Here is a 115,343-nt window from a genome sequence, read left to right as displayed (position 1 = left end):
GTTTACCGCGAAGGCTGGCGCTGGTGCGGGCGGTCACTGATCGGTCGACATGCACCCAAAACGACAAAGGCCTCGATCGGGGCCTTTGTCGTTTTGGGACGATGTAATTTGGATCAGAACGCGATACCGGCGACCACCATCGTTTCGCCGCGGTTGGGTTCTTTGATGCTGCCGTTGGAGATATGGCGAATGCCGAGGCTCCAGTGATTACCCTGGTAGCCGACCGTCGTGACGAATTCGTAGACGGTGCTCAATGCCTGCGTTTTTCCGGTGTGCACGGCCGGCTGGAAGCTCAGGAAGAACGGCTGATACCAGGCGTTGGTCGGGCCGTAGTGAAAACGTGCACCGCCGGCCACCAGCCAGATGTCGTCGCGCGTGGTGTAACGGTTGGCGTTGTATTGCGGAATGTTGCGGCCATCGATCCAGCCGGCAGTGACATCTGGCGACCAGGTGAAATTGCTGCTGCCGATCTGGTTCGGATCGAAGATGACTTCGCCGAATGCAGCAGGCGTGCTGTAGCCATTGGAGGGGCTGCCCATGTAGCTGACGCCACCTTGCACTTCGAAACGGGCCGCCATGGCGGGAAGTGCCGGCAAAGTGCAAATGAGTGCGACTGCCAGGCCGCGGGTTAGAGGATGAATACGCATTCGGTTACCTACGGGTATAGGGACATGGCGTTTATGTACTTAAAAGTTTACTAATGTTTAACGCCAGCGGCTACCCCCATTTGGGTCATTTTTTGCAAGACGCCGTCGTCGCCCTATTCGGTGAGGGAAAGCGACAGCTTTGCGTAAGCGAATGCCTGCCGGTGTAAGCGCTTTCCGCGAGGTCCGCGCTCGCCGTGTGGGCTATGGAGGATGCGTGTACGGCTTCTCAGGCACATGTTCGTGATCGTGTCGTTCGTTGACCTGCAACCATCAACACGCCCGCAAGCGCCGTGCTTACTCCAAACAGCGTGGCGACAAGGGATGTCTGCAAGACATCTTCGGAATAGCCATGCGCAACAGGCGCCGTATCACTTGCCTATCGACGCGGCCTGCTTGGACGCAAGGCACTGCGCGATCTCGAGAAATGCACTCACCATCGGATTGTCGACGTCGGCGCGATAAATCGCCCAGACGGCTGTCACCGCATCCACGTCCGCCACCGTGCGGTACACGACATCTTCCACCATCATCCGTTGTACGGAAGCCGGCAACACCGCAACGCCGAAGCCGCCGGAGATCAGTCCGATGATGGTGGGGAGCTCGCGGACCTCGTACAGGATCCGCGGACTGAAGCCGGATTTCCTGCACAACGCGATCACTTCGTCATAGAAGCGCACGCCGAGGCTGCGCTGATAAAAGATGAAATCCTCATCGGCCAGTTCGCGGATATGGATGGGGCCGGGCGTCTTCGCGAGCGGATTGCTCGCATGCATGACCGCCGTGGTGGAATCCTTGAACAACTCGATGGCCTTGATGCTGTCGGGCAAGGGTTCCGGACGGATCACGCCGACATCGATCACACCTTGCTCCAGCGCCTCGATCTGATGCGAGGTCGCCATTTCGTGGATCTGCAGGCGCACATAGGGCAGGCGTTCGCGAAACCTTGCCAGCACGCGCGGCACGACAAACGTGAAAGGCCCCGAAGACATCAGGCCAAGATGCAGTTCACCCAGCTCGCCGCGTTGCGTGCGCGCAACCGATTCGGCCGCGCGTTCGGCCTGCACCAGGATGCCGCGAGCGCGCGGCAGCAGGGCGGTGCCGGCATGGGTCAGCGCGATGCCGCGCCCCTTGCGCTCGAAAAGCCTGGCGCCCAACCGTTGCTCAAGTGCATGAATCTGCTGGCTTAGTGGCGGCTGCGAAATGCCCAGACGCTCCGCGGCGCGCCCGAAATGCAGCTCGTCGGCGACGGCAACGAAATACTTCAAGTGCCGAAGCTCCAGGTAATCATTCGTCATGCGTATCAAGCCATTCGCCTATCTGTATCGATCTTAACAAGCCGTACAACTAATCTTTCCGGACAGCTGGCGCCTTTCCCCAAGCACCGGCTGTTTGTTGTCATCGCAAGTTTGCCTGTAAGCAGAGCATGCGGTCGCCAAAGGCGATCGCAACTGGGTTTTGCACGCCGCACAACTGCCATGAATGCGGCATGCGGCCTGGGTGCTCCGCCCTCCCTTCCCTGGAGTACATCCAATGCTGAGGATTGTACGGCTTGCGCTGGAGCGGCCTTATACATTCGTCGTTCTCGCCCTGCTGATCCTGATCGTCGGACCCCTGGCGGCGCTGCGCACGCCTACCGACATTTTCCCGGATATTAAAATTCCGGTGATCGCGGTGGTCTGGCAGTACACCGGCCTCCCACCGGAACAGATGGCCGGGCGCATTTCCTCGCCGTTCGAGCGCGTGCTGACCACCACCGTCAACGACGTGGAGCACATCGAAGCCAAGTCGATCGCCGGTTTCGGCATCATCAAGATCTACTTCCAGCCCACCGTCAACATCGCCACCGCGAATGCGCAGGTAACAGCCGTCTCGCAGACGTTGCTCAAGCAGCTTCCGCCGGGCATCACGCCGCCGCTGATCCTCAACTACAACGCATCCACGGTGCCGATCCTGCAGCTGGCACTGTCGGGCAAGGGCTTGAGCGAGCAGAACCTGGGCGACCTGGGCCAGAACATTTTGCGTCCGCAGCTGGTCTCCGTGGCCGGTGCGGCCATTCCGTATCCTTACGGCGGCAAGACGCGCCAGGTGCAGATCGACGTCGACTCCGCCAAGCTGCAGGCGCGCGGCCTTTCCGCGCAGGACGTGGCCAATGCACTGGCGGCACAGAACCTGATCATTCCGGTTGGCACTGAAAAGATCGGAACATTCGAGTACACGCTCAACCTCAACGATTCGCCGTCCGACATCAATGACCTGGGCGACCTGCCGGTCAAGACGGTCAATGGCACCACCATCTACATTCGCGACGTAGCGCATGTGCGCGACGGCGCGCCGCCGCAGACAAACGTCGTGCACGTGGACGGCAATCGTTCGGTGTTGCTGACGATTCTGAAGAACGGTTCGGCATCGACGCTCGCCATCGTCGCGGGTATCAAGCAGCGCGTGATCGACAGCAAAGGCCTGTTGCCGGATAACCTCAAGGTGACGCCCATCGGCGATCAGTCGTTGTTCGTGCGTGCTGCCATCACCGGCGTGGCGCGCGAAGGCGTGATCGCCGCGGCGTTGACCAGCTTGATGATCCTCTTGTTCCTAGGTAGTTGGCGCTCGACGGTGATCATTGCCGTGTCGATTCCGCTGGCCATTCTGGGCGCCATTGCTTTGCTGTCCGCGTTCGGCGAAACGCTGAACATCATGACGCTGGGCGGCCTCGCGCTCGCCGTGGGTATCCTCGTCGACGACGCCACGGTGACCATCGAGAACATCAACTGGCATCTGGAGCACGGCAAGGATGTGGAAACGGCGATCATGGACGGTGCACGCCAGATCGTGACGCCGGCCTTCGTCTCCTTGCTTTGTATCTGCATCGTGTTCGTGCCGATGTTCTTCCTCGACGGCGTGGCGCGCTACCTGTTCGTGCCGATGGCCGAAGCGGTGATGTTCGCGATGGTGTGCTCGTTCATCCTTTCGCGCACGCTGGTGCCGACGATGGCGAAGTTCCTGCTCAAGCCGCACGCGCCGCACTCCGATGAACACGTCGCACCGCCGCCGTCGCGCAATCCGCTGGTGCGTTTCCAGCGTGCATTCGAGGCGAGTTTCGAGCGCATCCGTGCGACCTATCATGGCCTGCTCGAGCTGGCGCTGGGTCATCGCAAGCCGTTCGTCGTCGGCTTCCTCGCCTTCGTGCTGGTGTCGTTCCTGCTGGTGCCGTTCCTGGGCCGCAACTTCTTCCCGGATGTGGATGGCGGGCAGATCCTGATGCACGTGCGTGCGCAAGTCGGCACGCGCGTGGAAGATACGGCGAACGTCTTCAACAGCATCGAGCAGACCGTTCGCTCCGTGATTCCGCCGGATGAACTCGGCACGGTGGTGGACAACATCGGCCTGTCGAACAGCGGCATCAACACCACGTACAACAACACCGGCCTGATCGGCGAACAGGATGGCGACATCCAGATTGCCTTGAACGAAGGCCATCGTCCTACTGCCGATTACGTGCGCAAGCTGCGCGAGCTGCTGCCGCGCAAATATCCGGGTGTCACGTTCTCGTTCCCGCCAGCGGATATCGTCGGCCAGATTCTCAACTTCGGTTCACCCGCGCCGATCGATCTGCAGATTCGCGGCCCGAACCTCGCTGCGAACTTTGCATACGCCAACACGCTGCTCGGCAAGATCAAGCTCGTGCCGGGCGTGGTCGATGCACGCATCCAGGAATCGCAGGCCAATCCGGCGTTCGACGTCAATGTGGATCGCACGCAGGCACAGTTGGTGGGCATCACCGAGCGCGATATCACCAACAGCCTGGTGGTGAACCTTGCCGGTTCCAGCCAGGTGGCGCCGACGTTCTGGCTGAATCCGGCCAACGGCGTGTCGTATCCGATCGTGATGCAGACGCCGCAGTACAACCTCGACAGCCTTGCCTCCTTGCGTAACCTCCCCGTCAACGGCAGCAATGGACAGGCGCAGGTGTTGGGCGGCCTGGTGACGCTCAAGCGCAACAACACCAACGATGTGATCGACCAGTACGACATCCAGTCGGTGGTGCAGATCTACGCGGCGACCCAGGATCGCGACTTGGGCGGCGTTGCAGCCGACGTGCAGAAGCTGATCGACGCCACCGTCGCCCAGCAACCCAAGGGTTCGCACGTCGTGCTGCTCGGCCAGGTGCAGACGATGAACAGCGCCTTCTCCGGCCTGCTGTTCGGCCTGCTCGGTGCCGTGGTGCTGATCTATCTGCTGATCGTGGTGAACTTCCAGTCGTGGAGCGATCCGTTCGTGATCATCACCGCGCTGCCCGCCGCGCTGGCCGGCATCGTGTGGATACTGTTCGCCACGCACACGCCGTTGTCGGTACCCGCGTTGACGGGCGCGATCATGTGCATGGGCGTGGCGACCGCGAACTCGATCCTCGTCGTCAGCTTCTGCCGCGAACGCCTGGACGAACACGGCAACGCCGCCGTCGCGGCACTCGAAGCCGGCTTCACCCGCTTCCGTCCCGTCTGCATGACGGCACTGGCGATGATCATCGGCATGGCGCCGATGGCATTGGGCCTGGGCGAGGGCGGCGAACAGAACGCACCGCTCGGTCGCGCCGTGATCGGCGGCCTCATCTTTGCCACTGCCGCCACGCTGCTTTTCGTGCCCGTGGTGTTCAGCATCATCCATGCGCGTCACAGCCATGCCCCGAAAGAAGCAGATGCTTCTGGAGAACCAAGCTATGTCGTCTGAAGCAACCCTTCATTCTTCTGAGAAGCTTTCCAAACGCGGATTGCGCCTGGCCGGACTCGTCGTTGCGGTGGTGCTGGTCGCCGTCGTGGTGATCGGCCTGATCACGCGCGCCACGCAGGCAAGCAGCCTGAAAACCTGGACCGACGAACAGGCCGTTCCCACCGTCAACGTGGTCATGCCCGAACCTGGTAAAACCGGGCCGGTGCTCGATCTCCCCGGTCGCCTGGAAGCCTTCATACGCGCACCGATCTACGCGCAGGTGAGCGGCTACCTGAAAGACTGGAAAACCGACATCGGCGCGCCCGTGAAAAGCGGAGAACTGCTGGGCGAGATCGACACGCCCGAACTCGATCAGCAACTGGTGCAGGCGCGTGCGGATCTTGCCAGCGCGAAAGCCAATTCGGAGTTGGCCGGCACCACCGCCAAACGCTGGCAGGCGATGCTCGGCAGTGATTCGGTGGCGCAGCAGGACGTCGATCAGCGCACCAGCGATTACACCGCGAAAGTCGCGTTGATGAATGCGGCGCAGGCCAACGTCGATCGACTGGTCGCGGCAAAGGCCTTCGCACGCATCGTGGCGCCGTTCGATGGCGTGGTCACCGCGCGTGATACCGACGTCGGCGCCTTGATCAATGCCGGCGGCGGCACGGGCCCGCAACTCTTCGTGGTATCGGACATCCATCAGCTGCGCGTCTACGTGCAGGTACCTCAGAGTTACGGTCCTTCGATCCGTCCGGGCAGCACCGCCGTGCTGGTGGTGCCGGAATATCCGGGTCGCGAATTCCACGCCAAGGTGATCGCCACCTCCAATGCCGTGAACGCCAACTCCGGTACCACGCTGGTGCAGCTGCTGGTCGACAACACCGACAGTGCCTTGATGCCCGGTGCCTTCGCCCACGTGCGCTTCAGCCTGCCGGTCGATGGCACCGCGCTGCGTGTGCCTGCCAGCTCGCTGATCTTCGACAACGCGGGTTTGCGTGTTGCGACGGTGAACGATGGCAACAAGGTGGCGTTCAAGAAAGTGAGCATCCTGTACGACTACGGCAAGTCGGTCGAAATCGGTGCGGGCCTGCAAGCGGGCGATCGCGTGATCGACAGTCCGCCGGACGGCATCAAGGACGGCGACGCCGTGAAGATTGCCAGCGAAGATGCGACGGCCAAGCCTCATGAAAAAGCTTGAAATTGCCCTGACCGTCGCCATCGCTGCGGTGCTTGGCGCCTGCTCGCTGGCACCTGCGTACAAGCCGCCGGCAACGCCTGGTGCGCCGGCGTACAAGGATGTGGGTCCGTGGGTGGGTGCGCAGCCGAATGATCAGTTGCCGCGCGAGAACTGGTGGCAGTTGTATGGCGACACCGAACTCGATCAGTTGCAGACCCGGCTGCTCGCCAACAATGCCGATCTTGCTGCTGCCCTGGCGCATTACGAGCAGGCACAGGCGTACAGCGCGGAAGCTCGCTCCGAATTATTCCCGCAGGTCGGCGCGGGTGCCGTCGCACAACGCCAGCGCGAATCGAATACGGCACCGCCGCTGCGCAATCCCGCGGCGCCCTCGGTTTACAACTCTTATACCGTAGGCGTGCAAGCCAGCTACGAAGTCGACCTGTGGGGCCGCGTGCGCAACACGGTCGAAGCAGGTCGCGACAACGCACTGGCGGCGCAGGCGGATCTCGCGTCCGCTCAGTTGAGCCTGCAGGCGCAACTGGCCGACAGCTACATGCAGCTGCGCGGTCTCGACCAGCAGATCGAATTGCTGCAGCAAACCATCCAGGCATACGAGAGGGCGCTGAAGCTCACGCAGACGCTTCATGGCGGCGGCATCGTTTCCGGCCTCGACGTATCGCGCGCGCAGACGCAGTTGTCCGATGCGCGTTCGCAATGGTCGCAGACGATGGCGCAGCGCGAGCTGATGCAGGATGCGATCGCCGTGCTGGTGGGCGAAAACGCATCGAGCTTCAGCCTGCCCGCGCAGACGGCGGCGATTCCGGTGCCGGTGGTGCCCCTCGATGTGCCTTCCACGCTGTTGCAGCGTCGTCCCGATGTCGCCGCGGCGGAGCGTCGCGTGGCCGCGGCCAACGCGGGCATCGGCATCGCGCGTGCCGCGTGGTTCCCGTCGTTGACGCTCAATGCGCAAGGCGGCTTCCAGAGCACGGGCTGGGCGAATCTGCTTACCGCACCGAATCGCATCTGGGCGCTCGGTCCGGCACTGGCCTACGATCTGTTCGATGGTGGCTATCGCAAGGCCACCATCGAGGCGGCCAAGGCCAAGACGGATGAAGCCGGCGCGATGTATCGCGGCGTCGTGCTTTCGGCGTTCCAGCAGGTGCAGGACAATCTCGCCCTGGTCGACCACCTGGGCTCGGCCAGCACGGATCAGAAGGATGCCTCGGACGCTGCGCAGCACGCGCTGGATCTGTCGATGACGCAGTACAAGCACGGCGCGGTCAGCTACCTCGATGTCGTGCAGGCGCAGACGGTCGCGCTGCAGGAACAGCGAGGCCTGCTGGACCTCGACACGCAGCGGCTGCGCGCCAGCGTGCAGCTCATTCGCGCGCTGGGCGGCGGGTGGTCGGTGGATCAGCTTGCACGCAGGTAACGGAGGCCATATATACGGCCTGCTGCTCGATCCTCATCGGCAGTCATGGCAGAATTTAGGAAATGCCGAGGAAACCAGCATGAGCACGAAGACGGGCGAGACCGATCCAGGAAACACCGGTGCTTCCGACCACCACGGCATACCTGCCGGCATGCACAAGCCGGCGCATGGTCCGCTGGACACGATCGAAACCACTGCGCTCGATGAAGTGCTGCACGACTCGGCGCTGCGCGACTCGACATTGCGAGTACCCCGCTGACGCGCGATGTCGGTATGAGGTCTTGAGGTCCGCAAGCGGCCTCAAGCTGCTTTAGCACGCTGCCGGCCATCAGGCCTTTCGGGCGGAAAACACGCGGCTTCCACGCCCCGGTGCGCGAGTATACTCGTGCCCGGGATACCCGCCTGCGGCTTTGTGGCCGTCGCGTGGCAGGCAACATGGATGATGGGTAACGTCGATTCATCGTTGGACGGGGTGCGGTTGCGGACTCGCAGGGAACACCCATCGTTTCGATCAGGCGACCATCAGGACCCTCTATGAATACGGATCGTTCCACACCGTCGAGCCAGCAGGCGCTGCGCGCTAAACAATTCCTGCGTTGGCGCGTGCGGCTGATACGCAGCGTCGACCATGACGCCGTCATGGCCAATGTCATGGACAACGGCATGTTCACGCCGCGCTATGCATTCATGGCCATCATGTCGTGCGGCATCGCGATACTCGGCCTGTTGCAATCGTCCGCTGCCGTCGTGATCGGCGCGATGCTCATCTCGCCTTTGATGGGGCCGATTGTCCAACTGGGTTTTTCGCTTTGCGTCGTGAATTTCAGCATGATGCGACAAGCCCTGATCGCACTGCTGGCAGGTATTGCGCTGGCGCTGCTCATCGCCATGTGCGTCGTCTGGTTCTCGCCGTTGCGCGAAGCGACCAGCGAAATCCTGGCGCGCACGCAACCGACGCTGTTCGATTTGCTGGTGGCGCTGTTCTCGGGTCTCGCGGGCGGTTACGCCGTTGTCACGCGCAAAGGCGAAGCGATCGTCGGCGTGGCGATTGCCACCGCCTTGATGCCGCCGCTCGCCGTGGTGGCATATGGCCTGGCGACCAACGACATGGGCATCGCCGGCGGTGCGTTCTTTCTCTTCATGACGAATCTGCTGGCGATTGCGCTCGCCATGACGCTGATAGCCAAATGGTACGGATTCGGCGTCGAGAATTCACCGCAGCATACGGCGTGGCAGGCTGCCGTCATCGTCGTCACGTTCATCGTGCTGGCGATTCCGCTCGGCCTGGCACTGCGCAACATTGCCGAGCAGTCATTGGCTGCCAAGCAAACGCAGGCCGTCATTAGTGAATACCTCAACGATCACGGCGGCAGCATCGAGCAGCTGAAGGTGGAGCGGCGCGGCAATCAATACGCCGTCAACGCCGTACTGCTGGTTCCGTCCTACCTCAACGCTGCGCAAGACAGCATCCAGAACCTGCTTAAGCAGAAACTGAAGCGCGACGCCGTGGTGCAGGTCCGCCAGACCCTAGAGGCCAACGACACCTCCCGCCGCGACAGGGCCGACATCGACAGCCTGCGCGCGCAGATCGACGACCTGACATTGCAGGTCAACGAACTGAAACGGCAGGCCGAGCCGTGGATCGCGATGCACGTGAAGGATCTGCTTCAACAACCCGCCGACGTGACGGTCGACCTGACCAAGCGCCGAATCGTCATCTCGCTGCCATCGTCGGCAGACGCCGACGCGAGCCACTTGCGTGCGCTGAAGGAGCACTTGTCGACACTTGAGCCGGGATGGGATGTCGATATCACCAAGGCGCCATTCGCCACGGCCGGCGAGAACCCGTCGGTGCCAGCCTCGTCGTCGTCAAGCCATTGAAGCCACCCGGTTGACCACATGGACATGCGCGGAAATGCCACGCGTGTCCATGTGACGCTTATCGACAGGCAGATACTTCGCAGTACGGCGAACCCTTCTTCCCGTTGTCATCAGATTGCCGCAGTCGCAGCGCGACACTGGCGGTTACCCCGATGCTGACAGCCCGGTTGCAGGAGGGAAGCATGAAAATCCTGGTGGTTGAAGACGACATCGAAACGGCGGCCTATCTCAGGTCGAGCCTGTCCGGTCCCGAGCAACGTGTCGATTGCGCCGCGGACGGCTCCACGGGTTGGCGCATGGCAACCAGCGGCGAATACGATCTCCTGGTCGTCGACCGCATGCTGCCGCACACCGATGGCATTTCGCTGGTAAGAAACCTGCGCGCCAGCGGAAAGCACATGCCCGTGCTGATGCTTTCGGCCCTGGGCGAATCCGACTCGCGCGTGGAAGGACTGGACGCCGGCGCCGACGATTACCTCGGAAAGCCATTCGCGCTCAACGAGCTGAGAGCGCGTCTCGGTGCCCTCGCGCGCAGGCCCCCGATGGCCGAAGCGCGCACCAGGCTGTGCGTGGGCGACCTGCACATGGATCTGATCAGCCGGGAAGTGACCCGTGCGCAAACCCCGATCGAATTGCAGCCGAGAGAATTCCGCCTGCTCGAATACCTGATGATGCAGGCGGGCAAAGTGGTCACGCGGTCGATGCTGCTCGAGCATGTGTGGGAGTTCAATTTCGATCCGCAAACCAGTCTCGTCGAAACGCACATCAGCCGGTTGCGCGCGAAGATCGATCGTGGCTACAGCGTGGCGTTGCTGCATACGGTACGCGGCACGGGATATTGTCTACGTGCATCCGAATAGTTTCATCCGCACTGCCACATTCCGCGTTGCCGCCATGCAGGCGCTGGCGTTCGCGCTGGTCGTCGCCGCACTGTTCGGGCTGGTCTGGCGCGAGATTCACACCTATGTGGCCGATCAGCTGCGCACGGCTGTCGAAGTGGAAACCGCCAGTCTGCGCGAAGCGGCGCGCGCCGGTACCTTGGAGCCGCAAATCCGGCAACGCCTGTCCGTGAAGCAGGAAGGGGCGGATTATTACCTGTTATCGGATGCCGGCGGCAACCACATCGCGGGCAACTTGTTGTTTCATCCGACGATGGCGGGCTGGCAGCGCGTACCCATCCACAACGCCTACGGCATACACAAGGGCCACGCCAACCAAGTCGATCTCTTTGTGACGCGCCTCGATGGCGGCAAGTGGTTGACGGTGGGGCGGGACAATCGCGACATCGGCGAACTCGACGAAAACCTGGGCCGCTACTTTTTCTTCAGTGTCGGCGTGGCCATGTTGTTCGCCCTGCTATCGGGCGGTATCGCAGGGCACATTTTCGTCAAGTCCGTCGATCGCCTCAGCGCACGCGCCGAACGCATCGTGACGGGCGAGGAGGTTGGACCCTTGCGTCTTGAGCGAGGCAGCGCCGAATTCGTGCGCCTTGCGGGTCGCCTCAACCGCATATTGGAGCGCGTGCACACCTTGATGGAAAACATGCGCCAAGTCTCCAACGACATCGCGCACGATCTTCGCACGCCGCTCACGCGCCTGCGCCAGCGGCTGGAGTCCGCCGCCGAACTCGATCATGAGCCGATGCAGCAACGTGCGGCCATCGAACGCTCCATCGCCGATGTCGACGGCGTGCTGGCGACATTCGGCGCACTGCTGCGCATTTCGCGCATCCAGGCGCGCGAGCGCCGGGCGGGCTTTGCACCGGTGGATCTGTCCGAACTCTTTTCATCGATGGCCGACACCTATGCGCCGGTCGCCGAAGACGCAGGGCACTTTGTGAGCGCGCGCGTGCAACCCGGGCTTGCCTTCAAGGGCGACAAGGCATTGCTCACGCAGATGCTGTCCAACCTTATCGAAAATGCCATTCACCATACGCCGGTGGGGACACGCATCACCTTGTCGCTCATGGCCAGCATCGAGGGTGTGATCGGCTGCGTCGAAGATACGGGTCCCGGTATTCCTGCCACCGATCACAAACGTGTCTTTCATCGTTTCGTGCGCCTCGACAGCAGTCGAACCTCGCCGGGAAGCGGGCTGGGCCTGGCATTGGTGGCCGCCATCGCCGAACTGCATCGCGTTCCGGTTGCCCTGTTCGATCGCAAGCCAGGTTTGGCCATCGAGATGCGGTTCACATAAACGCGACATATTTCCGCAGAAATCACGCATCCGAGTGAAGCTTACCGATTCGTATAGCTGCTGCATTCTCGCTGTCATCCCTCGCGCTTAGTGTCGAAAAGGTACGCGCCGCACTTGCCTTCTGCGCGGCGCATCCACCGATCCGAGGGTTTGAACATGTCACTTGCACAGGCTTGCAGGCTTGCTTTGGGAATGATCGCGCTGGCCGCGCCGATCATGGTGAATGCCGCCGATTCGGTCGCGCTGAGCGGACATGTGGAAATCGCCACGGGACACAAGCCGATATCGGGGGCGCGCGTGGAGATCCGTGAGATCCGCGCAGTGACGACCACCGACGCCAACGGCAACTACCAGCTGCAAGGCGTTGCTCCCGGCGCGTATACCCTTGTGGTCAAGGTAGACGGACAGCGCGCGCTACAACGCAAAATTACCGTTGACGCCGGCACACCCGCCATGGAGAACTTTGTGCTCGGCGCCGACGTCAAGTCGCTGGACCAGATCAACGTCAGTGCACCCGTGACTGCGGATATGGAAGCGCGCGCCGTGCAGCAGCAGGCGCCCAACATGATCTTCGTGCAGCCGGCCGCCGCGATCGAACGATTGCCGGACGTCAACGCCGGCGAAGCGGTGCGCCGCTTGCCGGGCGTCTCGCTCGAAACCGATACGGGCGAAGGCCGTTTCGTGAACATCCGCGGCCTGGATGCGGACCTCAACAGCACGACCTTCGATGGTGTGCGCCTGATGCCCACCAACGTTTCCACGCCTACCGGCGGCGGTCGCGCGGTGGCGTTCGATTCGATTCCTGCGGGCCTGGTCGGCGCGCTGACGATTACCAACACCAATCTCCCCGAGCAGGATGCCGAAGCGCTGGGTGGCACCGTCGAGATCACCTCCAAGACCATGCCCAGGGATCGGGATCAGTTCGTCGATCTGCAGCTCGGCACCGGTCTGGAAAATCTGCGCGATACGCCGATCAAGGATTACGAGCTCACCGGCGGCTTTCGCTTCGGCCCGGACAAGAACTACAAACCCTTCACCTTTATCGGCACGGTCAATTACTACCAGGATCATCGCGGCATCGACGACGTGGAAGCGGGTTACGTCGACCAACAAGGATCGGGCGTCCCGGACAAGGCATTCACCGATCTCGATCAGCGCTACTACAACTATCAGCGCACGCGCCATGGCTACGGCGCCGAACTGGATTTCCAGCCCGACGACGATGACAAGTGGTATGCGCGTTACTTCGACGCGGGTTATACCGAACGGAAAAGCCGGGACAGCCTGATACTCGATTTCGCAGGGGCGCCGGTGGCGGATCCGAATAACCCGAACGGCTTGATCGACGACGCCACCTACACCAAGTCCGCGGAGCACGAAAAGGAAATGATCGACTCGCGCGTGATGATACTCGGCGGCCAGAACAACTTCGGCAGTTGGCGTACGGATTACCATCTGGCGATGTCGATCGGCTCGTACAACAAGCCTTACGACTACGGCATCAATTTCGCCAACGGGACGCCCAATCCTTCCAATCCGGATGGATCGGGAGCCTCCATCGTCTCGTACGACAACATCACCAACCCGAACTATCCCAGCTATTCCATCCTGCAAGGGCAGAATCCGACCAACCCGAACGGATACACGCTGAACGATTTCAGCAACGGCACCGAGCACGATCACGATCAGGAATACAGCATCGGCGACAACGTCACCATCCCCACCAGTTTCTTCGCCCAGAGCAACAACGAGTACCTCAAATTCGGGGTGAATGCGCGGATGCGGGAGCGCAACAACAGTCAGCAGAATTTCGACTACAACCCTGCGGCATTGCCGTTCTCGCAGTTTGCCATGGGTCAGCCGATCACGTATTACGACAATCACTACAGCATCGGCCCACTCATCAACCCGCAGGCGCTGATCAACTATTTCAGTGCCAATCCCGGGCAGTTCGTCGAAAATTCGGCCAATGACTTCCTGGGCGATCTCCAGTCCCATGGTCACGACAGCGAGAATATCTACGCGGGCTACGGCGAATACGCATTCCAGCCCATGGAAAAACTGAGCCTGCTGGCCGGCGTGCGTTACGAGTTGACCAACGCGCAGTACGAAGGCTTGAACATCCTGACGAGCAATGGCGCGCTGGTGAGCTACTCGCCCAACATCGTCAATCGCAACTACGGCAATTTCTTTCCCACCGTGCAGGCGAAATACAGTTTCGATACCGACCTGATCGGTCGCGTCGTGTATTCGAAGACGATTGCCCGGCCGGGATTCCAGCAGGTCACGCCATCGACACAAGTGGACGACGTGAACGATGTGGTGTCCCAAGGCAATCCCACGCTCAAGCCAACCTACAGCGATAACTTCGACATGTCGCTGGAATACTACCTGCCGGAAGGCGGCCTGGCGTACGCGGGCGTGTTCGACAAGCAATTGACCAACTACATCGTGCAAACCGGCGTCATCCAGACGGTGACCAACCCTGTCGGTATTCTCGATGTCTTCGCACCCGGTACCCAGGTCACGTTCAGCAGCTACGAAAATATTTCCTCCGCCTGGGCGCGGGGCGTGCAGCTGGTGTACGTGGATCGTTTCCGGTGGCTGCCGGGCGTGTTGAGCGGGCTTGGCGTGAATACCAATTACACCTATGTGGACTCGCGCATACAGATTCATCCTGGCGTGTATTCGCTGTTGCCGTCCACGTCGCGCAACACGGCCAACTTCGCGCTCACTTACGATTATGCCGGTCTTCGCCTGGATCTCGGCGCCTACTACGAGAGCAAGAACATCTTCACCGTCGGCGGTCCGCTATACACCAATGCGGACGGAACACCCGCCAACGTTTACGCCGATCAGTACTCCTCGGCGCGCACGTCGCTGGACTTCGGCGCCAGCTACGCCTTCAACGACACCTTTTCGGTGTACTTCGGCGCCAAGAATCTGACCAACACCAAGTTGCGGTTCACCGAGACGGCGGCCAACAACCGACCCATCCAGCGCGAGTTCTACGACCAGACCTTCACCGCCGGCGTGCGCATCCACCTGTAGTCGATGTTGCGCGAATGCCGGGCAAGCCGGACGGACATCCGGCCTGCCATGTCGATCTCCCTGCATCTCCTCAAGCAATAACTGAAAAGGAAAGCATCCATGAAGCGAATGGCTCTCGTGCTCGCGAGTCTGATGGCGACCTCCGCCGCCTGTATGGCCGCGGCAGCACCCTCGACCTACGGCGTATTGCAACGATACGTGCTCGGCGGTGAGGGTAAATGGGATTACCTGACCTTCGATGCAGGCACGAACCGCCTCTATATCGCGCGCGGCAATCGCGTCATGGTGATGGACACGTCGAGCGGAAAGCTGGTCGGCGAAGTGCCCGGTGCCATCGGCGCGCACCGCGTCGTACTCGTAGCCCAACAGCATCGCGGCTACGTGAGTAACGGCCACGGCAACAGCGTGATGCCCTTCGACCTGGCCACGCTGAAGCCTCAGCCCGCGATTGCCATCACTGGCAAAGGCCCGGATGCGATGTTGTTCGACGAAGCGAGCGGCAAACTGTGGACCTTCAACGGTCACAGCAACAGCGCAAGCGAGATCGATCCGGTGACGCAAAAGGAAGCCGGATCGGTGATGTTGCCCGGCAAGCCCGAATTCGCGGTCACGGACAACCATGGGCACATCTACGTCAACCTCGAAGACACATCGAAGATCGCCGAAATCGACGCACATGCCGGCAAGGTCATCGCGTCATGGTCGCTGACGCCGTGCGAAGGCCCGACCGGGCTCGCCATCGACGTGAAGCACGCGCGCCTGTTCTCCGCCTGCGCCAACCAGCATCTTGTAGTGATGGATGCCAACGACGGCCATCGCGTCGCCGTACTTCCGATCGGCAACGATCCGGACGCCGCGGGCTATGACGCGCGAGCGGGTGTGGTGTACAGCTCCAACGCCGACGGCACCCTGACCGTCATCAGGCAAGACGACGCCGACCATTACGCGGTGATCGCGAATGTCGCCACCGCAAAGGGCGCACGCACGCTGGCCGTGGACGAAGGTACGCACCACGTCTATCTGGCAGCGCCGGATGTCGCCGAGAAAGGGCAGGGTGCCTCCCAGGCGTCGTTCGGTGTGTTGGTAGTCGGCGCGCCGTGATGCGCGCCTGATCGTCGGATGGCCCTATTTTCTGGAGATCGGCACATGAGGCTTCGTATGCGCACATGGTTTCGCAAAGGCCGTGTATGCCTGCTCGCGCTATTCGGCCTCTGCGGTATGGCCCATGCGTCCGATACGCAGAATCCTGGGGACCTGCGACTGGTCGTGGTGCTCAGCCGTCACGGCGTGCGCTCGCCCACGACCGCGCCCGAATCGCTCGACGCCTTCTCCAGCAAACCCTGGCCGACGTGGCCGGTACCGCCGGGCTACCTTACGCCACACGGCAAGCAGCTCATGAGTCTGATGGGTCATTGGTACCGTGCCTACTATGCACGTGCCGGATTGTTGTCCGATCACGGATGCCTGACATCGTCCGTCTACGTCGTTGCAGACGACGAAGAGCGAACGCTGGAGTCCGCGCATGGCCTGATGGATGGCTTCGATCCGGGTTGTGCCGTCGATGTTCATCCGTCCGCGAAACAAGGATCCGATGCCTTGTTTTCGCACGCCGCATCGGGCGCCAGCGATGATGATCGTGCCGAGGCAGTCGCTGCGGTACTGGGACGTGTCGGCGGCGATCCGGCGCGGCTGGCATTGGCCCATGCCGGTCTCTTGAAGCAGATGCAAGCGATATTGCTCGATTGCGCTCCGCACACTTGCGGCGACGCACAGGCTGCTGGCAAAAAGATACTGCTGGACCAGCCTGCTTCCATTACCGCAACGCATGGAGACGGCCTGGTCAGCATCAAGTCGCCGCTGCATAACGCGAGCACGTTCGCGGAAAACTTCTTTCTGGAATATGTGCAGGGGATGCCCATGTCCGACGTGGCGTGGGGACGCATTTCACCCATTCAGTTGGGCCAGTTGCTGACCCTGCATACATCGTTCAGCGACATCGAGCTGCACACCCCGATTATCGCCAGGGCCTACGCGGGGCAACTGGCCACTCGCATCCTGGCGACATTGCAACAGGCCACCGATTCACATGCGCTACCCAATGCGATAGGCGCCGCACAATCAAAGATGGTCTTCCTCGTCGGTCACGATACGAATATCGAAACGCTCGCAGGCCTGCTCAACCTGCACTGGATGCTTCCGGAACAACCAGCCGATCCAGCATTCACAGGCGGCGCCTTGGTGTTCGAGTTGCGCAGCACCGGGGTTCCCGCGCGCTACATCGTGAACGCTTATTACGCCAGCCAAAGCATGGAACAGATGCGAAACAGCACTGCTCTGGATATGGCGCATCCCCCACAGATCGCCCCGATATTCATACCGGGTTGCAGCAGTGCAGGGCCACGTTACGATTGCCGGTTGGATCGCCTGGCCAAACTTATTGCGCAAGCATCGGGATCGCGTTCAGTGCATTGATGTTCCCGAAGACGCGCCTGGCAAGAAGCTTCAGTCGTAGGAGCGTTCTGCTGAAAGCTGACCGGGCAGGACAAACTCAAATCCACGCTCCTCCAGCTTGGTCAAGGTCTCATCGAGCACCGCAACGGTAGTCGGCTTGCTATGCATCAGCAGAATTGACTCATCTTCAGTCTGCTCGAGGCTCCAATGGAGAATCTGCTCGGGCTTGTTCTGCCAGCTGTCCTGGCTGTTTGCATTCCACAGCACTTGTTGCATGCCGGACGATTCGGCGGCTTGCTTAACGACAGCTGATGTTATGCCCCAAGGTGGGCGAAAGTAAGCTGGCCGATGACCCGTAGCCATCGCTATGCGTTCGCTGCATCCTTCGATCTGTTGATGAAGCTCGGGGGCCGAAAGCTTCGTGAGTTTCAGGTGATCGTAGCTATGATTGCCGATCACATGGCCACTGCGCTCGAATTCGCTGAGCAGTCCCGGATCAGCCTTGTCCAGGTGATTGCAGATCACGAAGAATATGGCGTGGGCATGATGTTTGCGCAACACATCAAGAATCTGCTCATCCACGCCTTGCCCATAAGGGCCGTCGTCGAACGTCAGCACGGCATATTTCCTTCCGGCAAGCCAATCGCTTGCGCGGCGCCAATCATGCTGTGCAAGACGCGTGACCCGGCTGCTGTTCTCGTGCAGGACAAAAAGCGGCGCTTGCGTATTGCGTTCGACGGTAAGTACCAGGCATACGATCCACAGCAGCAGAAGCGCGACGGACAGCATGTGCCGATGGAAAATGTGAGTTTCAGAGGTGTTTGTTCTTAACAAGGCCATGGTTCGATGTCTCCAACAACCTGGGTGCCGCCCGCTTCTTTCCCTTTTTGGCCGGGTGATGCCTGAGTCCCGCCCGGGTCGAAAAAGTGGCCGCCGTCTCGCATAAAAAGGGTCGATGGAGATAAAGCATGTGCCGTGCCAAGCCCTGGATGCCCTTTTTGCCCGGTATTGCCGTGTCTGCACGCAAATAGCGGCATGACAAAGTGACGTATCGCGGCATGGCGACATCACTTTGCTGCTAATCCCTGCACTGTGAGGTCATGCTTTCGTGAAATTGACGTGTGCGTGTTGCTTGCACATAACTTACGTTCTCATGGAAGAAAGAGCTTCATGCTGCTCATCGTAGCGGATGCGATTGTCCGCCGAACTTCAAATCCAGCTGCAGCAAGATTTCCCTTCCATAGACGTTGTAGTTGTCGTAATTGAAGTACGGATAGGAAACGTAAGTCGGATCGAAAGGCGGCATCTTGTTGGCGATGTTGTTGACCAACATGGATAGCTCGACATTCCTCGCAGGTCGATAAGTCACGCTTCCGTTGAACGTGATCCACGGCGACAGATGTCCCGAGCCTGGGACGCCCGCGCCGTCGTTTGCCGCGATGTAGTTGGGCGACGGTCCATAGCGGTGCCCATAAAGAGTGCTTGTCCAGCGTCCGCCCGGACTCGTCCAGGTGATACTGCCGCTGGCGATGTTCTTGAACTCGGAGCTGTATTGCGGATCGGCCAGGTTGTCGATGGGTGCCTGGCCCGAGGCCAACTGATATTCGTGCTTGAGCATGTCGTTGTAGTCGAGCTGCACGCTGAAGCTGCCGATATGCCATGGCGAGAACTGATATCGCACACTGCCAACCATCGACTTGGTCACTTCGTTGGCGAGGTTGGCATAGTACGTCGTGACGCCGGTGATCGGGCCGTTGCCCAATGCGCGTTGCACTTGCCCGTCGACGGGATTGGTGATGGCCACGCACTGCGCCGAATCAGCATTGAGCTGGCCGAGAAGGCATTGCGCGTCCGTGCGTATCAACCGGTCGAGATCTTGCTGAACGACTTCGTCGCGGATCGCGATATGCAGGTAGTCGAGGCTGAAGCTGAGATTGTCGACGGGGGACCACACGGTTCCCACTGTCCAGCTTTGCGCGGTGGCCGGCTGAAGCCCGGGATTGGGCAGTGTCGTGCCTTTGACACCGTATTGGTAAGCGCTGCCGCAGGCGGCGGCATGCGCGATTGCGCATTGATAGTAGTCGGTGACAGTCGTGTAGTAATCGGTCGGACCAAGAAAGATCGATGACAGGTCCGGAGCCTTGAACGACGTGGTGTAGTTGCCGCGAACCAGAAAGCTGTCGACGGGCCGGAACTCTACGCCGGCCTTGTACGTGAACTTGTGATTATCGCCGCCCTTGTCCAGCGCGTAATGGTCGTAACGACCGGAGACATCCAGCGTCAACAGCGACAACAGCGGAAGATTCAATTCGAATGCCGACGCGGCATGCGAACGTTGTCCGCCGCCGCCGGTGGCGGCGTGTTCGAACACCGATCCCTGGGTATACAGCGGGTTGACGGGTTCGTACCACGCCTCGCCGCCGCTTTCGATCAGTGCTGCAAAACCTGCATCGCCGCCGGGCAGCGTGAATAGCGAAGCGTTGCTGATCGTCGCACGCGTGTTGTTGATCCATGTGTTGCTGAATTCGCCGACGCCTTGCGTGAACCCGGCATAGTGCGCAGGCGAGATCGGCGAGAAGAACGCCTTGTAGTTCGGGTTGTACATATTGAGGCCGGTTGCCGGATCGACGCCGACAACGGGGCCCAGGATGCCGCCGAAAAACGCATCGATGCGTTTTTCGATCGCAAGCGGTTCCACTACTTCCGTGCGATCGCCGGTGCGCAGGTAATAGATGTCCCAATCCCAGTCGGAGTCGCCGAGACGGCCGTTGGCGCCCACATCGGCCTGATAAAGCAGATCATCCTGCCGATACATCTGGCCCGCCGCGCCACCGGGCATTTCCTCGGGCGCGAAGAATTTTTCCGGGTAAAGATAGTGGCCCGTGGCGGCATCCTCGACGGCCCCTTGCGGCAAGTCATCGGGAAACCAGGCGGAAGCGCCTGGAAACCAACGCTGCTGTTGCCAGTTCAGCATCACGTCGCTGTACAGGCGAACATGCTCGCTGGCCCGGTAATCGAGCTTGAGCATGCCGTCATAGCTGCGGCTCTGGTTGCTATAGGTGACGTATCCGTCCAGCTTGCGCGAACCGCAGTACTGTCCCGGCTGACCGGGCACGTTGCTGTTGGCAAGTGCTGTGCTGTTTCCGAAAAGATGGCTGTCGCAACCCGCCGGCGGACTGAGGTAGCCCAAAGGGTTGCCTGTGTAGGTATTGGCCGTACCGAAATCCAATATGCCAGCCTGCACGCTTGGCGGTGTCGCACCTGCGGGGCCGGAGTCGGTACCCGCGGTCAACGGGCGTTGATAACCCCAGATAGGCGATGCGCTGTCGAATTCCGCGGCGCTTACGATGCGAAGCCTTCCGAACGCATGGCCGTAAACGAAACTGATGCGCTGATTGGCGCCGCCGCCATCGGAAAAGGAGCCTGTGCGTACCGATAACTCGCCGCCGTCCACGCGCGACTTGGTCACGATGTTGATCACGCCGCCGATCGCTTGCGAGCCGTAGATCGACGACGCGCCCCCGGGCATCACGTCGATATGGTCGACGATGGCTATCGGAAGATTGGAGATGCTGGTGAAGTTGATCGTGCCGTTGTAAAGACGCCCGAAGTCGGCAAGAGGTTTGCCATCGACAAGAATCAGCGTGAACTGCGGACTCAGGCCAAACAGACTGATGGGTTGAGCGCCTTGCGTAAAGCTGCCCGCATTCTGCGGGCCTTGCACGGAGCCGGTTGCCAGCACGGAATTCTCCAGCACATCGGCAATGCTGGTGAATCCGCGCACCTTGATGTCTTCCGAAGTGATGGTGTACGTCGGCGTGGCCGTCTGGATGGCGGCGTTGCCGATCAACGATCCGCTGACGTTGACGGCATCCAGCGTTCTCGGCGCGGCGGGGACGTTTCGCGAGAGCGGTATGGATCGGGCAGGATGAAACGGCAGTGACGGTTCCAACACAAACGTGGCGTCGTTCACCATCTTCCACGTCAAGCCGGTACCCGCCAAAAGCTGCCGCAATGCATCGACGGGCGTGAAGCGCCCCGAAATGCCCTGCGTGGTCTTACCCGCGGCGAGATCGGGCGAATAGACAACTTGAATGTCGCCTTGCGATGCCAGGGCATCGAGCGCGGCGCGAAGATCGCCGGCGTGAATGGCGTAGAGATGACGCGGAGCCTCGGTTGCAGAAGCAACGACAACGGACACCGGAACCATGAGGCTCGCACCACACGCCATCATGCCGACGGTCCGCTTCCACGTTGCGGCGCATCCCGACAGACATGCATGCAGGGCAACGACGCGCGCAGCGGCACGGAAAGAAGTGCCTGAGGCCCCTCTCCCATGACTGCGTCGTAGACCCGGCTTTCCCATCCCTCTCCTGGCGCGTATACATCGCACGCTGGCTCGCCAGAGTGATCATAGGGCAAGGCAGGGTACCCGCAAGGTCGCAGCAGTCATAAGAAAAGCCCGGCCGGTGAGGCCGGGCTTCGCATCCCTGGCACGCGTCCCTGCGCGCCGAAAACGTGGAACTCGCCGATCAGAACGTCAGGCTCCAGCTGTTGAGCGTGCCGTAATCGCCGTAGTACTGCGGATCGTTGTCGATGACCTTCAGCTTCCAGGTGCCGTTGGCCGTCACCGACGACGCATTCACCGTCCAGGTGGTGTTGATATTGCCGTCGTCGCCATAGTCCGGATTCTGCAGCACCGCGTAGGAACCGTTCGGCGCGACGATCTCGATGGTGAGGTCGCCCGACCAGTTGTGCGTGATGTTGGCATGCACCTTGAGCGTCGACGGTGCGTTGCCCGACTCGCCGGTCACCGCAATGCTGCTGGTGATGGTGGCGTTGTCGTTGATCACGACAGCCTTGTTGTTGCTGAACACGCCGTTGCTGCCACCGCCGCCGCCACTGCTGCTCGTCACCGTCACCGAGGCTGTCTTGGTGTTGGTGGCGCCGGTGTTGTCGGTGACCGTCAGCGTGACCGTATAAGTGCCGGCAGCCGCATAGGTGTGGCTGGGGCTGGCCGACGTCGACGTGCCGCTGTCGCCGAAATTCCACGCGTACGAGCTGATCGTGCCGCCCGTATCCGTGGAGCTGTTGGTGAAGCTCACGGCCAGGTTGCTCACCGTATCCGTGAAGTTCGCCACCGGATTGCCGGCGGGCGGTGGCGTGCCGCCACCGCCGCTGCTCGAACCGCCCCAGTACTTGGTGACATAAGCGCTGAACTTGGAGATGTCCAGGCTGCCCCAGCCGGTGGTGTTGTCGTAACCCGCGGCGGCGTTGTAGCCGTAGCCGTTGTAACCGTTGTTGCCCGAGGTCACGTCATGCAGCGGCGTGGCGTCCTTCGGGAAGTAGGTGTACATGTTCTGCGTCGGCAGGCCGAGCGAATTGTTGTTCGCCGATTCGATGCGCGCCCAGATACCGACAAAGATCGGCGAAGCAAGGCTGGTACCGCCGTACTGCTGACCGGTCTGGCCGTTGGCGACGATGATCGAGCCGGTGGACGATGCCGCATCGAACGCCACGTCCGGCAATTCGCGCTTGGTCACCGACGAGCCGAGTGCCGAGGTCTGCCACGCGGGTGCGGCTTCGAACAAGCTCACGCCGCCGCCGGTCGCCCACAGGCGTTCGTTGTTGTCGCCGTTGTTCGGATCGACCGCGGCGAGGCCTTCATTCCACACCGTTTCGCCTGCCCAGGTCGTGGTGCCACTGGTGCTCAGCGTGGTGCCGCCCACGGCCACCACGTTCGGCGATGTCGCCGGTTCGCTCACACCGTAATGGCTCAGGTCGATTTGGACGGTGCCGCTGGAGTTGGCGATGTAGCCAGGCGCACCTTCGGTCGGATCGCTGGACCACTGGTACACGCCCGCGTCGCCCGCGGCGATCGAGAACGTCTGGCCCTGCGCGACGGCCTGTGCGAACACCTTGTCGTCCGCGGCCTGCGTACCGGAATTGTTGGCGGCGGTTTCGTCTTCGCCTAGCGATACGTTGATCACCTTCGCCACGTTGTCGGTCACGGCCTTGTTGTACGCGGCAGTGATGGTGGCATCGGTGAGGCCGCTGTCCTGGGTGTCGCCGTTGATCGCGGCGTAGAAAATCAGCTGCTTCACGCCGCCGGAAACAGCGACGATGTCCTGGCTGTCCAGCGCCCATTCGCCGTCGTCGCCATCGTTGGCCAAGGTGCCGGTGCCGCCGGCGACGGTGGCCGTGTTGACGGTGGCGAGGCCTGCATTCTTGGTGAAGGTGTTGAGGTCGGTGATAGTCTGCGTCATGTCACCCCAGGTGATGATGCCGACCGTGGTGTTGGACGCAGCGGGCGTGCTGCCCACGTCGTAGATCTTGGGGAAATCCGTCGGTTGATGCCCGACCTGGCTGCCGGAGGTGGCCTGTGTCTTGGCATCGCTGCCGATGCGATGGGACATCACGTGCGGCCGGGCGTAATCCTGCAGGCCGAGCACGCCGTCCACGATGCCGCCCAGCGACTGCGGCACGGTGGCATCGGATGCGTTGGCGAAGTGTTGCTTGCCCTTGAAGCTGAAGGTCTTCATGTTGGCGTTGAATGCCGCGTTGGCACCCGCGGCCGTACCGTCGGCCGACACCAGCATGTTGTTAGGCGACACGGTGATGTGCGTGAAGCCGTTCTGCTTCAGGTGCGCGACCACGGCTTGCACTTGCGCATCCGTCGGTGCGTATTGCGCCTTGAACTGCGCCGGCGTCAGGAAGCGGTGATAGTTCGCGCTGCCCGGCTGATTCACCGAAGCGAGGAAGCTCTGCAACTGATCGACGTTGCGCAGATTAAGGCTCACTTCTACATGCAGCGGCTTGCTCTGCTCCAGCGGCATGATCTGCGAAGCGTCGATCGACGGATGACCCGTCATGACCAGCGTGGAAACGTTGGTACCGTTGTTCTGGATGCCCGCGTGCGTGCGCGTCGCCGCGAAGTTATTGCCGGCGTGCGCCGACATGGACAACAAGGCCAACGACAAGGCCGTCGGCAACAGCAATTTGTGACTCCCCACGAAACGATTACTGCTAGACATTCATGTGCTCCCATTTTTTTGAGACAAACGAGCCCGAAGCGGCTCGAAAGCCCCATGCAGAAGTTATCGCCACACACGCGTGCGGCATCTGAACTCATCAGGAAATGTCTGGCGACACTCGAAGACCCTCAGAAGTCGACGTCCCCTAACGTCCGTGTCCATCGACCACAATGCAGCGTCGCCAGCAAATAAGACGCGAGTAAAAAAGAAACCCCTACCTGCACAAACAACGCTAAATGCTCGTCATTCCGGCGCAGGCCGGAATCCAGTGACAGCAGTCTCAATTAGTGCAATGTGCTGCACACGACTTGCGCACAATGTTTGCGCTAACGCTTCGTAATCATCAAACGATATCGACACTGGATTCCGGCCTGCGCCGGAATGACGAGCGTTAGGGCATTCAGCGGTTATGTGTGAGCACGATTTGATTCGCGTCGACGCGTTTCGCCTGAATCGACCAGCCTTGCTGCAACAGCGCAAGGAACGTTTGCTGATCGTTGGTATGGAAAACGCCGCTGATGCGAATGTCGCGCAGCGAGGGATCGCCGATCTGGAGCTTGGTGGTGCTGTAGCGATTCATCTCGTCGATGAGATCCGACAAGCGCCAGTCGTGAACGAACAGCTTGCCTTCTGTCCAAGCTTGCACGTCTTGCGGATCGATCGCGTGCACGCGTGAAATGCGTCCGCTTTCGTCGTACGCCAAACCCTGTCCGCCGACCAGCGATGCATCGTGCGGCGTGCCGTTCTGCGGCTCGGTGGCGATGGCGAGCTTGCCCTGGATCAGCGCGACATCCGTGCAACCGTCGTTGACGCGCACCTGAAATTGCGTGCCGACGGCGGTGACGGTTCCATGCAGTGCATGCACGACAAACGGCCATGCGTGATTGCCATGCACGGAGAACTGCGCCTGTCCGTGCAGCAAGTCGACGCGGCGCGTGCTGGCGCTGTAGCGAACGCTCACCTGCGTGTCGGTGTCCAGCACGATGGATGATCCATCCGACAGCTGTACGGTCTGCTGCTGTCCGGCGGTGGTGGTGTAGGTTGCGCTGACGGGTTCGCTTGAGTGCGCCAGCCAGCGGGGCACTACAACCACCGCAACCAATGCGGCGAATCCCGTCGCCAGGGCAGGGAAAAGCCAGCGCCTGGGCGAACGCGTCTGGGGTTCGGGCCGCAGCGATTGACGAGCGGCGGCGGCGACGGCGGGATGCTTCGTCGCATCCAGGCTCTGCCGCCACACCAACTCGAGTTCGCGATACGCCGCGGCATGCGCGGGATCGGCGTTGCGCCAACGTTCGAACGCGGCACGTTCCTCGGCCGGGCAATCGGGCTCCAGCAGGCGTACGAACCATTGTTCGGCCTCGCCATACGAGTCCGGCGCGGTTTCCCTGTTTGCGTTCCACCTGTCCATGTTCATTAAAACGTGTCCGCCGGCGATTCGCCTACCTTGCGCCGCAGCTGCGCAAGCGCGGTGGCGAGATGCTTTTCGACCATCTTTATCGAAATGCCGCAACGCTCGGCGATCTGGGCGTGGCTCAGGCCGTGCACCCGCTTCAGCAGGTAGACGCGCTGGCATTTGGGCGGCAACGCCAGAATGGCCTGGGTGAGGCGGGCCACTTGCTGCTCGTACACGGCCCGCTGCTCGGGCGAATGCTCCGCCGCGGCGATGTCCAGGCCGTCGAGGGTGACGTGATCCTTGCTGCGGTGTGTCTGCGAGACGCGAAACTGATCGTGGGCAACGTTCACGGCAATGCGATAAAGCAGTTGCTTCCACGCCGAAGGCGGCTCCGATTCGCGATAGCGCAGGAGCTTGGTCATGCTTTCCTGGGCGGCATCCTCGGCGTCTTGTTCGGTCGCCGTTCGCGCACGCAGAAACTGGACCAGACCGCGAAACTGGCCGCGAATAAAGGCATCGAAGCTGTGCGCCCGGTCGTTGGCATCGATAGCCGGAACTTCCGGCAACGATACGACCGATGCGCTCTCCCGCTTGTTATCCATCCCCGACTTCACATCACCCGGCCCTACGTCCGATCGAATGTGGACCAAAATGACCCTGCGTGCAATCGTTTGGTCATAGTTGGCAGGTAGTGCCGCACTGCGCACAGGTTTAAAACAACCGCTTGCTGCACGTCAGTCTCACGCAAGTGTTTCGATAAGATCGATAGAAAAGAGTGGAGATAACCGGGCGGTCCGGCTATCTCCACCTTGGATGCCGCTATTTGGAAATCAGCAACAGCAACGATTGCCCGCATTGGTTATACGTCGCGCCGCTGCCGCCGATCAGCGTTTCATTGCCCGGCGTCACCCAGGTGTTGGCGCCGTCGTTCCAGTTGCAGGTATCGGTGACGCGATACCAGTTGGTGCCGGTAGGTGGCGGCGGAAGCGTGAAGGTCACCTGGCCGGACCAGCCGTTGTAGGCGATGTAGATCGAATTGGCATCGCCGAACGACGAACCGTTGATCGTGTACGCAATGGCGTAGTTGCTGGTGTTGTCCCAGTAACTTGTCGTCGCCTGCACGCCGCTCGGTTCCCACCATTCGACCTGGCTGCCCGTGTACCAGTTCTGCGGTCGCAATGCGGGATGCGCCAGGCGGAACGCGATGGCACGCTGCGCGAAGTTGTAGAAGTTGGATTGATCCGAGGTCCACGAATAGTTGAGCCAGTTGGCCGTGGAGTCGACGTTGTAAGGATTGTTATTGCACTGCAGGGAGCGCAGGTATTCGTCGCCGCCCGCCATGATGGGTGTGCCCGCCGAGAGCATGGTGAAGGCCAAGCCCGTGCGTGCTGCACGACGCTGGTCTGCCGCGGCACCGCCCTGATTCCAACTGTAGTTGGTGGTGTTGCCGCCGGAGGAGGGGCCATAAGGCCAGCCCTGGCTGTTGTTCGGGCCGTTGCAGTAGTAGATGTCGAACAGGGTAAAGCCGTCGTGGATGTCCATGTAGTTGGTGGAGTTCCACGGATTACGGCCGTTGCCCTGGAAGATGCTCGCCGAACCGGTGAAGTCCTGCGCGTCCTGGCCGATCGAGATGGTCATGTTGCCCAGTTCGTTCTGCGCCTGGCGCAAGGTGTTTTCAAAAACACCATTCCACTCCGACCAACCCGCCGGAAACTGACCCTGATTGTCGCCGCCGCTGGCACTCCAGGGCTCAGCGAACAGATCGATGCCGCTGCCGCCGCTTGCCGGACGCACCGTCAAATTGGCGAGGATCTGGTTGACTGCAACTTTGGAATCCGACGCATCGAAGTTGAAGCCGCCGTTGGGACAATTGGGCGCGGCCGCTTCATAGGATTGGTTGAGGCAGTTGTTGCCGAGGATCGGCCCTTCGTCGAAGCGGAAGCCATCGACGCCCATCGTCGTGCTCCAGTACGACAGCGAGTCGATGATCATTTGCTGCGCGGCCGGGTTGTAGGTGTTGAAATTCGCGCCGATACCCGTGTCGTCGTAGAAATACTGATTGCCGGTGGTGAGCTCGTAGTACGTGGCATTGTCCAGGCCGCGCCATGAGATTTCGGTCGCCGTCGTGGGATCGGTACTGGTCCAGGTGCCGCCTTCGGCGGTGTGGTTGTAGACCACATCCATGTAGACCTTGATACCGGCGTTGTGAAAGGCCTGCACCATCGCCTGAAATTCGGCGGTCGGGCCGCCGGCTGCCTTGTTGTACGCATAGCGGCGATCAGGCGCGAAGAAATCCTCGGTCATGTAGCCCCAGTAATTCTGGTTCTGCGTCGAATCGGGGACGACGTCGTTCGCATCGTTCTGCGTTTCCTGGATCGGCAGGAACTCGACCGCGGTCACGCCGAGACTCGCCAGGTAGCTGGCCTTGAGTCCCGCGCCGTAATACGTGCCCTGATACTGCGAAGCAATGCTCGAATCCTGCTTGGTCAGGCCGCGCACGTTCACTTCGTAGATCACATCGTCTTTCTGCGCACGCGTCGGCTTGGTGCCGGTGCTTTGCGTGCTTGGCGCGAGCACCGTGCCCTTGGGTGCGTAGGTGCCGCTGTCGATCAGGCGGTAGGCGACGCCAAAATTGGCATCGACCGTCGCGCCCGTTGCGAAGATGTCGGCATCCTGGTTCTGAGTGTTGAGCGGATCCTGGCTTATTTCGCGCGTGTAAGGATCGATCAGCAGCTTGTTCGGATTGAAGCGATTGCCGTTGCTGTCCACGTCGGAAATAAAGCCCACCGATGAACCTTTGGTCCAGCTCGCGCTATACGGCCAGTTCGGTCCCCATGCGCGATAGCCGTAATACACCGTGCCGGTAATCCCCGCCGTTTTAATGGACGAAACCGGTACCACTACCTGCCACACACCGTTGCCGACGTTGCTCAAGGGATACGTGGCCGACTCCTGTGCGCCGTAGCCCGCGCTGTAGAGGTAAAGCACCATGTACGTGGCATTGGCGGAATAAACGCGGAAGGTGATCTGCGTCTGCTGCGAGTTATAGCTGGCACCCAAGTTGTTAGGATTGATGGCCGCGTGCGCGGGCATGATCGTTGCGAACGCCAGGCAAGCGCATGCCAGCATTGCAAGCAAAAACTTCGGACACTTCATTAGGGTCTGCCTCCATCCAGTCTCGTTGACGAAGAGGTGCAACAGCGATGTGCTTGAGTCCCTGAAGACGTAAACGGCAGACACAGTCGTCTGCGCTATCGCCGTTGTTCGGAAGGCCGGATCGATCCCCAATCGATACCGCGCGATGCATGCGGTATTGGCAATGCGGCAGATAGTGCGGCGCATAGTAGGAAGCATCGCGGTGCAGCAACCAGCGTATGCATACGTATTCATTGAAAGAAAATGTGCGTCGTTACGCGATGTGCGAGTGATCGCGTGAAGAAGGCGTCGATGAAGAACGTTCGCTGCTTCGTGAAATGGCTTCACGGGAACGAAGCGCGTCTCTCGACTTTCTGTCGGAACGCAAAGGCATTTGCTCCGATCTTTATCGGAGCGGAAACGTCATCCGGAGGAATTTGCGTCGTATTCGCAACGCACGACAAGCATGCGCTGACGAAAAAAGGTCGCCGTTGCGGCGACCTCATTTCAACCTGAGTGGCGCGCTTTCTTGCCCTGCCTCACCACGGAGCCGTCACGATCGACAAGGACTCCCAGTAGACCGGCACCTTGCTTGCGTGCGAATCGGCCTCGCCGGTCAGCGCGACCTGCTGATGCGGGGCCGATCTCCAACCACCGGACCTCAAGGACGATAGCGCCACCGTCAGATTGCCCTGCAGCGCGGGCACGGCATTGTGGGCAAACGTCTTGAGCGCATCGTGCGTGGCGCCCACCGTGACCGCTTCATAAGCGGAAATGATCTGATAGTGATCGCGTATCAGCAAACCGGCGAAGGTCTTGTCGAACGCATCACCGTTCAGTGATTGCAGCGCGGTCATGCGGGCATTGTTGAGGGCTGCCTGCTGCAACGCGATGCGGTCGATGGAACCCTGCGCGAGGTTGGCAAGTTCCTGGTCCAGAGCCACCCGCTCGTTGATGATGAGGTTTGCCAGTTCGACGATCTGGGGGTTCCTCGATTTCTGCAATGCGAGCTTGGCCATGGCGATCTGCGCCGCGTTGTCCGACATGGCCCGGGCGAGGAAGGCGTGCTCGGCGCCATCGAAGGCCTGGTTGTCCGCGGCACGCGCGGTACCCAGCACCGATGTCAGCCACATGATGGCCAGCGATCCAAGCACAAGACTCGTCAGGTTTACTTTGCGCATCGCCTCGAACCCCTCAGCTGAGCCATGAAAGCTCCACGACACCAATGTGATCCTTGAGAAGTTCACTTTGCGTTTAGTTTTCGTCAGGCTCTTATATAACGGTGCGTTTTCCGTTACGCCTTCGTTCCGGTACTTCAGCGTGGCGTGTTCGGGACGTAAAGCCTTTGCGTGGCACAAAAAAGGCCCGGGTCGAAGCCCGGGCCGAAAAGATTCAGGGAACTGTCGCTGCGAGACGATCGTTATGGAGACAGCGTGGTGATCAGGCCCGCCTTCGGACTACCCCAGCCCGTCACCAGGTCGTAGCCCGTCACGGCCGAATAGCTGCCGGACTTGCCGCTGGTGATGTCGTGGAAGTCGGTCGCGTAGGTGGTGGTCAGCACGCCGCCGGATTCGTTCTCCGGATACACGGTCGCGTTGAAGTTGCCCACCCGCGACTGGCCGTTCGCCACCAGCTGCTGGTTGACCAGGGCGATGAAGCCTGCCCACATCGGCGCGGCGAAGCTGGTGCCGCCGTACGCGTTGGCCGTGCAGGTGGTCTGGTCGGCGCAGACGTAGAAGGTGAAGTTGGCATTGGCGGACACGTCCGGTCCGTTGCGGAGGGTCGTCGAGCCCTTGTTGTTCGCATTGATCACGCCGCTGATCTTTTGCCACGACGGAATCGCGATCTTGTCGGGGGAAATGCCGCCTCCGCTATCCACCCAGGCGGTTTCCGATTTCCACGGGCCACCTGCGCTGCTGGTCGTGAGGTCGGTGCCGCCGACGGAGATCACGTTGGCATCGTCAGCCGGCCAGGCCTCGTTGCGCCTGGACCAGGTCGAGCTGTCGCCGGACGCTGCGAAGAAGGTCTGGCCTTGCGCGGCCATCTTCTCGAAGTACGGATCGAGCGTGGAAGGGTCAGCCGGCGTCCAGCCCCACGAGCAGCCGATGGTGGTCGGCAGCGGGCTGTGGGTCGTCATCGCGCTGATGATCGCGGTGTCGGTGGAGCCGACATACATCACCAGGCTGCTGAGTCCCGGCGCCATGCCGAGCGCCTGGGTCATGTCGAGCGTCTGCTCGGTGTCGTCGCAACCGCTGGACGCCGTGCACGAGGTGCTGGTTCCGTCGGTCGAAAGCAGCGTGACGGGCACGTTGTTGGTCTGTCCCACGTTCTTGAAATACGTGGTCAGGTCCGACAGGTCGGTGCCGTAATACTCAAACAAGCCCAGGTTCTGACCTGCGCCGGTAAGGGCGGTGCCACCGTAGTAGGCCGCGCGCATGTCGCTGCCCAGGAACGACGCCGACGGGCCCGAGCCGGTGGTCGCGTGCGACACCACGCTTTCCGGGCTGATGCCGTGGGCCTGCGCGTAATCGCTCTTCTTCACATACAGCGGCCGTGGAATGGAATAGTTGTCCAGGCCGGAAACGTGCCACAGCGAAATCGCCAGCGAGGTGGTGGGTTCGCGGTCGGGGCTGTAGAAGCGGCGGTTTTCGGTGGGATGCTGGTAGGTGCGCATCTTCACGTTGAAGGCTTTTTCGACCGCCGAAACCGGTCCCACGATTTGCACGTCCATGCCGTCGCGGCTGCCACCCGTCACCGTAAATCCGTTCTGGACGAGGTACTGCACGACCGTGTTGTAGTCGTTCTGGGTCGGGCCGAATTGCGCGGTGAACTGTGCCGGTGTGAGGTAGTGACGGTAAGAAGGGCTCGCCGGATCGGTGACCGCTGCAACGAAGGTGTCCAGGCCGGCCTTGTCGCGCAGCGGCAGCACCACATCCAGGCTCATCATCTGATTGGAAGGCAGGCTGCCGACCTGCCTGGCCGTGCCTCCGCTTACCGCATCGCGCACATGATGCGTTGAAAACTCCGCAGCCTGGGCTGCGGTAGTCGCGCCGAATGCCAAGGCGATGGCAAGCGACAAACTACCTGCTCTGCGCGCCAGGCGAAAAATTCCGTTTCCCGCATTTGTTCCAGTCAAAGCTGTTCTATTCATTGGAGGTTGCTCCTCACGTAGACAGTGACGGTGAAAGAAATGGTTGGAGGAAACCGACGAAATGCTCCCCTCCCCAGGGTGCCGAGTGGCCGCGGGAGCGTAGGGTGGCGGTTGTGGTTGCGGGGTGAAGCCCGTTCGCAAAATGGCGGACTGTCCATTTTGGTTGCCGGATTCGTGACGAGGTATTCGGCGTGCCGCGAGAAATAGTGTCGGAAACCGCAAAAAAGCGCGCTATTCGTGATGGCTTTGTGTAGAGGTGCGAGAGGGCTCGCTGGCGATTTGGTCGGTTGGCCATCGTCAATCCCGTTGCGGACTGGCCAAAGCCCGGCAGCTTCTTACTCATTGCGGCAACGATCTTCGCGTAGCGCATGCGAGGCGCAGAACGCCATGGCGAATCCGCGCGCTCCACCCAGGCTCAGGTTCTGCGGTGACTCCAGGCGTCAGCAACCATCAGCAACGGATGAAAAGTAAATTGCAATTCATGATCGCCCGCGGGGACGCATACCGCGCGGAACATGCCGTTTGCTCTGTGAATCGGGAGCGGGACGCCGTCGATCTGGGCGCGCCATCCAGCAAAATCGAGGTCGTCGACCACGAGCCATCCTGCATGGGACGCGTGCACCGCCATGGTTGCTTGCGTAGGTTCCCATCGGGTTGCGTGTGCTGCTGCCTGGCCAGTGCACGTCGCGGCGGCTACGCGGTCGTTGCGGGAATCCTCTTCGTCGCGCGGAGTAAGCCAAACGGTGTCATGGAAATTGGTCGACGAAAAAGTCGATGCATCCATAGGCTGATCAGCGGCGACGAACATGGCGTGCTGTGGATTCAGGACGTGCGGATAGGTGTCGTCGTTACGCCATATGTCGACATCTTCATCGCCAAAGACACGGGTGTAGGTAGACGGTGGCGAGACAGCTTGCAGGTCGGTGCGATGACCCATCACCAGGAACTTGACGCCTAAAAGCTTATCGAGTGTGTAATCAGGCGACGCATTGAGCGGGTTATCGATTCGATGTGCGTTGCTGCTTTCGCGTGGTGCGTACCAGTGTTGGTAGTTTGCGATGCGCAAAGGATTGTAGCCCTGGGTGGACGACAAGCCGCTGAGTACCACTCCGTTGTCCCATGTTGTGCTGGTGTTCTGCGTTGCGATGCGCCACGGCATGACGCCGGCATTGTCGTTCAGGTCTTTCTGGAGGTACTGAACCGCCTTGCTCCTCTGGAAAACGCGAGTGGTGTCGTTCATGGCGCTGAAGCGGCCATTTAGATTGAGTCCGGAGTAATCGACGACAAGAACGGCGATCAGCCACGCCGTCGCACGCCACTCGCTGCCTGGCTTGCGCAAGCGCCACAAAGCCAAGGCCGCCAGCGCCGCGCATCCGAAGAGCCCGAAGCGATGCTCATGCATTTGTGCCGCAATCAAGGCGAGCCAGCCGGCCGTGCAGGCGAGCAGCAGCGTGATCTCGTCTCGCGACTGCAAGTCAATTTGGGCAGCGCAAAGACCAACAATCACCGCGAATGCCAGATTGAGCAGATAGGCGGCATCAGCGGGCCTTCGAAAGTGCGTCAGGCCTGGGAGCCACGTGTAAAGCCAGCGATAGAAGGGGGTGTTCGTACCCATCACGTAAAGCGTTGCCAGCACCGTCAGGACGATGAAGAAAATCACAGGCCGACGCAGCTTTCGCTCCTTTAGGGCGCGTGCCATACCGAAAAGCGACAGCATCGGCACGACACCGATATAGAGATACGATTCGACAAGGCTTGCCGGCCCATCGTAAGTACCCTGGAATGTATGCAGCCCGTTGGGCGCGAACATGCTGATGAATGCGCTAAGATCGAGCGATGCGCCTGCCGAGGCGGCCAATGGCACTGCCGTGCGGTTGGACATGCTCATGAACGCCCAACTGAAAAGCAGTTGGGGTGCGGCAATCACCAGTGCGCATGCAACGGCCACAACCGTGCCGATGAGGCATTGCCTGCGACTTGCTGCGGTGTATGGCCGCCATTGCGAACCCATTTCGGCAAGTGCGTAGAGCAATGCGGCCAAGGCAAGCAGATACGAGATCTGCACAAGCTGCGTCACCATGGCTCCGGCGGCCAACCCCATCAGGCAGCCCCGCCCCATGCTGGGCATCGTGAAAAAGGTTCGCATGGCCAACAGAACCACGGGTGCATACGCATACGCAATCATGTCTGGCGTATGTTCCAAACGCGCAGCGGCAACGCCACCAGCCATGAACACGGTTGCGCCGAGCAACGAACCGAAGGCGTTGGCGCCATAACGGCGCAACAGCGCGAGCATCGCTGTTCCGCCCATCAACAAGTGAAGCAGCACGCCCCAGTCGAACCACAACGGACTTGGACTCTGACGCAGCAGCATCCACGCCATCAGTAACGGAGAGAAAAGCATGCCCTGTGGATCGGCTATTTGCGGAAACCCGGAATAGATGTAGGGGTTCCACCAAGGAGCAATGCCAAGTCGCAAGTTATGCGCGTTGAAGAATACTGTGGGATAAAACTCGTCCATTGCATCCCAGGGCAAAACCTTGTGGCCCGTCAAAACCTGCAGGTAGAGAACGCCCCAGATGGCACACAACGCCAAAAAAGGGCGGCGAAGCGAAAATGTGGCTGAAATCAAGGGCAAATCCTGGTTGTTATCTGAGTTGCGTGACCATCCATAGTCCATGACCTTGAACTGGCTTCATTGATATAGCAGGGCATCAACCGAAGGGCGCGAAGCCACGCCATTATTACAAAAGCAGGCGATTCGGCAGCACGCCGTCAGAAACGGAGCAGATCAGGTGGACTTTGACGTGACGGAAAGGCTTCGACGCATGGCTTTGCGGACGTGTGGCTACGCTATCGCTTAAACAAGGAAAGCGGAATTGCTTCACCCATCGCGCGATATCCCGCTGGCGAAGGATGCAGGTGATCGCCGCAATCGTAGGCGGGAAGCAGACGGTCAGGCTGATGTGGGTCGCGCATCACCGCATCGAAATCGACCACGGCGTCGAAATGTCCGGGCGTGCGAATCCATGTGTTGATGGCCTGCCTGTCGGTTTCCGTCAACGGGCCAGGGTGATAGTAGTCCGAGCCCGCGAACGGCATGATCGTTCCACCGATCACCGGAATGCCATGTGCGTGAGCCCGCTCGATGATCTGCTGATAAGACGCAATGATCCGATGCACGAGGTCGGCGTGTTGTGCCGCAGATACTTCGCCGTTTTGCGTCAGGCCACCGAGATCGTTCACACCCTCAAGCACGATCAGCCAATGGACGCCGGATGGCGCAAGCACGTCGCGATCGAAACGCGCCAGCGCATTCGGTCCCAGGCCGTCGGTCAGGAGATGGTTTCCACCAATGCCTTTGTTGACCACGCCAAGCGTTCGCGTCGCAGGCGACTGCTGTAGCCGCTTCGCCAGTACATCCGTCCAACGGTCGTTGCCGTTCGTCGTCGATGCATGCCCGTCGGTGATCGAGTCGCCCAACGCAACGATGGATCCCGCTACCGGCGCCCCGTGCACGTCGACTTCCGCAATCTGATACCAATGCTCTACCTTCTCCGGCGCCGTGAAATTCGCCGCGCCGACGGCGTTTCCGTGCACCACGTAACTGGTGGCGCGAGAACCCGGATGTCCCGTTTCCACCTCCGGGGCGTCATCCAGGTGGAATGTGACTGCGAGGTCGGATAACGCATCGACGGGGTAGTCGATAGGATCCGACAGGAACTCCGCGCCCGGCGGCACGGTGACATCGGGGGCTCCCGCAAAGCTCAGCGCCCGGTCGCTTGCCGGATCGATGGCAGGCGAATCCGTCGCCCGTGGACGTGCGATATGCACCGACGTCAGATGCAGCGCCGCAGTGCCGAACGCATTCGATACTTTGATGCGCAGCTTCCGGCCTGCAACGGAAAGGTGAAAAATCTGCCGCACCGTCGCGTCCCGAAGATCCTTCGTCGGCAGTGTATTTTGCGGTTCGGGAATCTGCTGCGCAGCTCCCCACGTTGCGATCCATGCCTGCGGTTGATCGGCAGCCCGAACCTCAAAGCATGTCGCTACACAAATCAGCGTCGCGAGTAGGGCGAAATTCTTAAAATTCTTCCGAACGCGCTTCATAAGTCTGGACTTGGCCTCTGTGCGATTGCGCATAACTCCTCAAGCCCCGCAAGAGTACCAGTTCGTTTCGTTGTCGCTAACTTGGGTATGATCAAGGCGATTCCAGAGGTGCCGCATTTAATGCGGAGAGATCCAGGCCGTTGGAGCCCCTGTTTTCGTAAAGACGAATGAAGATCGGCGTATAGTCGCTTTCACCGCCCGAGGTGTGGTTTCAGAATGGGAAGGTCGTGCTGTCTGGAATGCAGTGCCGTGCCGACCATGTAGCTGGTGCGTGAGATCGTCGAACTCAATCCACATGTCGTTTGATTTTTAGCTGCCCGCTTTCGATACGACAGCGAGCACTGTGCATACACATTGGCGGAGGGACACGTATGTCCAAGTTCTCATTTTGTGCCGCGCTTTTGATGTTTGCCGCGACCGGCAGTATCGCCGCGCCCGTTGCGTCGCCCCTGGAGTTGGTGGTGCTCGGGTCTGGCGGCCCTGGAGCGACAGGGCGAGCCGGGGCCGGATATGTCGTATTGGTCGATGGCAATCCTCGCATCCTGGTGGATGCCGGGCCTGGGACATTTGTACGACTCGGCGAGGCAAAGCTCTCATTGGCCAACATCGATACCGTCCTGCTGACGCATCTGCATGTCGATCACACCGGCGAGTTGCCCGGTTTTTTCAAGGCACGCGCGGTTTCAGGCGACGGCCCGGTCAATGTCCGGGTCTTTGGCCCCACCGGACATCGTGGCGAAGGCGATGAAGCCACGTTCCCCTCGACCAGCCGCTTTATCGATCTGTTGTTCGGTCCCGATGGCGCGTACAGCTATCTGCACGATTTTGCTGCTCCGGTGACGATCAATGCGACGAATATCGATGCATCCGCGAACGCTCCCAAGACACCGAAGGTCATTTATTCGGAGCAAGGCCTGGATATCAGCGCGATAGCGGGTCACCACGGCGATGCGCCCGCGGTGATCTATCGCATCGACTACCATCATCAAAGCATCACCTTCAGCGGCGATATCGATGCCAAGGGAATCGATAATCTGCGTCGCATCGCGCAACACACCAGCCTGCTTGTTTTCAATTGCGTCGTGCTCGATCCACCCGGTTCCCGGCCCGTGCTGTACACCTTGCACACCCCGCCCAAGACGATTGGCGCGGTAGCTGCCGACAGCGAAACGAAAAAGCTGCTGCTCAGTCATTTGTCGCCGGTGATCGATCAACAGCAGGCCAGCGTCGAGGCATCCATTCGCGAACACTACAAGGGACCTGTAGTGTTCGCGCAGGACGGCATGCGCTTGCAACCTTGATACATGCCTCGGTTGGCAGCGACGAAGCGACGTATCAAACATCCCGGCGTTGGAGTTGAACCGGGGCATACGCCACTGCAGCCTTGCGTATGCGGTGCAACGCGAGCAGCCGAAATGCCGCCGGCAATACAACCATCGACAAGAGCGGTGCTGTCAGCATGCCGCCGATCATGGGAGCGGCGATGCGTTGCATCACCTCCGAGCCCGCGCCGTGGCCTAGCAGGATCGGAAACAAGCCTGCCAGGATGACGGCCACCGTCATCGCCTTGGGGCGGACACGCTGCACCGCGCCTTCGCGAATCGCCATGTCGAGTTCGGCAGCACCTGCATGGGGATTTTGCTCAAGCTGCCGGTCCCATGCATGGCGAAGATACAGCAGCATCACGACGCCGAATTCAGCCGCAACGCCGCTGAGCGCGATGAAACCGATCATCGTCGCCACCGAGACCGCGTGACCCAGCAGCCAGATCAACCACAGGCCACCTACCAGCGCGAGCGGCACACTCGCCATGATCAAGGCCGCTTCGCTTGAGCGGCGAAACACAACGAAAATCAGCGCGAAGATGATGGCGAGCGCGGCCGGTACGACGAGCTTCAGGCGTTCCATGGCGCTCTCCAGATATTCGAATTGCCCCGACCAGGCGATAGTCACGCCGGGAGGCAGCGAAATCTGTTGAGCCACCACCCGCTGTAGGCGGCTTACCACCGTTCCCAGGTCACTACCGGAGGTGTCGACGTAAACGTAGGTCGCCAACTGACCATTCTCGCTTTTCAGATCGGACGGCCCCGCATCCAGTGCGACATCGGCGACCTGGGCCAGCGTGAGCTGTGTTTCATTGGCGAGAATCGGTAGCTCTCGCAATGCTTCGACGGAATCACGCTCAAGGCGCGGATAGCGCACGACGATGGGATAACGCTCCCGCCCTTCGACCGTTTGTCCAACAGGGTCGCCGCCGACCACGGTGGCGATGAGCTGTTGCACCTGATCTTGCGTCAGCCCGTAGCGCGCGGCAGCATCCCGCCGCACGCGCACGTCGACGTAACGGCCACTGGTTGGACGTTCCGCAATCGCAGAGCTCACGCCCGGCACGGTCTTGGCTACGGTCTCGATACGATCCGCCACGGCTTGCAGCGTCATCAAATCCGTACCCAGCACCTTGATGCCGATCGGGCTTTTGATGCCGGTGGACAGCATGTCGATACGATTGCGAATCGGCGGCACGAAGAGATTGGTCAAGCCGGGCACGTGCACTGCCTTGTCCAACTCGGCCTTTATTTTGTCCATGGTCATCCCAGGACGCCATTGATCCTTGGGCTTGAAGGTGATCGTGGTCTCGAACATCTCCAGCGGTGCCGGATCGGTGGCGCTTTCCGCGCGCCCAGCCTTGCCGAAAACATGATCGACTTCCGGAACGGTCTTGATCATGCGATCGGTGAGCTGCAGCAGTTGCGAGGCCTTGTCTGCTGACAGTCCCGTCAATGCGGTCGGCATGTACAGCAAGGTGCCTTCATCCATGGGAGGCATGAACTCGCTACCCAACTGGCTCATAGGTATGGCTGCACTGAGCAGCAACACACCGGCCAGCGCAAGCGTAGCCTTTGGATAGAGCAGTACCTTGTCCAGGATCGGTCGATACAACGCCATCAAGGCGCGGTTGAGCGGGTTGTCGTTCTCATGGCGAATTCGGCCGCGCACGAGATAGCCCATCAACACCGGTACCAAGGTAATGGCCAATCCCGCCGCTGCGGCCATCGCGTAGGTCTTCGTGAACGCGAGCGGTTTGAACAGCTTGCCTTCCTGTCCCTGCAGTGCAAATACCGGCACGAACGACAGCGCGATGATCAGCAGACTGATGAAAAGCGCCGGCCCCACTTCGGCCGCGGAATTCGCTACGAGTTCCCAGCGTGTCGCCCCTTGCGGCTCCTGCCCATCATGCGCATCGCGCCAATGTTCCAGATGCTTGTGCGTGTTCTCGATCATCACGATGGCGGCATCCACCATCGCGCCAATGGCGATCGCAATACCGGCCAGCGACATCAAGTTGGCCGATACGCCTTGCAGGTTCATCACGATGAAAGCGGCCAGCACGCCTAACGGCAGTGTGATGACGGCAACAAGAGCCGATCGCAGATGGCCGAGGAACAAGGCACACACCAGCGCGACGACCAGAAACTCCTCAAGCAGCTTGCCCCAGACGTTTTCTACAGCTGCATCGATCAGTTGCGACCGATCGTAGGTGGGCACAATTTCCACACCTGCCGGCAGGCTGCGCTGGAGCTCGGTCAGTTTGGCCTTGACGGCGGCAATGGCGGCTCGTGCATTCTTCCCCGAGCGCAGCACGATCACGCCGCCGGCCACCTCACCCTGGCCATCCAGTTCCGCAATGCCACGGCGAAACGTAGGGCCGCGCCGTACGGTTGCGACGTCACGCAACAATACGGGTATGCCCATGCTGTTGGTGACGACAGGAACGCTCTCGAAGTCAGTGCGTGTTTTCAAATAGCCTTCGCTGCGCACCATCACTTCGGCTTCGCCCTGCTCGATGACCGAACCGCCATTCGCGCCGTTGGCAGCGCGGACGGCGCCAATCAGTTGGGTGACGGTGATGCCACGAGCGGCCAGCGCTTGAGGATCGGGCACGATCTGCCAGGCGCGCTCCATGCCTCCGATACTCGCCACTTCTGCAACGTCAGGGACAGTTTTCAACTGATAGCGAAGAAACCAGTCCTGGATCGCACGCAGCTGGCCAACATCGTGTTGCCCGGTGCGATCAACCAGGGCGTACTCGTAGATCCAACCCAGTCCCGTTGCATCGGGACCCAAGGCAGGATTGACACCGGCTGGAAGGCTGCTGCGAACCTGGCTCAGGTACTCCAATACACGCGATCGCGCCCAATAAAGATCCGTGCTGTCGTCAAACAACACATAGACGTAGGAATCCCCAAAGAACGAATAGCCACGCACCACCTTGGCACCGGGTACGGAGAGCATGGTCGTAGAGAGGGGATAAGTGACTTGATCCTCCACGACTTGGGGCGACTGACCCGCCCAGGTCGTACGGATGATCACCTGCGTATCGGAAAGATCGGGTAACGCATCGATCGGCGTGTGTGTGGTGGCATACACGCCGACGGCGGCCAGGACGAGAGCAGCCAACAAGACAAACACACGGTGCGCGATGGACGCGCGAATCAGCGCGGCAATCATGGCTGATCTCCCATGTGCATCCCCGACATCCCAGCACTCGCTGCCGAGGCGGGTTGAGGAGGTAGGGGATCAAGCCGATCGAGTGCACCGGACAAGCTGGCTTCCGAATCGATCAGGAACTGGCCGGATATCACCACTTTTTCGTTGCCCTGCAGGCCCGCGAGGATCTCGGTGTATCCCTCCGAGGAACGGCCCGTGCGTACGGCTACTGGGCGAAAGCGTCCAGTTCCTTCGACAACGATCACGCGTGCCTGGGCGCCGGAGGTGATGAGCGCCTCGTTCGGCACGACAGGCACGGCTTCTCCGCTTGCCGGTGCGACGCGCACCGAAGCAAACATGCCCGGGCTCAACGCACCATCCGCGTTATCGAGCACGATGCGCGCGCGCTGCGTGCGGGTCATGGTGTCGATATCGGGAAGCAAAGTTTCCACCGTGCCGTGGAAGTCGCGCCCTGGCAGCGCATCGACCGTAACCGTCACCGGCGTGCCATGACGTACGGTTCCAGCAACGGCCTGTGGAAGTGCGGCTTCAACCCACACGCTGGACAGGCCGTTGACGGTCATAAGAGTCTGGCCAGCAGTGACGCGTTGTCCTTCGCGTACATCCAGGGTGGTCACCACACCGCCCGCGGGTGCGTGCACGGTGATGCCGCCGTTCGAACCGCGATGAGCGCTTCGGATATCGGCGTCGGTCAGACCCATGACATCAAGACGCTGACGTGCTGCAGCTCGCAATGCTTTGGCGTCGGAGGACTGAGCTTGCTGCAGCGAGGTGTACTCGGCGAGCGCCGAATCCCATTCCGGCGCCAATAGGGTTGCCAACGGTTCGCCCGCCCTAATGGTGGTGTAGGGAGCGCGTACGTCGAGTTGGCTGATGACGCCGTCGACACGAGCACTGACCGTGATGGCTTGTCGAAGATCCCACGTCACCGTGCCGGGAACCTGGCTTACCGAAGCCAAAACCCGATGCTCCACGGGAGCCATTCGCAATCCAAGGTTTTGAACGGTTGCGGGATCGATCCGGACGATATTCGGATCGGTGCCCTCACCGGCGAACTTGGGCACCATTTGCATGCCCATCGGTGACAACCCCGGATGATCGAAATGCTGTTCCGGTACCATGGTGTCGTACCAGTACAGAACTTTTTTATCCTGTGCTTTGGATGTCGCGGCAACCGATGGCACGGAAGACGATGGCGTGTGTCGGCCACCGACGTAGCCGATAACAAGCAACAGCACCGCTATCGAGACAGCAGCAAAAGTAATCAGCGCACGCTTCATGGCATGGCCTCCGAAGTCGGTAACAGATAGGCCAGCGATGCCCACAACCGGGCGCGTGCCGTAAGCGCATCGACATAGGTCAAGCGCAGTTCAATTTCGTCGCGACGAGCATCCAGCCAGGGTTGCAATGCCCCGCCACCACGGTAGGCGGCCAGGGCCGTTTTCGTGCGGTCACGATCAAGCGGAAGCATCGTGTTTTGGTATCGCTGGATCTGCGGCGCCCAACCCTGCCAGCTGGCGACGGTGCGTGCTACCAAGGCGCGCTGTTCACGACGCGCATCTTCATGGTTTTCTTGAGTCGCTTCCGATTGCTCTTCTCTCGCACTGATCGACCGATCCTGCCGATTGCGTGTGAACAATGGCAGTGTCACGCCAAATTGCAGCATCACCATGTCCGAGAGCGGTCCCGCGCGTTGGCCGTAAAGGAAACTCACGCTCCAGTCGGGATGCTTGCTCGCACGCGCCCGATCCAATGCAGCCTGCGCAACCTGCTCGCGCGCCGCCCAGACTTGCAAGGGGGCTTGCTGGTCGACGGCTTGATCCAGATGTTCGGGTGTGACCGGCAATTGTCCGAAGTCGGGCGCATCGCCAAGATCCGTAGTGGTGTGTCCCAGCCATCGCTGCAAACCGGCTTGCGCCACAGCAATGTCCGCATCGGCAGCTTCGAGGCGATTGTCGAGCGCTGCTGCCTCGGCGCGAGCTGCCAGTGCATCCGTGGCGGTGCCGCCACCGCCTTTCAATCGTGCCTGCGCAATTTGCACGGCCAAGGCATTTTCAGTGTGCAGCTCGGAGAGTAGTGCGCGCTTTTGCTGTGCAGCCCACAGGTCGATCCAGGCATCGGCGATACGTTCCTGGATCGATTGGATGATGCCGGCGCCCTCTGCATCGGCCGCTTTGACCTCGGCATCAGCCGCTTCGCGATCGGCAGAACGTGCGGCACGGGAAGGAAGCGCCTGTGTGAAGCCGATCACTCGCATCGTCATGGGATCGGAGCGAACGCTGAAAGCCCCCCGCCCGTCGACGGGCAAAAACTGAGTGCCAAAATCCAACGTAGGATCAGGCAAACGACCGGCGCGAATCGCCTCTTCGTGCATCGACGCAATGTGCTCGTGATGCGCCATGAGTGCGGGCGCCTCGGCCATCCCTTCTTGAACGGCGGCCTGCAGGGTTAACGGCGGATCTGCCGCATAGGCAGTGGAGACCGACGTCCAAACCAGGACGACAGCCCATCCCGACGCCACCGCGCGCCGGGTGAACAGAGGTGGCAACATGATGATTACTCCCAGGAGCTGACGAGAATCGCGCCCAGGCGGGCACGACTACGCTTCAACAAAAAGCGCAGCTCGCTAAATCAACAAGGAGCAGAACAGGAGGCTTGCCGGTGGCGGCGGCGCTCGGAGTCGATCACGCTGCCTTTGGCGGACCGTCATCGGCGACGACAGCGCAACAGCCGCCGGCAACGAGGGAGGTAGAGCGACCAGAACACTGGGTGGCACCGACAGCGGATGAATCGCCGTGGGAGCTGACGCATCGGAGGCGCAGTGTTTGGCACAGAGCGCCCGGTCCGCCGCCGTGTGTTTCATCTGCGGGCAGGTTGAGGCCATGGCCCGGTCGGCCGCCACTGTGCCCCTGGCCATCGTCGGACCCATCGCGCCGTCCGGCATGGTGCAGACATAAGAGGCGAGTGCCGACTGCAGCCCGACCATGAACAGCAGTCCCCCGAGCAGTAGCCAGCGCGTCAGGCGCGCGCGACGGATATCGCGCAAGCGCCAACGGGTTGGGCCCAGTTTCGGGATCGACAGGTGCGGCATGAAGTGGATTTTACTGCAGTCCGATGGGAGGGTTGCTCTTCACTAGATTCGCCAGTGAGCGTTTGTGGTTACACGCGAGCGAGCTTTTTCGGAGTTCGGTATGCCCAGGTTCCGTGGACACCATCAGCGATCTACCGAATCGGGGTGTACCAAAGGAGTACGAACCTTGGCGTTCGACTTGGGCAAAACTCCATAGTCCATGCATCGCTATAGAGGGTGACGCTTGCATTAATTCCATAATTCTGGAATTATCGAATTATGGATACTGAAACTGCTCTCTCCGCGTTGGCCGCACTAAGCCATGAGTCCCGGCTAGCTGCCTTTCGCGAGCTGGTTCAGGCGGGTCCTGAGGGGCTATCGGTCGGCGAACTGCGTGAACGTCTCGATCTGCCGCCGGCCACATTGACCGCCCACCTCAACGGGCTTCGCACCGCCGAGCTGGTCCAAGACCAACGCGAAGGGCGGGTCATCCGGGTGCGCGCCAACTATCCGCAGATGAACGCCCTCATCGCTTATCTCACCGAAAACTGTTGTGCCGGCGCTACGAACTGCGGGCCTAACTCAGTTTGCATACCTTCAACGAACGGGGGTCAGACATGAACCGCTTCCATGTACACCTCAACGTGGCCGACCTTTCATCGAGTGTTCGCTTCTACACCGAGCTATTCGCCGCGGAGCCCACGGTGCTCAAGGCCGATTACGCCAAGTGGATGCTGGAGAACCCTCGGGTGAACTTCGCCATTTCCAACACAGGCCAACCACCCGGCGTCGATCATTTGGGAATCCAAGTCGACAGTGAGGCCGATCTGGCAATCCTGGGACAACAGTTGGATGCGGCCGGTGGTGCGGTCATTCCGGAGGAGGGGGCCACTTGCTGCTATGCGCAGTCGAACAAGCTCTGGACAGAGGATCCACAGGGAACGCGGTGGGAGACGTTTCATACCCTCGGAGAAGCTACGACTTATTACGCCAACCAAGCCGGTTGCGGTGATGAAGGTGTCGCATGTGCTCCGGTCAAGCCGCAGCAAAGCGCTACGCCAACGCGAAGCAAGTCGTGCGATAGCTCGACATCGGGTTGCTGCTGAGGTTGTCGCGTGGATATCCGCGGATCAAGCGCCGATGAATTTCCCGGCACCATGACATGGTTGGCGAACGACGATCTTCCTGTGGAAGACCTTGAATGCAGTGCAGTTCAACTTAATGCCCGGCGTCCGCCGCGTGCATGACCGAGATCCTCCATTAGATCGCTCACCATGAAACGAATCTTGTTTGTCTGCGTAGAGAACTCCAACCGGAGTCAAATGGCGGAAGCCTTTGCTCACATGTATGGTGGCGATAAGGTTGAAGCGCTTAGTGCCGGCTCGGCTCCTTCCGGGCAGATCAACCCCAAGGCGATTCGCTTCATGTCGGAAGTCGGCTATGACTTAAGCAAGCACGCATCCAAGTCCCTCGACACTATCAACGGCGAATTCGATGCTGTCGTCACGATGGGATGTGGGGACAGTTGTCCTTGGGTGCCGGCAAAACGTCGCGAAGATTGGGCGTTGCCCGACCCCAAGCACTTGGACGACATCGGCTATCGGACTGTGCGGGACGAGATCGCCGGGCGTGTGAAGAAGCTTTTGGAGAGCCTGTGACGTCGCTTGTTTCCAAATTGATGGCTGAATTCCTGGGTACGGCGCTTTTGCTGGCAACCGTGGTCGGCTCCGGGATCATGGGTGTCAATCTCTCGGCAGGAAACGCAGGCATAGCCTTGCTAGCCAACGCAGCGGCTACCAGTGGTGTTCTCTATGTCTTGATTACTTTGTTTGCACCCATTTCCGGGGCCCATTTCAATCCTGCGGTCACGCTTGTCATGCGCATGCGTGGAGAGCTCGGCACCGTGCAAGCCATTGCCTATATCGCCACTCAGATCGGCGCTGCCTGTGCAGGTGTCATTCTGGCCCACGCCATGTTTGAGCTACCGCTGATTCAACCTGGCGTGCACATGCGCAGTGGTGGCGCTCAATGGTTGAGTGAGGGGCTGGCCACGTTCGGGTTGGTTCTGACCATCCTGATAGGCGCTCGCCATCGTCCTGGTGCGATGCCGGCGCTGGTGGCGAGCTACATCTTTGCAGCCTACTGGTTCACGGCCAGTACTTCGTTCGCCAATCCCGCCGTGACGATGGCGCGATCGCTAACGCAGACCTTCGCGGGTATTCGCCAAGTCGACGTGGCGGGTTTCGTCATGGCTCAGATCGCGGGTGCCTTGCTGGCGAGTGTGATGGCAGGCTTCTTCGTGCCGCATAAACGAATTGCACCGAACTCACTGGTGTCTAGCAAGACAGACTAGCGCTGATGATGTACTAGGCGATTAACTCAAAAACGAACACGTTTCTCGCGCCTATGGAGGCTGCCCATGCACGCTGCTGATCTTGGCTCATGAGCTGCGGTCGGGCGAGCTGTTTTGGGAAACGATGAGTGCCTGAATAACAAAGGCGATACGTTCAACGCGCGCGCTGGGCCTGATTCGGCCTGAACGTTCGAGTTCGGCGAGCCCGTGAAGGGCTGCCCAAAAAGTCTCGGTCGCGACATCTACATCGACGCAGAACGGTGCCGCAACCGTCGCGAGAGTTTCGAAAGCGGTTCGCAGTTCCGGTCTGGTTTCAGCTTCGGCGAACCGCAGATTCGTCGGGAGGACAAACATGGCCTCGTAGAGTGCAGGGCGGCGGAACGCAAAGTCGAGATAGGCCATGGCGACATTCTCGAGGGCGTGTCGTTGTCCGGTCGATCCGCGCGCCGCTTCCCGAAGAGCTACGGTGATCTCCTGGAAACCCTCGACTGCAACGGCTGCAACAATCGCATCCCTGTTCTCGAAATGGGAATAGAGGACTGGCTGGCTATATTCGATTTCTTGGGCCAGACGGCGGATTGTCACGGCGTTCCATCCTTCGCGCTCCGCGACCGCGCGCGCCGCCGCGACAATGCGGGACTCGCGCTCCGCCCGGTGCCTGCCTTTCCGTTCGGCGATGCTCAACCTTCGATCTCCCAGGTCCAGATGGCCTACATGCCTCGGAATGATACCAAGGCTTGACAATCTAGCAATGCTAGATATTATTGCGTCAATATCATACGAAACATAGGGCATGGCTATGCATTGGCTTGCGATCGGGCTGGCGCTGTTCGTGGCTGTCGCGATTATCGTGATCGGCACCGTATATCTTTTGAACCCCATGGCCGCGACACGCAGTTTCGGCCTGCCGCTTCCAGAAGTCGGCGCCAACATCCCTTGGTGGCTTCGCCTCAAGGGGGTGCGCGATATTGCGTCGGGATTGGCCGTACTGGCGTTGATGGCCTGGGACGCCCCCCGCGGGGTCGGCATCATCCTGCTGGCGGAAGCCTTCATCCCTGTCGGCGACATGCTGCTCGTTCTCGCAGCGAAAGGCTCCACCCGAAGCGCCTTGGGTATGCACGGCGTTACGGCCGTGGTGATGGTCTTAACGGCCATTCCCTTGATCATGGGAGTGCGCTGAGATGGTCCACACTCTTTCGATCTGGCTCCTCGTTGCCGGTTTCTTTGGCGCAGGCCTCGTCAACGCGATCGGGACACCCGCGACGCAAAGGGATTTCGCCCGGTGGGGTTACCCGCGCTGGTGGGGCCGTTTCACGGGTGGACTGGAAATGATGAGCGCCGTTCTGATTGCGCTTCCTGTCAGTCGCATTGCCGGCTTAGCGCTTGGGGCGGTCATCATTGCGGCTGCGGTGCTGACCGTTCTACGCCACCGCGAATTTACACACCTTGTGCCGCTTGGCGTCTTTGTCGCAGTGATTGCGCTCGTAGAGTTCACGTCTTGAGGGGGCGGCATGGTAAGAACCATGAGAGGGCGTCGTCCCTCGGGCGCGTCGCGCCATTAAGCAGGAACGTACGTCAACCTGATCACGTCCTCGACGATTAAATCGCTGGCCACGAGGCGAAGCCGCGGCCGAGAGCCCGCGAAAAATGGCTTGCCGCGACCAAGCACGACGGGGCGGATGTAGAGCCGATACTCATCGATGAGACCAAGGTCGGTCAGGCTTCGCGCCAGGTCCGGTCCGGCGATTGCGATCTCCCCGGCGAGCTTGGCCTTCAGCCCCCGTATCACCGCCTCGATGTCATCGGCGACAAGGGTGGCGTTCGGGCCGACTGATTTCAGCGAGCGCGACACGACCCACTTCGGCTGGCTCCGCCATATCGCCGCGTACTCGTGGTCCCCCGCATCCCAATCTGGATGGTCTTCGTCCCAATAACGCATGACCTCGTACATGCGGCGACCGTGCACCATGCCCGTCAGGTCGCGCGCGTGCTCTAGGAAATGACGAGCGAGCGAAGGATCAGGCGGTCCCAGTTCCAAGTGGTCGACGTAGCCATCCAGGGACACGTTCAATTCGAATACAAACTTCGCCATGGAAAATCTCCGCGCCAGAGTCTTAAGGATAGTAAGTGCGAGTGCCTTGGAACCGGTCTATTCACTACGACGAACGGCGAAACGGGAACTCGACAAGGTTCCCAGGAAAAATTTCTCTTATTTCGTATAGATCATGGTGGTCTATCACGGCGCCGATGCCCTGTTAAACGGTAAGCCACGCACAATAAAGGTTCGGCGGTGATACCGTTCGCTTCTAACAACTCGTTCAAGGCGGATGTCTTCGACACCGCTTAACTCAAGCGCAAGAGGGCGGCGGGAATGATCTTCATGGTGTTCTTTTATCTGGCCTTCGCCGTGCTCATGTTTCTTCCGCTTCTTGGCACATGGTTCATGGTCCGGTGTATGCCTGATCCCCAGAGATCACTCATCCTTGTCACTGCCGCCACGCTTCTACTTACACCGTCGTGGGGGCCGGCAACTATCACTGTCGTCCTTGTCCCGTTTGGGTTCTTGTTCATTGTTACGCTATTCACGTGGTCTTGGAGTGAGCTTGCGGGGTGGGTGAGCCTGTTTCCGCTCTGGCATGCAATAGCCTTTTCGGCTACAGCTTTGATTTCTTACTTTGTGATTCGCAAGCTGCCCTCCAACAAATCGTTCACGGCGAATGCCTCCGGTGCCGCTTAACTTGGGCGTTAGGCCTCATGAGACTTAGCACGATCGCGAAGCTACTTTCCGGAGAACTCTCTCCAGCAGAATGCTCCGCCCAAATGTCCAGTGAGTTGGAAGAGCATATTCTCGGCCTCCGCAAGCTTGGTGGAACAGCTCCCGTCCAGGTCGATGAGGATGTCGACATAGTGCTCAATAGAGCCGGCTTGCGAGTTCTATGTCTGGCTTTTGCTTCAGGGAAGCTAACTACAAGTGAGTTGGCTTATATCGCTGACTTCATCCAGTTGTCCGAACGAGCTGAGTGCGCAAGCGAAGATATCGTTAGCGACCTTGCGCTTTGCACAGACCCGGAGATCAATGGGCCTATGACTGTTGCTCTTGCGCTCTATATTGCAGGTGCCGGGGCTTCAGCCTAACAATTCATTCAAGCGGACGCCTAACCGCGCGCAGCTAAATTCAGGCGTTAGATCTCGCGCAGGCCGCACGCTTCAGGAGCACTCATGTTTGACCACGTCCTATTCGGAGTCAGCGACTACGCAGCGAGCAAGGCGTTCTTCCTCAAGGCACTCGAACCGATCGGCATAGCCGTAGTCTCGGAGGGCCCGCTTGGCATCGAGCTTAGTGCAGACGGCAAGTCTTCATTGTGCATCTGCCAAACCGAGGAGAAGCCTGCGCATCTGCACCTGGCGTTCACGGCCGAGAATCGCCAGCAAGTGGAAGCTTTCTATCGCGCGGCCCTGGAAGCGGGTGCCAAAGACAACGGTGCGCCTGGTCTGCGCCCGAACTACAGCGGGAAATACTATGCGGCTTTCGTCATTGGTCCCGACGGGCACAACATCGAAGTGGTTTGCCACGAACCCGAGGTCTAACAACACATTCCAGCGGAGGCGCTGCGCGCACCGCCAAATTCAGGCGTCAGGGTGCACATGCCAATTTACACGTATGTCGTTTCCTACAAGGGATCCAGTCACGTGGCACAAGGGAGTCATAGCAATTTCAAAGGCTTCATTTCTACTTGGTGCTCCGATATTCCAGCCCATGCGCTCCCCGCACTAACACCATCGCTTCATCGTGAGCTCATTGGCAAAGCGTACAGCGGTGAGTTCTTGCCGGTTCCAAATATCAAGCATGTTTGGCGCAAGTCCATAGAGGTTGGCGGTAGTGAATGTACGGTCATTGCCGTGCAGACGCAGCCCTAACGAATCATTCAGGCGGGCGGGCTATCCGCGCGCCACTTAACTCAGGCGTTCGGTGCCCAAAGTGAAAGTCCACACTTTGACAAAGATTTTCAGCTCCCTATTAGGCGCGTGCATCGCCCTGCTAGGAGTGATCTGGGTCTTCATAGCAGTTTCGGGCGCAGTCAAAGCGGGCCCTGTTTCTGGTTATGCTGCTGGTGCTGGGTTCCTGTTGGTCGCAGCGCCACTTCTGGCATTTCCCTTTTCCGCCCGCATCGCCAAGTCATTACTTGTTCTTGCCATGTTCGCCCTTGCGTTCGGCATGCTATGGCTTGCGTTCCAACCTAGCCTGCCGATCAATCATCCGGCGCTTGTCCAAGCGGCTGCTATCGTGTTCGGTATAACGGTACTCGCGCGTGTTGGGCTGGCTCTGCGCCGCAAACGTTCGGCGTTGGGCTCCTAACTACTTGTTCAAAGCAGACGGCTTCGTCGTCACCTATCCGTCGATAACTCGATTGTCCCAAGCATCCCGAGTTGCCGGCCCAACCACCGTTGTATTGGGCGACAAGTGGTTCTGATGCGGCGCAAATTCCTAAGCTATTGATTTAGTAATTCCTCATGGAGCTTCGCGGGATTTGGTGAGTATCGAAGTTCGTGCAGGCGGGCGGATACCAAAGTTTGTGCAACATGCACAAGCTATGAGTTCCGTCCAACGCATGGTTGTACACCGATCATCGCCCTTTCTTGAACAGGTCCTGGAAGATCAGGGGGCCCCAGATCCCGTCCCGCGCCTGCACGAGCAGACCGCCTTCCGCGATCTTGCCGAGACTGACCGGCGCATAGCCGAGCCGCTCGACCAGGGCGGCAACCGTTGCGGTCGCGCTTTCATCGTCGCTCGACAGGAATACAACCCGTCGTCCGCCGTTGATGGCCGGGTCTTCCGCGAGAACGCGGGCAGGCAGATGGTTAAACGCTTTGACCAATGGCGCGCCGGGCAGGGCTCGGGCTATGACCGAAGAAGAGGGAATGCCGCCCAAATCGTCGAGACTGTTCGTCACGTCGATCACGATCTTGCCCTTCCAGCTTGCCCGTGCCTTCGCGACCTCTTGGTGCTGCTCGTACGGGACAGCCAGCATCAAGATGTCGGCTTCGAGCGCATCCTTCAAGGTCTTGGGAACGACCGCCGGGCCGATCGCGTTTGCCTGCGGCGCGAGCGCTTTAGGCGGACGCCTGCTTGCTACAGCCACGTCGATGCCCTTGCGGGCGAACATGCGGGCCAGCGCCTGGCCGACCGCGCCGAAACCTACAATTGCGTAGCTCATGTTGTCGTTCCGATCGGTGTTGAAGTGGGTTGCCCGGAGTACCAGGCACTCACACGTTTTTCGGCGCGATGTCAGATGGCCGAGAAGCCGCCGTCGACAGACAAGTCCACGCCATTTACGAAGCTCGAATCGTCTGAAGCGAGAAACACCGCGGCCGCCGCGATTTCCTCAGGACGCCCCATCTTTCCCCGCGGGATCAGGGATTCGAACATCTGCTTTGCCTCCTCGGTGAGAACCTGGTCCTGCATCGGTGTGGCGATCGGTCCCGGGCTCAGCACGTTCACCCGGATATTCCTGCCCTTCAGTTCGTTGAGCCACGTGCGTGCGAATGAGCGCAACGCCGCCTTGCTCGCCGCATACACGCCGTAACCGGGAAAACCTTTCACCGAAGCAACAGACCCGGTCATGAAGATCGATCCGCCATCGTTGAACAGCGGCAGCGCCTTCTGAACCGTAAACAGCGTGCCGCGCGTATTCAGGCCGAAGGCCGCATCGAAATGCTGCTCGGTAATCTCGCCGAGTGGGACGGCTTCGCCTATGCCGGCGCTCGCGTACAGAACGTCGATCCTGCCCTTTTCCCGCTTGACCGTATCGAACAGACGGTCGAGGTCGTCGAGATTGGCCGCGTCGCCGCGCACGCCAGTCACGTTCCGACCGATCAGCTTGACGGCCTCATCGAGTGCCTCCTGCCTCCGGCCCGTGATGAAAACGTAGGCACCTTCTTCGACGAACCGCTTGGCGCTCGCCAGCGCCATGCCGCTGGATCCGCCCGTGATGACCGCAACCTTACCTTCAAGCTTTCCCATGACTTTTCACCTTTCGTCGCGTCGGACAGCGGCTCTGTTCCCATGGGGACAAGGGCGCTGTATCTTGTGGATCACCGATCCAGATCCCAATTCAGGACATCCGGATCACTGATCCGAATATATGGATCAGTGATCCGTTTGTCAAGGCAACCCATGCGAGCCGACGCCAGAAAAAATTACAGCCACCTACTTGCAGTCGCGCGCGACGTCGTCGCGGAGGATGGTGTCGATGCGTCCATGCGAGATATCGCCCGCCGGGCCGACGTCGGGCTGGCCACACTGCTTCGTCATTTCCCGACGCGAGAAGCTTTGTTCGAAGCGTTGATGTGCAGAAATCTGGACGCACTGACGCACATGGCAGGCGAACTCGAAACGTCGAGTCCACCTGACGAAGCACTCGTGTCCTGGTTTCGCGAAGGGGTGGCGTTCGTCCAAAGCTATCGCGGCGTTGTCGACTTGATGGCGAGCGCCCACGCGGACCCGGATTCCGCGCTTTACGTTTCATGCGCGGCGGTGCACGCAGTGGGCGCGCGACTACTGCTCCGCGCTCAAGCCGAGGGAACGGCACGCGCCGATATGAATGGGGACGACCTGTTCGCCCTGATGTCGGCGCTCGGCTGGCTCGCCGGCCAACCCGCATTCGCGCCACGGGCCGATCATCTCTTTCACGTCATCGCGAGCGCCATCCTGACAAACCCGTCGAGCAACGATGACAGGAACAATCTGTCACACCCCGATTAGGTATGCCGCGAAGAGGAAAGCTCAGGGCTCGGCTGTTGTGGGTCTCGGCAAGCCTTTTTGTCAGAGGGTGTAAGAAGTTCGTGTCACGACAGGGTTAAGTTGCTGCGACAGGGTTAAGTACAACTGCGACAAGGTCAGGCGTCGCCGATGGACAGAACTCCATAGTCAGTGTCTTTGACGACCCCGCGACACAGACTTTGCGTGCAATTGAGACCCAAAGTCTGTGCATATTCCTTCGGATCAACAAGCTACCTATCGGATGAGGTCGCGAATATTGTGCGACTGAGCGGCATGGTTTGTGCGGTCATCCAGCTCTGTCGGAATCCTTGGTTATGGGTGGGACACGGGGTTCGGCAGGTAATCGCCCGGCTTGAACTCCCTTCGCATTCGCTGGGTGGCGAAATCGACAAAGGCACGAAGTTTTGGCAGCGACTGGCTTCGGCTTGGATAGTAAAGGGAAAGACCGGGAACCTCTTCACAATAAGGTTCGAGCACGGTCTGCAGATCTCCACTTTCAAGATGCGACATCACGAGCGAATGCGGCAATTGGAAGAGCCCAACACCTCTCAGTGCTGAGCGAATGCACGCCTCGACGTCGTTGATCACGAGAGGCCCGTCGACCCCCACCATGATGCGTTCACCATCGACGACAAATTGCCAATGATCGAGGGCTCGCACGGACTGACGTAGCAGGATGCAACGGAAATTCTGCAGATCATGCGGAGACGCCGGCCGTCCATGCTTCCGAAACAACGCCGGCGAGCCAACGACGACGAAGCGCTCGGGTGGCGTCAGCCACACCGCGACCATGTCGATCTGGACGAAATTTCCAAGACGTATCCCCGCGTCGAAACCTTCTTCGACGATGTCGATCGGACGATCCTCGCCCACCAGTTCGAGTTCAACGTTTGGGTGAGTGTCGAGAAAGTCGGGCAGCAGGCGATTCACGAGCAGCGGCAAAGTTGGCCTGGGCACATTGATGCGCAGTCGGCCGGTAATCTCGCCACCCAGACCACTCGCGGCGTCCAACCCTGCCGTGAGCATGTCGACTGCCGGGCGCGCGTGGGCAAGCAGGCGTTCGCCCGCTTCGGTCAGCCTGACGCTTCGTGTCGTACGCGAGAAGAGGGGCGCGCCAACCCGTTCTTCCAGACTGCGTATCGCCTGGCTGACCGCGGACGGTGTGATTCCGAGGTGCCGGGCCGCAGCACGGAAGCCTCGGCATTCCGCCACGGTCAAAAATATGACAAGCCCATCCAGATGTGTCCGCGTGATTGTTAAGTTCATCTACACAGCCCGTTCCGAATATGCCTCGTATTCGAATAATAACGCTGGGGGTACCGTAGGCCATCGAACTAATGAAGGAGAACGCACGTGTTTTTAGTTATGGGCGTTACGGGAAAAGTCGGCGGCGCAACGGCAACTCATTTGCTGACGCAAGGCAAGAAGGTACGCGCGCTGGTTCGCGACCGCGCGAAGGCGGCAAGCTGGACTGACCAAGGCGTCGAGCTGGTTGAAGGCGACTGGAACGATGCGGCCTCCATCGAGCGGGCGCTCAAGGACGTCGATGGCGCGTTTGTCATGCTGCCTCCCATCTGGGCCCCCTCGCCGGATTTCAGGGAAGCCAAGGGCGTCATCGCGAACTATGTCGAGGCGCTCACCAAGGCGCCGGTGCCGCGGGTCGTCGCGCTTTCGTCGATGGGCGCGAACAGAGCCAGCGGGATGGGACTGATCACGGCTCTCTCGCTTCTGGAACACGGTTTTCGCGACCTGAAATTGCCGATCGCATATGCGCGCGCCGGCGGGTTTTTCGAAAACTTCCTTTACGGCTTGCACACCGCCCAGGGCGGCACGCTGCCCGTCTTCTACAACCCGACAAATCGGAAATCGACCATGGTCGCGACCAACGACATCGGCTCCGAGATCGCAACGCTTCTGAGCGGACCGGCTTGGTCGGGGCATCGCATCATCGAACTCGGTTCAATGGTGAGCGCAGATGAAGTCGCGGCGCAATTAGGCGAAGTGATGAAGCTCGACGTTAAAGCCGTTGCCGTCCCGCGGGCGGGATGGCCGGGCGCATTTGAGCAGTTCGGCATTCCGAAGGGCGGATCTGGCCCGGCCGAAGCCATGTATGACGCCGTCAACGCAGGAGGGATGGACCTCGGGATCGAGGGTACAGAGCACCTCCCCGGCGCGACGTCCGCTCGCGATGTTTTTGCGGCGGCCCAGAAGGCCACTGCGGCGTAGGTCCGCGGATCCGCCATCGATGCGAATTTCAGATCTACCCTGAAATTCGCATTCCACCGGCAGCAAACTCATCATCCATGGTTAGACAAATGTCCAAAATCTCCTGGCGCCAAGTATTACCCTTCGCTCTTGCCGCTTTCTTCGTCGTGGGTTCACTCAGCAACATCTTCGCCCCGGGATCTATCTACGAGGAATACCTGAAATGGGGGTACCCGCGCTGGTTCCATTTCGTAACCGGATCGCTGGAACTCACCGCTGCCATCCTGCTTTTTCGGACGCCGAATCGCCTGTTAGGTTCGGCGCTCGGCTGCGCTGTCATGTTTGCCGCTCTCGCGACCGTCATCATCCACGGCGAATACGGGCACGCCGTGCCGCCACTCGTCGTGGCGACATTGTCACTCGTGGTCGGCTGGACGAGTTGGCGCAAGAGGCTGGCGTCACCAGCCATTGATCAGTACAAGCGGCACGCTGGCATATAGATCATGGTGGTCTTCAACCGATTTGCCCGAGACGTCGCACCTTCCATCCAAAGCTTATCGGGCCGGCGGCCGCTCAATGCGGCGTTCGGCCTCATGGGGCGCCGCTTTGGAACATCGTTGATCCACTTCGGATCATTTCAGTAGAGCGAACGAGGCATGGCGAATACGGTGTTCCCTAATGCCGCGCCAGGCGAAAGGAAGAGCACATGTCTACATTATCCAAGTACGCAAGCTGGGCAAAGGCGTTCTATTGGCCACGAAACTCGCTATTTTTTGCATCCATCGTCGGACTCTCACAGCCCATCCTTGCATTTGAACAAACCGACATCCCCATGACGCCGGCAAAATGGCAAGCGAAGGGAGATGTGTCGTTTCAACATGATCAAGCCAAGCGGGATATCCTCGTCGTCAACAAAGGTTATGCAGAGCTGAAGAACACTGACTTCAGCAATGGCACGATTGAATTCGACACAAAATTCGTGGGAGAACGAATTACCGGCATCACCTTTCGTCAACACGATGACGCAGCAGATGCATTGTATTTTCGACCAAGCGCGGACTGTGCTGTCTCGGAGGAATGCATCCAGTACATGCCTACGGCGCATCATGTGTTCGAATGGGACTTGTATGGGCAGTATCAAACGCATGCACCCATTAACCTCGAAGGTTGGAACCACATAAAGCTCGTTCTCTCCGGAGCACGCATGAATGTTTTCATCAACGGTGCGCACGCGCCAACGCTGGCCGTCGGAACATTGGTCGGCGGCTTCCCCGACGGCTCGATCAGATTGCACGGACCAGCATCCTACGCACACCTGAGCATCGCTCCCAATGTCGTTGATGGCTTGCCTGCGGTGGCGTCCAACGACCCAGCGAAGGATGATCTCCGATACGTGCGCGATTGGCTTGCTTCGAAGCCGTACGTCATGCCCAGCCGCATGGACGCCACGCTTCAGGAAAATACGGGCATCGATCCCGTTTATTCGTCTCTGCCAAAACAGACGGCGTCGTGGAAGCCCATCGCGCTCGACCAGGGTGGCCTGGTCAATTTAACGCGATGGTACGGCGATGCGCAGACCGGGCAGGCCATCACCGGCATTTGGTTGAAGACCACGATCACCGCTGACCACGACCAGATAAAGCACGTAGACATTGGGTGGACCCGAGAAGTCTGGGTCTTCGTGAACGGGAAGCTGGCATTCCAAAGCAAGAATCTCTATGGCATCAAGGGTGCGAGCAAAGAGCCGGGCGGGCGACTGTCCCTTACCAATGGATCGTTCGACTTGGCGCTGCAAAAGGGCGCAAATCAAGTTGTCGTGGCCATCGACGATAACTTCGGCGGCGGCCTGCAGCATTGGGGATGGGGTGTGGAGATGCGGTTGGCAGATACCCATGGCATTCGCCAGATTGGCGGTGCCGTCGCGAAAGCAAGCGCTCCAAGTGCACTTTGAAAGCATAAGGAGCGAACGTTTTCACGATGTCTGTGCGATTGATCCATGCAAGTGGATGGCGCCCACGATAATTACGTGTCGCTTGGCGTGCGCAAACTTAGAAATGATTTTAGGTGTTCGCGAGCTATTCCGACGAGTCGTGCGTCTTCAAGAGAGGGAAGCTCCATGCGAGCAGAGTTGCGCCGATCAATGAATTCCGGCCTGGATCGTCGTGAGCGAACGGAATTCAAGGCTTCGCAACTTCGGCCGATTTGAATCGGCCGGCATCGCGTGCAGCTCCGTTATTCCATGGAATGATCACCGCGCGGATGCAGGTGAGGTTCACGATGGGCTCGCTGCCCATGGCAAGCGAATTAGTGAAGCCGATCAGCCTTGGATCATCAACGTTCAAAGCGTCGATCACCAACAGCGACATCTCTTTGGCAGGCCTGCGAATGGTTGAGGTTTGATCCGCGACACAATCCGCCGTCGCGCTGAATCTATTCGCCGCAGGCAGCGATCAATGCCACGGCACGCTCGATGTCGTTCTGCGTCGTGGGCGCGCCGACAGACAAACGCAGCGCACCCACGGTAGCGGCATGCCCCACGCAGCTCCGGAACGACTCGATGCTGAAATTGCTTTCGAGTTTGTCGAAGCAGCGCTCCACGCCTATGGCATCGAATCCGAATGCCTTTTCGGCCGCTCCGGGATTGCAGAAGCAACCACCCCGAATGGCAACGCCATGCTCGCGCGCCAGCCACTCGACACGCTCGTAGGGCAAGACGCAACCGTCATTCTGCAGTACGTTGAAGGCGACGACACCGCCCCGCTGCTCCATATCCTGAGGGCCATACAGACGCGCCAGCGGCGCTCCATTACGGTGTCGCAGCGTCGCTGCTAGCGCCAGGAAATGCTGCGTATGGGACTGGATATGGGCACGCAGGCTCGGGCGCGGCATGCGGGCGAGAAAGGCGAATCCGGATTCGATTGCGGCGAGGTCGAGAAAGTTGGATGTTCCGTCCTCGAATCCCTCGTGGCCCGTGCTGAGGGCGTGCCGCCCATGCGCGACGGACACGAACTCCACAGTTCCGCCTGAAAACCACGGCCTCCGAAGGCAGGCCAAGGCCGACTTTTTCGCTATCAATGCGCCGACACCGGTCGGCAAACCGAATAGCTTGTAGAACGAACACACGACGAACTCTGCGGAATGCTCCCTCAGGCTGAGTGCGCCGCATGGGCCGGCTGCTGCCGCATCGACCAGGACATCGCATCCGAGCGCCCTGGCCTCCTCGATGAGTGACAGGTCGTGGCGCACTCCGGAAAAGTTGGATTGCTGCGGAAATGCGAACAAGCCCCCGCCCTGTCGCTCGACGCTCGCCCGCAGGCTTGCAGATCCGCGATCGAGCCGGAGTTCCGTATCCAGCGGCAGCACGCTGATGGGCGCCTGTGCGCGCCTGGCAAACTCCCGAATGCCGTTGACAGAATTGTGGTTGTCGGCGGAGAGAATGAGTCCGCGGCGCGACGAAAATCGGTAGCTCTCGGCGACGAGCTTGATGGCTGCCGTCGCGTTGGCGGTGAAGCAGACATCGTAGATGTCCGGATCGGCATCGAAGAAGTCGAGCGTCGCAGCACAGGCGGCCGTGCGCGCGGCAACGCTATTGCGTGACGCCAGATGCTCCGAATGGGGATTGCCGAAAATCCCGTGCACCAATCGTTCACCATGCGCTCGTGCCTGCGACGCCCCGTAGAGCGCGCTCGCCGCGTAATCGAGATAGGCAATGCCGGCGGTATCGAGGCGCGCGAATTCGCTGGCGCGAAGGGCGGCGAAGTCGAATGCATCGGCCGCATCGGTGGGTTCCATGGCGCGCGTTAGCATCCGCGCCTCCGCAAGCCGCGCGCGGTCTGCGCCGCACCCGCAACCTCGCCTTCCTGCTCTCCTCCGATCCGGGGAGAGCCGCCGAAGTAGTGGCTCAATTCCGCAATCTGTGCACGTTCCGCAGGCGAGCCATTCGCCGGCAGCAGCGGACTCATGACCTCCTCGCGCCAGTCGGCAAGGCCACCCGGCACGAACACCGCATGGGTCACGCCGAGCGCGCGCAGCATGACCCAGGCCTGGCCGGCATGCGCCCCTTCCTGCGAGTAAAGGACGATGGTCTGGTCGGGGGCGAAGCGCGACCTCGCTAACTGGTCGATCGGCAAGTTCTCCGCCGTCGGGATGGCGTCGTCGTGAAACTCGGCCGGCGATCGCACGTCGATGACGCGAAGTCCCGGCCGGCGATCGCGTATCCACTCCGCAAGCTGGCGCGCACTGACATGGTCGGAGCCCTCGTCGATCGCACGGGCGATCGAATCCAGATCAAGCCCTCGTTGCTGCGTGCGAGAGGGGCCACCTACGAAAGGTGCCGCCAGGCCCAATGCGAGCGCACCGAAGCCCAACCGCCGCATAAGTCTCATCGTGCAGCCTCCCGCTTCGCGATCCATGCCAACATCGAAACGGCGACCACCGTGACCAGTGCGACTACGACCCCGTAAGGTAGGCCGGTGAGGTGTTGGAGTGTCAGCGGGCCGTGTGGCGTCGAGCGGTAGAAAGATTCGATCGCGGGGAAGGCCAAGCCGACGAGCAGCACGCCAGCGAACAGCCCGAGCATCGTCGCCGCACCTTCGATGCGGCCGCTGGCCAGCGCCACGCAGGACGTGCCCGGGCACAAGCCGCTCAGCACGAAGCCGAGTCCGAACACCAGACCGCCGACGAGTTGCGGTAGCAGATACGTTTCGGGCACGTAGAACGTACTGGGATCAAGCATGCCCAGTCGCCCGCCCCAGAAGACACCGAGCATCGCGGTCAGCATCGCGCTCAGCATCACCTTGAGGACGGTGAAATCCCGCAGGTAGAACTGGCCGGCAAGCTTCGGTGGATCGCCCAAGCCGGCGCACTCGAGTGCGCAGCCGAACGCCATGCCGATGCCTCCCGCGATCAGCAGATCGTTCATGGCCAGAGCCTGCGCACGAGCGGTGCGGCAAGGAAGCCGGCGAGGAACAGCGCCACCATGAAGATCCAGGCGCCGACACTCAGCATCGCACCGCCACTCAATGCGAGGCCGCTGGTGCAGCCGCGCGCCAGTGCTGCTCCGACGCCCATCAACATGCCACCTGCGAGGCCAGCGAGCAGCCTGCCGCCGGACGGACGAACGGCGCGGACGAAGGTCAGTCGTGTTCGTCCTGCCAGAGCAGCCGATGCGGCGGCGCCGACCAGCACACCCATGATTTCGACGACAAGCCAGGCGGTCCATGGCGAACCGTCCTGGAGATAGCTCCGGAAGTAGGCGCTGTGCACGGCAGTTTCCGGCGAGACTGCCGCGATGACACCACTCGCCACGCTCGCAAATGCGCCGGACGCTCCCAGCCCCTGCCCGGTCAACGCGAAGCAAACGAGCAGCACCAGGCCCAGGCACACGCCGGTCGCATGGGGTTCGGCATAGGGACGGAGGGCGCGCATCGTCAGAGCTCGACCGGTAGATCGCGCATCGTCCAGTCTTCGAATGAACCGTCGTACAGCACGGCATCGATCCCCACGGCACGCGCCGCGAACAGCACCGCCGTCGCCTGCTGGCCGATGTGGCAATAGGCGATCACCCGATCGCCCGGCTTGACGCCGGCGTTGCGGAACAAGGCCAGCAGTTCGGCCGGCTTCTTCAGGGTCAGATCGTCATTGGTGATGCTGCTGAAGGGCAGGCTGTGCGCACCGGGAATATGGCCGCGTCGGAGGTGGCCATCCGCGCCGCTTTCTTCGAGTCCGTCGTAATACATCGTGGCACGCGCATCGATGAGCACGTAACCCGGTTGCCGGACGTGCGCGCGCACGAACGCGGCATCGACGATGGTCGGCTGAAGGTTGAAGGGCGCCAGCGTTCCCGATTGCGTAGCTGCGGTGGCCCGGTCGGTCAGGGTGCGGCCCTCGCGGCGCCACTTCGGCATACCGCCGTCGAGCAGGCTGGCATGCGCTCCCAGTCCGGCCGATTGCAGCGTGAACACTATCCGCGTCGACTCGGAGACCTGATCGTTTCCGAAGTACACCACGACGCGGGAGCCGTCGGAGATGCCGAGGCTCTGCAGTCGCTGGCGCAATTCCGGCGCCGTCGGCATTTCCAGCGAAAGCTCGCCCGATGTGGCGGCGACGTCGGCAAGACGGACGAAGCGCGCGCCGGGAATGTGCGCGGACTTGTACTCCGACTCTTCGCCGACCTGCAGCAGCACGAGGTTCGGGTCGTGCAGGTGGCTTTCCAGCCACGCTGTGGATACCCATGGCTCGGCTTGCGCTGTGGCCTGCGCAGCGGTTTGCGCATGCGCGCGGTACGGCAGGGTCGCGAATCCGATGAGGATCGCAAACGTAACGGCAGACTTCGCCAGAATCTTGATCTGCATGACCTCTCCCGATGTCGTGTGTGCGACAGATATAGGGCATGCAGGAGTGCAGCGGCATGGGCATGCGACGGAACCGGCCGGCGATGCGATGAAACGGTCCAGGCGCGGATGGTTCGTGTGCGCGATTGCGTGTGCTTTGCTAACGTGTCACGCATGGAATTGCCCGACGACGACTTGCATGCCCGACTGCCGCGAGGCGTGCTGTCGGACCTCGGCAGCTGGACGCTCTACCAGAACTTCCGCACCTTCACGTGGCCCTGGTTGCTGCGCCGGGGAATCGTGTTGTGGCCGCTGGCGGTCCTTGCCGGTTGCACCTATGCCACCTGGCATGCGTCGGGCATGGGTGCATGGGAGGACTGGCCTGGATTGGCACTCAGGGCTTGCATCGCATCGCTGATTGCGGTCTCGGCCGGCCCCTTGCTCGCCACGTTGATTCGGCATCGGCGTTTTCCGTCCGCCGTGGAGCGCGTGCTGGTGATCCTGGCGATCTTGCTCGGGCTCTGGATCGGGGTCGTCGCCCTGGACTGGGCGAGCGCCTATCACGCCCATCTCATGCAGGCCTATTCCGGGCGTCCCATGCAAACCAGTCTGTTCGGACAGGCTGTTTCAAATTTTCTCGCCACCACCATCGATGCATCCGTCTTTGTCCTGATACTCGCAGGTGGCGGCTTCGCAGCGATCTACTATCTCGGCGAGCGGCGACGCGTCGCGCAGTTCGCAGCCGGCCGTCAGATCGAAAACCTGCGCGTGGAGCGAAACGCAGCCGACATGCGACTGGCCATCCTGCAGGCACAGGTCGAACCGCATTTCCTCTTCAATACGTTAGCGTCGGTGCGATCACTGATCGCCAGCGAACCCGAGCGCGCAGCGAGAACCATCGACGCGCTTGCGGCGTATCTGCGTATCGCGTTGCCGCGCATCCGCACAACAGGCATCGAGGAAGCCACGCTCGGTCGCCAGATCGATCTCTGCCTGGGCTATCTCGAGATCATGAATGTCCGTACGGCTGGTCGCATCGAGGTTCACGTCGACGCGAGTGACGAGGTCCGGGCTCTGCCGTTCCCCCCATTGATCCTGCTGACGCTGGTGGAGAACGCGATGACCCACGGCATCGAGCCGAAACCCGGCCCCGGCATGATCGCGATCATCGCCGGCACCGCCGATGATTTCCTGAGCGTGAGTGTCGAGGACGATGGCCTGGGATTGCAGCCCGGCACCGCGCCTGGTTTGGGTCTCGCGAATGTTCGCGCCCAGCTCCGCGATCGTTTCGGAACAGGCGCGCGCTTCGACATCACATCACGTGCCGGAGGCGGCGTGAGCGCACGCATCCATATTCCGCTCACGTTCCCATGACCGCACCCATCACAGCCCTCATCGCCGAAGACGAAGAACCGCAGCGAACGGAGCTGCGCAGCATGCTGGCAACCTTGTGGCCGGAACTGATCGTCGTCGCGGAATGCGAGAATGGCATCAGCGCGCTCGACGCGTGGACATCGAAGAAACCGGACGTTGCCTTCCTTGACATCCGTATGCCAGGACTTGGTGGCCTCGAGGTAGCGCGGCAGGCTGAAAGTCCAGCCCAGGTCGTCTTCATCACCGCTTATGACGAATTCGCAGTGAAGGCCTTCGACGCAGGCGCCATCGACTACCTGCTGAAACCGATCCGCACCGATCGACTCACCGAAACGGTGGCACGTCTGCGCAGCCGCCAGCCCGCAACGCAAGTCGATCTGACGGCGTTGATCGACAGCCTTGCCGATCGGTTGACGCGAACGGAGACGATCACCTGGATAACCGCCAGCATCGGCGATACCGTCCGGATGATCTCCATCGAAGATGTCGTTCTTTTCCAGTCCGAGGAAAAGTACACCCGCGTAGCCACCGCCACCGATTCCGCATTCATCCGGACGTCGCTGAAGGATCTGATGTTCAAGCTCGATCCGGAAGTCTTCTGGAGGGTTCACCGCAACGCCATCGTTCGCGTGTCGGCGATCCGGCAGGTCAAGCCGGATGGAGATGGTCGCTTGCTGGTCTGGCTTCACGGCATTGCCGAGCCGCTTCGCGTCAGCGATGCGTACCGCCATCGTTTCCGCGCCATGTGATGTGGCGTACAGCTTTCGACCCGAAGCGGACGTTACTCAATGCTTAAGAGCCGAAGAGATTGGAAAATCCACAATGACAGTGACCTTGCAGCCTTTGCTTTTAGCTTTCTTGCTGACGATTGGCGTTTGCGGAACACACGCGCAGGACGTGAAGCCGCTCCCTTCGCAGGACAGGCTCATCTCGTCGATCGACTTGTCGCAGTCTCTAGGTGCTAAATCAAGCTGGCGTTTCATGGCTTTGCAAGGCCCCGATACTACCGATCCCGTGATGATGGAACCCTTGCCAGGAAAAATTCGGCTCTGCGTCACCCGCGATGGTGGGGCATCGTGTTATCCCGGTCTTGATCATCTCTTGCGCTTGGCTTCGGGAGACGACTCGTATTCCGATCCGCGCTATTTGATCGAAGCCCGGATTGTGCGTCCGCGTGCCGACCGGTCGCTTCTCCTCATGCAGGTCGCCAGTCAACACTCAGTCGACGGCGATCAGCGTCTGGCAACCGTGGTGCTGGCCTATGACCAGGTGCAAGAAAGCTTCACTCCCGTTTACGAAAAGCAGATAAACAAGAACAACAATCAGGAAATCCGCTATATCGCTGATGCGAGCACGAACCCACTTTGTTTGACGCTGATCCATACGTTTTTGCCCCCTGAGTGTGATCGCTCCGCCTCGGAGGGCGTTGCTCACGACTATAGGCAGGGCCTCAAATCGTATGGCAGCGACGTGCGCCAAACCGGTAGATGGATGCGACGAGCCGTTATCCGGTTGCCTGTGCCATTTAGGTTGGATTTTTCGCCGGGCTTCGTCCGTCGAGAGCAAGACGCAATGCTCCTCCGTAAGTTCGACTGACGCGCAGAGGTGTGCCATCGCGTAGGCGAAGCATGCAGTCTTTGTTAGGAAGCGCGCGCATTTCGACGATCCGATCCACGCAGACGATTGTCGAGCGGTGGATGCGGAGGAACTTGGAGGGGTCCAGTCGCGTGACGAGCCGATGCAGAGGTTCTCTCATCAAGTATTCTTGATCACCCACGTGCAGGCTCACATAGTCACCGGTCGCCTCGATCCAGTCCACTTTCTCGGCTAGCACGATGGCCACGCGATGCCCGATACGCACGACAAAGCGCGCCGCATAAGGAGCGCTGCCCGGCAGGATAAGTGACCCGGTATAACCCCATAGTGTGTGCAAAGGGACAAGGCTAACCTACTGCCTTCAATGCAGATCCGAGGAAGCGTCCGACGAGCTCCGGCAGCATCGGCTCGACGGGGAGCGTGTAGTGGGTGGTGTTCGGAAAGATTGCGAGCTCGTTTGCGGGCCGCAGGGAGCCATCGATTCCGGCATCGCGCTGGCCGCCTCCCAACGCCTTCCAGAACTCGACCATGTGTTCGGGCCGAATAGCGTCAGCGTCGGCAAAGACCAGCAGTGTGCGTGCCTGAAGCTTGGCGACGTCGGCGCTCCAGTCGAAGGGGCGTTTGGTCAGGTCACCGACCTTCCTGAAGAGGTTGGTCCAATCGACATTGGGATAGGTCTGCCCTAACGGTGATGCCTTGACGCCAGGGCCGAGCGTGGCAGCGTTGGCCTCCAACTGTTTGAAGGCCGTTACCACCTCCGGATAAAAGCCGTCCTGCCTCATTGCCGCGGACACGAGCACGAGCCGGTCGACCACGTCCGGATGGCGGATAGCGGTCTGCAGCGCGACGCTGGAGCCCAGCGAGTAGCCCATGACGTCGGCCTTGCCGAGGTTCAGATGGCCGATCAGGGCGGCTATGTCGTCGCCCATCGTTTCACTGCGCAGTGGCCTGTCAGTGTCTGGCGTGCGCCCATGTGCCTGGAGATGGACGGCGATCACCTGCCGGCCCTTGGCCAGTTCGGCCAGATTGCTCCCGAAGCTGTCAGGGTCGATGCCACCGTGGAGAAGAATGAGCGGCTTGCCGGCGCCATGCACGCTGTAAAAGAGATGCTGGCCATTGACGTCAGCAAAATGCTCGTTCGACATGGCGAGAGTCTTCTTGGCTTGAACGGGAAGGACCGAAGTCAGCACTGCGGTCGCCATGGCAGTCTTCAGGAAATCGCGTCTGAGCATATCGTCCTCACGCGGCGCCGAATGGGCCAGCACGGCCAGTGATCGTGTGTTTCATCGCCATCCTTTCCATGCGCCGGTCGACGCGGTGCGGTCACGATCTGCCTGCGAGCAACTCATCCAGTTGCGCGAACTGTTCGGGCAGGCCTTCCGCCGAACCGGCGAGGGCTTCTTCGAGGGCTGCTTCTGTGGGGTAAAGTTCGTGAAAGGTGACCAGCGTCTTGCCGGCATTTTCTTCGAAGGTCACCGTGGTCACGGCGCCCTGATCGCTATCTTCGTTCGTCCATACGAGACGCTTGTGCGGCGTTACTTCTCTGTACGTGCCGAAGAACGCGATCGGTTGATCGAAGGCCGGATGGCTGAACACGAGGCGATACGTGCCCCCGGTGCGAATATCCATATCGCACGAGAGCAGCGACATGCCCACCGACTTCGGAACCCACCAACGCGTGAACAATTCAGGTTTGCTCCACGCTTCGAAGACGATGCGCGCGGGGGCATTGAACGTTCGCGTCACGACGAGTTCGCGGTCGGACTTGCGCTGCACAACGGTGCGGTTCATGGCGGCGAAACTACTTTCTTTTGCTTCTGGCATTTGCCTTCTCCTTGCGGTTCAAGTCCTCGACAATCTCGTCCAGCGCGTCGAAACGCGCGCTCCAGAGTTGGCGGTGCTGCTCGATCCAGGCGGCCTCTTCTTCCAGCCGGCGTCGTCCGAGCTTGCAGGTTCGTACGCGCCCGACCTTCTCCGTAATCACGAGCCCCGCCTGCTCCAAGATGCTGACGTGCTTCTTCATGCCCGTGAGGGTCATGTGAAACCTTTGGGCAAGGTCGGTGATGGAGGCGTCTGACCCCCCGAGCTGCTCCAGCACGCCGCGTCGGGTGACATCGGAGAGCGCGGCGAACGTTGTGTCGAGTCGGGTTTGATAGTGAACCATATGGTTCACTGTATGGCGCACAAGGGTGATTTGCAAGCGGATGACTCCACGCGCGCAAATCGCACGTAGCTCCTCTACCGCTCCGAACCAAACTGCGCATGCCGAGCGTGGGTAAAGCTCCGACCGGCGGCTTTATGGCGGCCAGGTCAAGACGTCGGATGACTCCTCAGGGTCGTGAGCGGCCCATTCCGGCTCACCATCACACCTGAACTCGGTGTCTGTGAAGCCGGCAGTAGCTCAGCAGCTCATGCTGATGCCGGAAGATGTGTTTTCCGAAGTTCATCCATAAATTCTGCGCGCAGTTCAGGCCCACCTTCTTTCAAGGTGCGAGCCAGACCCTGCAACTTGGAAGTGGGCAAATACTCGTCTCCCCATGCAGCCATTTCCAACAGAAGAGGAACCAGCGCGATGCCTTTCTCCGTAAGGCTGTAAATCGCTTTCTGTTTATGGGTCGGGTCATCGGACTTGGTAATGATCCCTTGTTCGACAAGCTTTCGAAGTCGGTCGGCAAGGATATTCGATGCGATTCCCTCCAAAGATTGGGTCAGGAGTTCGCGGAAATGCCTTCGGTTAACGAAAACGATGTCGCGGATGACGAGCAACGTCCATTGATCGCCAAGCACTTCGACCGTTTGGTTGATGACGCATTCGGATCTATGACTCGTGCGCACGCTGCTTCCAACTTGAATGGACATTCCAGCCCCATTCTACGACTTTAAAACCAGTTGCATAATATAACCAGTTGTATCAGTGTACTGGTTGTTATGAGCGAGATCCGTCCGGCTGGCGCTCGCCTGTAACGCTGCGTTGTCAGGAACCTGGGGGCTGGGACTGAAACTTCGTGGGAGGCAAAAATATGAACATGTTCAAGCAGCTACGCAATCTCTGGATGCCGTGCGCTACGATTTTTGCTCTGACTTGCTTTGGCAATGCCTTCGCTCAGGTGAGCTACCAAGTGACCGATCTGGGCGTTCCGAAGAATGACAATTATTCGATGATCATGTCCGTCAACGATGAGGGCTGGTCGGAGATCATGGCTGGGAACTTTCTGCCGGGGCAGGGGGATTCGTTATCCGGGGTACCTCTAAACGGACGCGCACTGATAAACGTCGACGGATACTACGTCGATCTCGGCACGCTTGGCGGACCGAACAGCTGGATGAACTTTGGCGAGATCAACGACTTCGCACAGGTAGTGGGTGATTCCGAAACGGCTGTCCCAGACCCGAACGGCGAAGACATTTGCGGATTCGGCACTCACCTTACGTGTCTTCCGTTTCTTTGGCAGCCCTTCCATATGAGCGCCCTCCCAACACTAGGCGGAAATAACGGGGAGGCGAGCGCGATTAATAACCTTGGACAAATCGTTGGCATGGCAGAAAACGGTGCCGTGGACCCCTCATGTCAGGCGGGGACCGTCAATAATCGGGTTCAATTGCCGGTGTTGTGGGAAAACGGCAACGCCCACGCTCTGCCTACGGTAGATCATGATCCAGACGGGTTCGCATTTTGGATCAACAATCGCGGTCAGGCCGTCGGCTACTCGGGAAACTGCAGCGGGCCCATTCACGGGATATTGTGGGAAAACCGCACTGCGTCTGCGCTTGCGGACCTCGGAACCGGCGGCTTCGCTGAGAACATCAACGACGAAGGCCAAATTGTTGGAACCGTCGGTAGTGCTGACGGAACTACCCAAACTGGCGCGATTTGGCAGATTGTCAAAGGCACAGGCACCACCAAACTCACCACAGTGCTCGGACTGCTGCCCGGAGATGCCGCGGGCCTAGCTTTCGGCAACAACAACCAGGGCCAGGTAGTGGGGGGTGAGTGGAACGCCAACTTCTTCTGGTCTCATGCCTTCATCTGGCAGAACGGCGTGATGACCGACCTCAACACGCTGTTCCCTGCCAGTTCCAACCTGTTCGCGACCTTCGCCGCCAAGATCAACAACCGCGGACAAATCGGAGGCATGGCCATCGTATGCAGCGGGCCGCACCAGGGCGAGATGCACGCCTTTCTAGCAACCCCTGTGAAGCAAAGCGCGGGTGAATCGATTGCACAGGCCGCGCCTAATTGCCTGCAATCCAATTTCCCCGGAGCGGACGCTGTCAATCGACTTTTGAAGAAATCCGGATCCGGCCGCCAATTCGTGCGTTAACGAGCGTTTTCGAAGCGTCATTGAACCGCACTCAAACAACGTGGACGCATGCAGTCAGCGAGAGAGGTGGCGCTGACTGCATGCGTGAGTTGGAGCTCGTTGTTTCGGCAAGCTTTGTATGAAGTCGTCAATCATGCGATCGAAGAGACGCTTCTCCAAAGTCTGTACGTTTTAGCACCCCATAGTTTGTGCATATAACCCCCTGCCGATACAGACTATGGCGTCTATTAAGACGCATAGTCTGTACGTGTTCTTTTGGCTCAATGAGTTACGCATTGTGCAAATTTGCAAAAGTGACTCGATATAACCCCATAGTATGTTCAATGGAACGACACTAAAGCCGGTCTAGTGGGCTGGTCGTATCACGGACGGACTGCTCAACATGGGTATAGATCATCGTGGTCTTCAGGCTCCGATGACCTAGTAGCAGCTGGATGGTCCGTATATCCGTTCCATCGGCCAACAGGTGGGTCCAAACGAATGCCGAAGGGTGTGTACGCTCGCGTGCTTGCGGACCTCAGCAAGGCCCAGTGCGGTTCGGAAGGCACGTTGAACCATAGTCTCGGACGCATGCCAGCGAAGTTGCCTCGCCGTTTCAGGGCAGGCGCGGACCGCTTTCGAGGGAAAGACGAACTGCCATGCAGGGCTACGAGAGGCCCGTGGGTACTTGCGATGGAGTGCTCCCGGCAAGGGCGTGTAGCCGCACCCCTGCAAGCAGTCTTGCTTGTGCAGCGCCAAGACTCGGATCACGTGCCTCTGCAGGGGCTCCCGAAGCTTGGAGGGCAGTAACGTTGTGCGATCCTTGCCGCCTTTGCCCGCGCGAACGGTGATCGTGCGTGCTCCAAAATCTATGTCCTTAATACGCAGTGTCATGGCCTCCGTAACCCGCAAGCCTGTGCCGTAAAGTAGCTCTGCAATAAGACGCGGGGTTCCAACCATGTGCAGAAGGATGGAGCGCACCTCCTCCATGCTCAAGACGACCGGTAACCGCTGCATCCGTTGGATGCGGCGCAAGCCGACTAATGACCCAATCGGTATGTCGAGTACGTCCCGATACAGAAAAAGCAAAGCATTGAACGCTTGGGATTGAGTGGACGCAGCTACTTGTTGCCGAGCCGCGAGATCATTGACGAAAGCGACGATGCCCGTCGGACCAACGTCAGAAGGATGTCTCTTCGCGTGAAAATAAATGTATCGGCGTATCCAGAACCGGTAAGCCTCTTCAGTACGGCGACTTAGGTGTCGCCGCCGACAGACAATGGATACCTGGTCCATCAGGCGAGGGGCGTTGGCGGATTCGGACACTAGTCCCCATGACGGTCGCTCCAGTGGGGTCAAAGACCTAGACACTAGCTGGAAAGCAGTCGTGGCCACGCCGTCTTTGCGGCAGATTGTTAGCCGGACGTCGAGTCGATAGAGTTGTGCGGAATCAGTCGTTTATCGGCCGCGTTCAGAAAGGCGGCAAGGATGTATAACCGGACGTCGTCGTCCGTCTATTAGGTAGTTAGTCATCAGCAGGGAGAGGTCTATGACATCGTTCCAATGGTTTTGCTTCGCATTAAGGGTCATCGGCGCCTGGAATTTTGTCATGGGTCTTGAGCACTTTCTCGCGGCCTTCAACGGAATGCGCGGCTATTACACGCCCGCATCAACTCAACCGTTTGGCTTTTTCCTACAAGGCTGTCTACACATCACCGTGGCGTTGGTTCTAATGCGCTTCGCTCCGTTCCTGGCTGTGTTTGCATATCCAAAGCCCACACCGTCAACGTCAGAGCAAAATCCAGACGCTACTGACGTCTAACAACTCGTTCAAGGCGGACGCCTCCGGCGCCGCTTAACTCAGGCGTTAGCCATTAAAAGCATGAACACTCCCGATCGTGACTTCTGCTTCAGAGCAATTGCCTACGTTAAGGCCACGCTCCCAATTGATGACGCGCCAGCCATGACCTTGGATCTTGCCAATAGTCCCGTCATGAAAAAGGTTGCGCCCTCGCTGGCGGCCGCCTATATCGTAGACACCGGCAATAGTTTTACTTACATCCAACACCGCCATCTATCAGCGGCCGGCATTACTTCGGAAGAACTTCATTCAAAAGCCATCTACAACCTTGCAGCCATGGCTCAGACAAAGGTCAAGGTTCAACCATATGGCAATATCTATGCAGTTCTAATGGGCGGCAACTTCGAAGCAAGTCTCGTTCTATTTGACGGCTTTTGGGTGCAGTCGTGTGCCCATCTGGCGCCCAATGGTTTTATTGCAGCGCTTCCAGCCAGAGACATCCTTGCCTTCACAGATGCCGCAAACGCTCAAGGCATTGAAGAACTACATCAACTATGTGCAAGGGTGGGTAGCACTAACGACCATCCCCTTACGACGCAACTTTATTCTTATGTTAGTGGTGTCTGGCAGCCATATGGCTAACAATTCATCCAAGCGGACGCGCGTACCGCGCGCCGCTTAACTCAGGCGTTAGAGCCTATCAGGGGAAATCTCATGAACTTTTCTGTACATGGTCCATTCGAAATTCCTCGTATCAAAGGGCTAATTGATACATCTATTGCAGCAAAAAAAGCGTTCTGGCAATCCGTTGATTCAACTTCACCGGGGCTTTCGTCCGCATGTGGTTGCTACGTTTTTTCAGTTAAAGCCAGGCGGGGGGCGCTTCCTTGGTATGTGGGCCTCACTACGAAGAGGACCTTCAAAGATGAGTCTTTGGGCGCTCATCAGATCAATCACTACAATCCTGCCATCGTCAATAAAGTTGGCGTAAAAGCCCAATTATTCTTTCTTGCCAAAGAAACTTCGTCCGGCAAATATGCAAAGCCTTCAAAAAATCCGCACCGGGACATCGAGTTCTTGGAGACTTTTCTATTTGGTATCGCCCTGAATCGCAACCCGGCGCTGCGCAACGCGAGGAACCTGAAATTTCTAAGGAATATCTGTGTGCCAGGCGTAGTCAATTCCCCTCAGCGCCGCCCTTATAAGCCGGAGCGCGAGCTCAAATCTGCGCTTGGGCTCTAACTCATCGTCCAAGCGGACGCGCTATCCGCGCGCCGCTTAACTCAAGCGTTAGGCCTTATGAAGAATGCTCCACCCGGATACGAGTGTCCGTTCTGCGGTATTGCTGAGGCGCTTCCGTCGCCTGCGCCAGAATCAGCCGTTGTCTTGGTGGATGCCAACGTGTTCGCTTTGGTTCCGACTCACCACTACGCTGGAATAAAAGGCAACTGCTTGGTAGTACCTCGGGGCCACTATGAAAACGTGTTGGACATTCCGGATGACCTTGGCAGCGACTTCTTTCGTGTCACGCGTCGCCTAGCACACGCCATGCAAAATGCGTTCGGGTGTGAAGGAATATCCACTCGCCAACACAACGGTCCGGCCGGCAATCAAGATGTATGGCATTACCATCTTCATGTATTTCCTCGCTACTCAAACGATGGATTGCATGCGGGGCAGAAAGTGCCCTACACCACAGAGGAGCGAATTGAGTTGGCGGCCAGTCTTCGGACTGCTTTGCGGTAGCGTCCGCCTTCGACCCGAAGCGGATATTCCAAAGATGCTACTGAGGAGGACCAAAAATGATTATCGGTGCTCACATGGTTGTCTATAGCAAGGACGCCGATGCGGACCGCGCATTTTTCCGCGATGTCCTCGGGCTGCGTTCGGTAGACGCAGGTCATGGCTGGCTTATTTTTGCCCTGCCACCCTCAGAAGCCGCATTGCATCCATCCGATGAGAATGGCGTTCACGAGCTTTATCTCATGTGCGACGATCTGAAAGCCGAGATGGCGTCGCTTGCAAAGAAGCACGTTGAATGCACGGAGATACAGGAGGCCCGATGGGGCTCCATCGTAAAGATTCGGCTTCCAGGTGGAGGCGATATAGGGCTCTATCAGCCGAAGCACCCTACCGCTTTGGGCTTGAAATAGAGCGCGTAAGCTACGGTCCGCTTTCGACCCATGGCGGACATATCCACGACCGCCTAGGGTGCGCTATTTCAGTGGCAATGACTTCAAAGGGGGACGTCATGAAGAAGGGGACGAAAGTTGCACTGTGGTCCTTGGCCGCGATCGCGCTTGCACTTGGGAGTGCCGCTGTTGGCTTTTACGAGGGCCTTGGTGTTGGAGCGAGGACCATGGGAGGGATTGCGGAGACAAACGCGGCCCATGACGCCTTGTCCGAAGTCCGATATTCGATGGTCGCGCTGGGTTCAAGTGATCTGAACTTATCGCAGCATCAATTGGCTGTTCACATGAGAGCTGCTCTCTTTCAACTCGGGGCGTTGTCGACATCTAAGACCTTCATCCAATGCACGGACAAGGACAAGCGCGCGCTCACAGCCGCAGCCGCTTATGTGGCAATGCACCCCGATCCAGTCCTTTTCAAGCCCGATACTTTTCTGACAACTGGCATGACCTACTGTGAAACTGATCACGTTGATGCACGCACAACTCGAGTTGAGTTCGATCTTCCATCTTCCCTATTTGGGAAATTTGGCAGATCAGAAGTGACGAACGTAGGGCTGAGCCTCGACAAGAAGCTTGTTGCACTCATCTCGATTGCTGCCGAGAAAGCTAGCAAAGCAATTTAGAGCACTAAATTACTTATTGGCCGCTACGGACAGAAAGGGCGTAGCGCTTTGGCGAGCACCCTACGACTCGGGAAAAGGCCGTGCTGAATGCGCTCGCGGATTGAAAGCCAACATTAAAGGCGATCTCGCTGATGCTCTGCGTTCCCCGCCGCAATTCATCCTTTGCAAGAGCCATCCTCCAACGTATCAGATATTCGATTGGCCCCTTGCCGACAACCTTGGGAAAGAGAGTTGCAAACTTAGAACGCGACACGCCGCAGTGCTTCGCCAGACTAGAAACAGTCCAGTCATGTGCGACCTCGCGGTGCATCGCCGAGAGCGCTTGCGCGGTGATTGGGTTGGCTAGGCCGGCAAGCATTCCTGCTGCTTCCTGGCCCGCTGTCAGTCCATGGTTTCTAAGTATTTCTACGAGAATCAGCTCCATTAACCGGGCGATGATGAACTCATTGCCTGGTCCGGGTTGCAAGGACTCCCTCTCATTCATCTCTAGCAACGTGCGCACGCGCCATGAGGACGCATCGCCTGCAGCGATATGAACCAGTGACGGAAGCAGGTCCGTCAAAAGGTCTTCGTTAGCCGTATCGAACACAAACTTGCCCGCGTGCAGCGTAACCGGAAGCTCTGCGCCCTCGCCGAGCTTGCGTCGCGCGCCCTTTGTCACGCCAGTCATCGTCTCGCTGTCTTGGGGCTCAACAGTTGGGTCCGAGGTGAGCGTAAACGGCGTTGAAGTACGGATCAGGACGAAGTCGTCAGTCTGCAGGCGAACAGGCGTCTTCTGCGGGCGAACGAGTTGGCATTCCCCGCGTTCTACCCAGCAGAACAGAAGATCATCCCTTTTGTGAAACGCCAAACCCCATCGGCCGGCGCCATCAGTGCCGCCCCATAGCGTCGCGCGCGGCCTCAGTAGTTGGATGAGATCTAGAAAGGGGTCCATATATTTGGACTACTGATAACGTCTTTTGGCGTTTTAATTATATACCGTATCAAAGTCGGCCCCTAACATTTCGGCATTGGCTCTAGCGAGCCCTGCGGCAAATGAACGGAGTTACCGATGTCTAGCCTTTCTCGATCCGCCCCAGACGCGAGCGACCGCCTTACAACGCTCGATCCGAATTCTCGCCAAATCACGACGATCAACACCTATACGGTTGCGCCCGAGCGCGCCGAAGCAGTGTTGAACTACTTGGTGTATTCCGCAGAGGAGATCGTTCGGCATGTGCCTGGCTTTCTCTCCTTCAACTTCCACCTGAGCCTTGATCGCACACAGATCGTTAATTACGGCCAGTGGGAAAGTCGCGAGGCCGTCACTGCAGCGCGCGAAAACCCCAAGATCGTTGCTCTCATGAAAGAGACCGCTCAGATCGCGGGCAGCTCCAACTCGATGCCTTACGTGTTGCGCAAGTCTGTGCCGGCCGCCGGCAAGTAACACGCGCGCGAAGCGGCACTACCCACGACACAAGGATACGATCATGACAAACCAGCCCCCCAAAATCTTGATTACGGCAGCCGGCGGTAAGGTCGGGCAGCATGTGGTTACGCAGCTATCCAAACATGGGGTCACTGCGCGCGCAGGCTTTCACACGCAAGAGAAAGCGTCGGCACTTCAGCAGACAGGCATCGAGGGCGTCGTTCTTGATTTCGAGAATCTCGAGACCATAGCTGCCGCGTTCGAAGGTATCGATACTCTGTTCCTGGTAACGCCTGGCTCGCCTTATGCGAGTCGGCAGGAAGAGCGGCTTCTGGCCGAAGCGAAAAGGGTCGGCGTCAACCGCGTCGTGAAGCTGTCGGGCAAGATAGCCGAGCATCACAATGTCGGCTTCTCTGTTTGGAATCGTGAGGCTGAGCGACAGATCAAAGAGAGCGGCATCCCCTATACGATTCTGCGCGGAAATTTCTTCATGCAGAACCTTTTTGGTAGTGCGGCCCAGATCAAGCAAGGTGCTTTTACCATGGGACCGGCCGCCAAGAAAATCGCCTGGCTCGATGCCCGCGACGTCGCGGCCGTTGCGATCGCCGCTCTCACCGAACCGGGGCACAGCGGACAGACCTATGATCTCAATGGTCCGGAATTACTGGACGGTCATGCCCAAGCGGCGGTGTTTTCCAGCGTGCTTGGTCGGCCGATCAAATACCTGGATGTGTCGGCAACGGACTTCATAGAGAGCCTAAAAAAGTTCGGAATGCCAGATTGGCTGGTCGAGGCCTTCGCAGTCTCCGCGGCAGATTCCGAAATTCCTGGGGATCAGTCAAGCGCCATGGTCGAGCGGATATTGCGCAGGAAGCCAAGCTCGTTGGCGCAATTCGTGGGCGATTACCGCAGCATATTTAACCCTTAGATCCGCAACGAGGTTGAGACACTATCAGGTGTCTACGGAATCGGGGGCGTATCAAAGTATGTGCAGGCACATACAGACTTTGGAGTTCTGTCCACCCAAGTGATTTGACACGCGAGTCTCATCACGCCCCATTTGCACCAAACCAGCGCATTGTCCATGATGGTGCAATGAGCGAGCAGTCGTTCCAGAGCTGGGCGGAGCAGATGGCGACCGGATTGGCGGTGGTCGACGGGCACCTGCGGGTGCAGTGGATCAATGCTGCGCTGGCGGAGTTGCTGGGGCTGGGGCTTCGGCATGCGCAGGGCCAATCGTTGGCCGGGCTGCTGCCCGAAGCCGGCGTAGCTGAGCAGGCAGTGCGCAGTCTTGCCGAGCAGCGTTCCGTGCAGTGTCGTGGCGTGGCGCTGACGGGAATTCAGAGCGGCGGGTTGCGGGTGGATGTGTCGTTGCAGCCGCTCGATGCCGACAGCTTGTTGGTGGAAGTGCATGCGCTCGCGGAGCCCGCTTCTGCGGTGTCGCCGTTGTCGGCGACCTTGCGCGGCTTTGCGCACGAGGTGAAGAACCCGCTCGCCGGTTTGCGCGGCGCTGCGCAATTGCTTCAGCGTCGTCTGGACGATGCGGATATGCGCGCGCTTGCAGGCCTGGTCATCGCGGAAGCGGATCGGCTGGCGACGTTGGCGAATCGGCTGTTGCATCACGATGGCGCGCCGCGTCTGGGCGACGTGAATCTGCATCAGTTGCTTGAACGCTTGAGCGAGCTGATCCAGGCCGAACCATCGCCGCCCCGCCTGCGTCATGACTACGATCCGAGCCTGCCCGACGTGCACGGCGATGCCGATCGCCTGCAACAGGTGATGTTGAACCTTGCGCGCAATGCCATCGAAGCCGGCGCAAAGACGCTGACCTTGCGCAGCCGCGTGGAGCATGGAGTACGGCTTGGCGACCACATGTTCCGCAGCGCCTTGCGGCTGGATGTGATCGACGACGGCCCTGGCGTGCCCGCCGCGCTGCGCGACACGCTGTTCGAGCCACTGGTCTCCGGACGTGCGGACGGTACGGGGCTTGGCCTCGCGCTCTCGCGTGAGATCGCGTACGAACATGGCGGCGAATTGCGTTACGTCAGCCGCCCTGGTGAAACGATCTTCTCGCTCTATCTACCATTGCCGCCGCGCTCACCTGCGTTGGCCGACGTTGCGGGGCGCTCCGATGGCTAAACACTCCGATACTCCCGGCATCTGGATCGTCGACGACGATCGCGGCGTGCGTTTCGTTCTCGCCGAGGCTTTGCGCGACGCGGGACTGGCCGTGCGCGAATTCGGCGATGCGGCAAGCGTGCGCGACGCCTTGCGCGATGCCACGCCGGCTTTGCTGGTTACCGATGTACGCATGCCGGGCGAGGGCGGCCTGGCTTTGCTGGAAGAACTGCGCGCACGCCAGATCGGGCCGGTGATCGTGATGAGCGCCTACACCGATGTCGCGACGACTGCCGCCGCATATCGGGCCGGCGCTGTGGATTATCTCGCCAAGCCTTTCGACCTTGATCAGGCACTCGCCGCTGTGCAACGTGCCCTGGCGGACGTTCCGCATGCGGATGCGACGCCGCAGATCGCCAGTGAACCTTCGCATGCCTTGCTCGGCGAAAGCGCGCCGATGCGCCAGGTGTTCCGGTTGATCGGCCGCGTGGCGGCCAGCGATCTCAATGTGCTGGTCACGGGCGAAACCGGAACAGGCAAGGAATTGGTGGCGCGTGCGCTGCACGAAGAAAGCGCGCGCCGCGGCAAGGCGTTCGTGGCGTTGAACACGGCGGCGATCCCCAGCGAATTGCTGGAGAGCGAGTTGTTCGGGCACGAAGCCGGTGCGTTTACCGGCGCAACGCGTCGCGTCGCGGGACGTTTCGAACAAGCCGAAGGCGGCACGCTTTTCCTCGACGAGATCGGCGACATGCCGCTGATCCTGCAGACGCGACTGTTGCGCGTCCTGGCCGAGGGCGAGTTCTATCGTGTCGGCGGGCGCGAACTGATTCGATGCAATGTGCGCATCATCGCTGCGACGCATCAGGATCTGGATGCGCGCGTCGCCGCGGGACAATTCCGCGCCGATCTCAAGCATCGCCTGGATGTCGTGCGTATCGAACTGCCGCCGCTGCGTGAACGTCGCAGCGACATTCCCTTGCTTGCGCAGCACTTTCTGGTCAGCGTCGCGCAAGAATTGAAGCTGCCACCCAAGCGCTTCTCCAAGGCGGCGCTCAAGGCCATCAGTCAACGCGATTTTCCGGGCAATGTGCGAGAGCTAGAAAATCTGTGCAGGCGTCTGGCGGTGATTGCATCCGGCAACGAAATCCTGCCGGCCGATCTTGGCACTTCATCCGAGACGCAGCGCGGCGACTGGACCGATGCGTTGCGCGACTGGGCCGATCGCGCGCTGTCAGATGGCGAGGCCGACATCCACACGCGTGCGCGCGAGTCGCTCGACCGCGTGCTGCTGGAAGCCGCGCTTGCCGCCAACGAAGGACACCGCCAGCACGCCGCGACGGCACTGGGCGTCGGCCGCAATACGCTGACGCGCAAACTGGGTGCGTCGCGTACGCGGCGCAAACCGTAACGATTCAACGGGAGTTCAAACCGTGTCGACATTGACGATCCGCCGCGCAGAACGCGGCGATATTGCGGACATCGCAGCATGGAATGCGGCCATGGCGTGGGAAACCGAGGAGAAGCGCCTGGATATGAAGGTGCTGATGCCTGGCGTGACCGCTGTGTTCGACGAGCCGCGTCGCGGGTTCTACATGGTGGCCGAGCGGGATGGCCAGGCGGTGGGCTGTCTGCTCGTGACCTACGAGTGGAGCGATTGGCGCAACGGCGATTTCTGGTGGATCCAGAGCGTGTACGTGGCACCCGAAGCGCGTCGCGGCGGTGTGTTTCGTGCCCTGTATGCCGATGTAGCGCAACGCGCGTCGGCGTCGGGGGCGGTGGGCTTGCGGCTCTATGTGGAAACCGAGAATCGCCGGGCTCAGCGTACTTATCAGGAGTTGGGCATGTCCGAATGTCATTACCTGATGTATGAGCAGATGATTTGAAGGGCGCGATGCGTCCTTAAACTGGCATGCGCGACTTGTTCCCTCTCCCCGTGTGTCCCGGAGGGGAGAGGGGGTTGTCGTGTAAGGAGGGTTGCTTCAGGCGGGCTGTTCGGCCAGGCGTTCCTGGAATTTCGCTGCCGGCATGGGAGCGCCGAACAGGAAACCCTGCATCTGCGAGCAACCGGCTTCGCGCAGGAAGGTGCTTTGCACTTCCGTTTCCACGCCTTCGGCGATCACATCCTTGTTGAGGCTGCGCGCCATGTCGATGATCGCGCTGGTGATCGCCGCAGTTTCGGCATCCAGCGTGATGTCGCGCACGAACACGCGATCGATCTTCAAGGCATCGACGGGAAAGTGCTTGAGGTAGGAAAGGCTGCTGTAGCCCATGCCGAAGTCGTCCAGCGACAGGCGCACGCCGCGCTGGCGGATGCGGCGCAGCAGACGGATGGTGCCGTCGCCGCCGCTCATCATCGTTCGCTCGGTCAGCTCGAGTTCGAGCAGGTGCGGATCGAGACCGGTTTCGTTGAGAATCGCGTCGAGACGCTCGTAGAAGCCCGCATACTGGAATTGCAGCGGCGACACGTTGACTGAAACGGGGATCGCCCAACCCTCGCGCTGCCAGGCGCGTGCCTGCAGACAGGCTTCGCGCAGCGCCCAGGTGCCGATCGAAACGATCAGGCCCGTGTCTTCCGCGACGGGAATGAACTGGTCGGGCACAAACAGGTCCACTCCGTCCACCTGCAGGCGAAGCAAGGCTTCGGCACCCACGATGTGACCGTGTATGGCATCGACTTTAGGCTGATATTGCAGCGAGAGTTCGCCGTGGGCCAGCGCGTGGCGCAACACGTTTTCGATGCGCTGGCTGGCGGCGGAACGCTGGCTCATTTCCGGCGCGTAGAAGCAGTAGCCGTGACGGCCCTGCATCTTCACTTCGTACATGGCGGCGTCGGCGGTGCGCACCAATGCGTCCGGTTCGGTGGCATCGTTCGGGAACAGGCTGATGCCGATGCTGCAGCGGATATCGAGCGGCGGCAGGTGCGGTACGCGCGTGTGCGTGCATGCGTCGAGCAACTTCTGTGCGAAATTGGCGGCCTCTTCGGCGCCGTCCACACGCGGAAGCAATACGACGAATTCGTCGCCGGAATAGCGGAAAGCGAGGTCTTCGCTGTCGCGCAGCGCGCCGCGGATCTGCTGCGCCACCGCCTGCAAGACCTGATCGCCCACGCCGTGGCCAAGCGTATCGTTGATGCGGCGGAAGTGATCGAGGTCGAGGTAGAGCAAGGCGCATTGACGATGGCGTTGCGTGGCCATCGAGGTCGCCTGCTCGATGCGCGCGTACAGCAGGCTGCGGTTGGGAAGGCCGGTCAGCGTGTCGTGCTGTGCAAGCTGAATCATCTTCAGCGCCAGCGTGCGGTTCTCGCTGATGTCGTGGCAGACCAGCACGCCGCCCGTCACGTTGCCGGCATGGTCGTGGATCAGTGCGGCGGATGTTTCGATCGGCGTCTCGAAGCCGTTGCGGTGAAGCAGGATCGCCCTGCCGCAGAAATCGACCAGCGCGTTGCGTCGCATGGCCAGGCGCAAGGGGTTTTCCAGCGGCTGGCGATTGTTGATGTCGCGCACGCGGAAGATGTCGTCGAGCGGGCTGCCTTTGGCGTCGCCGCTGGACCAGCCGGTCATCGCCTCGGCAATCGGATTGAGCGAGGTGATGTTGAGGGCGACGTCCGTCGTGAAGACGGCATCGCCGATGGAGTTCAGGGTGACTTCCGCGAGCTGGCGCTCGCGGAACAGCGCTTCTTCGTATTGCTTGCGCTTGGTGATGTCCTGCACCTGGCTGACGAAGTAATTCAATTGCCCGGATTCGCTGCGCACCAGCGACACGCTGAGCAGCACGTGCACGACATGTCCGTCGCGATGGATGTAGCGTTTCTCGGTCTGGAAAGCTTCGCGCTTGCCGTTGGCGATTTGCGAGGCGAGGGCGTCGCTTGCGATCAGGTCGTCCGGGTGCGTCACGTCGCGCCAGGTCATGGCGCGCATTTCCGTTTCGTTGTAGCCGAGCATTTCGCACAGCGCGGCATTGACGCGTTGATAGCGGCCGCCAGGCAGGATCAGCGCCATGCCCACCGCCGCATGCTGGAACGCTTGCGAGAAGCGCTGTTCGCTGTCGCGCAATTGCTCTTCCAGCGCGTGCCGCTCGGTGATGTCGGTAAAGACAGTGAGTACGCCGCACAGCTTGCCGTGCTGGTCCAGGTCGGGCGTGAACGTGCCATGCACGTAGCGATGCTCCGGCCGATTGAAAAGCTCGCCCTCGTAGCTGGAGGGGTGGCCATCCAGTGCTTGCAGCAGGGCGCCGCGCACGCGCAGGTAGCTTTCCGGATCGAGCACTTCGCTGACCAGGCGCCCCATGATCCGATGGGGGTCGATCTCGAACCAGTGGCGGTGAGCCTCGTTGGCGAATACGAAACGTTCGTCCAGGCCGATATAGGTAATGAGCGCGGGAACGCTCTGCACCACGTGCGCAAGCAGCTCCGACCCCGGTTGCAGGGGGGGCGAATGGCCTTCGATAGGCTGCGTCACCTTTGGCACGTCGATCCCCCGGCTCAACCGGTCATGGCATTGGCCCGCACATCATGCGCCGGACGGGGTGCGGTTTGCATCCTATGCACGCGACGAAAGCCGTCGAGCCTCAGTGCAAGGCGGTCGCGGGTGCGCCGAGGTGGCCGTTTTCATCCAGCTGAATGCGGCCCAGCGCGTGCAGATCGCTGGCGATGCCGAAGCGATCGGCCAGCGTGGTGACCATCGGTCCCAGCGCCGCCGCATGCAGCGGGTATCCCTGCGCGAGCACGCGTGCGCGGCCTGCCGGTCCGCGTTGCGCGACGGTAATGGCCACCACGCCCAGGCCCGTGGCTTCGTGAGCGAACAAGGCGGGAGCATCGTACGCGCTGTCGGTCGACGCCAGGATTTCCGCCAGCCAGCCCTCGCCATGTTCGACATCGCCACCTTGCGCGGCATCGAGTTGCATGGACAGGCCATGCGCGTGCAGCAGCGCGGCGTATTGGCGCAATTCGAACACGATGCCCGCGAAAGCATGGCTGCGCTCAGTGTTATCGCCGCCTTGGGTGGCAAGCCACTGCGCGGGCGATTGCGCGGAGACCTTGCCGTCGGCGTAGTGCCAGGCCAATCCGCGTGCGCTGAGCGTGGTTTCGGCGCGATACGGCGTCAGCATGGCCGCTTCCAGCAGTTGCCAGAGCGGAGCCAGGTTGACGTGTTCGTACTGCACGCAGGTGAGTGCGATCAGGTCGTTGCGGCTGAGGTAACGCGCGTGTTCCAGGCGTGCGCCGAAACAGCGCATCAACCAGTCCGCGGTGCGTGTGCCGGCTTCGCCGCGGCCGACGAGTTCCACTTCCAGGCGTTCGGACAGCTCTTCGGCCAATGCTTCAGGCACGAGCAGACTCAGTGGCAAAAAGCGCATCGGGCCATCGGCGTAAGCCGGGTCCGGCTCCAGCGACTGGGCGGGCATGTGGCCGTCGTGGTTGCCGAAGGCCACGACATTCTCCAACTGGCCGCGCGGCACGCGGCGCGCGAGTTCGTCCAGCGTGGCCCAGACGGGGAAGCCCGGGCGCAGCAATTCGACCGCGTCGAACAGCGCACCGGTCAGCGCCAGCCGTGCTTGTGTGATCTGCGGAACGAGGGCACGCAGATCCTCGGCGACCAATGCGGCCAGCTCGGCGGCCTCATCGCGGCTCAGGCTCAGGCGTTGCGGATGCTCGCCGGGGGACAGTTCCAAGGCCAGAACGGCGGGCAAGGCTTGCAGCGGGCCGGCTTCCACGTGGTGATTCCATCTACTACAAAGGGAAGCAAGTCTAACATTTGCCCATTTGGCGCCATTCCGGGCTTTCGTCAGGGCACAGAGCGGGTTAGCCTTGCCGGATCAGGCGTATCTGGACAGTCAGGCTATGGAAAACACGCAGCAGCGCGTCGGTGTGATCGGCGGAGTGCGAATCCCGTTCTGTCGCAACAACACGGCGTATGCGGACGTAGGCAACTTCGGCATGTCGGTGAAGGTGCTGGGTTCCCTGGTCGAGCGATTCGGGCTGCATGGCGTGGAACTGGGTGAAGTGGCGATGGGTGCGGTGATCAAGCACTCCTCGGAGTGGAATCTGGCCCGCGAAGCCCTGCTGAGTTCCGGCCTGGCACCGACGACCCCGGGCATCACCACCGCCCGCGCCTGCGGCACGTCGCTGGATAACGCCATCATCATCGCCAACAAGATCGCCGCCGGTCAGATCGAGGCGGGTATTGCTGGTGGCTCGGATACGACGAGCGATGTGCCGATCGTCTTCAGCCAGCGTCTGCGCAAGCGCCTGCTGGCGGTCAATCGTGCCAAGACGCCGATGGAAAAGCTGAAAACCGCCGTGCGCGGTTTTTCGTTGCGCGAATTGAAACCCTCGTTTCCCGGCGTCGCCGAGCCGCGCACCGGCATGTCGATGGGCGATCACTGCGAGAAGATGGCCCGGGAATGGCACGTCGGTCGCGAGGATCAGGATCGTCTGGCCATGGAGAGTCATCGTAAATTGGCGGCCGCCTACGAAGCCGGCTTCTTCGAGGATCTGGTGGTGCCGTTCCGCGGCCTCAAGCGCGATGGTTTCCTGCGCCCCGATACGACGATGGAAAAGCTCGCGTCGCTCAAGCCCGCGTTCGACAAGTCATCCGGACTTGGCACGCTCACCGCGGGCAATTCCACCGGTTTGTCAGATGGCGCGGCAGCGGTGCTGCTGGCCAACGAATCGTGGGCGGCCAAGCGTGGCCTGAAAATCCAGGCCTATCTGCGCGACGCCGAAGTGGCCGCGGTGGATTTCGTGCATGGCGAAGGTCTGCTGATGGCGCCGACCATCGCGGTGCCGCGCATGCTCGCCCGTCACGGCCTCACGCTGCAGGATTTCGATTTCTACGAAATTCACGAGGCGTTCGCCGCGCAGGTGCTGTGCACCTTGCGTGCGTGGGAGTCGGCCGATTACTGCAAGAACCGCCTGGGCCTGGACCAACCGTTTGGTTCGATCGACCCGGCCAAGTTGAACGTGCATGGTTCCAGCCTTGCGGTCGGCCATCCGTTCGCGGCGACCGGCGCACGTGTCGTCGCCACGCTGGCGAAGTTGCTGGAGCAGAAAGGTTCGGGTCGCGGCCTGATTTCCATCTGCACCGCCGGCGGCATGGGCGTCACCGCGATTCTCGAGCGCGACTGATCGCTTACAAGACACCCGTCACACCCGCCCCAAATGCGGTGATCAGGCGCGTGTAGAGCAGCTTGGGCGAAATGTCGACGTCGGGAAAATCGCCCACCGGCGCGTAGCAGCGGTTGAAATCCGGATCGGTAGGCAGCAAGGGCCCGCATCCGGGCTTGATCTCGTAGCTGGTGGCGTAGCGGAACGGCCACACGTCGAACAACGGAAGTTTGGCGGAGATATCGCCGATCGCGCGACTGATATCGCCCAGCACGGGAATGACCGGCTTGCGCTCCGCGATCACCCAGGCATTCTGCGGTTGCGTGGCATCGAGGATCGATGCGCGAAGTTGATGCGCGAAGCGTGCGTCATAGACGATCACGCCGGCTTCGGTGTTGTAGTGGTCCGAGCGCGGATCGAAGTTGTGCGTGCCGACCATCGCCAGGGTGTCATCGATGACCAGCGACTTGGCGTGCAGGCCGAAGCGGCGTCCCGCGCTCAACAACGGCGCTGGCCGGTTGCGGCGGCCGTTGCTGCCAAAAAGACCGGGCCGGCGGTCGGTGCCGGGAAAGCGTCTGCGCACCTTGCCGTCCGGCGTCACCTCTGCGGTGGGTGCTTCTTCATTGTCTTCTTCGTCGACGACATTGGCCTGCGTATACGCGTCCATCGCGAGTTGCGCATGCGGTTTCATCTCGTAGATGTTGAAACCGTATTGCGTGAGATAGTTCTTGCGGAGTTTGTATGACACCGCATAGACCGCGAAGGCGTCGGTGGAAGCAAGCGAATTGGTCGATACGATGATCTGGGGCGCCGGGTTGTCCTTGTGGAGTCGCTTGAAAATCTTTCTCGCACGACGACTCATCACCAGATACGGGGTCTGCAACACCACCTCATGGTGCGCATCGCTCACCATGCGCATGACATTCGCCGTGAATTGGCGTGCCTCGCGCTTGTCCGGTTGCTCGGTCTTGGCCGGATGATCGCTGAAGAAGTCGACCTTGCCGGTACGCAAGCTGGTATCGACCAGATGTTCGGCGAGCCACGCGGGATCTTCCGCCTCGTCCTGGGCATCGGCCACGCGCGCCGGGTTGACGTAGTGCGGTGCGGGCCATGGCGGTGGCGTGGGATCGTTGCGAATAAGACGATTCACATCGCGCAGGTGCGTCAACGGCACGGAACGCTTGAGGTTCCAGAACAGGTTGAAGCTCGCCGCCATCTCGCGTGCGGCCGGACCGCCGACCATCACGTCGCGATCGACGTAATTGAAGTCGTTGTCCCAGTTGAAGTAGCGGTCCTGATAGTTGCGCCCGCCCGTGATGCCGATGCTGTCGTCCACCAGCAGCAACTTGTTGTGCATGCGCTGATTGAAACGCATGAAGCAGCAGACGAGACCGGCCGCGAATTCCAGCGGTGGCGTACGGGAGTTGTAGAAGGTGGGGTTATAGATACGCAACTGCAGGTTCGGACTGACGCGCGCGAGTCGCTCGAGCAGGGCGGGATCCTCGAAGGAAAACAGCTGGTCGGCAAGGATGCGCACATCGACGCCGCGGCGAGCGGCGCCGATCAGCTCGTTGAGGGTCAGTGTGCCGATGTCGTCTTCATCCCAGATGTAGGTCTGCACCTCGATCGACTGCCGCGCGGCGCGGATCAGATTGATGCGCGCCACCAGCGCCGCTTCGCTGTCGTCGAGCAAGGTGACGACATGTTCGGGTTGGTCGGCGGTGGAATGCGCCAGTGCATCGTCCGCGCCGTCGAGCAACGGCGATGGCGTGGCGCAATGGTCGGCGCGCTCGCAAGTGGTCTGGTGATCGATGCTCGAAGCCACGATCGCGTCGGCTTGGCGGATATGCGCACGGCTGGTCGCACAGCCCTGCAGCAGGGCTGCCAGTAAAACAGGGATAAGGTAGCCGCCGCGCAGGTGCATGCCGCGGATGATAGCCGCCGGCTAGAGACTTTCGGGTTGCAGCGTGATGCTCAGGTTCAGGTCCACGCTATCGGAAAGCGCGAGGCGGTCGCTGGTCATGCCGAACGTACTGCGATGCACGCGACCGCTGAGCTGGATGCGGCAAGGCGCCGCCGCCAGGCGGTCGCAGTGCACGGGGTGCACCGCAAACTGCACGGGCGCGGTGACTCCGCGCACGGTGATGTATCCGGTGAGCGTGCCGCCGTCGTCCAATTGATCTTGCGAGATCGGGTTGGAGACGAAATGGATGATGGGGTGGTGGCTGGCATCGAAAAAGTCCGGCGCCAGTACCCACCGGCGCAGACGTGTCGACGGCATCGCCACACTGTCCACCGGGATGTCGGCATTGACCACCCAGCTATCGGGACGCGGGCCCGGCACGACGTTGCCGACGACATCCGAGAAGTGACCGTTGACGCTTTCCAGCCAGAGCACGCGAACCTGGAAAGTGGCCTGCGAAGTGACGGGATCGATGCGGTAATCGGCTTCGCTGGCAATGGCGCAAGCCGGCAACAACAACAGTAGCGAGAGCGCGAGCCGCCTCACGGCGACCAGAACGCATCCAGTCGTGCGTTGCCCGGTTCCAGCGGGCCATCCAGATGAAGCACGGCCAATCCGGCCGGCGGCATGCCACGAAATTCATCGGAACGGCCTTCGACCAGCAAGGCCACCAGCCGCTCGATACCTGGATTGTGACCGACCAGCAGTAGCGTGTTCACGTCATCGTGTTGATCGAGCAAGGCCAGCAACTCGCCCGGCGTGGCGTTGTAGATCTCCGGCGCCATCTGCATGTCCGGCGCGCGTTCCAGTGCGGAAAGCGCAAGTTGCGCGGTGGCGCAGGTGCGTTCCGAGGGGGAACAAAGCACGCGATCGGGACGCACGCCATGCGACTTCAGCCACGTGCCGGCGGCACGAGCCTCCTGTTCACCGCGACCGCTCAGGTGGCGCACGACGTCCTCGCCGCCCGGCGGCGCGGGCTGGGCTTCGGCATGTCGCAGCAGGATCAGTTCGTGCATGGTCGTGTGTTCTCCTGAAAGATGTTCCGGTTCAATGCGGCTCGGAACATGCTCAATGCTGGCGTTTGATCCAGCGTAGCAGCGGCGCCCAGTCTTGTTGATGGCCGCGCACCTGCTCGGACCCGTAGTCGAAGATGCCCTTGCCCAGCGACGTCAACAAGACGTAGGCCTGGGTGTCGCGCAATTGCGCCACCACCGGAAACGGCGCCTGTTCGGCCAGTTGTTCCATGGCATCCTGGCTGGCGTGCGTCCACGGCTTGAGCCGGTTGCCTACCAGCGCCACCGGCAATTTACCGCGCTTGATGCGGCTGATGCTGCGCAGGTGTTGCAGGAAATTCAGCGTGGCGTGCAAGTCGAAGGACGACGGCAGGGCGGGTACCAGCAGCACATCGGCCTTTTCCAGATAGGGCTCGAGTTCTTTCTCGTGCGAGCCGGCGGCGGTGTCGATCAGCACGCGATCGGTATCGTCGGGCAACTTGTCCAACGCCTTGCGGCCGCCTTCCATCGCCAGAACGCCCGGCACGTTGTCCGGACGAAGGCTGGCCCAACGAAAGCTGGAGCCCTGCGGGTCACCGTCGACAATGGCCGTGCGCTTGCCATCCTGTGCCCAATGCGAGGCCAGTTGGGTGACCAGCGTGCTCTTGCCGCAACCGCCTTTGCTGCTTGCTACCAACACCGTGACCATCGACTACCCCTAATGGCGTGAGGTGGACCAAGGGTAGCGGGGGAAAGGTGAACTTGGGAACAGGGCGCGATGGCGCAGCGGCCATCGCACCCGATTTTCGCTTGTTAGTTTGTTTGGGCCGGCTGTGCGTCGGCGGGGGCGTCGGTGGGGATGCCATCGTCGTGCAGGGCGGCCAGCACCAGGCTCATCTGCGTACCGCCCGTGCGGGCCAGGGCCAGCAGATGTTGCGATTGCGCCTTGTCGTTCTGCGCGCGCAGGGACAGCTCGGCGAAGTTCTGCACCTGCCACACCAGGCTGCGGCGGGCCACTTGCGCATCCTGCTGCTGCGCAGGATCCGGATTGAGCACCTCGCGCAGATGCAGGCCGAGCGAACGTGCCAGCGGGCTGGAACCCCACTCCAGGGTCTTGCCCAGCTTCAGGCAGTCGTCCTTGACCGAGGTATCGTCGGCGGCGTGTTTTTCGCAAAACGTCGCCGTGTCGCGCAGGGCCGGCTGCGGCATGCCCTGGGCGCTGCCGAAGGCAATCAGCAGCTGCACGCCGTTGGCGCCGGCGGCGGAGTTGGGGTCGATGGTGGCGTTGGGCGGCGGCAACACGCTGACGGCGTTGGCCAGAGCCTTCAGGCCGATGCCCGAATAATCGTCATACAGCTTGGCGGCAGCGGCCTTGGCCAGGTCCTGGCGGGCGTCCTGCGACTTCAGGTTGTTGACGTCCTGGCTCAGCTTGGCCAGCCAGACTGCCGCATTGTCCGGCGCCTGCTGGACCAACTGCGCCAGCGCATCGGTGTTGGGGCAGCTGGAGTTCTTGGGGTCGCAGTCGGCCAGGCGGGCCCAGTTTTCGGCGGGACCGGCATCGTCCGCATGCGCGGCGCGTTCGATCAGCGCGTGGAAGGAGTTCACCTTGTTCTGGTTGGGGAGCGGGCGTGCCAGCAGCGCCGCGGCCAGCAGGCGTTCGGCGGCCCCGCTGGGTGCGAGCACGTTGACCAGATCGCTCTGGAACGAGGCCAGGGCCTGGTTGCGCGCGGCGGCGGCCTTGTTGGCGTTCGGTGCTGCCGCTTGCGGCTGGGTCGCGGCCATCGCAGGGGTGGCAAGTGCGCAGGCCAGGGTGAGGGCTAGGGGGCGACGCCATCCACGCATCGAGGGTGCTCCGTCATTCATTCATAAAGACGCCAGCATAACGGGCCGGCGTTGAGGATGTTCTGAACAGCCGGTTGGTCCGCGCCCTCCCAGCTAGCTGTTAGCATGTCCTCTTGCCCAAGCGGTACACAGGAGAATGCTGTGGAGTCGTTTTCGATGTTGGCCCAGGGGAACGCCCCATGGTTTGTCGGATGGGGAACGCTGGCCTTGATCAATGCGGGCCTGGCACAGGGAAAGAACCGCAACGGCCTGTTGTGGTTCGTGCTGTCGGTGCTGTTCGGTCCCTTCGCTACCTTGGCGCTGGTGCTGATGCCGAAGGTGCGTGACCGGCTGTTCTGACGCCTGCCGCGTGGGCAGGCGTCGAGGGTGCCTGTACGACCTTATTCGCCCAGCGCTTCGCGCATGAATTCGGGCAGCGCCAGCGCACCCTTGTGCACGTCGGCGTTGTAGTAGCGGGTGGGGAAATTCTTGCTGATGGCGCCGCGCTCGCGGAAACCGACCAGGTCGCCACCTTTGCGCGCCATCGTGCAGCTCCACCAGCCGGTGGGGTAGCACGGCTGCGGGAACGGCAGCGTCTTCACCGCGCTGAAGCCTGCCGTGCGCATGGCGGCGCGCATCGACTTGATCAGTTCCAGATGCGCCAGCGGCGATTCGCTTTGCTGCACCAGGATGCCGCCATGACGCAGCGCCTTGTAACAGCTCGTGTAGAACGCAGCGTTGAAAAGGCCTTCGGCTGGGCCGACCGGGTCGGTCGAGTCGACGATGATGAGGTCGAGCGATTCCGGCTCGGCTTCGGCCATGTACTTGATGCCGTCGATGAAGAGCAGTTCCGCGCGCGGATCGTTGTTGGATTCGCACAGCTCCGGGAAATACTGCTCGGCCAGGCGCGTGACGCGCTCGTCGATTTCCACCTGCGCGGCGTGCTCCACTTCCTCGTGCTTGAGCACTTCGCGCAGCGTGCCGCAGTCGCCGCCACCGATGATCACCACGCGCTTGGCGCGCGCATGCGTGAACAGCGCCGGGTGGGTCATCATCTCGTGATAGAGGAAATTGTCGCGGCCGGTCAGCATCACGCAGCCGTCGATCACCATCAGGTTGCCCCAATCGGTGGTCTGGTAGATCTCGATGGTCTGGAACGGGGTTTTCTCGGCATGAAGCGGCTTCTCCAAGCGATAACCGATGGAGGATCCGGAAGCCTGGTGCGCTTCGGTGAACCAGCTGGGCTGCGACATGACGGGGAAATCCTGGGGACCGTGGTTAAAGAGATGTAATTGTAGCGACAACCGTACCCGGCGTCCCGGTACGGATGACCTCAAATTGTCGCCTGCGCCCATTACAATAGACCTTCGGGTTGCCGTTCCGCGGCGGCCTGCCAAGCCCCTTCGGCCCCGCGGCGTGCGAGGCTTCCGGCCGGGGGGCTTCGCGTTCGTCAAGGCTCGCCGCTGCGACGATGTCATCCCTGGGGTCAATGAACCGCCTCCATTAGGAGATACCGTCAACATGGCGAATTCCTGGAATACCGATATCGCGCGTCACACTTATGCCGTGCCTTACTGGGGCGACGGCTACGTCGACGTGAACGATGCCGGCGACATCGTGATGCGTCCGCATGGCGCGAACGGTCCCGCCTTCTCGCTGCCGGATATCGTCGATCGCGCACGCGCCGAAGGTCTGCGTCTTCCGCTGCTGGTGCGCTTTCCCGACATTCTCGCCGACCGTCTTGCGCGCCTGCAGGGTGCGTTCGCCAAGGCGATCGGCGAATGGAACTATGCGGGCGGTTACACGGCCGTCTATCCGATCAAGGTGAACCAGCAGCGCGGCGTGGTCGCCGAGTTGGTTGCTGCCGGCGAACAAGGCTTTGGTCTCGAAGCCGGCTCCAAGCCGGAACTGATGGCGGTGCTGGCGATGGCGCGGCCCGGGTCGATCGTGATCTGCAACGGCTACAAGGATCGCGAATACATTCGCCTCGCATTGATCGGGCGCAAGCTCGGCTTGCGCATCCACATCGTGATCGAGAAACCGTCGGAACTCGAGCACGTGATTGCGGAAGCGAAGGCGCTGGACGTCGAGCCGCTGCTCGGCGTGCGCGTGCGCCTGGCTTCGATCGGCGCCGGAAAATGGCAGAACACCGGCGGCGACAAGGGCAAATTCGGCCTGTCGCCGGCGCAGGTGCTGAGCCTGGTGACGCGTCTGGATCAGGCGGGTTTGAAGCACACGCTGAAACTGCAGCACTTCCACATGGGTTCGCAGATTTCCAACGTGCGCGACATCGCCAACGGCATGCGCGAAGCCACGCGCTATTTCGTGGAACTCACGCGCCTGGGCGTGCCGCTGGACATCGTCGACGTCGGCGGCGGTTTGGGCGTGGATTACGAAGGCTCGCGTTCGCGCAGCCACAATTCGATCAACTATTCGCTGGAACAGTACGCCGCCACCATCGTGCAATCGCTGGCCGAGGCGGTGGATGCCGAAGGCCTGAAAGCCCCGCACATCATCACCGAAGCCGGGCGCGCGATGACCGCGCACCATGCGGTGATGGTGATCAACGTGAGCGAAGTGGAATCCGTGTCCGCTGGCAGCTTGCCGCCGCCCGATGGCAACGAGCCGGCCGTGTTGCGTCATTTGCGCGAAGTGCACGACGAGCTGGATGCGCGCCCGCCGCTCGAACTCTTCCACGAAGCGCAACATCACCTGCAGGAAGGTCAGACGCTGTATGCACTCGGTCAGCTGTCTTTGGCCGCGCGCGCGCGGCTGGACGAGTTGTACTACGCCATCGTCAATGCCGTGCGTTCGCGATTGCTTCCCTCCGAGCGTGCGCATCGCCAGGCCTTGGACGATCTCGACGAAAAACTCGTCGACAAATACTTCGTCAACTTCTCGGTGTTCGAATCAGTGCCGGACGTCTGGGCGATCGATCAGATTTTCCCGATCGCGCCGATCGCGCGCTTGAACGAACAGCCGACGCGCCGCGGCGTGCTGGTCGACCTTACTTGCGATTCGGATGGTCGCATCGACAACTATGTGGACGCGGAAGGTGTGGACGTGAGCCTTCCGCTGCATGCGCTGAAAGAGGGCGAGTCGTACCGCTTGGGCATTTTCATGGTCGGCGCCTATCAGGAAACGCTCGGCGATATCCACAATCTATTCGGCGACACCGATGCCGTGAACGTTCGTGTCGACGGCGGAAACTATGTGTTCGCGCACAAGCGTCGCGGCGATACCACCGATTTGATGCTCGATTACGTAGGCTACGACCTCGAAGCGTTGCGCCGTAGCTACCGCGAGCGCATTGCGGCGGCGAATATCGGCGGCGAGCAGGCCGAAAAACTGTTTGTAACATTGAATGAAGGTCTGACCGGCTATACCTACCTATCCGAGGGCGTGCGTTGATCTGACAGAGCCCGGGCGTCTGGCCATGCGGCGAGGCGCTCCAGGCGGTAAGAGCATGTGCCGCTCGCAAATACTTCTCCCCATCCCCATCCGAAGGAGTGGCACATGGCAAAACTCGACGGCAAAGTTGCATTGATCACGGGCGCGGCAAGCGGCCTGGGCAAGGCCATCGCAGAGCTTTATGCGAAGAACGGTGCGGCGGTTGCGATCGCCGACATCAACCAGCAGGCCGCCGACGCGGCAGCGGCGGAGATCAACGCAGCCGGCGGCAAGGCCATCGGCATCGAAATGGACGTCACCAACGAAGACGCGGTGAACGCGGGCACCGACAAGACCGTTGCGGCCTTCGGCAGCCTGGACATCCTGATTTCCAACGCGGGCGTGCAGATCATCAATCCGATCGATCAGTTCTCGTTCGCCGATTGGAAAAAGATGCTGGCGATTCATCTCGACGGTGGCTTCCTCACCACCAAGGCAGCACTCAAGCATATGTACAAAGGCGATCGCGGCGGCACCGTGATCTACATGGGTTCCGTGCATTCGCACGAAGCATCCAAACTGAAATCCGCATATGTCACCGCCAAGCACGGTCTGCTGGGCCTGGCACGTACGCTGGCGAAAGAAGGCGCCGCGCATAACGTGCGCTCGCATGTGATCTGCCCCGGCTTCGTGCGCACGCCGCTGGTGGAGAAGCAGATTCCGGAGCAGGCGAAAGAGCTCGGCATCAGCGAAGCGGACGTGATCAAGAACGTGATGCTGAAGGACACGGTGGATGGCGTATTTACCACCGTCGAGGATATTGCGGAGACGGCGCTGTTTCTGGCGGCATTCCCGAGCGCCGCACTCACTGGTCAAAGCTTCGTGGTGAGCCACGGCTGGTACATGCAGTAATCCACTTGCCCGCATCGCTCCCTTTCCTGCTTGCAGTGAAGGGAGCGGATGGCGGCGAGTTGAATTAGGTGCCACGCAAAACCTTCACTAGGAAGCGCCCATGAAAATTGCCGACGTCAAGGCCAATGCCTTCGCCATGCCGCTGACCAGCCCCGCATTTCCGCCAGGGCCTTATCGTTTCGTCAATCGCGAGTTTCTGGTCATCACCTACCGCACCGACATGGACGCGCTGCGTGCCGTGGTGCCCGAGCCGCTCGAAGTCACCGAGCCGGTGGTGAAATACGAATTCATCCGCATGCCCGACTCCACCGGATTCGGCGATTACACCGAATCCGGGCAAGTCATTCCCGTGAGTTTCAACGGTGAGCGCGGCGGCTATGTCCATGCGATGTACCTCAACGACCATCCGCCGATCGCCGGCGGTCGCGAGCTTTGGGGTTTTCCCAAGAAACTCGCTACACCTCTGCTTGAAACCGAAATCGACACGCTCGTGGGCACGCTCGATTACGGCAAGGTGCGCGTGGCCAAAGCCACCATGGGTTTCAAGCATCGCGTCGCCGATCATGCGGCCGTGCTCGCCGGTCTCGCCGCGCCGAATTATCTGCTGAAGATCATTCCGCACGTGGACGGTACACCGCGCATTTGCGAGCTTGTCCGTTACTACACCAGCAACGTCACGCTGAAAGGTGCGTGGACGGGGCCGGCGTCGCTGGAACTTCATCCGCACGCGCTGGCGCCGGTTGCCGATCTGCCCGTTCTGAAAGTGGAATCGGCAGTGCATTACATCACCGATCTCACGCTCGACCTGGGCACGGTGGTTCACGATTATCTGGCTGAGTAGAGGTCTGCATGGCTACGCCCAAGACGTCGTCGCCGACGGTTGCGCATCACTCCGCGCAGGATGCTTACAAGGTCACCGCCCTGGTATTGCAGGGTGGTGGTGCGCTTGGTGCCTACCAGGCGGGTGTCTATCAGGCGCTCGATGAAGCCGGTGTGCATCCGAACTGGATCGCGGGTATTTCGATCGGTGCGTTGAACGCGGCGATCATCGCCGGCAACGCGCCGGAGCACCGGGTCGAACGGCTCACCGAATTCTGGGAAACGATCTGCAAGTCGGCGTTCTGGCCGAATCGTCCCGCGATTCCTTGGCCGGAAAACATGACCTGGCCGCAGATGTTTCGCGATGGCATGAATGCCATGGCGGCGTGGCGCGCGCTCACGGAAGGGCAGAGCGGTTTCTTCCAGCCGCGCATGCCGCCGCCGATCCTGCAGTGGCATGGCACACCGGCCACGACCAGTTGGTACGACACCACGCCGCTGCGCGAAACGCTCGAACGCCTGGCCGACTTCGATCGCATCAATCATCCCAAATGCGTGCGCGTGTCGGTGGGTGCGGTCAATGTGCGCACCGGCAACTTTGCGTACTTCGACAATCGCGTGGGCCAGCTCAGACCCGAACACTTCATGGCATCCGGCGCGCTTCCGCCGGGTTTTCCCGCGGTGGAAATCGACGGCGAGTACTACTGGGACGGCGGCATGGTTTCCAACACGCCGCTATACAAAGTGTTGTCGGAGCGGCCGCATCGCGATTCGCTGATCTTCCAGGTCGACCTGTGGAGCGCATGCGGCGCCTTGCCGCGCGACATGGGCACCGTTGCGGAACGCGTCAAGGACATCCAGTACTCCAGCCGCACCCGCCTGGTGACCGAGTACATGCACAACACGCGCGAGCAACAGCAGTTGCTGCATGAACTGATGGCGCTGGTGCCGGAGGAAAAACGCAAGGAATCGGCTTATCGACGGGCGGAGCGCTATTCCAATGGCGCGCTGACCAACCTCGTCCATCTGATCTATCGCGACAAGCCCTACGAAGGGCACTACAAGGATTACGAATTCAGTGCTGCTACGATGCACGAGCATTGGCAGAGCGGCCTGACCGACATGCGTCACACCCTGACGCAACCGCACTGGCTCGATCCGCCGACTCGCGAAAACCCCTTCGTGACACACGATGTACATCGTGTGCTCAACTGCGATTGAGCATAAGGAACAAGCATGACCCTGAAAGCTGCATTCATCGGTTTGGGCGCGATGGGCGCACCGATGGCCGGACACCTGAAACAGCGTGGTTTGTTGCATGCCGTGGCCAATCGGACGCATGCCAAGGCTGTGACCCTCGCGCAGGAACTTGGCGTAAGCGCTCCGGCCACGTTGGCGGATTTGGCAGGCCAATGCGATGTGATCGCGCTGTGCGTGACGGCTGATGCCGATGTGCTTTCCACGGTCGATGCATTGGCACCGCACCTGAAGGCGGGTGTGATCGTGGTGGATCACTCCACCGTCGCGCCGCACACCGCAAAGCAGGCTGCCGAACGCCTCGCCGCCGTGGGTGCGCACTTCCTCGATGCGCCGGTATCCGGCGGCGTGGAAGGCGCGAAGAACGGCAAGTTGTCCGTGATGGTTGGCGGCGATGCAGCAGTGCTGGAGCGTGCGCGCCCGGTGCTGGAGGCGTATGCGCTGCGCATTACGCATCTCGGTGACGTCGGTGCCGGACAGGCGACCAAGGCGGTGAACCAGGTGCTGGTGGCCGGTATCGCGCAGGCGGTTTGCGAAGGCCTGGCCTTGGGCGAAGCGCTCGGTCTCGACCCTGAACGACTGATCCCCACGCTCGGTGCAGGCGCGGCCGGTAACTGGTTCCTGGAAAAGCGTGGCGCGACGATGTTGAAGAACGAATTCAGCGTGGGCTTCAAGCTCGCGCTCTTGCACAAGGATCTGGGCATCGTGCGCGGCATCGCCGAAGGTGTCGGCACCGATCGCACGGTGATCGAGCGCTCGCTCGCCGACTACGCCGAGCTGATGCGCCAAGGGCATGGCGATGACGATATCTCGGGGCTGATTCGCCTCAAGCGCAAGCACTGACGACAGAGCTATGCAACATGAAACAGGCGGCCCACGGCGGAGCCGCCTGGATCACATGCGGTCAATCACTTTGCGGGTGCGGTGTAAGTCAGATCCGCGCTGTAGCTGTCGACATGCGATGTCACGTCCTTGAGGGCATCGTTGATGGCTTTGCGGATGGCTAAGCCATCGGCCTTTCCGTACACGTTCTCGACCATCTTCCACACACTGGGATCGGGATCCTTGCCCAGTTCCGCCCAGCTGTTGGAGGGGGATATCAATACGAAGCTCGGTGCTCCGTCGCCCGCATCGATGACCTGCCCGATCCTGAAGTAATACGGCCAGTTGGATTTTTCAGCGGCTGCGGCGATCTTTTTGGTGTTGGTCAAGAACGTGTCGAAAGCCTCATGGCCGGGTTTGAGCATGAAGAACGTGACCTCGATAAGCTTGGGCGTTGCGTCCGCGCCTTTAGGCACATGGCTCAGCTCGGGCATGACTTGCAGGAACGCGCTGGTCTCGCTCTTCAGGTGCGGGTTGATGCTGGACCTGAGCACCGCATCGCACGCTTTGCCCGCAGCATCCATGTCGTCGAAGCTGCTCCATGGAATCGGATCGGAGGTATACGAATAGGTGTACGTATCGCCCGTTTCGTGCACCCATGCGGTCCAGGTGTACTTGAAGCCATGCTGGCGTAGGCATTGGTTGAAGTTTTTGACACCCGCTTCGTACGCCTGCTGATCCGCCGGTGCTACCACGTCGGTGTAATCGCGCATGACGGTAACGGGTGCTGTCTTATCTTGCGCTTGCGCCGCTGTGCCGCAGAGCAATGCCAAAGCAAGCCACGCCGTGACGTTCTTCATAAGAACCTCCATTCAGGGCCATGGCCCTGTAGCTGGTTGGGGTTCCCCTGGTTCTTGCGAAACGGGCGGCTCGAACCATTATGCGCGCCATGAACGAGACAATGCGCGGTTAATGGCAAGAATTATGATTTTGATAGTCCAATGGCGTGGCGGTAGATACCGGTTCTGCCCGCGGAGGGCCGCGCTACAGGGCTGCTGCTGGGAACGGCCTGGTTAAGGCGACGACGATATCTCGGGCCTGATTTGCCTCGGGCAGAGTCATGGAAGAGGCGCGCTCGTGCCGGTGATGGCTCGGTTCACCATCGGCGTGCCGTCGGCGAGGGTCGTGCTAGAGTCCCACGCAAGCCGATGCGCATGGGGGGAGCCATGGACGAAGCTACGAACTGGTCAGTGACCCTGACCGGAAAGACGGTCGCTGGCCAGGACCCGCAAACCGCATGGCAAAGCGCGGCCGAGATGATGAAGCTCGAGCCGGACACGTTTCGCACGCGCATTCTCGATCGCGTGCCGCTCACGCTGAAAGCCGTGACCCAGTCGGCAGCCCTTGGCCAGCACGATGCCCTGATCAACTGCGGCGCCGATGCCGTCGCGCTCGCCAATCCGAGCGGCCGATACCTGTGGCTTCAGCAGGATGGGGAAGTGCGAGGGCCCGTCAGCGAAGCCTACGTGCGACATGCCATCGACAGCGGTTCGCTGGATCGCCAGACGCGCGCGTGCATCAAAGGCGAGCATACCTGGCAGACCCTGGAAGCCGCGCTGCCATTGGCGCCATTGCCGTTGCATTTGGAAGACGATGTGCCGCCACCCGCCGCGGTCGCGGAGGCCAAACCAGCGGCGTACGTCGATGCGATGCGCATGGATGCCGTCGATGTCGCTGAGCCGCTCTCGCGCCACGTGCACCTATTACCCGAGTACGCCGCAGGCATGTATGGCGGCTTCTGGATGCGCCTGGCAGCCTATCTCGTCGATAGCCTGCTCATCTCAGTGGCGTTCATTGTGGTGTTCATGTTCTTGGGGCTCATGCTTCCTCATCGGAGTGCGGTCGATGGGCAGCCGCAAATATTGCCAGGGCTTATCGCCATCGCGCTGGTCTTTTCGGTGTGGTTGTATTTCCCGTTATGGGAATCCAGCTCGAAGCAGGCAACGCCCGGCAAATTGGCGCTGGGTTTGCTTGTCACCAACGAAAACGGCGATCGCATCGGTTTTTGGCATTCGTTCGGGCGGTTTCTCGGCAAATTCATTTCCGGCCTAATCCTCAATATCGGCTACATGATGGCTGGCTGGACGAGCCGAAAGCAGGCCTTGCACGATCTTATGGCTGGCACTTTTGTGGTGCGCAAGCACGCGTTGGAAGCGTGGCAGCAAGGCGATAGTTCAGATCAGAGGACGGCTGCACCGCCGATGCCGGCTTGGGCGATCGTGCTGGTTGTGATTGGTGGTGGGTTTTTCCTCCTGATTCCCATACTGGCGGCGATCGCCATTCCGGCTTATCAGAGTTACCTCACCCGCGCTCAGACGACTGAAGCGATCGTCGTCACCCAAAACGCGAAGACCGCCGTCACCAACTATCTGCTGACGAACGGCACGCCGCCGGCCGACAACAGGCAGGCGGGGCTGGACAGTCCGGATCAATTGCATGGGCGCTATGTGTCGTCGGTGTCCGTCGTCGACGGTGCCGTCATCGCCAGCTTCGGTGGCCAGGCGACGCCGATGCTGCGCGACAAACACATCACGCTCACGCCCTCGCTCCAGGGACGTGCCATCAACTGGACTTGCGCCAGTGAGGACATCCCGAATCAATACCTGCCACCGATGTGCCGAACGCAGTAGTGCGGGCTTCGGACGCAGAAACAAAAAAGCCACGCGATGCGTGGCTTTTTTGCTTTCGGGTGCCGGAAATCAGTGGCCTTCTTTCAGCGCGATCGCAGGGAAGCCCGCCGATGCGAGTCGCTGTTTGGCCGATTCCAGATCCGTGGCCGAATGGAACGGCCCCAGACGCACGCGATGGTACGTCTGGCCGCCCACGCTGACCGATTGCACGTTGGCGACAAAACCCTGCAGCGCAAGCTTGGCTTTCAGCGTCTCCGCGTCTGACGCACTCGGGAATGCGCCGACCTGCAGCAGGTAGCCGTTTTGCGCCGAGCTGGCTGCGGGCGGCGGCGCCACGGCCGACTGCGGAGCCGCGGTGATGTTCTGCGTGACGGCGCGCGGTGCGTTGGGCGGCAGCTGCGGAGCCGTCGGAGCGGCATTCTGCGCCGGCTGCTGTTGCGTGGCGAGTTGCTGTTGTTGTTCCGCCTTGGCTTGCGCGCTGATTTCCGAATCCGGAATACGTACTTCCTTCTCCGACAGCACGGAGTAGAAATCGTATTGCGGTTTTTTCGGCGTCGTCGTTCCGTTGGCCGGTGCCAGACCTTCGTCGCTGCCAGGCTGCGCGGTCGCTTCGGGATTGGGCTGGGGACCCTTGGGTGCCATGGGTACCAGCGAGTGGCGCATGAGCACGACGACGACCAGGGCTCCGATCAGGATGCCGATGACGACGCCGGCCCAGGCTGGAAACCCGCCGCTGTTATTGCGCACGGCCTGACGGCCTTTGCCCTTGCGTGGTGCCATTTACATCTTCTCCGGGGCACTGAGTCCCAGCAAATCCAATCCGTTGCGTATGACCTGACGGGTGGCGACGGCGAGCGTGATGCGCGCGTTGCGCAGCTCGGCATCGTCCACGATCCACTTGTGCTCGTGATAGTAACTGTGAAGCGCGCCGGCAAGTTCGCGCAGATATTGCGCGATCAGGTGCGGTTCCAGATTGTTGGCGGCGGCCTCGACCACTTCCGGGTAACGCGACAGCTCCGTGAGCAGGATCTGTTCGGGTTCCGTGTCCAGGCGCGCCATTTGTGCAACGCCGGCCTGGGTGTCGACCGGTGGCAGGCCACGTTCGGCGAGTTCTTCCAGTACGCGGCACACGCGGGCGTGGGCGTACTGGATGTAATAGACCGGGTTGTCGTTGCTCTGCGAGCGGGCGAGGTCAATGTCGAAGACCAGCTGCGAGTCGGCCTTGCGCGCGATCAGGAAGTAGCGCGTGGCGTCGCGGCCGGCTTCTTCGATCAGGTCGCGCAGCGTGACGTAGCTGCCCGCACGCTTGGAGATTTTCACTTCCTCGCCACCGCGCATGACCGTCACCATCTGGTGCAGCACGTATTCCGGCCAGCCTTTGGGGATGCCGCAATCCAGCGCCTGCAGTCCCGCGTGCACGCGGGCGAGGCTGCCATGGTGATCCGAGCCCAGTTCGGTGATCGCTCGCTCGTAGCCGCGCAGCCATTTGCTGCGGTGGTAGGCCACGTCCGGCACGAAGTAGGTGTAGGTGCCGTCGGACTTGCGCATCACGCGGTCCTTGTCGTCACCGAAATCGGTGGTACGCAGCCAGAGCGCGCCGCCTTCCTCGTAGGTGTGGCCGTGAGCGATCAGCTCGCGCACGGTCTCTTCCACCTTGCTGTCGGTGTAGAGCGAGGATTCGAGGAAGTACACGTCGAAACCGACGCCATAGGCCTGCAGATCCAGGTCCTGTTCGCGGCGCAGATAGGCCACGGCGAAATGGCGGATCGCCTCAAGGTCTTCGGGATCTTTGGCGCCGACGACCGCATGGCCGTCGGCGATCACGGTTTCGCCGGTTAGATAGGCGCGAGCCACGTCGGCGATGTAGTCGCCGCGATAGCCGTCTTCCGGCCAACCGGCATCGCCCGGCGCCAGGCCGCGCGCGCGCGCCTGGGTCGAGATCGCCAGATTCTGGATCTGTACGCCGGCATCGTTGTAGTAGAACTCGCGTTTGACGTTCCAGCCGGTCGCTTCGAGCAGCCGGCTCAGGCAATCCCCGATGACGGCGGCACGACCATGTCCCACGTGCAGGGGACCAGTCGGATTGGCCGACACGAATTCCACGCCCACCGTATGGCCGGCGCCGCTACTGTTGCGGCCGTAGGCATGGCCTTGGGACAACATGCGACCCGCCTCGGCGTGATAAGCCGTCGGCGCCAGGAAGAAGTTGATGAACCCCGGCCCGGCAATCTCGATCTTGCCCACCAGTGCGTTGGCGGGCAGGGCGGCCACCAGCTTTTCGGCCAGCTCCCTCGGCTTGGCGCGCGCCGGCTTGGCCAGCAGCATCGCGACGTTGGTGGCGAAGTCGCCGTGTTCGCGGCTGCGCGCACGCTCGATCACGAAATTCGGCCATTCGATATCCACCGGCACAACGGCTTCGGCTTGGAGGGTCTGGAGGGCCCGCAGGACCAGGTCGCGCAGCGCTTCTTTCACGAGAGGGGATTGGTCGGGATGGAACCGCGCATCCTAACAGACGGCACGTCGGGGGCCGCGTTTCCCAATTGCTACACGATCTTGACCGGTCCGCAGGCTCGCCTGCTGCATTGCGGTGGACAAAATCTGTGGATAACTCTGTGGGGAAAGTGAAGGTCGCGTGGGCGCGAATAGGAGAAAGATCGATGGAAACCAGTCTGTAACGAAAATAATCAAACAAAAACAATAATCTAAAACGTATACTTGATGTGATCTTCAGCAATATGACGGTAAGTGGCTCGGCGCAAGCTATGTGCATAAGTCTTGCCACCCTTCCCTCCGAGGCACGCGCATTGCATGTCATACACCGGTCATGACGCATTGCGACAATGGCTGGGTATCACCGGCGTCTCCCCCGTCGGATCGATACGGGACTGCCGCATCCCTTATACCCTCCCCTCATGCGGCTCCCGGCGCGAACCTAGCGGTCGCGCCGTTTTTTTTGCCGCGAGCGCCGTCAGAGCAAGCCGCGCGAGGCCATGGACACGGGCTCGGCGTGACCGATCACCAGGTGATCCAGCACGCGCACGCCGACCAGCCGCAGCGCCTGGCCGAGTTCGCGGGTGATCGACTGATCGGCGGCGCTGGGTTCGGCGACGCCGCTGGGATGGTTGTGGGCAAAGATCACGGCGGCGGCGTTGTGCCTGAGGCAGGCACGCACCACTTCACGCGGATGCACGCTGGCGCCGTCGATGGTGCCTCGAAACAGTTCTTCGAACGCGATCACGCGATGGCGGTTGTCGAGGTAGAGGCATGCGAACACCTCGTAAGGCAGGTGGCGCAGGCGAGCGGCCAGATAGTCGCCGCTCTCGCGCGGGTTGCCCAGCGCAGGTCGTTCGGCCAGTTGTTCGGCGAGACTTCGGCGAGCCAGTTCCAGCGCTGCAACGATACGTGCACGCTTGGCGGGCCCCAGGCCGGTCGTGCGGATGTCCTGATCCGGCCGTCCGAGGAGGGCGCCAAGGCTGCCAGCGCGCATCAACAACTCGCGTCCCAGGGCGATGGCATCCTTTCCGCGTGCGCCGCTGCCCAGCAGCACGGCAAGCAATTCGGCATCCGACAGGGCTGCGCTGCCGCGCGCCAGCAGTTTTTCACGGGGACGTTCGCCTTCCGGCCAATCTCTGATACTCATCCCTCCAGCATCCTTGGTGAGGATGCGATCGGGACAGCGGTTGCGGTACATGAATCCGGTAAGCTAGCCATCTACCAGTACGTCAGACCCTGCTTACATCATGAGTCTTGCTCAACGCCGCATCCTGCTGGGAGTATCGGGTGGCATCGCCGCCTACAAGTCCTGCGAACTCGTCCGCCGGCTGCGTGACCTCGGCGCGCACGTGCGTGTGGTGATGACCGAAAACGCCACGCACTTCGTGACTCCGACCACGTTTCAGGCGCTGTCCGGCGAACCGGTGCGCGTGAGCCTGTGGGACGAATCGGCCGAGGCGGCGATGGGCCACATCGAGCTGGCACGCTGGGCCGAGCGCGTGCTGATCGCGCCGGCCAGTGCGGATCTTATGGCGCGTCTTGCGCATGGGCACGCCAGCGATTTGCTGACGACGGTTTGCCTCGCCACCGCCGCGCCGGTCTATGTGGCGCCGGCGATGAATCAGCAAATGTGGGCACACGCCGCCGTGCAGGCGAACCTCGCCACGCTGCGCTCGCGCGGCGTGCGCATCCTTGGGCCGGCCGCGGGCGATCAGGCCTGTGGCGACGTCGGTTCGGGCCGCATGCTGGAACCGCACGAACTGCGCGAGGCGATGGTCGCTTCGTTTGGCGATCAGGTACTGCAAGGCAAGAAGGTGGTGGTCAGCGCCGGGCCGACGTACGAGGACATCGATCCGGTGCGTTTCATCGGCAACCGCAGCTCCGGCCGAATGGGTTTCGCGGTGGCTCAGGCGGCCGCGTACGCCGGTGCGCAGGTGACGCTGGTGGCCGGTCCTGTGGGACTGGCCACGCCTGCGGGTGTTGCAAAACGCGTGGACGTGCGCAGCGCCGCGCAAATGCACGCCGCGGTGGTCGAAGCGACCGACGGCGCGGATATCTACATCGGCGCGGCAGCTGTCGGCGACTATCGCCCGAGCGCGATGGCCACGCACAAGCTCAAGAAGCAGGCGGGTGCAGACCTCACGTTGCAGTTGGCGGAGAACCCGGACATCCTGGCCAGTCTTTCGGCGGGGCGCGACCACCCATTCCTGGTCGGCTTCGCGGCGGAAACCCAGAACGTGGAGAGTTATGCGCGCGACAAACTGCAACGCAAAGGATTGGACATGATCGCCGCCAACCAGGTCGGTGACGGCATGGGTTTCGAAACGGCCGACAATGCCATCACGCTTTACTGGGCCGACGGTTCGGCGGAATTGCCGCGCGCTGACAAGTCGGTCATCGCACGCCAATTGATCGAACGCATCGCCAGCCGCTACAAGGCGGTGCGTGGATGATGATCGATGTCGAGCTGAAAATTCTCGATGTGCGGCTGGGCGACAGCATCCCGTTGCCAGAGGCTGCGACCCTTGGCAGCGCAGGTATGGATCTTCGCGCCGCACTGGAGGGACCGCTTACCTTGTCGCCCGGCGAAAGTGCGCTGGTGCCCAGCGGCATGGCCATCCACATTGGCGATCCGGGCTGGTGCGCGTTGATCGTTCCGCGCTCAGGACTGGGTCACAAACACGGCCTGGTCATGGGCAACCTGGTAGGAGTGATCGACGCGGATTACCAGGGGCCGCTGATGATTTCGTGCTGGAACCGGGGTACGCAGCCCTACACCATCGCAGTGGGCGAGCGCATCGCGCAGCTGCTGCTGGTGCCAGTGGCGCAGGCACGCCTGAAGATCGTTGATGAATTCGTGCCGTCGAAAAGAGGTGAGGGCGGATTCGGGTCAACGGGGAAACACTAGAAACGCTTGGGGAATGGTGCATGGCGATGAACGGCGCACGAGCGCGTTTGCCGGGGGTGCAGATCCATTGGGGGCGGCTGTTGTTACTGGCAGGCGGCACGCTGCTGATGGCCTTTGCCGTGTTTTCCGCATGGCAAACATGGTTGATCGCCAACCAGGGCGCGGCTGTCCAACAAGTGCATGCCGCGCAAGATCAGGCAGTCCAGGTGCTTGCCAGGGAAATTGCCGCCGAGCACGCTCAGGTGATCCAGGCCATTGCCGGCACTGATACGAGCAGCCTGCCGGCCGATTCGGCGCCGGTGCTTGTGGCGCTCAAGCAGCGACTGCCTCAGGCCTTGAACGTGGAGATCTACTCCGCCGGGTTGGATGAAGTGCTGCATGCCAACTATCGCGACTTTGGCTATGCGAAGGCCGCGCAATTGATGGCCGCGCCGGATGCTGCGGGTGATCCGCCGGCGCAGTCCTTGCTGAAGGGCGTGGGTGATCGTCGCGTGACGATGGTGGTGCCGCTGGGTACTCAGCAAAAACCCACGGCCTGGGTCTGGATCGAATTGCCGTTTGCGGCGATTGCGCATCGTTTCAACGATCTCTCGGTCGGTGGCGGTAGGTTGGAACTGCATCAGAGCAGCGATCGTGGAGAAGATCTGGAGTTGATGGCTCATGGCGGCTTGGCGTCCATCGACAAGGAGCCGGTCGGGAAGGACGTGCCCGGCAGCAGTTTCAACATCGTTGCGGTATTGCCGGGGGCGTACATCCTGCTGCCTCAATCCTTGCTGTTGGCGATACTGCTGACGCTGCTTGGCCTGGCAGGTGGGATCTATCTTTTCTGGCTGCTTGCGCATACGGGAGTGCGCCGCGCCGCTGCTGCTCTGGCGGAAGAGCAGGCTTTGGCGGACACTGCAGAGCTTTCTCCCAAGCCAGAACCGGTCAAGCCAGTGATTCGCCCCATAGCAAAGCCAGCCCCCGCACCCGCTCCGATTGCCGTCGATCCCGCCATCTTCCGTGCTTATGACGTCCGCGGTGTGGTCGGCAAGAGCCTCACCGCCGACGTCGCGAAGTTGCTTGGCCAAGCGATCGGTTCGTTGATGCGCGAGAAGGGGCTGCACGAAATCGTGGTGGGGCGCGACGGCCGTCTCTCCGGCCCGGAGCTGGCCGGCGCTTTGTCCGACGGTCTGCGTTCTGCGGGCATCGATGTGATCGACATCGGCGCCGTACCCACGCCGGTGGTGTATTACGCGACCTATCGATTCAACACCGGCTGCGGCGTTGCGGTGACCGGTAGCCACAATCCACCCGACTACAACGGTTTCAAGATCGTGGTCGGCGGAGAAACGCTTTCCGAAGGGGCCATCCAGGACCTCTACAAGCGTATCGCCGGCAATACGCTCGAGCGCGATGGCAACGGCATGCTGCGCCACGTCGATATCGTGCCTGACTACATCGAGCGCATCACCTCCGACGTGCAGACCGAGCGCCGACTCAAACTGGTGGTCGACTGCGGCAACGGCATTCCCGGTGCCGTGGCTCCACACGTGCTCGAGGGGATCGGCTGCGAAGTCATTCCGCTGTATTGCGATGTGGACGGCAACTTCCCGAACCATCACCCCGATCCTTCCGATCCGCATAACCTAGAAGACCTGATCCTTTCGGTGAAGCAGACCGGCGCGGACCTGGGTTTGGCGTTCGATGGCGATGGCGATCGTCTTGGCGTGGTCACGCGCAATGGCGAAATCATTTTCCCCGATCGCACGCTGATGCTGTTCGCGCGCGATGTATTGTCGCGTCAGCCGGGCGCGACGATCATCTACGACGTCAAATGCACGGGCCATCTCAAGGGCCAGATCCTCGACGCCGGCGGCAGCCCGCTGATGTGGCGCACCGGCCACTCGCTGATCAAGGCCAAGATGCGCGAAACCGACGCCGAGCTTGCCGGCGAGATGAGTGGGCACTTCTTCTTCAAGGAGCGCTGGTACGGATTCGACGACGGCATCTATGCCAGTGCACGCCTGCTGGAAATCCTCGCGGGCGACATCGAGGGTCGTACGCCGGAGGAAATTTTCGCTACGTGCCCGAAAGGGGTGTCGACACCCGAACTCAAGATCGAGATGGCGGAAGGCGAGCACTACCGCTTTATCGAGAAATTCCGCGAGACAGCTCATTTCGGCGATGCCACGCTAATCACCATCGATGGCGTGCGTGCGGACTGGCCGGACGGCTGGGGCCTGGTGCGTCCCTCCAATACCACCCCGATCCTGGTGCTGCGTTTCGACGCGGATAACGCCGAAGCGCTCAAGCGGATCCAGGATGTATTCCGCACTCAGCTGCTGGCCGTCGATCCGACGTTGAAGTTGCCGTTTTGAAGCCTGTGAGGATAGGTTCCGTAGCCGGTGACGGTGACGCCACCGGCGATCAGTAGCCGCGATCTTCCTTCTGGGCGGCCTTCAATTCGCGATAGTGCTGGAGTTCCTGTGCCTGTTGTTGCACCGTCGCGTCCCGGCTTTCCTTCTGGCGTTGAAGCAGTGCCCTTTCGTTGGCGACGACGTTGCGCTCGGCAGAGATCTGGTCGGTGAGGAACTTCGGTACCGGCTGCTTGGCTCGTTCGTTATCGGCGGCGCGGTTGAGCAGGTCGGTCAATGCAGCGTCCTGACTGTGCAGATTGGCACGTGTGGTGCTCATCTGATCGTCGAGGTTTTCAAGGATCTGCTGCTGTTCGGTCTTGAGGGCATCCTCATCGGGATAGGTGTTCAACAGATCCATGTCGGCACGCTTCCGCGCCTCGATCGCATGCTGTTTGGCAGCTTCTTCGGCAGCCTGCTTGTCGGCGGCTGCGCGCTCGGAAGGCGAAAGCGCCCGCCCCACGTGTTGAATGACCATGCCATTGACGCTGATCACGTCGTAGCCGTACTTCACTGCATCATTGGTCAGGCCGTCGCTGTAATGCGGCAGGCCGCTTGCATCCACCCAGCGATAGTGGATGCCACTGGAAGTAGTTTGCTCGGCAGCCGCCTGACCGGCGAGGCCGAGCGACAAAGTGATGGACGCAATGAGCACGAGTCGACGCATGATTCCTCCTCGGTCCAGTATAGCCGCGGGCCATGACGTGCTGGATTGCAGATATGCGCCCGCGTGACTGAATTCACTGCAACCGCAAGGAACTACTCCCGGACACCGTAGCGCTCGCGATAGGCGAGCAGGCGCTGGTGCTCCGCGGTCAGGTCGGGACGCTCGCCGGCGTAGGCCAGAACATCGCTGAAACCGGTGATGGCGATCACGGGAATGCCGTAGTCGCGTTGCACTTCCTGGGCTGCGGACAGATCGCCCTGGCCGCGCTCCTGGCGGTCCAGGGCGATCAGCACGCCAGCCGGCGTCGCACCCTTTGCATGGATCAGGTTCAGCGATTCGCGCACTGCGGTGCCTGCCGTCATGACATCGTCAACAATCAGCACGCGTCCCTTGAGCGGGGCGCCCACCAGCACGCCACCTTCGCCGTGATCCTTCGCTTCCTTGCGGTTATAGGCCCATGGAACATCCCGGCCATGTTGGTCGGCCAGCGCCATGGCAGTCGCAGCTGCAAGCGCAATGCCCTTGTAGGCGGGACCGAACAGCATGTCCACTTGCAGCCCCGAATTCACCACCGCCGCCGCGTAGGCACGTCCGAGGCGGGCCAAGGCGGCGCCCGAATCGATGCGCCCCATGTTGAAGAAATACGGACTTTGGCGACCGGACTTGAGTGTGAATTCGCCAAAGCGCAGCACGTCGCGTTGCAAGGTAAGTTCGATGAAGTCGCGCTGGTAATCGTGCACAGGAAAATCTCGTCAAAAGTTGGGTCAGGGCAGGGTGCGCCACAACAGATGCTGCGGCCCGGAGCGCCCGCCATGGTACAGCTCGCCGGTGTCGACGAAGCATGCACGCAGATAAAGTCGCAGTGCGGCGAGATTACGGCAATTGACCAGCAAGACCACCATTCGCGCGTCGGGATAGCGAACACCCAGGTCCGCGGTCAGCGCCGACAGCGCTTGCGTTGCGAGTCCGCGTCCCTGCCAGCGATGATCGATGAAGAACGAACGCAAGCCCACGGCTGGACGATCGAAATCGCGATCGGCCAAGCTGCCTGCATGCGCCTCGATGCGGTAGTAGCCCACCGGTTCTTCGTTGTAGAGGATGGCCATGGGCTCGCTGCCCGGACAGTTTTCGGCGTCGGACAGGGATGGCTCGATGTCGCTCACGAAATCGCGCTGTGGTGCGGTGACGCGCAACTGGAGCAAGGCATGGCGCCATTCCGGCGTCACCGGGACAACGCGGATGGCGGGCAAATCAGGCATGGTTGCTATGATGACGCATCACACGAGGAACGCCCATGCGCATTATCACCCTGAACGCCAATGGCATCCGCTCCGCCGCCAACAAGGGCGTGTTCGAATGGCTGCACAAACAGCGCGCGGATGTGGTCTGCCTGCAGGAAACCAAGGCGCAAGAGGATCAGCTCACCGATCCGATGTTCCGCCCCGATGGACATCACTGTTTTTACCGTGATGCCACCAGCAAGAAGGGCTACAGCGGCGTAGCGATCTACGCCAAACGCGAGCCGGACAAGGTGCTCACCGAGCTGGGCTGGGATGAATTCGATAACGAAGGGCGTTATATCGAGGCGCGGTTCGGCAACCTCAGCGTGGTCTCGCTTTACGTGCCTTCGGGATCGTCGGGCGATGAGCGTCAGCAATTCAAGTTCAAGGTGATGGACTGGATCACCCCCATTTTCGACAAGTGGCTCAAGAGCAAGCGCGATTACGTGATCTGCGGTGACTGGAACATCGTGCATACCAAGGATGACATCAAGAACTGGTCGTCCAATCAGAAAAATTCAGGCTGCCTGCCCGAAGAGCGTGCGTGGCTCGATCTTCTGTTCAAGCAGCGCGGCTGGGTGGACAGTTTCCGTGCAATCAAGCCGGATGCGGTGGAATACACGTGGTGGTCCAACCGCGGCCGCGCTCGCGAAAACAATGTGGGATGGCGCATCGATTATCAGGTGGTGACGCCTTCATTGCGTGATCGTCTGAAGCACTGTTCTGTCTATCGCGACGAGCGTTTCTCCGATCACGCGCCGTTTACCGTCGACTATGCCGACTGATCCTGGCGTGGGGCAGGCGCGCAAGCCATCTGTTTTGCGCGCGTTTTCGCAGCCGGCTGCGTGGACGATGTGCCTGCTCGGTTTTTCGTCGGGTCTGCCGTTTTTGCTGGTGGCAGGAACCTTGGCGTTCTGGCTGAAAGAAAACGGCATCGTGCTGACGGACATCACGATGATCGCCAGCGCGGGCATGACCTACGCGTTCAAATTCGTCTGGGCTCCTTTGCTGGATCATTGGCGTTTGCCGCTCTTTACGCGACTGGGTCAGCGCCGCGGCTGGCTATTGCTCGCGCAACTGGGAGTGTTCGCCGGCCTGCTCGGGATGGCGGCGCTAACGCCACATCAGCTTGTGCCGTTCGTGGCGATGACGTTGTTCGTCGCGTTCATGGGCGCCACGCAGGACATCGCCATCGATGCCTATCGCATCGAGATCGCGCCGCCGTCCGCGCAGGGCGCCTTGGTGGCGACGTATTCGCTTGGCTATCGTCTTGGTCTGCTGGCGGCGGGTGCGATCGCACTGATCCTGGCCGATCACATCGCCTGGGCCAAGGTCTACACGTTGATGGCGGTCATGATGGCGGTGCCGATTCTCACCACGCTGTCGATGCGTGAGCCGGATGTGCGTCGCGTGGCGCCGTCGTCATGGCGCGACGCCATGCGCGATAGCGTGATTGACCCATTCACGGATTTTTTCCGTCGTTACGGCTGGGCCATCGCCGGGCTCACGCTGCTGTTCATCCTGCTCTTCAAGATTCCCGAGCAGGCCATTGTTGGCGGCGTGATGAGTCCGTTCTATCGCGACATGGGTTTTTCCAAGACGGAAATCGGTGCGATCACCAAAATCTACGGCGTCTGGATCGGGATCGCGGGTGCATTCGCGGGCGGTGCGTCGGTTGCGCGCTGGGGGGCGTGGCGCACGCTGGGCGTGTGCATCGTGCTGGAAAGCTGCAGCAACCTTTTGTACCTGCTGCTGATCCATCACCACGGCGACCTGACGATGTTGACGGTGGCCATTTCCGGGCAGAACTTCGCCGAGGGGCTGCTTGGGCCGCCGACGGTGGCGTTTCTGTCGCTGCTGGTGAATCGTCAGCACACGGCGACGCAATACGCGCTGTTGAGTTCACTGGTGAACTTGCCTGGCAAGATGCTCGGCTTTTTCGCTGGCGGCATTGTCACGGCTCTTGGTTATGGCGGTTACTTTGTGATTACGGTGTTCTCGATGCTGCCAGCCATGCTGCTTTTTGCTTGCCTCTGGCGGCGCTTCCGCTACGACGAACCGGGCTCGGCTTAACTTTGGCGCAGTCGCAAACGCGTTCACATCTCGATTGCCAACTTGCCCACGGAACGTTGCGCTGGTGATTGCCAGCGCAACGCGGGTTGGCGACTATCAGCACACAGGGGCTACATGGCACGGAGCGACGCCATATGCCGGATATCATGATTCGTCACATCGATCGTCTGATGGCTGAGCGCATCCAGTCGCTCGCCAAAGAGCGCCAGTGGTCGATCAACGATGTAGTGCTGCAGGCGCTGCGGCGCGGTTTGGGTGTGGCAGAAAGCGCGGGACTGCATGCTGAGAATTCACTCGAATCCAAGGAACTGGCGAAGCCCACGGGCGAATGGGATGCAAGCGAACAGGCGGCATTCCAGGAGGCCATGCAGGCGCTATCGGTAACGCGCGCGGAGCAGCTCGCTCCAGTGGGCCGCTAATCGATTTTGTTCGCTGATTCAGTTTGATGCATGATGTGCCGCATGGATGGCACCCAGCACGCGTAGTCCCCGCGCGCCGGTGACGGCGGGCAGATTCCCCGGCAATCCCAGCAGGCGCTGTCGGGCAAGCCACGCAAATGCGGTGGCCTCCAGATAATCCGGGTCGACGCCGTAATCGGCGGTGCTACGCAGTTCACGTGGCTGAAGCAGTTCGTCCAATCGCTGTACCAACGTGCCATTGTGGACGCCGCCGCCGCACAGGAGCACATCGACGGCATCGTTAGCATGTTGCGCGATGGCCTCCGCAACGCTTCTGGCTGTCAATTCAAGCAACGTTGCCTGGACATCGGCTGGCGACAAGGTCATCGACGATAGTTGCGCGTCCAGCCAGCCGAGGTGGAAATGTTCACGTCCCGTGCTTTTAGGTGGGGGCAGTCGGAAGTACGGATCATCCAGCAGCTTGGAGAGCAACGCGGCATCGACGTGTCCGCTGCGCGCAAATGCGCCGTCGCGGTCGAAGGCTTCGCCGCGGTGCCGCAGGCACCAGGCGTCGAGCAGGCCGTTGGCCGGACCCGTGTCGAATCCCGATACGCGACCGTCGGCCGACAACACGGTGATGTTGGCGATGCCGCCCAGATTGAGCACGACGCGTGTGCGGCCCTGAAGTGCCAGCAACATGGCATGCACAGCGGGAAGTAACGGTGCGCCCTGGCCGCCTGCTGCCACATCGGCGCGGCGAAAATCAGCGACCACGTCGATGCCGCTGCGTTCGGCGATGACGCTCGCATCGCCAATCTGCAGGGTGAAAGGATGTTCGCCGGTCGGTCGATGGCGAATCGTCTGGCCGTGCGAGCCGATCGCTCGCACGGCTCTGGCTGGTGTCCCGCTTTGTTCAAGCAGTTCACATGCAGCATCGGCGAATGTTTCGCCGATGGCGACGTCGAGCCGCCCGTAGGCATCCAGATCGAGTTTGGTTTCATCCTGTGCGACGCGCAGGATTTGCGTGCGCAGCGCATCCGGCCATGGGTGCGTCAGCGCGTGCACAAGTTGCGGGATGTTCTGCTCGAATCGCACCAGCGCGGCGTCGATGCCGTCTGCGCTGGTGCCGGAAATCAGACCGATGTAAAGCGCCGAAGCGTCATTCACGCGATGGCTCAATCGTCACTGCGCTTGGTCGATTCGGCCTGCGCAAGCTTGTAGTTGTTGTCGATTCCCATCAGGCGCGCGAGCTGTGGCTTCACCACCGTGCTCTCGAACTTCGCCATCTGGGCACCCGGCAGCGGTTCCGGCTTGGGTAGCGTGACGGTCTGCGGATTGCGCTGCACGCCATCCACACGGAATTCATAGTGCAGATGCGGACCGGTCGCCAGGCCTGTCATGCCGACGTAGCCGATGATGTCGCCCTGATGCACGTGCTGACCGACGCGTTCGGTGGCGAAGCGCGACATGTGGCCGTAGGCGGTGCTGATGTGGCTGTCGTGCTGGATGATCACGAAGTTGCCGTAGCCGTTCATCCAGGCGCGGTACTTGATCACGCCATCGCCCGCAGCGTGAATCGGCGTACCCGTCGGCGCTGCGTAGTCCACACCTTTGTGCGCGCGCATCAAGCCAAGGATCGGATGCATGCGCGCCGCGCTGAATGGCGAAGAGATGCGCGTGAAATCCACCGGAATGCGCAGGAAGGACTTCTGGATCGGACGGCCATCCTCGCTGAACCAGCCGTCGCTGCCGTCGGCGCGCTTGAAGCGATAGGCGGTATAGCGATGTCCCTGGTTGACGAATTCGGCGGCGACGATATCGCCTTCATGCAGATACGCGCCGTCGCGATACACGTTGTCGTAGATGACGGTGAAGCTGTCTCCCACGCGCAGATCCTGCACGAAGTCGACGTCGTACTTGAACAGGTCCGCGAGCTTGATCACCATCGCATTGCTGAGGCCGGCCTTGTTGGCGGCCGCGAACAGCGAATCTTCGATCACGCCATGCGCGACTTGCTCTCGCGTTTCCACGGCGCGCACCACGGTGGCGACGCTGGGCGCGTTGCTGTCGAGTCGGATGATGGCGCGCGTGGCTTCATCTTTATCGAAGCGGATGCCTTCCAGATTGCCGTTGCGCCCGATCAGGAAATCGAACTCCTGGCCGGGATGGATATGGTGAAGCGCGGCCTTTGCGTCGCCCGCGTTATCCACCACGGTCTGCAGGTCGGTAAGGCTCAGTCCCTGGCTCTGGAAAATATCGGAAAGCGTCTGGCCAGGGCGTACCTGTACAACGCGCCAGTCTTCCACGGCAGGTGCTTTGAGCGTCGGCGCTACGATCTTCGGCAGCGCAAGCGGCAGCAAGGTGTGTTCGACCGGCTCAACGGCCACGGGCTTCATCGCCGTCGCCCACGCAGGAATAAGGAAGCCGGACAGCAGCGTAATCAGCAAGCCTGTCGCAGCGAGGATCCAGCGTTCGCGATGCCAATGAATAGGCGTACCTTCGCCCTGGCCATTGAAAGACCAGTGAGCGCAGCGTTCGTAGAAGTGAGAGTGGCGGCGTTGAGCCTTGCGGCGGATGGCCTGTTTGCGCACTGAGCGCGCGTCTTGCTTGCCGTCGGCCATCACCAATAAACCTTATTCTTCTTATTCATGGCTGTACCCGCCCCCGCCGCGGTACAAAGTATCAATAAGCGCGTACCATAACGACCTTGTGCAAATGGCGTCAACGCCTTTCGCATCAAGGGTTTGCGTGATGTTTGCGGTTAACGCACAATTAACGCAATTGACGGCCGTGGTCACCTTATTGGCTGTCTAGGCACCTAAATCACGAGGAATACATGAACGAGCTTGAGCAGGCGCTAGCTACCATCGCGCGCGGCGCCGACGAGATCATCAAGCGGGAAGATCTGGCTGAACGTCTGAAGTTAGGGCGGCCCCTGCGCATCAAGGCGGGCTTCGACCCGACCGCGCCGGATTTGCACCTGGGACACACCGTGCTGCTCAACAAGATGCGCCAGTTCCAGGATCTGGGGCATACGGTGATTTTTCTGATCGGCGACTTCACCGGCATGATCGGCGATCCGACCGGCAAGAACGTCACGCGCAAGCCGCTCACGCGCGAAGACGTACTGGCCAATGCAGAAACCTATGCGGAGCAGGTATACAAGGTTCTCGATCGCGGGAAAACCGAGTTGCGCTTCAACTCCGAGTGGTTCGGCCAGATGACGGCGGCCGACATGATCAAGCTGGCCGCGCAGCACACGGTCGCGCGCATGCTGGAGCGCGACGATTTTGCCAAGCGTTACGCCTCGCAGCAGCCGATCGCCATCCACGAATTCCTGTATCCGCTGGTGCAGGGCTATGACTCGGTGGCGCTGAAGTGCGACGTCGAGCTTGGCGGCACCGACCAGAAGTTCAATCTGCTGATGGGGCGCATGCTGCAGGAGCATCACGGCCAGCCGCCGCAGATCGTGCTGACCATGCCGTTGCTGGAAGGCCTGGACGGCGTCAACAAGATGTCCAAGTCGCTCGGCAACTACATTGGCATCAACGAGCCGGCCATCGACATCGTCACCAAGACCATGAAGATCGGCGACGACCTGATGTGGCGCTGGTTCGAGCTGCTCAGCTTTGATGTTTCACTCGATGAGCTTGCGCGGATGAAGCGCGATATCGCGAGCGGTGCGCTCAACCCGCGCGACGCCAAGCTGCGTCTTGCATACGAGTTGGCGACGCGTTTCCACGACGCGGCGGCGGCGGAACAAGCCATCGCCGGTTGGCACGCCGTCGTGCGCGGTGAAGGCGATACCAGTCTGCTGCCACTCACCGAGATTGTCGTGCCTGGCGAAGGCCTGCGTCTTCCTGCGCTGCTGACGGCGGCGGGCCTGACGGCAAGCAATTCGGAAGCTAACCGCAAACTCAAGGAACGCGCCGTGCGTATCGACGCGGAAGTGATCGAAGATGCGCAACGCATATTCGCGCCTGGGTTCGAGGCAGTGCTGCAAGTAGGCAAGCGCAATTTCGCGCGTGTGCTTCTGAAGCAGGCGTAATGCGTGCGAAGTGGTTGCGCCATCGCGCGCAATCACGCCGCGAGATTCAGTGAGAACAGACGCTTAGCGCCGAAGCAAAAAAAATTCACGAAATCGCTTGCCAAAATGGCGAGCCCTCCCTAGTATTCGCCACCCCGCCGCAGCACCTCTTTCGCACGGCAATCACCTCGGCAAAGCATCATCGCTGAAGGTGTTGACGGAAGGCCAAAGGGATGTAGAATGGGCGGCTCACCCGGGACGAAATGCTTCGGGGCGATCTTCAAGAGAAGGTTGCAAGTGAT

General features: G+C 60.8%; 105 protein-coding genes and 1 pseudogene (1 of these 106 running past the window's edge). 55 read left to right on the top strand and 51 right to left on the bottom strand.

The features are described 5' to 3' along the window. Positions 1-40, top strand: partial view of a DHA2 family efflux MFS transporter permease subunit gene (locus tag DWU99_RS17175; protein WP_115479307.1) — the final stretch only. The gene continues 1,481 nt to the left of window position 1, outside the view; the window shows 40 of its 1,521 coding nt (coding positions 1,482-1,521); its start codon lies beyond the left edge, outside the window; the stop codon is at positions 38-40. A gap of 73 nt (positions 41-113) precedes the next feature. Here DWU99_RS17175 and DWU99_RS17170 read toward each other — a convergent pair whose 3' ends face one another. Then, on the bottom strand, positions 114-578 hold the full coding sequence (locus tag DWU99_RS17170; protein WP_233511199.1) for an acyloxyacyl hydrolase: 465 nt from the start codon (positions 576-578) through the stop codon (positions 114-116). Between the two features lie 437 nt (positions 579-1,015). After that, positions 1,016-1,942 (bottom strand): LysR substrate-binding domain-containing protein, encoded by a 927-nt coding sequence (locus DWU99_RS17165; protein ID WP_199535845.1) that lies wholly within the window; start codon positions 1,940-1,942, stop codon positions 1,016-1,018. Positions 1,943-2,177: 235 nt separating this feature from the next. Here DWU99_RS17165 and DWU99_RS17160 point away from each other — a divergent pair, with 235 nt between their 5' ends. The 10 genes from DWU99_RS17160 to DWU99_RS17115 all read left to right on the top strand — a co-directional run bounded on the left by DWU99_RS17160 (position 2,178) and on the right by DWU99_RS17115 (position 17,566). Next, positions 2,178-5,372, top strand: a complete 3,195-nt coding sequence (locus DWU99_RS17160; RefSeq protein WP_115479305.1) for an efflux RND transporter permease subunit — start codon at positions 2,178-2,180, stop codon at positions 5,370-5,372. After that, complete coding sequence (locus DWU99_RS17155; RefSeq protein ID WP_115479304.1) at positions 5,362-6,552, top strand: efflux RND transporter periplasmic adaptor subunit; 1,191 nt, start codon at positions 5,362-5,364, stop codon at positions 6,550-6,552. Before DWU99_RS17160 ends, DWU99_RS17155 begins: the two co-directional genes overlap by 11 nt. After that, positions 6,539-7,966 (top strand): efflux transporter outer membrane subunit, encoded by a 1,428-nt coding sequence (locus DWU99_RS17150; protein ID WP_199535844.1) that lies wholly within the window; start codon positions 6,539-6,541, stop codon positions 7,964-7,966. Before DWU99_RS17155 ends, DWU99_RS17150 begins: the two co-directional genes overlap by 14 nt. Before the next feature lie 79 nt (positions 7,967-8,045). Beyond that, positions 8,046-8,225, top strand: coding sequence for a hypothetical protein (locus DWU99_RS17145; RefSeq protein WP_115479302.1), 180 nt, complete (start codon positions 8,046-8,048; stop codon positions 8,223-8,225). A gap of 275 nt (positions 8,226-8,500) precedes the next feature. Continuing rightward, a complete protein-coding gene (locus DWU99_RS17140; protein WP_115479301.1) occupies positions 8,501-9,847 on the top strand; it encodes a DUF389 domain-containing protein in 1,347 nt (448 codons plus the stop codon). 182 nt (positions 9,848-10,029) lie between these two features. Next, on the top strand, positions 10,030-10,707 hold the full coding sequence (locus DWU99_RS17135; protein ID WP_115479300.1) for a response regulator transcription factor: 678 nt from the start codon (positions 10,030-10,032) through the stop codon (positions 10,705-10,707). Continuing rightward, complete coding sequence (locus DWU99_RS17130) at positions 10,694-12,043, top strand: sensor histidine kinase (protein WP_115479299.1); 1,350 nt, start codon at positions 10,694-10,696, stop codon at positions 12,041-12,043. Before DWU99_RS17135 ends, DWU99_RS17130 begins: the two co-directional genes overlap by 14 nt. A gap of 156 nt (positions 12,044-12,199) precedes the next feature. Continuing rightward, positions 12,200-15,094: a TonB-dependent receptor gene (locus DWU99_RS17125; protein WP_115479298.1), complete on the top strand. Its 2,895-nt coding sequence runs from the start codon at positions 12,200-12,202 to the stop codon at positions 15,092-15,094. A 99-nt stretch (positions 15,095-15,193) separates the two neighbouring features. Beyond that, positions 15,194-16,195 carry a YncE family protein gene (locus DWU99_RS17120; protein WP_115479297.1) on the top strand — a complete coding sequence of 334 codons (1,002 nt, stop codon included), beginning with the start codon at positions 15,194-15,196 and terminating at the stop codon, positions 16,193-16,195. A 45-nt stretch (positions 16,196-16,240) separates the two neighbouring features. Then, a complete protein-coding gene (locus tag DWU99_RS17115; RefSeq protein ID WP_158543340.1) occupies positions 16,241-17,566 on the top strand; it encodes a histidine-type phosphatase in 1,326 nt (441 codons plus the stop codon). A 30-nt stretch (positions 17,567-17,596) separates the two neighbouring features. On the opposite strand, the gene DWU99_RS17110 is transcribed toward DWU99_RS17115, so the two are convergent. The 10 genes from DWU99_RS17110 to DWU99_RS17065 form a co-directional block, all read right to left on the bottom strand. Further along, positions 17,597-18,385 (bottom strand): polysaccharide deacetylase family protein, encoded by a 789-nt coding sequence (locus DWU99_RS17110; protein WP_158543338.1) that lies wholly within the window; start codon positions 18,383-18,385, stop codon positions 17,597-17,599. Between the two features lie 337 nt (positions 18,386-18,722). After that, positions 18,723-21,755, bottom strand: a complete 3,033-nt coding sequence (locus DWU99_RS17105) for a TonB-dependent receptor (RefSeq protein WP_158543336.1) — start codon at positions 21,753-21,755, stop codon at positions 18,723-18,725. 322 nt (positions 21,756-22,077) lie between these two features. Further along, complete coding sequence (locus DWU99_RS17100; RefSeq protein ID WP_158543335.1) at positions 22,078-24,579, bottom strand: protease pro-enzyme activation domain-containing protein; 2,502 nt, start codon at positions 24,577-24,579, stop codon at positions 22,078-22,080. A 400-nt stretch (positions 24,580-24,979) separates the two neighbouring features. Beyond that, a complete protein-coding gene (locus tag DWU99_RS17095; RefSeq protein WP_115479293.1) occupies positions 24,980-25,993 on the bottom strand; it encodes a FecR family protein in 1,014 nt (337 codons plus the stop codon). Next, positions 25,993-26,574 (bottom strand): RNA polymerase sigma factor, encoded by a 582-nt coding sequence (locus DWU99_RS17090; RefSeq protein WP_115479292.1) that lies wholly within the window; start codon positions 26,572-26,574, stop codon positions 25,993-25,995. Before DWU99_RS17090 ends, DWU99_RS17095 begins: the two co-directional genes overlap by 1 nt. 217 nt (positions 26,575-26,791) lie before the next feature. Further along, on the bottom strand, positions 26,792-29,065 hold the full coding sequence (locus DWU99_RS17085; protein ID WP_199535843.1) for an alpha-amylase family glycosyl hydrolase: 2,274 nt from the start codon (positions 29,063-29,065) through the stop codon (positions 26,792-26,794). A 581-nt stretch (positions 29,066-29,646) separates the two neighbouring features. After that, positions 29,647-30,288 carry a DUF4142 domain-containing protein gene (locus DWU99_RS17080; RefSeq protein WP_115479290.1) on the bottom strand — a complete coding sequence of 214 codons (642 nt, stop codon included), beginning with the start codon at positions 30,286-30,288 and terminating at the stop codon, positions 29,647-29,649. A gap of 239 nt (positions 30,289-30,527) precedes the next feature. Further along, on the bottom strand, positions 30,528-32,258 hold the full coding sequence (locus DWU99_RS17075; RefSeq protein WP_115479289.1) for a S53 family peptidase: 1,731 nt from the start codon (positions 32,256-32,258) through the stop codon (positions 30,528-30,530). Positions 32,259-32,673: 415 nt separating this feature from the next. Then, positions 32,674-34,140 (bottom strand): YfhO family protein, encoded by a 1,467-nt coding sequence (locus DWU99_RS21250; RefSeq protein ID WP_233511198.1) that lies wholly within the window; start codon positions 34,138-34,140, stop codon positions 32,674-32,676. Positions 34,141-35,111: 971 nt separating this feature from the next. After that, positions 35,112-36,185 carry an SGNH/GDSL hydrolase family protein gene (locus DWU99_RS17065; protein ID WP_233511197.1) on the bottom strand — a complete coding sequence of 358 codons (1,074 nt, stop codon included), beginning with the start codon at positions 36,183-36,185 and terminating at the stop codon, positions 35,112-35,114. A 554-nt stretch (positions 36,186-36,739) separates the two neighbouring features. Here DWU99_RS17065 and DWU99_RS17060 point away from each other — a divergent pair. Then, positions 36,740-37,669 (top strand): MBL fold metallo-hydrolase, encoded by a 930-nt coding sequence (locus DWU99_RS17060; RefSeq protein ID WP_115479286.1) that lies wholly within the window; start codon positions 36,740-36,742, stop codon positions 37,667-37,669. A gap of 34 nt (positions 37,670-37,703) precedes the next feature. On the opposite strand, the gene DWU99_RS17055 is transcribed toward DWU99_RS17060, so the two are convergent. The 4 genes from DWU99_RS17055 to DWU99_RS20860 form a co-directional block, all read right to left on the bottom strand. Next, a complete protein-coding gene (locus DWU99_RS17055) occupies positions 37,704-40,877 on the bottom strand; it encodes an efflux RND transporter permease subunit (RefSeq protein ID WP_115479285.1) in 3,174 nt (1,057 codons plus the stop codon). Beyond that, positions 40,874-42,157 (bottom strand): efflux RND transporter periplasmic adaptor subunit, encoded by a 1,284-nt coding sequence (locus DWU99_RS17050; RefSeq protein WP_115479284.1) that lies wholly within the window; start codon positions 42,155-42,157, stop codon positions 40,874-40,876. The genes DWU99_RS17055 and DWU99_RS17050 overlap by 4 nt, the downstream gene beginning before the upstream one ends. Further along, complete coding sequence (locus tag DWU99_RS17045; protein WP_115479283.1) at positions 42,154-43,428, bottom strand: TolC family protein; 1,275 nt, start codon at positions 43,426-43,428, stop codon at positions 42,154-42,156. The genes DWU99_RS17050 and DWU99_RS17045 overlap by 4 nt, the downstream gene beginning before the upstream one ends. Positions 43,429-43,503: 75 nt before the next feature. After that, positions 43,504-43,968, bottom strand: a complete 465-nt coding sequence (locus tag DWU99_RS20860; protein WP_147292959.1) for a hypothetical protein — start codon at positions 43,966-43,968, stop codon at positions 43,504-43,506. 258 nt (positions 43,969-44,226) lie between these two features. On the opposite strand from DWU99_RS20860, the gene DWU99_RS17040 reads away from it, so the two are divergent. From DWU99_RS17040 to DWU99_RS17025, 4 genes are all read left to right on the top strand, one after another. Next, a complete protein-coding gene (locus DWU99_RS17040) occupies positions 44,227-44,568 on the top strand; it encodes an ArsR/SmtB family transcription factor (protein ID WP_115479282.1) in 342 nt (113 codons plus the stop codon). Continuing rightward, the gene (locus DWU99_RS17035) at positions 44,565-45,053 is read left to right on the top strand and encodes an ArsI/CadI family heavy metal resistance metalloenzyme (protein ID WP_115479281.1); all 489 of its coding nucleotides are present in this window, start codon (positions 44,565-44,567) and stop codon (positions 45,051-45,053) included. Before DWU99_RS17040 ends, DWU99_RS17035 begins: the two co-directional genes overlap by 4 nt. A 168-nt stretch (positions 45,054-45,221) precedes the next feature. Beyond that, positions 45,222-45,605, top strand: a complete 384-nt coding sequence (locus tag DWU99_RS17030) for an arsenate reductase ArsC (protein WP_115479280.1) — start codon at positions 45,222-45,224, stop codon at positions 45,603-45,605. Further along, positions 45,602-46,300: an aquaporin gene (locus tag DWU99_RS17025; protein ID WP_199535842.1), complete on the top strand. Its 699-nt coding sequence runs from the start codon at positions 45,602-45,604 to the stop codon at positions 46,298-46,300. The genes DWU99_RS17030 and DWU99_RS17025 overlap by 4 nt, the downstream gene beginning before the upstream one ends. Before the next feature lie 87 nt (positions 46,301-46,387). Here the strand turns inward: DWU99_RS17025 and DWU99_RS17020 are convergent, their stop codons facing one another. Next, positions 46,388-46,984 (bottom strand): TetR/AcrR family transcriptional regulator, encoded by a 597-nt coding sequence (locus tag DWU99_RS17020; protein WP_115479279.1) that lies wholly within the window; start codon positions 46,982-46,984, stop codon positions 46,388-46,390. A 115-nt stretch (positions 46,985-47,099) separates the two neighbouring features. Between DWU99_RS17020 and DWU99_RS17015 the strand changes: the two genes are divergently transcribed. Then, positions 47,100-47,480, top strand: coding sequence for a DUF4267 domain-containing protein (locus tag DWU99_RS17015; RefSeq protein ID WP_115479430.1), 381 nt, complete (start codon positions 47,100-47,102; stop codon positions 47,478-47,480). Position 47,481: 1 nt separating this feature from the next. After that, the gene (locus tag DWU99_RS17010) at positions 47,482-47,802 is read left to right on the top strand and encodes a DoxX family protein (RefSeq protein WP_115479278.1); all 321 of its coding nucleotides are present in this window, start codon (positions 47,482-47,484) and stop codon (positions 47,800-47,802) included. A 56-nt stretch (positions 47,803-47,858) separates the two neighbouring features. On the opposite strand, the gene DWU99_RS17005 is transcribed toward DWU99_RS17010, so the two are convergent. After that, positions 47,859-48,392 (bottom strand): dihydrofolate reductase family protein, encoded by a 534-nt coding sequence (locus tag DWU99_RS17005; RefSeq protein WP_115479277.1) that lies wholly within the window; start codon positions 48,390-48,392, stop codon positions 47,859-47,861. Between the two features lie 728 nt (positions 48,393-49,120). Between DWU99_RS17005 and DWU99_RS16995 the strand changes: the two genes are divergently transcribed. The 3 genes from DWU99_RS16995 to DWU99_RS16980 all read left to right on the top strand — a co-directional run bounded on the left by DWU99_RS16995 (position 49,121) and on the right by DWU99_RS16980 (position 50,657). After that, positions 49,121-49,435 carry a hypothetical protein gene (locus DWU99_RS16995; protein ID WP_115479275.1) on the top strand — a complete coding sequence of 105 codons (315 nt, stop codon included), beginning with the start codon at positions 49,121-49,123 and terminating at the stop codon, positions 49,433-49,435. An 84-nt stretch (positions 49,436-49,519) separates the two neighbouring features. Beyond that, positions 49,520-49,888 carry a VOC family protein gene (locus tag DWU99_RS16990; protein ID WP_115479274.1) on the top strand — a complete coding sequence of 123 codons (369 nt, stop codon included), beginning with the start codon at positions 49,520-49,522 and terminating at the stop codon, positions 49,886-49,888. A 391-nt stretch (positions 49,889-50,279) separates the two neighbouring features. Then, on the top strand, positions 50,280-50,657 hold the full coding sequence (locus DWU99_RS16980; RefSeq protein ID WP_147292958.1) for a hypothetical protein: 378 nt from the start codon (positions 50,280-50,282) through the stop codon (positions 50,655-50,657). Positions 50,658-50,925: 268 nt separating this feature from the next. Here the strand turns inward: DWU99_RS16980 and DWU99_RS16975 are convergent, their stop codons facing one another. Both DWU99_RS16975 and DWU99_RS16970 read right to left on the bottom strand, forming a co-directional pair. Continuing rightward, a complete protein-coding gene (locus DWU99_RS16975; protein ID WP_267897544.1) occupies positions 50,926-51,561 on the bottom strand; it encodes an NADPH-dependent F420 reductase in 636 nt (211 codons plus the stop codon). Between the two features lie 26 nt (positions 51,562-51,587). Continuing rightward, the gene (locus DWU99_RS16970) at positions 51,588-52,322 is read right to left on the bottom strand and encodes an SDR family NAD(P)-dependent oxidoreductase (protein WP_115479271.1); all 735 of its coding nucleotides are present in this window, start codon (positions 52,320-52,322) and stop codon (positions 51,588-51,590) included. Positions 52,323-52,475: 153 nt separating this feature from the next. On the opposite strand from DWU99_RS16970, the gene DWU99_RS16965 reads away from it, so the two are divergent. Beyond that, entirely contained in the window at positions 52,476-53,063 is a 588-nt protein-coding gene (locus tag DWU99_RS16965; protein ID WP_115479270.1) for a TetR/AcrR family transcriptional regulator, read from the top strand. A 330-nt stretch (positions 53,064-53,393) separates the two neighbouring features. Here the strand turns inward: DWU99_RS16965 and DWU99_RS16960 are convergent, their stop codons facing one another. Then, positions 53,394-54,347 (bottom strand): LysR family transcriptional regulator, encoded by a 954-nt coding sequence (locus tag DWU99_RS16960; protein ID WP_199535841.1) that lies wholly within the window; start codon positions 54,345-54,347, stop codon positions 53,394-53,396. Positions 54,348-54,434: 87 nt separating this feature from the next. Here DWU99_RS16960 and DWU99_RS16955 point away from each other — a divergent pair, with 87 nt between their 5' ends. From DWU99_RS16955 to DWU99_RS16945, 3 genes are all read left to right on the top strand, one after another. Further along, complete coding sequence (locus DWU99_RS16955) at positions 54,435-55,307, top strand: NmrA family NAD(P)-binding protein (RefSeq protein WP_115479269.1); 873 nt, start codon at positions 54,435-54,437, stop codon at positions 55,305-55,307. 89 nt (positions 55,308-55,396) lie between these two features. Continuing rightward, positions 55,397-55,786, top strand: a complete 390-nt coding sequence (locus tag DWU99_RS16950; RefSeq protein ID WP_115479428.1) for a DoxX family protein — start codon at positions 55,397-55,399, stop codon at positions 55,784-55,786. Between the two features lie 206 nt (positions 55,787-55,992). Next, positions 55,993-57,237 carry a hypothetical protein gene (locus tag DWU99_RS16945; protein ID WP_115479268.1) on the top strand — a complete coding sequence of 415 codons (1,245 nt, stop codon included), beginning with the start codon at positions 55,993-55,995 and terminating at the stop codon, positions 57,235-57,237. Positions 57,238-57,463: 226 nt separating this feature from the next. On the opposite strand, the gene DWU99_RS16940 is transcribed toward DWU99_RS16945, so the two are convergent. The 6 genes from DWU99_RS16940 to DWU99_RS16915 form a co-directional block, all read right to left on the bottom strand. Then, positions 57,464-57,652, bottom strand: a complete 189-nt coding sequence (locus DWU99_RS16940) for a hypothetical protein (protein WP_115479267.1) — start codon at positions 57,650-57,652, stop codon at positions 57,464-57,466. 64 nt (positions 57,653-57,716) lie between these two features. Beyond that, positions 57,717-59,093 (bottom strand): aminotransferase class V-fold PLP-dependent enzyme, encoded by a 1,377-nt coding sequence (locus DWU99_RS16935; protein WP_115479266.1) that lies wholly within the window; start codon positions 59,091-59,093, stop codon positions 57,717-57,719. Beyond that, a complete protein-coding gene (locus DWU99_RS16930) occupies positions 59,087-59,671 on the bottom strand; it encodes a rhodanese-like domain-containing protein (protein WP_158543333.1) in 585 nt (194 codons plus the stop codon). Before DWU99_RS16930 ends, DWU99_RS16935 begins: the two co-directional genes overlap by 7 nt. Then, positions 59,668-60,207: a YeeE/YedE thiosulfate transporter family protein gene (locus DWU99_RS16925; RefSeq protein ID WP_115479264.1), complete on the bottom strand. Its 540-nt coding sequence runs from the start codon at positions 60,205-60,207 to the stop codon at positions 59,668-59,670. Before DWU99_RS16925 ends, DWU99_RS16930 begins: the two co-directional genes overlap by 4 nt. Further along, complete coding sequence (locus tag DWU99_RS16920; protein WP_115479263.1) at positions 60,204-60,713, bottom strand: YeeE/YedE thiosulfate transporter family protein; 510 nt, start codon at positions 60,711-60,713, stop codon at positions 60,204-60,206. Before DWU99_RS16920 ends, DWU99_RS16925 begins: the two co-directional genes overlap by 4 nt. 2 nt (positions 60,714-60,715) lie before the next feature. Then, positions 60,716-61,639, bottom strand: a complete 924-nt coding sequence (locus DWU99_RS16915; protein WP_115479262.1) for a sulfurtransferase — start codon at positions 61,637-61,639, stop codon at positions 60,716-60,718. Between the two features lie 153 nt (positions 61,640-61,792). On the opposite strand from DWU99_RS16915, the gene DWU99_RS16910 reads away from it, so the two are divergent. The 3 genes from DWU99_RS16910 (at position 61,793) to DWU99_RS20855 (ending at position 64,588) form a co-directional block, all read left to right on the top strand. Then, positions 61,793-62,992: a sensor histidine kinase gene (locus DWU99_RS16910; RefSeq protein ID WP_158543331.1), complete on the top strand. Its 1,200-nt coding sequence runs from the start codon at positions 61,793-61,795 to the stop codon at positions 62,990-62,992. Continuing rightward, positions 62,989-63,741: a LytR/AlgR family response regulator transcription factor gene (locus DWU99_RS16905; protein WP_115479261.1), complete on the top strand. Its 753-nt coding sequence runs from the start codon at positions 62,989-62,991 to the stop codon at positions 63,739-63,741. Before DWU99_RS16910 ends, DWU99_RS16905 begins: the two co-directional genes overlap by 4 nt. 73 nt (positions 63,742-63,814) lie before the next feature. Then, entirely contained in the window at positions 63,815-64,588 is a 774-nt protein-coding gene (locus DWU99_RS20855) for a hypothetical protein (RefSeq protein WP_147292957.1), read from the top strand. Here the strand turns inward: DWU99_RS20855 and DWU99_RS21245 are convergent. From DWU99_RS21245 to DWU99_RS16875, 5 genes are all read right to left on the bottom strand, one after another. Further along, the gene (locus tag DWU99_RS21245; protein ID WP_233511204.1) at positions 64,518-64,781 is read right to left on the bottom strand and encodes a LytTR family DNA-binding domain-containing protein; all 264 of its coding nucleotides are present in this window, start codon (positions 64,779-64,781) and stop codon (positions 64,518-64,520) included. The genes DWU99_RS20855 and DWU99_RS21245 overlap by 71 nt on opposite strands. Before the next feature lie 154 nt (positions 64,782-64,935). Further along, complete coding sequence (locus tag DWU99_RS16890) at positions 64,936-65,853, bottom strand: alpha/beta fold hydrolase (protein WP_233511196.1); 918 nt, start codon at positions 65,851-65,853, stop codon at positions 64,936-64,938. A 58-nt stretch (positions 65,854-65,911) separates the two neighbouring features. Then, a complete protein-coding gene (locus DWU99_RS16885; RefSeq protein ID WP_199535852.1) occupies positions 65,912-66,379 on the bottom strand; it encodes an SRPBCC family protein in 468 nt (155 codons plus the stop codon). Positions 66,380-66,389: 10 nt separating this feature from the next. Then, complete coding sequence (locus DWU99_RS16880) at positions 66,390-66,788, bottom strand: ArsR/SmtB family transcription factor (RefSeq protein WP_199535840.1); 399 nt, start codon at positions 66,786-66,788, stop codon at positions 66,390-66,392. A 209-nt stretch (positions 66,789-66,997) separates the two neighbouring features. After that, a complete protein-coding gene (locus tag DWU99_RS16875) occupies positions 66,998-67,447 on the bottom strand; it encodes a winged helix-turn-helix transcriptional regulator (RefSeq protein WP_199535839.1) in 450 nt (149 codons plus the stop codon). A gap of 161 nt (positions 67,448-67,608) precedes the next feature. On the opposite strand from DWU99_RS16875, the gene DWU99_RS16870 reads away from it, so the two are divergent. Continuing rightward, positions 67,609-68,910: a hypothetical protein gene (locus DWU99_RS16870; protein WP_115479256.1), complete on the top strand. Its 1,302-nt coding sequence runs from the start codon at positions 67,609-67,611 to the stop codon at positions 68,908-68,910. A 334-nt stretch (positions 68,911-69,244) separates the two neighbouring features. Here the strand turns inward: DWU99_RS16870 and DWU99_RS16865 are convergent. Then, positions 69,245-70,185, bottom strand: a pseudogene (locus DWU99_RS16865) (integron integrase). 253 nt (positions 70,186-70,438) lie between these two features. Between DWU99_RS16865 and DWU99_RS16860 the strand changes: the two are divergent. The 6 genes from DWU99_RS16860 to DWU99_RS16840 all read left to right on the top strand — a co-directional run bounded on the left by DWU99_RS16860 (position 70,439) and on the right by DWU99_RS16840 (position 73,505). Then, complete coding sequence (locus DWU99_RS16860; RefSeq protein ID WP_115479255.1) at positions 70,439-70,711, top strand: hypothetical protein; 273 nt, start codon at positions 70,439-70,441, stop codon at positions 70,709-70,711. A 60-nt stretch (positions 70,712-70,771) separates the two neighbouring features. Further along, positions 70,772-71,332 (top strand): DUF1444 family protein, encoded by a 561-nt coding sequence (locus DWU99_RS16855; RefSeq protein ID WP_115479254.1) that lies wholly within the window; start codon positions 70,772-70,774, stop codon positions 71,330-71,332. 72 nt (positions 71,333-71,404) lie between these two features. After that, positions 71,405-71,932 carry a hypothetical protein gene (locus DWU99_RS20850; RefSeq protein WP_147292956.1) on the top strand — a complete coding sequence of 176 codons (528 nt, stop codon included), beginning with the start codon at positions 71,405-71,407 and terminating at the stop codon, positions 71,930-71,932. Positions 71,933-71,989: 57 nt separating this feature from the next. Continuing rightward, positions 71,990-72,436 (top strand): HIT family protein, encoded by a 447-nt coding sequence (locus DWU99_RS16850; protein WP_115479253.1) that lies wholly within the window; start codon positions 71,990-71,992, stop codon positions 72,434-72,436. A 56-nt stretch (positions 72,437-72,492) separates the two neighbouring features. After that, positions 72,493-72,843: a VOC family protein gene (locus tag DWU99_RS16845; RefSeq protein ID WP_115479252.1), complete on the top strand. Its 351-nt coding sequence runs from the start codon at positions 72,493-72,495 to the stop codon at positions 72,841-72,843. A gap of 98 nt (positions 72,844-72,941) precedes the next feature. Further along, entirely contained in the window at positions 72,942-73,505 is a 564-nt protein-coding gene (locus DWU99_RS16840; protein WP_147292955.1) for a hypothetical protein, read from the top strand. A gap of 13 nt (positions 73,506-73,518) precedes the next feature. Here the strand turns inward: DWU99_RS16840 and DWU99_RS16835 are convergent, their stop codons facing one another. Next, the gene (locus DWU99_RS16835) at positions 73,519-74,439 is read right to left on the bottom strand and encodes an AraC family transcriptional regulator (RefSeq protein WP_115479250.1); all 921 of its coding nucleotides are present in this window, start codon (positions 74,437-74,439) and stop codon (positions 73,519-73,521) included. A 117-nt stretch (positions 74,440-74,556) separates the two neighbouring features. Here DWU99_RS16835 and DWU99_RS16830 point away from each other — a divergent pair, with 117 nt between their 5' ends. The 5 genes from DWU99_RS16830 to DWU99_RS16810 all read left to right on the top strand — a co-directional run bounded on the left by DWU99_RS16830 (position 74,557) and on the right by DWU99_RS16810 (position 78,914). Beyond that, positions 74,557-74,931 carry an antibiotic biosynthesis monooxygenase family protein gene (locus DWU99_RS16830; protein ID WP_115479249.1) on the top strand — a complete coding sequence of 125 codons (375 nt, stop codon included), beginning with the start codon at positions 74,557-74,559 and terminating at the stop codon, positions 74,929-74,931. A 43-nt stretch (positions 74,932-74,974) separates the two neighbouring features. Then, positions 74,975-75,841: an SDR family oxidoreductase gene (locus tag DWU99_RS16825; protein ID WP_115479248.1), complete on the top strand. Its 867-nt coding sequence runs from the start codon at positions 74,975-74,977 to the stop codon at positions 75,839-75,841. A gap of 167 nt (positions 75,842-76,008) precedes the next feature. Continuing rightward, complete coding sequence (locus tag DWU99_RS16820; RefSeq protein WP_115479247.1) at positions 76,009-77,052, top strand: two-component system sensor histidine kinase NtrB; 1,044 nt, start codon at positions 76,009-76,011, stop codon at positions 77,050-77,052. Continuing rightward, positions 77,045-78,439 carry a nitrogen regulation protein NR(I) gene (gene ntrC, locus DWU99_RS16815; RefSeq protein WP_115479246.1) on the top strand — a complete coding sequence of 465 codons (1,395 nt, stop codon included), beginning with the start codon at positions 77,045-77,047 and terminating at the stop codon, positions 78,437-78,439. Before DWU99_RS16820 ends, ntrC begins: the two co-directional genes overlap by 8 nt. 22 nt (positions 78,440-78,461) lie before the next feature. Beyond that, positions 78,462-78,914 (top strand): GNAT family N-acetyltransferase, encoded by a 453-nt coding sequence (locus tag DWU99_RS16810; RefSeq protein ID WP_233511195.1) that lies wholly within the window; start codon positions 78,462-78,464, stop codon positions 78,912-78,914. 96 nt (positions 78,915-79,010) lie between these two features. Here DWU99_RS16810 and DWU99_RS16805 read toward each other — a convergent pair whose 3' ends face one another. Beyond that, the gene (locus tag DWU99_RS16805) at positions 79,011-81,497 is read right to left on the bottom strand and encodes a sensor domain-containing protein (protein WP_233511194.1); all 2,487 of its coding nucleotides are present in this window, start codon (positions 81,495-81,497) and stop codon (positions 79,011-79,013) included. A gap of 100 nt (positions 81,498-81,597) precedes the next feature. Next, complete coding sequence (locus DWU99_RS16800) at positions 81,598-82,740, bottom strand: hypothetical protein (RefSeq protein ID WP_115479245.1); 1,143 nt, start codon at positions 82,738-82,740, stop codon at positions 81,598-81,600. Positions 82,741-82,867: 127 nt separating this feature from the next. Between DWU99_RS16800 and DWU99_RS16795 the strand changes: the two genes are divergently transcribed. Beyond that, positions 82,868-84,154 carry an acetyl-CoA C-acetyltransferase gene (locus tag DWU99_RS16795; RefSeq protein WP_115479244.1) on the top strand — a complete coding sequence of 429 codons (1,287 nt, stop codon included), beginning with the start codon at positions 82,868-82,870 and terminating at the stop codon, positions 84,152-84,154. A 4-nt stretch (positions 84,155-84,158) separates the two neighbouring features. On the opposite strand, the gene DWU99_RS16790 is transcribed toward DWU99_RS16795, so the two are convergent. From DWU99_RS16790 to DWU99_RS16770, 5 genes are all read right to left on the bottom strand, one after another. Next, the gene (locus tag DWU99_RS16790; RefSeq protein WP_115479243.1) at positions 84,159-86,057 is read right to left on the bottom strand and encodes a phospholipase D-like domain-containing protein; all 1,899 of its coding nucleotides are present in this window, start codon (positions 86,055-86,057) and stop codon (positions 84,159-84,161) included. A gap of 21 nt (positions 86,058-86,078) precedes the next feature. Continuing rightward, complete coding sequence (locus DWU99_RS16785; protein WP_158543329.1) at positions 86,079-86,642, bottom strand: YceI family protein; 564 nt, start codon at positions 86,640-86,642, stop codon at positions 86,079-86,081. Next, positions 86,639-87,112, bottom strand: coding sequence for a SixA phosphatase family protein (locus DWU99_RS16780; RefSeq protein WP_115479241.1), 474 nt, complete (start codon positions 87,110-87,112; stop codon positions 86,639-86,641). Before DWU99_RS16780 ends, DWU99_RS16785 begins: the two co-directional genes overlap by 4 nt. Positions 87,113-87,164: 52 nt before the next feature. Further along, complete coding sequence (locus DWU99_RS16775; RefSeq protein WP_115479240.1) at positions 87,165-87,797, bottom strand: ParA family protein; 633 nt, start codon at positions 87,795-87,797, stop codon at positions 87,165-87,167. 104 nt (positions 87,798-87,901) lie between these two features. Further along, positions 87,902-88,930, bottom strand: a complete 1,029-nt coding sequence (locus DWU99_RS16770) for a hypothetical protein (protein ID WP_115479239.1) — start codon at positions 88,928-88,930, stop codon at positions 87,902-87,904. 156 nt (positions 88,931-89,086) lie between these two features. Between DWU99_RS16770 and DWU99_RS16765 the strand changes: the two genes are divergently transcribed. Next, positions 89,087-89,269, top strand: a complete 183-nt coding sequence (locus DWU99_RS16765) for an antitermination protein NusB (RefSeq protein WP_115479238.1) — start codon at positions 89,087-89,089, stop codon at positions 89,267-89,269. Between the two features lie 41 nt (positions 89,270-89,310). On the opposite strand, the gene speE is transcribed toward DWU99_RS16765, so the two are convergent. Beyond that, on the bottom strand, positions 89,311-90,162 hold the full coding sequence (gene speE, locus DWU99_RS16760) for a polyamine aminopropyltransferase (RefSeq protein ID WP_115479237.1): 852 nt from the start codon (positions 90,160-90,162) through the stop codon (positions 89,311-89,313). A gap of 268 nt (positions 90,163-90,430) precedes the next feature. On the opposite strand from speE, the gene speA reads away from it, so the two are divergent. The 5 genes from speA (at position 90,431) to DWU99_RS16735 (ending at position 96,130) form a co-directional block, all read left to right on the top strand. After that, positions 90,431-92,320 carry a biosynthetic arginine decarboxylase gene (speA, locus tag DWU99_RS16755; RefSeq protein ID WP_115479236.1) on the top strand — a complete coding sequence of 630 codons (1,890 nt, stop codon included), beginning with the start codon at positions 90,431-90,433 and terminating at the stop codon, positions 92,318-92,320. A 105-nt stretch (positions 92,321-92,425) separates the two neighbouring features. Next, positions 92,426-93,211 (top strand): 3-hydroxybutyrate dehydrogenase, encoded by a 786-nt coding sequence (locus DWU99_RS16750; protein WP_115479235.1) that lies wholly within the window; start codon positions 92,426-92,428, stop codon positions 93,209-93,211. Positions 93,212-93,311: 100 nt separating this feature from the next. Then, positions 93,312-94,052, top strand: coding sequence for an acetoacetate decarboxylase (locus tag DWU99_RS16745; protein ID WP_115479234.1), 741 nt, complete (start codon positions 93,312-93,314; stop codon positions 94,050-94,052). 8 nt (positions 94,053-94,060) lie between these two features. Continuing rightward, positions 94,061-95,251, top strand: a complete 1,191-nt coding sequence (locus DWU99_RS16740; RefSeq protein WP_115479233.1) for a DUF3734 domain-containing protein — start codon at positions 94,061-94,063, stop codon at positions 95,249-95,251. A gap of 15 nt (positions 95,252-95,266) precedes the next feature. Further along, positions 95,267-96,130, top strand: coding sequence for an NAD(P)-dependent oxidoreductase (locus DWU99_RS16735; RefSeq protein WP_115479232.1), 864 nt, complete (start codon positions 95,267-95,269; stop codon positions 96,128-96,130). A 65-nt stretch (positions 96,131-96,195) separates the two neighbouring features. Here the strand turns inward: DWU99_RS16735 and DWU99_RS16730 are convergent, their stop codons facing one another. Further along, positions 96,196-96,969, bottom strand: a complete 774-nt coding sequence (locus tag DWU99_RS16730; protein ID WP_115479231.1) for a hypothetical protein — start codon at positions 96,967-96,969, stop codon at positions 96,196-96,198. Between the two features lie 366 nt (positions 96,970-97,335). Here DWU99_RS16730 and DWU99_RS16725 point away from each other — a divergent pair, with 366 nt between their 5' ends. Beyond that, a complete protein-coding gene (locus DWU99_RS16725) occupies positions 97,336-98,799 on the top strand; it encodes an RDD family protein (RefSeq protein ID WP_158543327.1) in 1,464 nt (487 codons plus the stop codon). A 69-nt stretch (positions 98,800-98,868) separates the two neighbouring features. Here the strand turns inward: DWU99_RS16725 and DWU99_RS16720 are convergent, their stop codons facing one another. From DWU99_RS16720 to radC, 3 genes are all read right to left on the bottom strand, one after another. Next, entirely contained in the window at positions 98,869-99,579 is a 711-nt protein-coding gene (locus DWU99_RS16720) for an SPOR domain-containing protein (RefSeq protein ID WP_115479229.1), read from the bottom strand. Continuing rightward, complete coding sequence (gene argS, locus DWU99_RS16715) at positions 99,580-101,271, bottom strand: arginine--tRNA ligase (protein WP_115479228.1); 1,692 nt, start codon at positions 101,269-101,271, stop codon at positions 99,580-99,582. 496 nt (positions 101,272-101,767) lie between these two features. After that, on the bottom strand, positions 101,768-102,439 hold the full coding sequence (gene radC / locus DWU99_RS16710) for a RadC family protein (protein WP_115479227.1): 672 nt from the start codon (positions 102,437-102,439) through the stop codon (positions 101,768-101,770). Between the two features lie 100 nt (positions 102,440-102,539). Here radC and coaBC point away from each other — a divergent pair, with 100 nt between their 5' ends. From coaBC to DWU99_RS16695, 3 genes are read left to right on the top strand one after another with little or no spacing between them, the layout of a single operon-like run. Then, positions 102,540-103,745 (top strand): bifunctional phosphopantothenoylcysteine decarboxylase/phosphopantothenate--cysteine ligase CoaBC, encoded by a 1,206-nt coding sequence (gene coaBC, locus DWU99_RS16705; RefSeq protein ID WP_115479226.1) that lies wholly within the window; start codon positions 102,540-102,542, stop codon positions 103,743-103,745. After that, the gene (gene dut, locus DWU99_RS16700; RefSeq protein ID WP_115479422.1) at positions 103,745-104,200 is read left to right on the top strand and encodes a dUTP diphosphatase; all 456 of its coding nucleotides are present in this window, start codon (positions 103,745-103,747) and stop codon (positions 104,198-104,200) included. The genes coaBC and dut overlap by 1 nt, the downstream gene beginning before the upstream one ends. A 20-nt stretch (positions 104,201-104,220) precedes the next feature. Continuing rightward, complete coding sequence (locus DWU99_RS16695; RefSeq protein ID WP_115479225.1) at positions 104,221-106,560, top strand: phosphomannomutase/phosphoglucomutase; 2,340 nt, start codon at positions 104,221-104,223, stop codon at positions 106,558-106,560. 49 nt (positions 106,561-106,609) lie between these two features. Here the strand turns inward: DWU99_RS16695 and DWU99_RS16690 are convergent, their stop codons facing one another. From DWU99_RS16690 to DWU99_RS16680, 3 genes are all read right to left on the bottom strand, one after another. After that, positions 106,610-107,263, bottom strand: a complete 654-nt coding sequence (locus tag DWU99_RS16690; RefSeq protein WP_115479224.1) for a DUF4124 domain-containing protein — start codon at positions 107,261-107,263, stop codon at positions 106,610-106,612. Between the two features lie 92 nt (positions 107,264-107,355). Beyond that, a complete protein-coding gene (gene pyrE / locus DWU99_RS16685) occupies positions 107,356-108,003 on the bottom strand; it encodes an orotate phosphoribosyltransferase (RefSeq protein WP_115479223.1) in 648 nt (215 codons plus the stop codon). A 24-nt stretch (positions 108,004-108,027) separates the two neighbouring features. Then, the gene (locus tag DWU99_RS16680) at positions 108,028-108,522 is read right to left on the bottom strand and encodes a GNAT family N-acetyltransferase (RefSeq protein ID WP_115479222.1); all 495 of its coding nucleotides are present in this window, start codon (positions 108,520-108,522) and stop codon (positions 108,028-108,030) included. Positions 108,523-108,557: 35 nt separating this feature from the next. Between DWU99_RS16680 and DWU99_RS16675 the strand changes: the two genes are divergently transcribed. The 3 genes from DWU99_RS16675 (at position 108,558) to DWU99_RS16665 (ending at position 111,035) form a co-directional block, all read left to right on the top strand. Beyond that, entirely contained in the window at positions 108,558-109,328 is a 771-nt protein-coding gene (locus DWU99_RS16675; protein ID WP_115479221.1) for an exodeoxyribonuclease III, read from the top strand. Then, positions 109,318-110,616, top strand: a complete 1,299-nt coding sequence (locus tag DWU99_RS16670; RefSeq protein ID WP_425476826.1) for an AmpG family muropeptide MFS transporter — start codon at positions 109,318-109,320, stop codon at positions 110,614-110,616. Before DWU99_RS16675 ends, DWU99_RS16670 begins: the two co-directional genes overlap by 11 nt. 134 nt (positions 110,617-110,750) lie before the next feature. After that, positions 110,751-111,035, top strand: a complete 285-nt coding sequence (locus tag DWU99_RS16665; RefSeq protein WP_115479220.1) for a hypothetical protein — start codon at positions 110,751-110,753, stop codon at positions 111,033-111,035. 18 nt (positions 111,036-111,053) lie between these two features. Here DWU99_RS16665 and DWU99_RS16660 read toward each other — a convergent pair whose 3' ends face one another. Both DWU99_RS16660 and DWU99_RS16655 read right to left on the bottom strand, forming a co-directional pair. Then, entirely contained in the window at positions 111,054-112,181 is a 1,128-nt protein-coding gene (locus DWU99_RS16660) for an anhydro-N-acetylmuramic acid kinase (RefSeq protein ID WP_115479420.1), read from the bottom strand. 8 nt (positions 112,182-112,189) lie between these two features. Further along, on the bottom strand, positions 112,190-113,635 hold the full coding sequence (locus DWU99_RS16655) for an OapA family protein (protein ID WP_115479219.1): 1,446 nt from the start codon (positions 113,633-113,635) through the stop codon (positions 112,190-112,192). Positions 113,636-113,850: 215 nt separating this feature from the next. Between DWU99_RS16655 and tyrS the strand changes: the two genes are divergently transcribed. Then, the gene (gene tyrS, locus DWU99_RS16650) at positions 113,851-115,062 is read left to right on the top strand and encodes a tyrosine--tRNA ligase (protein ID WP_115479218.1); all 1,212 of its coding nucleotides are present in this window, start codon (positions 113,851-113,853) and stop codon (positions 115,060-115,062) included. Positions 115,063-115,343: the final 281 nt, after the last annotated feature.

It is taken from the genome of Dyella psychrodurans, from assembly GCF_003363265.1.
GTDB lineage: Bacteria > Pseudomonadota > Gammaproteobacteria > Xanthomonadales > Rhodanobacteraceae > Dyella_B > Dyella_B psychrodurans.
This window is presented reverse-complemented; position numbering and strand designations above follow the sequence as displayed.

Coding starts and splice junctions, on each gene's coding strand:
- DWU99_RS17170 (WP_233511199.1), bottom strand. CDS start 578: ATGGCGGCCCGTTTCGAAGTGCAAGGTGGCGTCAGCTACATGGGCAGC.
- DWU99_RS17165 (WP_199535845.1), bottom strand. CDS start 1,942: ATGACGAATGATTACCTGGAGCTTCGGCACTTGAAGTATTTCGTTGCC.
- DWU99_RS17160 (WP_115479305.1), top strand. CDS start 2,178: ATGCTGAGGATTGTACGGCTTGCGCTGGAGCGGCCTTATACATTCGTC.
- DWU99_RS17155 (WP_115479304.1), top strand. CDS start 5,362: ATGTCGTCTGAAGCAACCCTTCATTCTTCTGAGAAGCTTTCCAAACGC.
- DWU99_RS17150 (WP_199535844.1), top strand. CDS start 6,539: ATGAAAAAGCTTGAAATTGCCCTGACCGTCGCCATCGCTGCGGTGCTT.
- DWU99_RS17145 (WP_115479302.1), top strand. CDS start 8,046: ATGAGCACGAAGACGGGCGAGACCGATCCAGGAAACACCGGTGCTTCC.
- DWU99_RS17140 (WP_115479301.1), top strand. CDS start 8,501: ATGAATACGGATCGTTCCACACCGTCGAGCCAGCAGGCGCTGCGCGCT.
- DWU99_RS17135 (WP_115479300.1), top strand. CDS start 10,030: ATGAAAATCCTGGTGGTTGAAGACGACATCGAAACGGCGGCCTATCTC.
- DWU99_RS17125 (WP_115479298.1), top strand. CDS start 12,200: ATGTCACTTGCACAGGCTTGCAGGCTTGCTTTGGGAATGATCGCGCTG.
- DWU99_RS17120 (WP_115479297.1), top strand. CDS start 15,194: ATGAAGCGAATGGCTCTCGTGCTCGCGAGTCTGATGGCGACCTCCGCC.
- DWU99_RS17115 (WP_158543340.1), top strand. CDS start 16,241: ATGAGGCTTCGTATGCGCACATGGTTTCGCAAAGGCCGTGTATGCCTG.
- DWU99_RS17110 (WP_158543338.1), bottom strand. CDS start 18,385: ATGGCCTTGTTAAGAACAAACACCTCTGAAACTCACATTTTCCATCGG.
- DWU99_RS17105 (WP_158543336.1), bottom strand. CDS start 21,755: ATGGTTCCGGTGTCCGTTGTCGTTGCTTCTGCAACCGAGGCTCCGCGT.
- DWU99_RS17100 (WP_158543335.1), bottom strand. CDS start 24,579: ATGTCTAGCAGTAATCGTTTCGTGGGGAGTCACAAATTGCTGTTGCCG.
- DWU99_RS17095 (WP_115479293.1), bottom strand. CDS start 25,993: ATGAACATGGACAGGTGGAACGCAAACAGGGAAACCGCGCCGGACTCG.
- DWU99_RS17090 (WP_115479292.1), bottom strand. CDS start 26,574: ATGGATAACAAGCGGGAGAGCGCATCGGTCGTATCGTTGCCGGAAGTT.
- DWU99_RS17085 (WP_199535843.1), bottom strand. CDS start 29,065: ATGCCCGCGCACGCGGCCATCAATCCTAACAACTTGGGTGCCAGCTAT.
- DWU99_RS17080 (WP_115479290.1), bottom strand. CDS start 30,288: ATGCGCAAAGTAAACCTGACGAGTCTTGTGCTTGGATCGCTGGCCATC.
- DWU99_RS17075 (WP_115479289.1), bottom strand. CDS start 32,258: ATGAATAGAACAGCTTTGACTGGAACAAATGCGGGAAACGGAATTTTT.
- DWU99_RS21250 (WP_233511198.1), bottom strand. CDS start 34,140: ATGTCCAACCGCACGGCAGTGCCATTGGCCGCCTCGGCAGGCGCATCG.
- DWU99_RS17060 (WP_115479286.1), top strand. CDS start 36,740: ATGTCCAAGTTCTCATTTTGTGCCGCGCTTTTGATGTTTGCCGCGACC.
- DWU99_RS17055 (WP_115479285.1), bottom strand. CDS start 40,877: ATGATTGCCGCGCTGATTCGCGCGTCCATCGCGCACCGTGTGTTTGTC.
- DWU99_RS17050 (WP_115479284.1), bottom strand. CDS start 42,157: ATGAAGCGTGCGCTGATTACTTTTGCTGCTGTCTCGATAGCGGTGCTG.
- DWU99_RS17045 (WP_115479283.1), bottom strand. CDS start 43,428: ATGTTGCCACCTCTGTTCACCCGGCGCGCGGTGGCGTCGGGATGGGCT.
- DWU99_RS20860 (WP_147292959.1), bottom strand. CDS start 43,968: ATGCCGCACCTGTCGATCCCGAAACTGGGCCCAACCCGTTGGCGCTTG.
- DWU99_RS17040 (WP_115479282.1), top strand. CDS start 44,227: ATGGATACTGAAACTGCTCTCTCCGCGTTGGCCGCACTAAGCCATGAG.
- DWU99_RS17035 (WP_115479281.1), top strand. CDS start 44,565: ATGAACCGCTTCCATGTACACCTCAACGTGGCCGACCTTTCATCGAGT.
- DWU99_RS17030 (WP_115479280.1), top strand. CDS start 45,222: ATGAAACGAATCTTGTTTGTCTGCGTAGAGAACTCCAACCGGAGTCAA.
- DWU99_RS17015 (WP_115479430.1), top strand. CDS start 47,100: ATGCATTGGCTTGCGATCGGGCTGGCGCTGTTCGTGGCTGTCGCGATT.
- DWU99_RS17010 (WP_115479278.1), top strand. CDS start 47,482: ATGGTCCACACTCTTTCGATCTGGCTCCTCGTTGCCGGTTTCTTTGGC.
- DWU99_RS17005 (WP_115479277.1), bottom strand. CDS start 48,392: ATGGCGAAGTTTGTATTCGAATTGAACGTGTCCCTGGATGGCTACGTC.
- DWU99_RS16995 (WP_115479275.1), top strand. CDS start 49,121: ATGTCCAGTGAGTTGGAAGAGCATATTCTCGGCCTCCGCAAGCTTGGT.
- DWU99_RS16990 (WP_115479274.1), top strand. CDS start 49,520: ATGTTTGACCACGTCCTATTCGGAGTCAGCGACTACGCAGCGAGCAAG.
- DWU99_RS16970 (WP_115479271.1), bottom strand. CDS start 52,322: ATGGGAAAGCTTGAAGGTAAGGTTGCGGTCATCACGGGCGGATCCAGC.
- DWU99_RS16965 (WP_115479270.1), top strand. CDS start 52,476: ATGCGAGCCGACGCCAGAAAAAATTACAGCCACCTACTTGCAGTCGCG.
- DWU99_RS16960 (WP_199535841.1), bottom strand. CDS start 54,347: ATGAACTTAACAATCACGCGGACACATCTGGATGGGCTTGTCATATTT.
- DWU99_RS16950 (WP_115479428.1), top strand. CDS start 55,397: ATGTCCAAAATCTCCTGGCGCCAAGTATTACCCTTCGCTCTTGCCGCT.
- DWU99_RS16945 (WP_115479268.1), top strand. CDS start 55,993: ATGTCTACATTATCCAAGTACGCAAGCTGGGCAAAGGCGTTCTATTGG.
- DWU99_RS16940 (WP_115479267.1), bottom strand. CDS start 57,652: ATGTCGCTGTTGGTGATCGACGCTTTGAACGTTGATGATCCAAGGCTG.
- DWU99_RS16935 (WP_115479266.1), bottom strand. CDS start 59,093: ATGCTAACGCGCGCCATGGAACCCACCGATGCGGCCGATGCATTCGAC.
- DWU99_RS16930 (WP_158543333.1), bottom strand. CDS start 59,671: ATGAGACTTATGCGGCGGTTGGGCTTCGGTGCGCTCGCATTGGGCCTG.
- DWU99_RS16925 (WP_115479264.1), bottom strand. CDS start 60,207: ATGAACGATCTGCTGATCGCGGGAGGCATCGGCATGGCGTTCGGCTGC.
- DWU99_RS16920 (WP_115479263.1), bottom strand. CDS start 60,713: ATGCGCGCCCTCCGTCCCTATGCCGAACCCCATGCGACCGGCGTGTGC.
- DWU99_RS16915 (WP_115479262.1), bottom strand. CDS start 61,639: ATGCAGATCAAGATTCTGGCGAAGTCTGCCGTTACGTTTGCGATCCTC.
- DWU99_RS16910 (WP_158543331.1), top strand. CDS start 61,793: ATGGAATTGCCCGACGACGACTTGCATGCCCGACTGCCGCGAGGCGTG.
- DWU99_RS16905 (WP_115479261.1), top strand. CDS start 62,989: ATGACCGCACCCATCACAGCCCTCATCGCCGAAGACGAAGAACCGCAG.
- DWU99_RS20855 (WP_147292957.1), top strand. CDS start 63,815: ATGACAGTGACCTTGCAGCCTTTGCTTTTAGCTTTCTTGCTGACGATT.
- DWU99_RS16885 (WP_199535852.1), bottom strand. CDS start 66,379: ATGAACCGCACCGTTGTGCAGCGCAAGTCCGACCGCGAACTCGTCGTG.
- DWU99_RS16875 (WP_199535839.1), bottom strand. CDS start 67,447: ATGTCCATTCAAGTTGGAAGCAGCGTGCGCACGAGTCATAGATCCGAA.
- DWU99_RS16870 (WP_115479256.1), top strand. CDS start 67,609: ATGAACATGTTCAAGCAGCTACGCAATCTCTGGATGCCGTGCGCTACG.
- DWU99_RS16860 (WP_115479255.1), top strand. CDS start 70,439: ATGACATCGTTCCAATGGTTTTGCTTCGCATTAAGGGTCATCGGCGCC.
- DWU99_RS16855 (WP_115479254.1), top strand. CDS start 70,772: ATGAACACTCCCGATCGTGACTTCTGCTTCAGAGCAATTGCCTACGTT.
- DWU99_RS20850 (WP_147292956.1), top strand. CDS start 71,405: ATGAACTTTTCTGTACATGGTCCATTCGAAATTCCTCGTATCAAAGGG.
- DWU99_RS16850 (WP_115479253.1), top strand. CDS start 71,990: ATGAAGAATGCTCCACCCGGATACGAGTGTCCGTTCTGCGGTATTGCT.
- DWU99_RS16845 (WP_115479252.1), top strand. CDS start 72,493: ATGATTATCGGTGCTCACATGGTTGTCTATAGCAAGGACGCCGATGCG.
- DWU99_RS16840 (WP_147292955.1), top strand. CDS start 72,942: ATGAAGAAGGGGACGAAAGTTGCACTGTGGTCCTTGGCCGCGATCGCG.
- DWU99_RS16835 (WP_115479250.1), bottom strand. CDS start 74,439: ATGGACCCCTTTCTAGATCTCATCCAACTACTGAGGCCGCGCGCGACG.
- DWU99_RS16830 (WP_115479249.1), top strand. CDS start 74,557: ATGTCTAGCCTTTCTCGATCCGCCCCAGACGCGAGCGACCGCCTTACA.
- DWU99_RS16825 (WP_115479248.1), top strand. CDS start 74,975: ATGACAAACCAGCCCCCCAAAATCTTGATTACGGCAGCCGGCGGTAAG.
- DWU99_RS16820 (WP_115479247.1), top strand. CDS start 76,009: ATGAGCGAGCAGTCGTTCCAGAGCTGGGCGGAGCAGATGGCGACCGGA.
- ntrC (WP_115479246.1), top strand. CDS start 77,045: ATGGCTAAACACTCCGATACTCCCGGCATCTGGATCGTCGACGACGAT.
- DWU99_RS16795 (WP_115479244.1), top strand. CDS start 82,868: ATGGAAAACACGCAGCAGCGCGTCGGTGTGATCGGCGGAGTGCGAATC.
- DWU99_RS16790 (WP_115479243.1), bottom strand. CDS start 86,057: ATGCACCTGCGCGGCGGCTACCTTATCCCTGTTTTACTGGCAGCCCTG.
- DWU99_RS16780 (WP_115479241.1), bottom strand. CDS start 87,112: ATGCACGAACTGATCCTGCTGCGACATGCCGAAGCCCAGCCCGCGCCG.
- DWU99_RS16775 (WP_115479240.1), bottom strand. CDS start 87,797: ATGGTCACGGTGTTGGTAGCAAGCAGCAAAGGCGGTTGCGGCAAGAGC.
- DWU99_RS16770 (WP_115479239.1), bottom strand. CDS start 88,930: ATGCGTGGATGGCGTCGCCCCCTAGCCCTCACCCTGGCCTGCGCACTT.
- DWU99_RS16765 (WP_115479238.1), top strand. CDS start 89,087: ATGTTGGCCCAGGGGAACGCCCCATGGTTTGTCGGATGGGGAACGCTG.
- speE (WP_115479237.1), bottom strand. CDS start 90,162: ATGTCGCAGCCCAGCTGGTTCACCGAAGCGCACCAGGCTTCCGGATCC.
- speA (WP_115479236.1), top strand. CDS start 90,431: ATGGCGAATTCCTGGAATACCGATATCGCGCGTCACACTTATGCCGTG.
- DWU99_RS16750 (WP_115479235.1), top strand. CDS start 92,426: ATGGCAAAACTCGACGGCAAAGTTGCATTGATCACGGGCGCGGCAAGC.
- DWU99_RS16745 (WP_115479234.1), top strand. CDS start 93,312: ATGAAAATTGCCGACGTCAAGGCCAATGCCTTCGCCATGCCGCTGACC.
- DWU99_RS16740 (WP_115479233.1), top strand. CDS start 94,061: ATGGCTACGCCCAAGACGTCGTCGCCGACGGTTGCGCATCACTCCGCG.
- DWU99_RS16735 (WP_115479232.1), top strand. CDS start 95,267: ATGACCCTGAAAGCTGCATTCATCGGTTTGGGCGCGATGGGCGCACCG.
- DWU99_RS16730 (WP_115479231.1), bottom strand. CDS start 96,969: ATGAAGAACGTCACGGCGTGGCTTGCTTTGGCATTGCTCTGCGGCACA.
- DWU99_RS16725 (WP_158543327.1), top strand. CDS start 97,336: ATGGACGAAGCTACGAACTGGTCAGTGACCCTGACCGGAAAGACGGTC.
- DWU99_RS16720 (WP_115479229.1), bottom strand. CDS start 99,579: ATGGCACCACGCAAGGGCAAAGGCCGTCAGGCCGTGCGCAATAACAGC.
- radC (WP_115479227.1), bottom strand. CDS start 102,439: ATGAGTATCAGAGATTGGCCGGAAGGCGAACGTCCCCGTGAAAAACTG.
- coaBC (WP_115479226.1), top strand. CDS start 102,540: ATGAGTCTTGCTCAACGCCGCATCCTGCTGGGAGTATCGGGTGGCATC.
- dut (WP_115479422.1), top strand. CDS start 103,745: ATGATCGATGTCGAGCTGAAAATTCTCGATGTGCGGCTGGGCGACAGC.
- DWU99_RS16695 (WP_115479225.1), top strand. CDS start 104,221: ATGGCGATGAACGGCGCACGAGCGCGTTTGCCGGGGGTGCAGATCCAT.
- DWU99_RS16690 (WP_115479224.1), bottom strand. CDS start 107,263: ATGCGTCGACTCGTGCTCATTGCGTCCATCACTTTGTCGCTCGGCCTC.
- DWU99_RS16680 (WP_115479222.1), bottom strand. CDS start 108,522: ATGCCTGATTTGCCCGCCATCCGCGTTGTCCCGGTGACGCCGGAATGG.
- DWU99_RS16675 (WP_115479221.1), top strand. CDS start 108,558: ATGCGCATTATCACCCTGAACGCCAATGGCATCCGCTCCGCCGCCAAC.
- DWU99_RS16670 (WP_425476826.1), top strand. CDS start 109,318: ATGCCGACTGATCCTGGCGTGGGGCAGGCGCGCAAGCCATCTGTTTTG.
- DWU99_RS16665 (WP_115479220.1), top strand. CDS start 110,751: ATGCCGGATATCATGATTCGTCACATCGATCGTCTGATGGCTGAGCGC.
- DWU99_RS16655 (WP_115479219.1), bottom strand. CDS start 113,635: ATGGCCGACGGCAAGCAAGACGCGCGCTCAGTGCGCAAACAGGCCATC.
- tyrS (WP_115479218.1), top strand. CDS start 113,851: ATGAACGAGCTTGAGCAGGCGCTAGCTACCATCGCGCGCGGCGCCGAC.